Origin of the sequence: Veillonella sp. DNF00869 (assembly GCF_001553345.1) — a bacterium.
Taxonomy (GTDB): Bacteria; Bacillota; Negativicutes; order Veillonellales; family Veillonellaceae; genus F0422.
This window is the reverse complement of the sequence record NZ_KQ960767.1, coordinates 60,549-168,067: the sequence shown is the minus strand read 5'-3', so window position 1 is coordinate 168,067 and position 107,519 is coordinate 60,549. Positions and strand designations below refer to the sequence as shown.

Sequence of the window (107,519 nt, the reverse complement as noted above, 5' to 3'; positions counted from 1 at the left end):
GTTGTGGCGACTAGATTATAATAACAGATTTACAATATCGTGTCAACAGTTATTTTTAATCTTTTTAATTTTCTTAGTTACTAAGCTGTAAGAAAATTAAAAGTGCTTGTGTCTCAAGCACTGAATGTATTATATGATATTTTTAAACATTTTGCAACCCCTTTCCCAATATTTTTTAAACAAGCATAACCACCGTATAGCTTGAGAAGAACTATATTGCTCGTTTCTAATGACACCACCAAGGAATGCCATCTTTGCGTAGAACGTTTTGCTATATCCTTATTACCTAAATGCCGAAATGCAGAAACGAGCAACATGTTCCTGAACAAGCATAACCACTGTATAGCTTGAGAAGGAATATGTTGCTCGTTTCCCTTTCACCAATCAAGCATTCTAGCAAAAACAGAATAGCTTCATTAGAGACGATTTCGTGCATCTTTTTTATTATTGGATTTCCAAATTGCCCACAAAGATGTAGCTACACAAATGGATGAGTACGCACCACTGACGAAACCTACGATCATACATAGAGCAAAGTTCTTTGTTGTGTCCCCACCAAAGAAGTACAAGGAACAACATGCGAACAATACTGTGGATAATGTATAGCAGGAACGATGGATACTTTGATGGATACTTGCATTCGCAAGATCTGCAAATGTATCGGTACGCTTATGAGTGTGTGTATTTTCACGAATACGGTCAAAGATTACGACAGATTCATTCATAGAGTAACCGATAACTGTCAAAATCGCCGCCAAAAAGGAGGAATCAATTTCTAAATGGAAGAAAGAGAATATCCCCAATACCATGATAAGGTCATGGAAGATAGCTGCCAAACATGACAAGGCCACACGATACTCAAAACGATATGTAATATACAAAGCTAACGCTACGAAAGCAATTAATAAATTCGTCAATGCATGTTCTGTTACTTCGGATCCAATAACAGCGCCTACTGATTCAATACGCTTTACTGTTCCTTCCGCTAGATTTTTATTTAATGCTGCTACCACAGCTTGACTTTCACTAGCCTCAAGGTTACGAGTACGAATCATTACCGTTTTACCTTCTGATTCAGTAGCATCTGCACCAGATAATTGGATCACTGCATTTTCTAATTCAAAGGCTTTCAAATTTTCCCGTACAGCAGACACCTGTACTGGTTTGCTAAATTCCACTTCTACAATGGTACCGCCTGTAAAATCGATACCAAAGTTAAATCCATACATAAACATGGAAATAATACTTAGAATAACCGCAATGGAGGAGATACTAAACCACCAACGATGACGTTTTATTACATCAAATGTCATTTTTTCTTATCTCCTTTCTTAAATGCTTCAATTGTAACAGATGGAGATATGTTAGAACCATACCAGAATGGACGATTCGTAATTTGTGCTGCAATAAGCATATGCATTAAGGTACGGCTCATGGATACAGCTGTAAACATAGATACAATAACTCCTAATGCCAAGTTGATGGCAAAACCTTTTACAGGGCCACTACCAAGAACAATGAGGATCACTGCTGTAATCATAACGGATGTATTCGCATCAAAGATTGTATCAAAAGCACGACGGAAACCAGATTCCATGGACATACGCAATGTTTTACCTTCCACCACTTCTTCTTTGAACCGTTCAAAGATTAGGATGTTCGCATCCACGGCAACCCCCATACTGAGGATAATACCAGCTACACCCGGCAAGGTCATGGTCGCATTCAAAGCATGCGGCCCTAAGATTGCTACCAAAATTAACACAAACACCAATAAAGCGATAGTTGCTACGAATCCAGACAATCTGTATAAAACAAGCATAAATACAATGATTAAGGCAATACCAACACCAAAAGCTACGACAGATTTATCTTTAGAGTCTTGACCTAAGGTAGGACCAACGGTACGCACTTCCATAACTTCTACTTTTACAGGCAATGCACCAGAACGTAGTAAAATAGCTAAGCTTTTCGCTTCTTCCAAGTCACGGCTACCAGTAATACGAGCACTACCACCAGTAATTGGTTCGTTGACCACTGGATTTGTCAATTGCTCACCATCCAAATAAATGCCGATGTGACGACCAATATTAGCTGTTGTTAAGGCGCCAAATTTTTTCGCCCCTTCATCTGTTAATTGGATATTAACGGATGCTTGTTTACCTTCTAATTGTTCTTTTGCATCTTTTAAGTCATTACCATCTAAATGGACTTTTCCATTTTCATCACGGAACTCAAGAACCGCCGTTTTACCAACTGTTTCGATGGCTTTTTGCGGATCTTTTTCACCAGGTAATTCGATAATGATACGTTTTTTACCTTCTCGTTGAATGATAGGCTCAGTTAAACCCATTTCATTAATACGACGGCCTAAGATTTGAATAACCCGTTCTACTGCATCATCTGTAACCACGTTAGGGCCAGAATCTTGCGCTTCTAATACAATGTGAGTACCACCTTGTAAATCCAACCCTTGTTTAATGGAGTTAGCAAGTGGTCCAATGAGCCAAATAAATAGGCCTAAAATCACTGCTACTACGCCGAAAAAGCGTAAAGCTGCTTTTGTGTTCAATGGATTCCCTCCTTTTCTTTATAACAATGGATACTCTCTGATGGGGTCACAATGGTATGCATCCACTCATCATGAGGTGCCATGGGTAACATTTCTTCTGAAATTTGATTATCCCAGGCTATACCGATTCGGTTCTCTACAGCAATCTGTTGTAAGTATCGGTCATAATATCCAGCTCCCATTCCCATGCGGCCACCTCTACGATCAAAGGCTAAACCAGGAACGAGAATACAATCCAATGTTTGAGGTTCTACAACTACATACGGTTCTTTAGGAATCCGTATTCCCAAAGCTCCCCTATCAAGGTCCTCTAAACTCTGTATGCGAACTCCTACCATTTCTGTCTTCGTCACACACACAGGCACATATACATACTTACCCTGTTGCAACGCTTTTGTAATCAACATATCTACATTGGCTTCTTTAGGCATAGCCAAGTACGCCATAATATGCTCTGCATCAGATATTGTAGGAATAGACCAAAGTCGATCAGCTAATTGTTGAGACCAAATTGCAACCTCTTGGACTTGTACATTGCGACGACGTTCTAAAAACTTCTTACGCAATGCCGTTTTATCCATTACTTCTGTTCCTTTCCAAGAACTTGAGCTATGGCTGTACGAGCAAATTTCATTTCCACTTTTTCAGACACTTGTAACACTAATGTATCTTCTGTTAAGGAAACAATTTCACCATAAATACCACCAACAGTCAATACTTTTTGACCTTTTTTAAGGCTGTTCAATAACACTTGACGTTGTTTTTGTTGTTTCTTTTGCGGACGATATAACAAGAAGTAGAAAATCACGACCATAATCAACAACGGTAAAATCGCTTGCCCTGTTTGTCCTTGGAAAAATTCTAAGAAATCCATAAGTCCTCCTATTTAGTAAAATACTGCCAGAACTCTTCGCGGAATGCTACAAAGCGATCCTCTAGGATAGCTTTACGCATTTGACGCATAAATTCTAGTAAGAAATATAAATTATGATACGACACCAATCGGAAAGCCAAAATTTCTTCTGCCTTATATAGATGTCGAATATAAGCTCTTGAATAGTTTTGGCACGCATAACAGCCGCAACCTTCTTCAATCGGACCCCAGTCACGCATGAAAGAAGCATTGCGTAAATTCAATCGCCCTTTCCATGTCATGGCCATGCCATTCCTCGCTACTCGTGTTGGATATACACAGTCAAACATATCTACTCCACGAGCTACCCCTTCCACTAAGCAGTCAGCAGTACCAACACCCATCAAATAACGAGCTTTATTGGTAGGCAACAATGGTGTTGTATATTCTAGTACTTCATACATCAAATCATGTGGTTCCCCTACCGAAAGGCCACCAATGCTATACCCTTCAAAGTCCATATCCACTAACTCTTTAGCACTTCTTTCACGAAGGTCTTTATACATACCACCTTGAACGATACCAAACATGCCTTGATTCTTAGAACGACGTGCTTCTTGGCAACGTTCTGCCCAACGTGTGGTCCGTGCTGTTGATGCATCAGCATATCGATGATCCGCAGGATATGGAATACACTCATCGAATGCCATCATAATATCAGAACCTAATTGTTCTTGTACCTTAGTGGCCACTTCAGGAGAGAGAAATTTTTTCGACCCATCTAAATGGGATCTAAAATTAACCCCTTCTTCAGTAATCTTGCGCAATTTGCCCAAGCTAAACACTTGGAATCCTCCACTATCCGTTAAAATAGCTTGATCCCAGTTCATAAATTTATGCAAGCCTCCAGCCTCTTCTACTAGTTCTGGACCTGGGCGCAAGAATAAATGATAGGTATTACTCAAGATAACTTGAGAGCCCATCGCTTTCAGCTCCTCTGGGGCTAATGTTTTCACCGTCGCCTGTGTCCCAACGGGCATAAACATCGGTGTTTCATATGTCCCATGAGGAGTATGCAATAACCCTGCCCGTGCACCTGTGTGGGGACATTGTTTTTGCAATTCATATCTAATCGCCATATACACACTCCTTTATTACTTCTGTATTATAACACAACTTTCAACTTATCGAATGAACATTGCGTCACCAAAGCTAAAAAATCTATATTTTTCACGTACCGCCTCTTCATAGGCCTCTAGACAATGCTCTCTACCAGCTAAGGCACTAATAAGCATGAGTAAGGTAGACTGTGGCAGATGAAAGTTAGTGATCAACGCATCTACCATCTTGTACTCATAGCCAGGATAAATAAAGATTTGAGTCCAATCAGAACCACTCCTTACATGACCTACCTCGGTCGCTGCTGATTCTAATGTACGCACCGATGTAGTTCCTACGGCAATCACTCTTCGTCCTTCCGCTTTGGCACGATTCACCAGCTCTGCAGTTTCTTCTGACACGTGATAAAACTCTTTATGCATATCATGGTCTTCAATGGATTCTGCCGACACAGGGCGGAATGTACCTAACCCTACATGTAATGTAACAAATCCAACTTGTACCCCTTTGCGCTGAATTTCATCCAATAATTCCGGTGTAAAATGTAAGCCTGCTGTGGGGGCTGCTGCGGATCCTTTTTCTTTGGCATATACCGTTTGGTATCTATCTTTGTCTTCTAGTTTTTCATGGATATACGGAGGCAATGGCATTTCACCAATATCATTAATAATCTCATCAAAATTACCGTTCGGCTTAAATTGAATCAGTCGACCGCCAAAATCTGTATGGTCTATAACCTCAGCCTCTAGATTAGGACCAAAGGATAAGAGTTGTCCCTTTAGACATTTTTTCCCTGGCTTTACCAGACACTCCCAAAGATGTTCTCCTTTGGGCGTCAACAGTAGTGCTTCTACCTTGCCACCTGTCCCTTTACGTTCTCCATACAAACGAGCAGGGATGACCTTAGTGTTATTAAAGATTAACACATCCCCTTCAGATAGTTCATCTAGTATGGAGTGAAAGGATGCTTTATGGCATATCTCTCCACTTACCTTGTCCAAGGTCATCAATCGCGACGTATCCCGTGGTTCTACCGGATGTTGCGCAATGAGCTCCTCAGGCAAGTCATAATTAAAATCAGATACTTTCATACTATTCCTCATTAATTGTACAGTTTCGTAAGTGCCGTACCTTGGTAATAATGTTGTAAAATCACTTTATAATAATCAGGCTGGCTTGCCTCTTTTCGGCTAGCCATTTCCGCCGCTCCCCACTGTGAAAGTCCCAAACCATGTCCCCAACCATATCCATGAATTGTCACAGTCTGATTCACTTTACTAAACGTATGGTTAGCTTTTACAGAAGCCCCCTGAATCCGACTCGGCGGTGTTTGTCCTACATAAAAATCAAATAAGGTGGACTTTAAGCCAAATATCCCTTGCACCTGTTCTCCTGTAAGCGATATAGATCCCTTTTCACCTACAAATTTCATTGTTTTTACACGTCCTGAAACCCCTCGATCTTGTACTTTCATAGGTCGATCTGCCAATGGAGATAATTCAATTTTCTGTAAGTACCCTACCGATTTGCTAGCTGCTGCTAATTTTTGTTCTATACTTTGACGGCTGGTAATGACATTCCATACGGTTGTACCCTCATGATTCGAGTAATCTTGCACCCCTTTTAAGTATGGCAAATCATTACCCCATAGGTTTACGCTATCCTCTGTATAGCCACCTCCATCGGAATGAAAAAGAGCATTAATCGGTTGACCCTGATAAGTGAGAACCATACCATGTGTACGTTTTACCGCTGCATTTGTGCTTACAAACTCACTACTTTTCCCTCCATATACTTGGTCAGCTGTAGTAGTTCCAATATCATACATACTATTTTGTTTGCTCTTCATCGAGTGCAAGGCATAGGTCCTAGCTGCCACTGCTTGTGCTTCTAAGGCCGGCGTAGGCCAACTAGGTACCACTTCTTCTGGTACTACACCTTGTACATATTGTTCTAAGCCCAGTACATTAATAACACTCATAGATCCTGATGCATTAACATGTACTGTCACAGCACCTCGATAGGTTTTCCCTAATGTTTGCAATTCAGATCCATATCTGCCTTGTGTATTTTGAACAGTAATAGACTTATCAATACTATGTCCATTTATATGTACTGAACCGCCTCCACTCGAAACTGTCACAGTCTGATTTTCTTTTATAGTTTGCACTTGATGTCCATGGCTATCTAGAATAACTATAGGCATAGTACTACTAATGGAAAAAGATTGTGATCTATGCCCAAGCAACACTCGTATCACAGGCTCTCCACTAGAACCTTTCTTGACCTCTTGTACAACATTAGATACTCTTGTTTGTTTGTCAATGTTTTCTTGCGCTCTGATTGTCTCTTGAGGCGTTGTTTTCGTCGCTTTAGTCACTTTAGCAGCAGGCTTAAAAATTACCCGTTTTGATGCTGCCGAATCTTTTCTTTCATTCGGTTTCACAAAAGTGGCTTTCACTGTTGTACGTTTCGGCGCTTCCTTTTGTGATGCTGCTGCGCCTACAAAAGGTGCACTTCCTAATACAGCTGTTATAACCGCTATCGCCACATAGCGATATCCTACCTTTCTCATGCATCCACCTTTCTAGGGATTCCCAAGTGGTCATAGGCAGCAGGAGTGACGATACGCCCACGATTTGTGCGCGCCAACAAACCAAGTTGCATCAAATATGGTTCATACACATCTTCAACACTTTCACGTTCCTCACTCACAGAGGCTGCAATCGTATCCACCCCTACAGGCCCACCATCGAATTTTTCAATGATAGTGCTTAAAATGCGTCTATCTATACGGTCTAGACCTAGCTTATCAATATCTAATCGCTGTAAGGCCTGATCTGCAATTTCTTTTGTAATCACACCATCACCCAATACTTGTGCTACATCACGAACACGTTTCAACAAGCGATTCGCAATACGAGGGGTTCCTCTAGAACGACGAGCGATTTCACTAGCCCCTTCTGGATCCATATGAATATCTAAAATATCAGCAGAACGGCTCACAATAAACTCTAGCTCATTTTGCTTGTAATATTCTAAACGGCTAATCACACCAAAGCGATCACGTAGCGGTGCCGCCAAAGATCCTGCTCGTGTTGTGGCACCAATCAGCGTGAATTTAGGCAATTCAATGCGCACCGATCTAGCACTCGGACCTTTACCAATAATGATATCTAAAGCATAATCTTCCATAGCAGAATATAGCACTTCTTCTACAGAGCGAGATAAACGATGGATTTCATCGATAAACAGTACATCTCCCGGCTGCAAATTACTCAATAAAGCTGCCAAATCGCCAGCTCGTTCTATGGCTGGTCCAGAGGTAACTCGGAAGTTTACGCCCAATTCATTAGCAACAATTCCTGCCAAGGTGGTTTTCCCTAACCCTGGAGGTCCATAGAGTAAGACATGGTCCAAAGTATCTCCTCGCAGCTTGGCCGCTTCAATAAAAATATGAAGATTCTCCTTTGCCTGTGTTTGTCCAATATATTCTTTTAAATAGCGAGGACGAAGACTAAATTGCCAATTGTCTTCCTCCCGTTCTTGCATGGTTACAATTCGATTTTCTTGATCCATTCTTATCGCCCTTTACCCAATGCCGCTAATACTTGTTTTAATAAGACTGGTACTTCTTGTGTGCCATCGTAAACTTCTTGGATTACCGGCTGCACTTCTTGTGCGCTGTATCCTAATGCCATAAGTGCTTCTAGCACTTCTTCGGTAGTACCTACAGGCACTTGTTCTACTGGTGAAATTCTTCCCGTTGGTGTGAAAGTTCCTGCAATACCGAGGCTTTCAATTTTATCTTTTAACTCTAGCACCAATCGCTCTGCTGATTTTTTACCAATACCAGGCAATTTCTGAAGACCTTTTGTATCACCACTAATGATGAGTCCTACAAAATGTTCTGGACTTATGGCCGATAAAATGCCAAGACCCAATTTAGGTCCCACTCCTGATACGGAGATGAGCAGTAAAAACAACTCATAATCTTCCATCGTCAAAAAGCCATATAACTGAATAGCATCTTCACGAACATTAGTATACGTGAATAAACAAGTTTCTTCACCTACTTGCAACTGACTTTGCACTGAACTAGGTACGTACACACGATAGCCCACATCATGGACATTCACGTACACCGAATCTAGCAATCGATGGGTGACAACCCCTTTTATATATGCAATCATAAACTCCTCACAATTGTAAAATTTGCTTCAATGTATCTGTATGGGAACTATGGGCTGTACAGATAGCAATCGCTAAGGCATCAGCCGCATCATCAGGCTTAATTTTTTCACGAATCCCCAATAAGTTCATCGTCATATACGTGACCTGTTCTTTTGTAGCTTTCCCATAGCCCACCACAGATTGTTTCACCTGCAATGGTGTATATTCGTAAATTGGTAAGTCTTGTTGACTCGCCGCCAATAACGTAACACCTCTCGCTTGTGCTACGCCGATACCCGTCGTTACATTGCGGGCAAAGTACAATTTTTCTATACCAAACTTTTGAGGGCGAAATTCTTCTAAAATATCGCTTAGTTCATTAAATATAATTTCTAACCGGCTTGCTTCTGGCGTTTTTGCCTCTGTGGTTATCACTCCATAGGTAACAGGTTTTAAAGAGCTTCCTATGACATCGATGATACCATATCCACAAATCGCATAGCCTGGATCTATTCCAATAATTCGCACGCTATAACCTCTGATTTCTTTTCATTGTTCCAATCATTTAATTATAGCAAATTTATAGAACATCTGCACCTATAGTATCCCTTTTTCTAATAAGCTTACATAGATGCCATCACCAATAATGATATGATCCAACACAGGGATACCCATCACTTCTCCAGCTCTAGCAAAAATTTTAGTCACCCGTACATCATCATTACTCTCGGTAGGATCTCCTGATGGGTGATTATGCATCAAAATAATAGCCGCCGCATTGGCATCGATAGCTTGACGGAATACTGCTCGTTGCTCCGCCGTACTACTAGTTAACCCTCCTTTAGAAATCAGAACAGGCTTAATCAATTTATTTTTTACCGTCAGTAATAAGACATAAAAGTGTTCTTCTGTTTTATGACGAAGACGTTCCATCATGTAATTAGCTGCCGCCTCCGGAGTGCTAAAATCTTCCCAATCTCGTTTCACTTTCATCTGTCCTAGACGTCTGCCCAGTTCGATAGCCGCACAAATAGTCACCGCCTTGTCTTGCCCAATGCCATCAATTTCTCGCAAAGCATCTATCGTAACATTGTTCAAGCCTCCTACCAATCCTTCCATGCGTTTCACCACTTCATGAGCCACTTCTAAGACGGTGGAACCTTTGCATCCTGTACGCAATAAAATGGCTAATAATTCTTCCAATTCTAACGCTTCAGCTCCTAAGGCAATGAATTTTTCTCGTGGCATTTGATATGATTGTAAATCCAACATAATTCCTCCAACATTTGAAAGTACATCCTTTAGCCCTATAAACGACAACACGCCACACTCCAAAGAGTGTGACGCATCACTATGTACCCATCGTGGGCACTTATATATCTTTCTTTATACTATAAATTCGCTATAGATTAGAAAAATCCTTTTATTTTCTTCAAACTTTATCCAAGTTCTCTCACAGATTCCACCTCGGTCGAGGTCTAATGATAACAATCAGCTTAGGGTAAACTCCCTTTCTAACCTATACTAAGAAAAGCTTATTCTTTCACATCCTCTGCACCCGCTTGACCTTGCCCATATACATTGGCTGCATAGATCGCAAAATCTTCTCCATGTTTGAAAGCATCTTCTCTTAGGTACGCATGAAAGACAACTTGGTCTTCTTTCACCTGTATCAAATTCGGTACATGCTGCGCTAAAACATCAAACAACTCTTGTTCTGCTTTTAATAACACACGGCCATGTTTTAACTTTTTCCCTTCTACCACTGAGTAAGCTAAGGCCCATACAGGGCGATCATCAGTGGACGATAATTTACGATATTTATAGCGAAATTTCAATGGGGGCATCATGGATTGTTTAAATTGGTAGACCCCGTTGATCATTGCATACGGAATGACCATTCGTTTCTTTCCTAATAAGCCTACCTCATCAATGATGAGATCCGATTCGGTCAACCTAAATGTATAGGTCCCCACTGCCTGCGATACAAGGACAAATAGAATCATTCCTTCTATTAATATTTCCGCTAAGGCTATACTACCTAACTCCACATAGCGCCATACACTATATGCCAACGCACCCAATGCTATCACAATAAATACAGTAACTAATGCAATGCCAGCTTTGGATCGTTTCGATTGTTCTTGATATTGTATAGACATGATCTCATCCTTTCATCAACAGTATCATCATCCTACTGTTAGAATAACAACCGATGAAAGCATTTGTCAACAAAAAAGAGCCCCCTCATAGAGGAGACTCTTTCACAAGTAATCAAAGATTACCAGTTTTTCATCACTAATGGAGCTGTAATACGTTTTGTATCACGAGCGATCATGATTTCTTCATTTGTAGGGATTGCAAAGATTTTAACTTTGGAACCTTCTGCACTGATTTCCGCTTCTTTACCACGAACATTGTTGCGTTCAGGGTCAATACGAGTACCTAAGTATTCTAAACCATTGCAGATTGCGTCACGGTTGCCAATACCATTTTCACCGATACCAGCTGTGAATACGATAGCATCAACGCCACCCATAACAGCCACGTAAGCACCGATTGTAGCACGTACTTTGTAATGGAACATATCCAATGCTAATTGAGCACGTTTATTGCCTTCTTCAGCAGCTTCTTCGATAACGCGGAAGTCATTGGAAACGCCAGAAATACCGAATACACCAGATTTTTTATTCATGATAGCATCGATTTCATGGTATGTCATATCCCATTTTTCCATCAAGTAAGGTACGATAGCTGGGTCAATATCACCACAACGAGTACCCATGATTAAACCGGACAATGGAGTGAAACCCATGGAAGTATCGATGGAACGACCACCTTTGATTGCAGTAACAGAAGAACCATTACCTAAGTGACAGGATACGATACGAAGATCGGACATGTGTTTACCCATCAATTCAGCTACACGTTGTGCCACATATTTGTGGGAAGTACCATGGAAACCATAACGGCGAACACCTAAATCAGTGTATGCTTCGTATGGAAGACCATATAAGAATGCCTCAGCTGGCATTGTTTGATGGAATGCTGTATCAAATACACCAACTTGTGGTACATTTGGCATAATTTTTTGGCATGCTTCGATACCTTGGATATTTGGAGGATTGTGAAGTGGAGCGATTTTTGCGCATTCTTCCAAAGCTTCCATCACTGCTGGTGTAATTAATACGGAATCAGCAAATTTTTCAGCACCATGTACTACACGATGACCTACAGCGTCGATTTCATCCATGGAACCAATCACACCATGTTCTGGATCAACTAAAATATCCAATAAGACTTGTAACGCCACTTTGTGGTCAGCTACTGGTTCGATGCGTTCTAATTTGTCAGCATCTGGACGGCGATGAGTGAAAATAGCATCATCGGAACCGATTTTTTCAAATTGACCTTTCGCCAATACAACTTCATGCTCCATATCAATTAATTGATACTTCAAGGAGGAGCTACCGCAGTTTACAACTAAAACGTTCATGTCTTATCCCTCTTTCTTAGTAACTTGAATGTGCCCATTCACACGTTGATTGATTTCTTCTCCTTGTGGGGAACTATCACTGTATGAATAGCGTATATTCCACAGTACACCTTTATTAATGAAAGTATACTGAGTAAACCTAATTTTTTGTCCATTAGCACCTGCTAGCATCGTAGATTTCACAGCCTGTACGCCGTCCACCTGCACTTGCTTTTGGTCCCATGGTATATTAGCACCCGTTTGGCCTAATTCTTTCACCAAAGCTTGTTGTCCTAATTTTGCGCCCTCTTCTAGCGTTGGCAATGGTGCTCCTGTAGAAGCCTGTGTAGCACTCACATAGACACCATAATTTTTATCTAGTCCTGCATAGATGGTCAAAGGTTGTCCCTTTTCATTAGCTGTAATTCTATCCAACTGACCGAAGTCAAAAGGAGAATCCACAATCACTTCAGATTGACCTACATTGATGACTTTCTGACCAAAACTATAGGTATCGATGGCTTGTTGACTACCACAGCCACCCAAGAACAACACCATCCCTAAACCAAGGGCTATGATATATTGTTTCATATAATTACCTCTAATAGACACATTTTCTACACCCAATTATAACATTAAATTCACGTTTTTTTCTACCCTTTTTTACGACTTCTTCCATGCATAGCACTTCTATCGCATATAACTATTGCGCATATCAATCAAATAGATAGTCTGTTATACTATACATAAGAGGAGGTACTAAACCATGAATACCATCGGAATTATTGCAGAATATAATCCCTTTCATAAAGGGCATGCACACCAACTAGAAGGGTTACGACAAAAGTATCCAGAAACAACCTTGCTCGTTGTGATGAGTGGCGACTTTGTGCAACGAGGGACACCTGCCATATTTTCTAAATTTCACCGCGCCCAATGGGCTCTTATGGGTGGTGCTGATATTGTGTTTGAGTTGCCGTCTATGTTCGCCGTTAGTTCTGCAGAATATTTTGCATCCGGTGGTGTCAGATTATTACATGCCCTAGGGTGTGACGCTATCTCATTTGGTGCCAGCCATACACAAGTAGAGGAACTTGTATCCGTTGCCGAAGTTCTTGATCATCCTAGTACGCAAGAATCGTTGCGTACTCTTTTAGGGCAAGGGTACTCCTATGGTACCGCCTTACGTAAAGCAATCCAGCAGTATTATTCACTAAGTACCTCAATGAATACCAATGATACCTCAGGCAAAAACACATCTGAGAACAATTCATTAGAAACCTCAAACGATATGTCTATATTAGGCTCTGACCCTAATACTATCCTAGGTATTGAATACATACGTGCCTTACATCGCCATCACATCGAGTTAGACATCATTCCCGTGGAGCGTACTAGCTCCCATCACAATCCAACCTTAGATGATTCATTTCCATCTGGTACAGCCTTACGAAACGCTATTTATTCCTCTAAGCAAACCTCTTCTAGTCTATTCCGTTCTCAGGACAAGCAGCAAGTATTGGATACTGACTACCCACCTTATGCCTCATTAGGAATTGATTCATCTATCTCATTAGATGAATTAGGTATCGATACCTCTTCTTTAGAAGAAGACCCTTTCAAGTGGCATCACTACTTGCCCCCTATGGTAGCACCTCTCGCTATGGACATTGTAGAATCCAACTATTATACTAACTTAGAGCGCTATTATGACATGATTCATTTCGCTAGCCGTGTATCAAGCAAAGAAGATTTGCAAACTCTACAGGATATGAGCGACGGTTTAGAGGAGGCATGGCTCACTGCGAGTGCCCTCGCCTCTTGGGAGCAAGCCCGTGAAAGTTTAAAATCAAAACGCTACACCTATGCTCGTCTCGATCGTATCGCTACCTACAGCCTATTCCGTCGCACCAAAGAGATATTCCAAAAGTGCCACCAACAAGGACCTACCTATGGGCGACTGCTCGCTTTCAACGACCGAGGTCGTCAATATCTAAAAGAAAAGCGCGCCTCTATCCCTATCGTCCAAAAATGGGCTCCTTTTTGCCAAAGTGCAACAGGTACTACTAAAGTACTGTGTGAGCAAGATCAACTAGCTAGTAAACTATGGCGAATGACTGTAGATAATCCTAATTATCGAGGTAGTCATTATGATTTCACCACCAGTCCTATATATGTATAAAACCACAAAAGTCCCCTGTACTAAATGCATCACTGCACTCAGTACAAGGGACTTTTCTATTACAACCATTCTGGAGGATCTACGATCATCTTACCACCTTCAATATCAATGGTTAATACCACTGTTTTCAAAGCTGGTAATAATAAATCTGGCTCCCCCTCTTTAGCGACTACGTACACATCGTTTGCACCAGGTTGTAGTACTTCTTTTACAATGCCTAAATCATTACCTTCTGTATCTTCTACGGCAAGGCCTTCGATTTCAAAGATATAATATCTATCTTCTGGCAATTCCACCAAATCTTTTCTTGGCACTTTAATTTCTTGCTTACCTAAACGCTCCACAGCTGTGCGATCAGGTAACTCTTTAAAGGTAGCCAAGATAAACTGTTTATGAAATTTTGCAGATGTAATATGGTATAGTTGACCATTGATGTAGCATTCATCCATTTTCATAAACCGCTCAGGAAAATCTGTTCTCGGTAATATACGAACATCGCCCCGCACACCGTGCGGAGCGACGATCACACCGATGGTAATCAGTTCTTGTGTATCCATTATTGACGGAATGCCACAACTTTGCCATCTTCTAGCAAAATTTCAGTTCCCATAAGAGCATCTAAATTATCACCGATTTTCACAGTAATAGTTTGCTCCATTTGACCTTGGGCAATTTCAGAACCAATTTCAAGCTTTTCTGCTTCTTTCAAACGCTCTGCTACTTGAGCTTTGAAAGCTACGCGTTGTTGCTTTTCTTCCTCGATTTGTTGACGCAATTGGATTAAACCTTGTGCATCAATTTTTGCTTGTTCACTTAACAAACGTTTAGCTTGGAATTCGATTTGTTGTAAATCTTGATCTACCATATCCATTTGTTGTTGTAAATCAGCAATAATTTTGTTTTTTAAAGTGTCCGTAACCTTAGACTTAATTGCCACGGGTACGCGTAATGTCATTTCTTCCATGTTACCACCCTTTTAGACAATATCAACGGATATCTTCTTGTTCTCTTTAATAGCCGCTGCTTTAGCCACAGCGCGAATCGCTTTCGCAATCTTACCTTGCTTTCCAATTACTTTACCCATATCATCAGGAGCGACACGGATTTCATAGACTTCCACTTGATCGCGAACTTCCATAGTAACAGAAACGGCTTCAGGTTGCTTAACTAATGATTGAACAATTAATGTAATTAATTCTTGCATCACAGTACGCCTCTCTATTAATTATTTTTTAGCGTCAGCAAATTTTTGCATAACACCATGTTTTTTGAACAAGGAGCGAACAGTATCAGTAGGTTGTGCACCTTTACCCAACCATTCTAATGCTTTCTCTTCGTCAATATTAACGATTGCTGGGTTTTTAGTAGCATCGTATTGACCTACTGTATCAACTGGACGACCTTCGCGTGGAGCGCGGGAGTCAGCAACAACGATACGATAGAAAGGAGCTTTTTTAGCACCTAAACGAGTTAAACGGATTTTTAACATTCTTCTTTCACCTCCTTAAATAGAATATTATCCCATGAACGGTAATTTAGGGAACATCCCCTTCTTACCTTTGCTCATAGACTGCATCTGCTTCATAAACTTACGAGCATCCTCGAACTGTTTAATCAGTTGATTTACTCGCTGCACTGTAGTGCCAGATCCTGCCGCAATACGTTTGCGCCGAGATCCATTCAATATATTAGGATTTGTACGTTCTGCCATCGTCATAGATTTGATGATAGCTTCAATTTGACGTACTTCTTTATTATCTAAATCAAAGCCTGCTAATTGGTCTTTCAATTTTCCCATACCTGGTAACATGCCTAAGATATTTTGCAAGGGTCCCAATTTGCGTATTTGGTTCATTTGTGCTAAGAAATCATCTAAGGTAAAGCTATTTTTGGCCATTTTCTCAGCCATTTTTTTCGCTTCTTCTTCATCGATAGAACTTTGCACATTTTCAATCAATGTTTTGAAATCGCCTAAATCAAGAATACGAGATGCCATACGATCTGGATGGAATACTTCTAAACCATCCATTTTTTCGCTAGTACCGGTAAACTTAATTGGCGTACCTGTGACAGCTTTAATGGAAAGTGCTGCACCACCACGGGCATCGCCATCCATTTTCGTTAGAATGACACCATCAAGGCCTAGGTAATTATTAAATGCTTCGGCTGTGCCTACTGCATCTTGCCCAATCATGGCATCCACCACTAACAAGATTTCATGCGGTTTTACTTCACCCTTGATATTAGCTAGTTCATCCATCAAGGTTTCATCAATGGCTAAGCGACCTGCTGTATCGATGATAACAATGTCTTTGAATAAGCGTTTTGCCTCTTCAATACCCGCTTTAGCAATCTCCACAGGATTCGCACCTGGCGTTTCATTCGCAAATACAGGAATATCGATTTGAGCTCCCACTACTTGCAATTGCTTAATCGCTGCTGGACGATACACATCGGCTGCTACTAGCATTGGATTCTTGCCTTGTTTACGAAGATGTACAGACAACTTACCAGCCGTAGTCGTTTTACCTGCCCCTTGTAAACCTACCAACATAATGATTGTGGGAGGTTTCGGAGAAATCATAATACGACTTTCAGTGCCACCTAATAACTCGGTTAATTCGTCATTCACAATTTTAATGACCGTTTGCGCTGGGTTCAAAGAACCAAACACTTCCTCACCCAAGGCTTTATCCTTGATACGGGCAATGAAATCTTTCGCTACTCCAAAGTTTACGTCAGCTTCTAACAAAGCAAACCGAACTTGTCGTAACGCTAGGTTAACATCTTCTTCAGAAATTTTACCTTTTCCTTTTAAGGATGCAAAGGCTTCTTGTAATTTATGTGTTAAATTTTCAAAAGCCATACTAGCCCTCCAATTGTGTTAATAATGATTGAATCGATTCAGATGTAATGGCAGCAGATACTAGCTCTTCTCTAATCTGTTTCACAATCTTTCGCCGTAGTAAATATTGTTCAATGAGGTGCAACTTTTGTTCATACCCCTCCATACTAGCTTTTGCTCGTTCAATATTATCATGAACAGCTTGCCTAGAGATATGCATTTCTTCTGCAATTTCACCTAGTGACATATCATCTTCATGATGTAAGGCATAACACTCTCGTTGTCGCTCCGTCAGCAAAGATCCATAAAAATCTAACAACAAACTAATTGTCATTCGTTCTTCCATGGGCCCTCCTTCTAAGCGTTTTGAAAGTATTATCTGTCAAGCAAAAAATATTTACACCCTATGTTACCAATATTTACCTAACTTGTCAATAGTTGTAAAGTAAATTACCTTTACACACAAAATAATCTATACCACAACATCTTATATTTTGTATTGCATCGCGTCTTATGGTAACTCATTTTTTATATTTTGTTTCCTATTTTCGAGCATACATGTTTCACCTATTCCTCAACAGGTACTGTAATTTTAGATAAATAGTCTTCACGTTTTGTCTCTGTCCAATAATTCCGTACTGGTTCTATATATACGGAACCTGCAATTTGTAATCCCTCATAAGATAAATAACTACTTACTTTATCGTACATCCACTGAGCCTGTTCTTCATAAAGACCTGTATAAAACATTTCTAGATACATCCCTCTAGGACGAGTAACAATCTCCATGTCTCCTTCATAATCAAACCCTACATCTGTACAATAATGGCTGTACTTGATGATATCTCCCTGTTCATAGTCTTCTCCATCGATAGCCATACCAATTTGAATAGCTTTAAAAGGCACTTCCTCTATAAGCCTAGCTTGATGTTCTAATAAAGTAAACAACTTTTTCTTTCCTTTTTCTGTTGCATCATAAGGAGTTAGTGCATAGAAAGATTCTTCTTTCATACCAAAGAACAATCGATTTTTAGGTATTTTTAAATATCGTTCTAAGTTAAATAAAGTTCTCTCTAAATTCATTTTATTTGTATATAAATCATTAATCTCCCGATCAAAGCCATAGCGTGCATCTTCTAATAAGGTTTTCAACATATGCGGACCTCGATGTTCCACATAATCTTGAATATCTTTCAAGGATAGATTTAGTTTTTTTAGGGTCAAAATAATCTCTAATCGATAGCACTCTTCTAATGTGTAATAACGGTATCCATTATCTTCAATTTTTGCTGGCAGAAATAGTCCTAATTTTTCATAATATAAGATCGTTTGTTTTGATATGCCATAAATTTTCGACACATCTCCAATCGTCATATAAATATTTCGCATAGATACTATCCTTTCTACTGTATTTCCAACAGGCATTTAGGTCTTCTAACAGGTTACTACATTTAACACGTTTAACACATTTAACACATCTAACCCCTGTAATGCCTTTTACACTCATATTGCTTATAATACATTTACAATATTTGCAATCTCTGTATTATCTATAATCTTTATAATACTTCTTTTATTTCATTTCTTGTAATACATAAGTATTTTGCCAAAACTAAACTATAGGTATATAGTTTTAACTACACCTATACTATAGCATAACTATGGGCTTTTTAATATATTGAGTTTCATTCATATATTTTTATCTATTATTAAATTAATTCTCATAAAAAAGTCTAGTCCAGAACTTTTTAAGTTCTATAAACCTTATACTATCAATGGTTAATGACAGATATGAAAAATTTTTAAAATAATTCTTTTTATTGGTTGACTCTACCACAACCATATACTTTATTATAATAACAGAGGACAGGTATTAGATGTACAGGAGTTCTCAATGAGCAAGTTAATAAGTATAAACTATATTGTAAAAGGAGGCTATCCCTATGGCATGTGGACACAAAGGTCGCGAATTTTACGCGAACGATCCAGAAAAATTAGCACGCTACGATATGGCAATGCGTCATATTGAAGCAGCTCGTGAAGAAGGTCAATCTTCCGAGGAAATCCATGCTATGTTCAACCGCATTATGAGCGGCAACACAGCTGGTAAATGTAAGCACAAAAAAGGTTGATTCAAATACGTACGCCCATACTATTAGAATATACCCCAACCTTTGAGTGAAATAGATAGGACGATGTCCGAAACAAAACCCCAACTCTTCTTCCCTTGAGTTGGGGTTCTATTTTTGTGTTAAAACTATTACTGACCACGCTTATATACATAATTCCAGCATTTTGTATAATATCCACAAAAAGGACTATAGCAAATCGTACCTAGTTCGTATTTGTTATAGTCCTTTTCTATTGTATGGCATACAGTGAATATTCATGTAAGCCCTATTACATAGATATTACAATAAAGTTATGAACTTCTCCGGATCATCATATAAGCCAATGATTACACTTTTGCACGTTTTAACCGCAATGCATTGCTCACCACCGTAACAGAGCTAAATGCCATGGCGGTTCCGGCAATGATAGGGCTCAAATACCCTATGGCTGCCAATGGAATACCAATGCAGTTAAAGATCAATGCCCAGAATAAATTTTGTTTAATATTTGTCATCGTTTTACGACTAATCGTCACGGCTTGTACTAAGGTGCGCAAATCATTTCGCACTAATACGATATCCGCCGCCTCTATGGCTACGTCCGTACCATGACCGATACCAAATCCAATATCTGCTAGCGCTAAAGCTGGCGCATCATTGATACCATCTCCCACCATGCCAACGGATTTTCCTTGACTTTGTAATGTGGCGATGGTATTTGCTTTATCTTGTGGCAGTACTTCCGCTACTACGTGAGTAATTCCTGCTTGGGCAGCTATATAGTTCGCTGTGCGCGCATTGTCTCCTGTGACCATCCACACATCGATGCCTTGCTCTTGTAAAGCCTTTACAACCTCAGGAGTTTCTGGACGCAATGTATCTGCTACAGCCCAAATACCGTGTACTGTGCCGTCTACTAACAAGACGGATACAGAATTACCTTGTTCTTCCAGACTGTGGATCTCCGCTTGCCATGGCGTGATATCAACACCTAGTTCTTGCATCCAGCGAGTATGACCAACCCGAATCAATTTATCCGCTATACGTCCTTCCAATCCTTTTCCTGGAATATCTTGAAAGTCTTTCACGATCATTTGTGGCACGCCTTTGCTAGCACCGTATTTAGCAATGGCTTGTGCAATAGGGTGAGTGGATCCTTTTTCAAGATTCACTGTGAAAGCCAAATTATACATTTCATCACCTGCTGTATATATCACTTTCGTAACAGATAGCTTTCCTTCCGTTAAAGTCCCAGTTTTATCCATGATGATGGCATTGATATGACCTGCTTTTTCTAAAAATTCTGCGCTTTTAATAAGCACACCATGTTCTGCCCCAAGGCCTGAACCTACCATGATGGATGTGGGTGTCGCCAAGCCCAAGGCGCACGGGCAGGCAATTACAAGCACAGCTGTGCCATATAATAAAGCTTCTCCTACCGTAGATCCTAATACAAAATACCAAATAATCATGGTAAGAATGGCAATACCGATGACTACCGGCACAAAATAGGATGCTACCACATCCGCGATACGCTGAATGCTCGCTTTAGATGCTTGTGCTTGTTCCACTACTTTGATGATTTGGGATAACATAGTTTCCTCCCCAATAGCAGTGGCTTTCATAATAAATGTGCCCGACATGTTAACTGTGGCGCCTATGACTTGACTAGACTGACCTTTTTCTACAGGTACGCTTTCACCTGTCAGCATAGCCTCATCCACTGTGGAATGACCTTCTAAAATAATTCCATCTACTGGCACTTTTTCGCCGGCCCGTACTTGGATTTTGTCACCTAGGACAATCTCCTTCGTAGGAATATCCATCCACTCCCCATTGCGTTCCACATGGGCCACGCTAGGTTGTAATGCCACTAATTTTTGAATAGCCTCAGACGTACGTCCCTTAGCAATTTCTTCCAATAATTTACCTAATAAAATAAAGGTAATAAGCCACGCAGAGGTTTCAAAATACACATCATGATTCCCTACTGCCATTTGATAGATACTAAATCCGTACGCTACGGACGTGCCTAATGCTACGAGCACATCCATAGTAAGCGTGCCACTGCGAATCGCCGCAAAAGCGCTAGTATAAAAAATCCAGCCCGCTCCAAATTGAGCGATCGTAGCTAAGACTAATTCAATTTCATGAGATAACATCGGCCAATGCCATAAATAGTGACCCATCATGGATACCATCATAGGGATCGCCATGAGAGCTGCCACACCTAAGCGAATATATTGCCCTTTATGAGATGGTTTTTCTACCTTCATATCCGCATCAGTAGCAATGTGTGCTTCAAAGCCAATCTTTTCAATAGCAGCAATGACCTCTGCCGCACCTATTGTGCTACCTTCTGTATACGTTACGGTTCCTTTATTGGTGAGCAAATTGACTTTCACATCTTCTACACCATCTAATTTGCTAACTGCTTTTTCTACACGCCCTACGCAAGCAGCGCAGTGCATGCCAATAATAGAAAATTCTTCTTTACGCATGATTCCTCCTAATGATACATAGTTCTATATGAAAGATACCTATATTTATTACTATGAATATATTAACATATATCCAACCTTTTTCATAGTATATACCCTATACAAATTTAACAGTATATTTCTTATACAAATCTTGCAGTATGTGGCTTACACCGATTTGATAGCTATCGATTGTCTAACCCACCGTATTTACACAAACTATTGTATCCTGTCCGTGTTACGCTGTCCGATTATACAGATCTAACACTCTATATTTCGTATAGCAACAGTGTTCCACTAACTTATGTTATACTATAGATACACAAGGATTGTAAACTAATATTTATTATTCATATACAGGAGTTTCTATGTCAGATATCCCCCAATCTTATATCACTATAGCCAATGAGTTTAGAACTGAATATATTATCGAAAAGTCACGTTTCATTTCTACTATCGCTCCTGTTACTACTGAAGCAGAAGCACAAACATTTATCCAACGTATATCCAAAGAATTTTGGGATGCTACTCACAACTGCACCGCCTATGCTATCGGCCCTCGCCAAGAACAACAGCGTTCCTCTGACAATGGAGAGCCCTCAGGGACGGCAGGAAAGCCGATGCTAGAAGTATTAAAAAAAACAGGCATTACAAATGTAGCTGTCGTGGTTACTCGTTATTTCGGAGGTATTAAGTTAGGTGCAGGAGGACTCATTCGTGCGTACTCTCATAGTGCAGCTAAGGCTGTCCAAGAAGGGGCTAAACTACTTATTGCACCTCGCCAAATTGTGACTATCTCCATAGATTATTCTAACTTTGGAGCCATAGAGCGCCAACTACAAACTCTAGGGCTTCACTATACAGCATCGTTTACAGATCTAGTATCTATTGAAATCTATGTAGAACCAGAAGCTGTGACCTCCTTAGAAGCTGATTTGACGAATCTAACTGGTGGTAACTTAACTTGGCAATTGCAAGATGTTCGTATGGTAGAATTGCCCTATACCACAAATATATCTGAAGAGTAAGGGTTACATCTCACATATACACGACAGGTAATCATCAAATAAGACTTCTGATTTAAACCTTTTAACTAAAGGATACTCAGTTTCTAACATAAGCAACAAAAAACCACGGTGTCTTCCTTCACCGTGGTTTTTTGTGCTTCTTGTTGGAGTCCTCTATATAAAGGGAAAGTACGCTAAATTAATGGCTGCAGCATTCTGCTACAAACACTTCTACAACTTCTTCATCTTGTAATTCAGAAGTCCAAGGATGTGGCCAGCCTTTAATGCTATTATCTTTACATTGACTTGCTTCACATGCTTCTAAACGATGTTTTTTTAAATTTTCTATCCATGCTGTTACTAAACTCATATTAGTTACTTCCTTCCTTGTCATAACACTCTACTCTTCCAGTTAAGTGTACTCTTATTGCATGTCTGTAGTATACAAGAGTCCAAAACATTTGTGAAATGACAGATAGTTATTATCTCATAAACTATTTTTTATAATACTTTTTATAGTATTTTTATTAAATCAAATTTAATGATAACTAACAAGCATATTAGATATAACTTTTTGACGTTTATTTGACGATTTTTGATAAAATAGAAAACAAAAAGCACACATGTATAACATATGTGCTCTTGTCCTGTGGCGGAGGATTAGGGATTCGAACCCTAGCGCCGGTAACCCGACCTAACGATTTAGCAAACCGTCCTCTTCAGCCTCTTGAGTAATCCTCCATGATACTTACTAAGAATACCATAGAAAGATTCAATTTGTCAATTCTTTTTTAAAGTTCATAGCCAACTTCTACAACTTCTACTTCTCCAGAATTTGGATGCATCATTAATCCATGAACTGCCACATCTTTGGGTATCAACGGATTCATTCGAAGCATGCTCACCGTTTCTTGTACATTATCTACTGGGTGAGAAAATCCATCGGCCCAATGCTCTAATTCGTGACGCACCATTTGAATCGCCTCAGGTGCTACACCACGCGACAACATGGCTGTAGTCAAACTTTCAGAAGTAGTTTTCGCCATACCGCACTCATAATGACCGATCACAAAAATTTCAGATACTCCTAGCTCATAGATGCAAACTAACAAACTACGTACCACGCTATCAAACATACCTGAAATGGAGTTACCCGCCGATTTAATCACCTTTGCATGACCCCGTTCAATGCCGAGAGCCTGCTCCATAAAGTTTACTAATCTCGTATCCATACACGTCAAAATCGCAATTTCACGAGTTGGCACCTTACTTACTGTTGGTGGCTCATCCCCATGTTCTTTGGTCGTACTGTCTAGAAATTCTCGATTATGTCGTAATATTTCATTTAATAAATTCATCAGTCACCTCACATAAAATTATCGAATTCGTTTTTTATAATGTTGTGAATTACCTTGCTGTTTCCAACCTACACGATCACCAATAGACATCACTCGACGAGTTAAACACTCTTTACATTGGTCTGCATTATCATCCACACATGGCTTATTATCATATAATAAATACTTCGCACGATGCTCTGGTACTGTAATGATAGGCATTAAGATATTCGCTCCAGCCGCCAATCCTTTTTCACGACCTAGTTTGTCTAAAGCTTGCAATGCTGTGGTAGCTGCAATATTAACATCTTTTAAGAATAGACGTGTTAAGGCAATCATTTTTAATCCTAACTGCACCCGCTCTAGTTTACCCTCTTGTGAGTCTATGCCTAACTCCAAAGCACGTTGCCCTAGAGGAGTATCATGATGTACCACATACGGTCCCATACCAATCATATCGATATCCATATCACGATAGAATAAAATGTCGTTGACAAGATCATCTAGTGTTTGTCCAGGTAAACCAATCATAACACCGGTACCGACTTGAAATCCTACCTTGCGCAAAGATTTCAAGCAATTCACACGTGTCTCAAAGGAGTGTAAGGCATCCTTTGGATGGATCATCTCAAATAAGTCTTTATTCGTCGTTTCAATGCGAAGAAGATACCGGTCCGCACCTGCTTCACGCATACGTCGGTATGCTTCTTCCGATTGCTCCCCTACACACATGGTGATGCCTAGCTCATTGTTGCTTAACTTTTTAATATCGCGAATTAAATCCACCACATAATCTACAAAGGCATCATCCGTACGTTCTCCGGACTGTAATGTTAAAGAGCCATACTCATGGTCGTAGGCCCATTGTGCCATTTTTAATACGTCATCACGAGACATATCAAATCGTTCTGTCTTGCTGTTTTCATGACGGATACCACAATATAAACAGTTTTTGATACAACGATTGGAAAACTCAATGAGTCCACGGTAATAGGCTACCTTATCTACGTAAGCAGCTTTTACCTCATAGGCTTTTTTATATATTTTTTGTAATTCTTCCTCATCCGTAATGGTCATAAGGAATCGTAGTTCCTCTTCCGTTAACCACTCGTCACCGACGAGATCTTTTTGTAAAATACTATCTACTGTCATATTTCCTCTATTAGAACACATGTAATACTTATTATTCCTTACGATAGGCAATGATAATTGACCCATCTATATCTGTAGGCAATGGATCCAATACAAATCCTTTTAATTCTTTTGGTAACTGTGAAAGTTCTGTCACTTGATGTTCACAGATATAATGTGCCAATGAACCACGCATCTGTTTTGACGATGTACTAAGCTGCTTCCACACACCATTACGATGCTCTAAAAATTCTATGGTTACCATCTTAGGATGGTTAATCCATTTAGAATATTCCTTAGATGCCAAATTGAGTATCCAATCTTCCTCACCTACAGCGGCATCCACTAAAGGTTGCCACCAGGCATAGAGATTTGTTTTTTCCTCTTTCAATACAGGATCAATTAAATCCAGCCGATATCCTTTGATACCACTGTTAGGGGCTACTAAGCCATACAAGGCAGACCCTATCCATACATGGGTATTAGCGAATGCTTTTCCTTCCTCTGAAAGTCCATCATAATCAAAATTTTTGAAAGATAGCCCGTTATAGCTAAGCGCTGCCATACCTTCTACTTCTTTGTCATAATGTTGGTAAAAATCATATACTTCATCTAAGACTGTATCTTTTAATTTTAAGGCTTTACCGATCGTTTCCTTTGGTAGACTTTGCATATGTTGTATAATTTGTTCCGTCATATGCGGTGCAAACTTCGGTGCACTCGGAGTACCTTTTATATCTTTTGTTTTACTAGGGGATATAATAATTTTCATAATATTCCTCTACTTAATCAACATTATTATCATTATATATAAAATATCTATCAAGAATACAGTACGTCCATGCAACAGCAGTTGTATCCTACAGTCTTCACGATGGATTCTGTGATTATATCATATTTATTTAGTATACCATACATCGAATAAAATGGATATAGATTCCATCATACATATTTAAGTGTCTATTTTTAATACGCATGATGCATTCCATAATCTTATCATATTCTTTACCTATATTATAGACAAAATCGTTATCCTATCATACCAGGGATATTAGAAGGACTATAAGCAAAGAAAACCCCTCAAACACAAGTGTTCAAGGGGCTCATGACTAGCGGATCAATTATTTCAATTCTACAGATGCGCCAGCTTCTTCTAATTTAGCTTTTAAAGCTTCAGCGTCAGCAGCAGCTACGCCTTCTTTAACAGCAGCAGGAGCGCCGTCAACGATAGCTTTAGCTTCTTTTAAGCCTAAACCAGTAGCTTCACGTACAACTTTGATTACGTTGATTTTGGAAGCACCAGCGTCTTTAAGAATTACGTCGAATTCGGATTTAGCGTCAGCACCGCCAGCAGCAGCACCAGCAGCAGCTACAGCTACAGGAGCAGCAGCAGTTACGCCGAATTTGTCTTCAATTGCTTTTACAAGATCATTAAGTTCTAAAATAGTTGCAGTTTCTAATTCAGCAACGATGTTTTCGATGTTCAATGCCATGATTGATATCCTCCATTTTTGATATATGTTTTCTTAGTTAATTGTGTTGCTATTATGCAACAGTTTCGTCTTTTGCTTCCGCAACAGCTTTTACTGCGTAAGCTACATTGCGAACTGGAGCTTGAAGCACGGAAAGAAGCATGGAAAGCATACCTTCGCGGTTCGGCAAGTTTGCAATTTCTTGTACTTTTGCAGCGTCAAGAACTTCACCTTCCACAATACCAGCTTTAATAGTTAAAGCTTCAGTTTTTGTGTCTTTAATGAAGTTTTCAAGAATACGAGCTGGAGCTACAGCGTCTGTGCTAGAAGTTGCTAATGCAGTAGGACCTTCTAAATGCTCAGAGAAAGCTTCGTAACCTAATTCGTTAGCAGCGATGCGAGTCAAAGTATTTTTGATTACTTTGTATTCTACACCTTCAGCCAAGAATTTACGACGAAGATCTGTTACTTGAGCAACAGTCAAACCGCTATAACCAACTAATACAGCACCTTTCGCTTCAGAAAGAGTTTCTTTCATTTGAGCTACAACTGCTTGTTTTTGTTGAGTGACAGCCATTAGAATACCTCCTTGTAGATTTTTGGTGATTTTCTATGTACTATCTTAGCGTAAAAACGACCTCAACGAAGACGTTGAGGTCGAGAACCATTCCATAATAGATTGGATTCAGCCTCAGCGGGCGAGTTTCCTCATTAAATCAAATGATGCCAGCCGTCTACAGCTAAGAGAACATATATAATTATTGTTCCTTGCTAGTGCTTGTTAATTTAAACACGTTCATAGGAACGCCAGGACCCATAGTAGAGCTAAGTGTCACAGTTTTAATGTATTGACCTTTAGCTGCTGCAGGTTTAGCTTTAACAATAGTATCAACGATTGTACGGAAATTGTCAAGTAATTTCGCATCATCGAAAGATGCTTTACCGATAGGACATGCAATGATACCAGCTTTGTCTGTACGGTATTCGATTTTACCTGCTTTAATTTCGCTAACAGCACGAGCTACGTCAGGTGTTACAGTACCAACTTTAGGGTTTGGCATTAAGCCTTTAGGACCTAAAATTTTACCTAAACGACCAACTTGGCCCATCATGTCAGGAGTAGCTACAACAACGTCGAAGTCGCTGAAACCACCTTGTACTTTTGCTACTAATTCTTCGGAACCAACGATATCTGCGCCAGCATCCTCAGCTTCTTTAATTTTGTCGCCTTTCGCAAATACGAGTACGCGTTGAGTTTTACCTGTACCATGTGGTAATACAACGGCACCACGAACTTGTTGATCAGCGTATTTAGGATCGACGTTCAAATTGAAAGCGATTTCGATTGTTTCGTCGAATTTTGCAGTGGCAGTTTTCTTAACTAATTCAATACCTTCTACTGGTTCGTAGAATTTATCTGCTTCGATAAGTTTTACTGCTTCAGCATATTTCTTACCTACTTTTGCCATTTTTATTCCTCCTTATGTGGTGTAACGGGATGTCCCTCCCACCGATATGTGAGTCACATACCGTACGCTAATTAATCAACGATTTCAATGCCCATGCTGCGTGCAGTACCTTCTACCATACGCATAGCTTGCTCAACAGTGTTAGCATTTAAGTCAGGCATTTTAAGTTCAGCGATTTCACGAACTTTATCGCGACCAACTTTAGCTACTTTATCACGGTTAGGTACTCCAGATCCTTTTGGGATACCTGCTGCTTTTTTCAATAAAACTGCAGCTGGTGGAGTTTTTGTGATGAAAGTGAAGCTTCTATCTTCGTATACAGTAATAACAACTGGGATGATAAGACCAGCTTGTTGAGCTGTTCTTTCGTTAAATTCTTTAACGAAGCCCATGATGTTAACACCTGCTTGACCCAAAGCTGGACCAATCGGTGGCGCTGGACTCGCTTTACCAGCCTCGCACTGTAATTTCACAACTTTACTAACTTTTTTAGCCATGGTGATTACACCTCCTTGCGTCAAAATGTGGTGGTAACGGAGCGAAATTGCCCCTCCCACTGGCAACCTCCCGGCTGCCTAAAAAGGTTAGAGTTATATAATATATTAAAGAATTTTCTCAACTTGAGAATATTCTACCTCTACTGGGGTTTCACGATTAAACATCTCTACATTTAAACGTAGTTTTGCATGATCGTGATTGATTTCAGTAATAACGCCTGTTCTATCTTCAAAGGCACCGGATGTAATTCGGACAGTTTCTCCTACTTCAACATCAAGAGTTTGTACTGGTTCTTGATCCAAACCTTGAGACTTCAAGATATAGGCTACTTCAGAATCAGATAGTGGCACTGGTTTTGTTACAGAACCAACAAATCCTGTAACACCTGGTGTATTACGCACCACATACCAAGATTCGTCATTTACTTCCATTTCTACCAGCACATAGCCTGGAAAGACTTTGCGTTTTACTACTTTTTTTACGCCATCTTTTTCGTCGATTTCATCTTCCATTGGAATTAAGATGCGTGAAATCACATCTTCCATTCCCATAGCTTGAACTTTCAACTCCAAAGTGGTTTTAACTTTATTTTCGTAGCCTGAGTAAGTATGTAAGACATACCACTTTTTATCTGTTCCCATTAAAAAAGCCTCCTACTTTACAGCACTCTTTAACAACTTAAAAAGTTCTGCAAATACTGTGTCAACGATACCAATAATAACAGAAATTAAAATTACTGCTATAAATACGGCAATCGTATAGTTCACAAGCTCTTTTTTTGTAGGCCAGACTACTTTCTTGAGCTCAGATCGCACTTCACGAACGAATTTACCGTTACCATTTTGTTGTGCTTGAGCTTTTGAATTAGTTCCTGCCATGATATCACATCCTCACGTCAACAAATAATTAACAATTATTTTGTTTCACGGTGTAACGTGTGTTTACCACAGAATTTACAGAATTTATTCATTTCAATACGATCTGGGTTATTTTTTTTGTTTTTGTTTGTCTGATAGTTACGTTGCTTGCATTCAGTACAAGCCATAGTTACTGCGTTACGCATCAGTTTACACCTCTCTTTAAAGTGCCTAGACGGCTATTACTTCATAAACATACTAATATAGACTACCACAAGTGGAAGCCTATGTCAAATGCAATCTAAAAAAGCCAGGTTTTTCCTGACCTCTATATTATTACATAGAACATCTTAAATAGCAAGTAGTTTCCTATGTTATTTATAAATTTTTCATTTACAAAATTGAATGATAGGACTATAATAAAACCATAATTTACCATCTTGCATGGAACACTAGCTCAGTTGGCAGAGCATCTGACTCTTAATCAGAGGGTCCAGGGTTCGAACCCCTGGTGTTCCACCACACCTATAACCGCACAACAGTGCGGTTCTTTTGTTTTGTAACACTATAATTGATTGACGTAACTTTTTCGAGTTGACCCCAGCTTGACCCCAGCTTACTTGATTAATTGAAAAATACACGCAGTTCACGGAGTAACCCCATGTTTAAATTTTTTCTATCTACCCTTATCTCTTTCATCGATACTGTATTTATGTTATTCGAATCTATCGGCATTTTTGCTTTTTCTTTAATTCTGTTCATTATTGTTCTCATCATACTTGGATATTTCTTGCTCGCTCTATTTAATTAATTTATTGTGTACATCGTCCTATTCTTTATTCCACTCAATCTGTACCAGAAACACAATCATTCTTATACTAATTCTATACTATAAAGGACTGCAGTAAAACGTATTTCTACATTTTACCACAGTCCTTTTTGTATTATAACAGCAATGCCCCTACAACACCACCTACTAGCAAGGTAATGTCATAAAATATAAATGTGGGCACGCAAGTATCCCATATATGATTGTGTTGTCCATCTGCATTAAGCCCCGATGTAGGTCCCAATGTAGAATCCGATGCAGGTGATCCCGCATCCCCTAATGCAGCTGCTATACCGATTAATAAGATGATAGCCGGTACTGAAAAACCTAAATGTAATCCCATAGGAATATATATGGATGCAATGACCGGAATGGTACCAAAAGATGTACCGATACCCATAGTAATGAGCAAGCCAACGATAAGCATCACGATAGCCCCCACTAGTTTGGAATCAATAATAGATACTGTGGCTGTCACTAAATGCTCTACAGAGTTTGTTTCTCGCAATACATTTGCATAGCCTGCGGCTATCAACATGACAAAGGCTATGGTCCCCATCATGCGAATACCACCATCCACATCTTCATCCATTTTAGACCATTTGATAAGACCTGTAGCAAAGAATACAGCTAACCCTGCCAACGCACCAATTGGTAAAGATTTAAAATACAGTTGTGCCACAAAAGCCACTGCTGCTCCTGCTAATCCTTTCCAACAATCCGCCGTCATACGAGTTGTATGCTCTGTAGATTCTTCTTGCACCACCGCAATATCTTCATAGTCACGGTTTCGACTATAGTACACAATGGCAAGCAATAATCCTACCACCATGGATATGCCACCAATCCACATAACAGAAGCTATATCTGAAATCGATACATTCACACCGTTAGCTACCATTTGATCTTTGATAATGGTCATGAATAGCAAACCAAAGCCAACTGGCAAAGATACATACGGTGCTTTCAGACCAAATGTTAAGGCACACGCCACCGCTCTACGGTCTATTTTCATACGATTCATCACCACTAATAGGGGTGGAATCAAAATAGGAATGAAGGCAATGTGCACAGGAATTAAGTTTTGTGAAAAACAGGATACAAAGGCGATGAGCAATGTAAATGCCACTTTTTTTGTACCTACAATATTCGTAATCTTTTTAGTGACTACTGTGGCTAGCCCAGACCGTCCAATGACAATGGCTAAGGCGCCCAATAAAATATAACTAAATGCAGTCTCTGAGTTGCCACCCATGCCACCGATTAAGGATTCGATGGTAGTGGTTACCGTCATGCCGCCTGCCAAGCCTGCTACTAAGGAAGCTACGATAACCGATAACAACACGTTAAATCGTAGCAAACACAGAATCGACATTGCGATGACTGATAGCACTATGGGGTTTAACACTATATCCATTTAGGATCTCCTTCTTTTGTACTTACTCAGCTTGGAGCAACTGTTCCAGGTACGTTCGTTCCCACACATCTCCATAGCCATCTAATTGTTGCAATGCTATTGTACCATAGGTAGCCAAACTTTTAGAAAAAGCTTGATCCACCTCTGCACTAGGATACTCAGTTTTGAGGAAACAAATAGCCCAATGCACACGACCAACTTCTTGTCCATGTTGCTCTACTACACCATGAGATTGGGCAGATTCCAAATAGGATACAGCTGTCTGCGTATCTCCTTTAATTCGGGCTAACAAACCAAGGTATGCCTCAATAGTCGGTCTTCGTCGACTTATGGTATATTGCAAGCATAATTCATAAGATTTTTGAAAATAGGTAAATGCTAATTCATATTGCTGCAATGCAAAAGCTGTCATACCTGCATTGGTGGCAAATACAATCCATGAACTATATAGTTCCGTTTGATCACAATAGTCCAGTGCTTTTTGGTACATCTCTAATGCCGTCTCCAGACGAGACCGACTTTTTTCAATATCTCCTAAGTAGTTATAGGCCGCCCCGATATTAATAGCATATCTGCGAGCCACAGTTTGGGTTACCGAGAATAAGCGTATAGATTCCTCTAGGAGAGGAATGGCCTGTTCTGGCTGACCTTCCATAATGAAAGCCAACGCTTTCAGTCTTAATATAACCCCAATCTCCTTTTTGAAATGGTACTGCTCTGCCAACGCAAGAGCCTTTGTAGTATATTGATGTATCTCTAGAATATGACGCATTTGCAAGTGATAATAAATCATCTCTTTATAGGCTTTCAACTTATAATTCGATGCTTCTTGTTCCGTACTTTCCTCTAATAATTCTTGAAAGTATCCTAAACCTCGCTCCTTATCACCGATACTCATGTAATATTTACCTGCTCCGTATAGGTAAGGCAATTCTAAGGCCCGCACCTCTGGCACATCTCCATACAATGTGTACACATGAGCTAACTCATCTTCTATTTCCTGCAAGGCTTTACCCGTTACTTCTCCCATAAAATACCCTGCATAGACAGAAGATAATTCCCCTACGCCAAGTTCTGGAGAGGCATCTTTATTAAAGTTTAAATAATGCATAAAAGATTTTAATTTATACATTAAAGCTTTTTGGTATTGTCCTGCTTCACGAAAATGAAATTCTAGTTGCTTATAGCGAATCATATCTTCCTTGGAGTGTGTTAACCGTTTTTCCCAGGCTTCCCCCAAATAGGCATGCAAAATTTGACGGCGATCGATAGCCATTTGATCTCGTAAATACTCTTTGCACTTGAATTGCTTTAAACTATATTGCACTTCACCATGTTGTGTACGGTAATCAATGAATCCCTTTCTTTCCAACTCCTCTAAAGTTTGCAACAGACGTAGTTTGTCCAAGCCCATATATTGTTCAATCATCCCTAATGGTGCTTCATTATAGAATAAACTGATAAACTCTGCCAATTTACGTTCTTCTTCAGATAAAGTATCGCATTTCTTGCTATAGAGCAGTTCCATATCTTTAGTCAAACCATAAATGGAACCATATTCTTTCCATAGTTGCATGCTTTCTATCAGCACTAACAGATTGCCTCGACTGACTTCCACTAATTGATCCACTATATCTGTATCCTGTAACGTAGGTTCTCGGTCTAAGATAAAAGCTCGCATCCGCTCATCTGGTAAAGGCAACAAGGAAATACTTTGCAATGCTTTCTGCTGTTCTAAACTTTGCAAGGTTCGTTGATGCATGCCTTTTACTTCCTCTACATCAGTGACAATCATCATAAGCCGTTCAGACCTATGATGTAACAGCAATAAACTCAATAAAGAAAAACTTAAGGAGTCCATCCATTGCACATCCTCAAAAATCAATGTAAAAGGAATTTCTTCCGACACCTGTTCTAGCAGATTTGATACTGCTTGGTACACTACATCAAAAGGCAATGCTTCCGTTACTTCTAAAAAGCCCAAGTCTCGAGCCATACGTCTATCTAACTGTGGAAAGATTTCATAAATACGCCGTAATTCGATGTTTTCCAGACCTTGTAATTCGATTTCTTCCAGTATCTTTCCTACAATAGGAATCCACGCATGCAATAGTAAGCCTTGTTCCTCTTCATAACATTGGCTATCTAACACACATCGGTAGGGCTCTACTTTATCTCGTATATATTCTACGAGGCTCGTTTTACCGCTTCCAATGTCTCCTGTGATACGCAAAGCTAAGGGAGTATCTTCAAAGAAGTGCAAATACTTCTGCACCTCTCCTGCTTCTGCATCACGGCCCTTCAACATCGTATGTTCTACAAAGGACACCGCCTCTTGTTTTTGTGTCTTTGATAAATGCATAGCTTCTCGAAGAGAGTTAGGTACACTTTCATCTAAATCATCTGCGTAAATACATTGTAGTTGATGGTATAATTGTTTCCCCATAGTCGTGAAACCTTGGCTCATAATCAGTTCCAAAATCGCACTAAATCGCTCTTCGTTATAGGGGTCATAGGACAATAGGACAGGAATATATCGCTCAATACAGGCGATATTTTTTTCCTCAATCCCTGCATCTACTAAATCATAGACCGCCTCCATGTACATAGATTTAAGACGACTTCGTTCCCCTAAATACCAATCTTCATAAGCCACTGCATCTTTTACATAAAATCCTTGTAAAAATTCCCCTTTGTAAATATCTATATATTGTTTAGGGTTCCTTTGAAATTGATGTACATCCACATAGATTTGTGCCGTAGGATTCCATTGTAATACAGCGTTCCTCGGTGATACAAATACATCTGCCCCCAATAGCTTTTTTGCCTCATAAATGGCATTTCTTAAGTTTTTTCTGGCATTGACCTCCGATTTTTCAGGCCACAATAAACCGCTAATTTCATCTCGGAGGGCTACTCCTTTTACCACCATATAATAAATGAGCGCTTGTACTTTTCCATAAGTAAAAAAGATATCTTTCCCATCTACTTGTATCCGTGGTGTCCCTAATAAATGAATTTCTATCCCCATATGATTTCCTTCATTTCATTGTGATCGGTCTTATACCTTAGCAAGACCTAACAATCGTTGTTCCTCTGTATCTAACACAGCTTCTATCTCTTCCATGCTATCTGCCAATTGTTTCACAAACTCTGCATCTTGTATAGAACCTAAATTGATTTTCACATTTAAAAAGGCACTCTTTACAGCAGCTCTTGCATTAATCACAGCAATCATCCCATCCGTAATGGCATTGGTATTTCCTTTTACAATGACTGTTTCCGTCAAGGGTAATAAAGTATATGCTAATTTACCAATTTCATAAGGCACTAAGGCTGCTTGTTTCGTGGTACGTTGTATTTCAGCTTTACGAAATACTTTTTCTTCATCTGTTTCTTTTGGTAATTTGAAAGCTCCCATTAACTCCATAAAAGCAGCACTATCTTTATTAATATAGTGAACAAAGTCTTCTTTGACTTGGCTTACTTCTTTTTGAATAGCCTTCATCTCCTCATGGACCGCTTCGTATTTTGCATTCCCAATTGTTAAATTCGCTACCATTTCAATTAAAGCGGCCGCCATAGCGCCATTCATCGCCGCCACACTGCCACCTCCTGGGGCTGGTGCACTAGAACCAAGGTCACGAATAAACTCTAATACAGATGCGTTATGTAATTCCATCATTCCTCCTAAAACAATCCTTTAATAGTCCCTTCTGCTGTTACATCCATACCAAGAGCGGCTGGTTGTTTCGGTAACCCTGGCATGACCATAATATTGCTTGTTTGACACACAATAAATCCAGCCCCATTGGCAATTCGTACATCTTGCACAGTAATCGTAAAGTCTGTAGGGGCTCCTAGTAACTCCGGATTATCACTTAAGGAATATTGTGTTTTTGCCACACATACCGGTAAGTCTGCCAATCCCCATTCTTCCAATTGAGCAATTTGCTTTTTCGCTGCACTGGTAAATTCTACACCATTGCCACCATAAATTTCTTTTACAATAGCCGTTAACTTATTAGGAATACTATCTTTCACATCGTATAAAGCAGTTGGCTTGATATCTGTTCCTTCAAGCATACCCATCACTTGTTTTGCCATATCAATACCGCCGGCTCCACCTTTTTCCCAGCATTCATTAAGGCTTACATCTACACCGTAATGATCACATAATTGCAATAATGCATCGATTTCAGCTGGTGTATCCGTAGCAAATTTATTAATACTCACTAATACTGGTAACCCAAAGGCTCTCATATTGGCGATTTGTTTCCCTAAATTCACAAAGCCTCGTTCTAGTGCTTTTACATTTTCTTTGGTCAACTCTGATTTTGGCACTCCTCCATGCATTTTTAAGGCACGGATAGTGGCTACGATGACCACTGCATCAGGGAAGATATCTCCATAATGACACTTAATATGTAAGAATTTCTCTGCTCCTAAATCCGCCCCAAATCCCGCTTCTGTAATGACTACATCGCCTAATTTTAATCCTAGCTTGGTAGCAATGATAGAGTTACATCCATGGGCAATATTCGCAAATGGACCACCATGGATCAATACTGGTGTATGTTCTAACGTTTGTACTAAGTTAGGTTTGATAGCATCTTTCATGAGTAACGCCATCGCTCCTTCACAACCTAATTGATGAACAAATACAGGGTCTCCAGATAGGTTTGTACCAATTACAATACGACCAAATCGTGCTTTTAAATCTTCTAAATCACGAGCCAAGCATAAAATAGCCATGATTTCAGAGGCTACTGTAATCATGAAATGATCTTCCCTTGGTACACCACTCATAGGGCCACCCATGCCAATGACCACATTACGTAAAGCACGATCATTCATATCTAATACGCGTTTCCAACTAATACGACGCACATCGATTTGTAGTGCATTACCTTGGAAAATATGATTATCAATCATTGCTGATAACAAGTTATTAGCTGCCGTTATGGCATGCATATCCCCTGTAAAATGAAGATTAATATCTTCCATTGGCACTACCTGCGCATAACCACCACCAGCAGCACCACCCTTGACACCGAATACTGGTCCTAAGGATGGTTCGCGCAATACAGCAATACTGTTCACACCAATTTGTTGTAAAGCTTGTGTCAATCCGATAGTAGTGGTAGACTTGCCTTCTCCTGCTGGTGTAGGTGTGATGGCTGTAACTAGTACCAGCTTACCATTCGGTGTATCCTGTAATCGTTCCATCGCATCAAAGGACACTTTTGCTTTATATTTTCCATATAATTCTAATTCATCTTCTGCTAAATTGCATCGTTTTGCAATTTCCACAATAGGTTCCATTTGTGCCTGTTGGGCAATTTCAATATCACTTAACATGAGTTTCCCTCCTTATACATCGCTATGCACTTGCATGACCATAACGCAGGTTACAGCAATTCTTTACTGTTCAAGAATTCCAACACTTTTCACTAGTACTATAGTAAAGAAATAGTCTATTACGAACATCATACAACGATTTACCATATTTCGTCTATCAATAATTACACTTAAAGCACTTTCCTTTTCTATAACAAGTTATAAAAAAACACCATATATCCAGAACTGGTATATATGGTGTTTATTTACATTCTATTATGCATGCGCATCTGCCATAGCTTCCAAATGTTTTTGTTCTAGAGCCGATACTTCTTCATCTGTTAGTGGGTGATCTATATATCGTTTTAAATCTTCTGCAGATACTTCTTGTTCCCATCGCCCCACAATAGCTGCAGCGATGCAATTACCTAACAAGTTACATACGGTACGACCCATATCTAACACACGGTCTATCCCCAAAATTAAAGCTAAGCCTTCCACTGGCAGTCCAAAGGCTGCACTTGTAGCTGCCACCACAATTAAGGAGCCACCTGGTACCCCTGCAATTCCTTTAGTGGACAACATCAACGTAATCATCATTAAAATTTGTTGATCAATCGGAAATGGAACACCATAGACTTGTGCAATAAAGACAACCGCCAATGCAGAGTACAGCGTAGAGCCATCTAAGTTAAATGTATATCCCAAGGGAAGTACGAAGCTTACAATATGATTGGGAATCCCCATCTTTTTCAATTTCTCCATAGCAATTGGTAATGCTGCCTCTGATGCGGCTGTGGTAAACGCTAAAATAGTCGGCTCTTTCAATGCGATGAATAATTTAAATAAGTTCACTTTTGTTAAAGCCGATGCGATACCCAATACGATGGCAAGGAACACAATTAGCCCGGCATATAAAGTAAATACTAATTTTAATAATGGAATCAGCATTTCAACCCCAAAGGCACCAACTGTATACGCAATAGCACCAAGAATACCGATAGGAGAAATATACATGACATAATGGGTTACTCTAAACATGATGTGGGCTATACTTTTTGATAAGTCTACAATTTGTTTTCCCTCTTTACCCAAACTTGCTGCTGCAATAGCAAACATACAGCTAAAGAAGATAATTTGTAACATATCTCCACGAGCCATGGCGTCAATAATATTTGTTGGAATAATATTCACTAACATTTGCACATGGTCCATTTGACCTTTAGAGGCTGCTTTGTTAACGATATCCGTAGCGCCACCACTAGCTGTCAAATTCACACCCACTCCGGGTTCTACTACATTCACAGCAAACAATGCAATAAATAACGCCAATGTAGTAGCTAATTCAAACCATAGAATCGCTTTTCCCCCAAGACGGCCTAATTTTTTAAAATCCCCTGTCCCAGCGATACCCATTACTAGGGAGCTAAAAATTAAAGGGACTACAATCATTTTAATCATGCGAATAAATACATCACCTAAAGGTTTTAATTGTTTCGCAAAATCTGGTGCCACTGCACCTACTAGCACACCAGCCAAAAGACCAATGCCTATCCACCCGGACAGTCCAATTTTCTTTAACATAGTATAGAATCTCCTTTTTACATACCAATACTTGCTTAGGTTATATAAAAAGAGGCGATGGTGTACAAGTACAGAATGTCTCTTTCAGAACCTATTCTAAAATTCTATAGAAAGCATTATAACAAATCCTTTACAGAGATACAATAGTACAATTAATGTATACAAAAAATATAAAAATCTTTTTTCAAAAAATTTTTAATAAAAAGTTTTATATTTTGACATTCTTTTGACGCTTCTAGTTTATACTACACATAAAGAGTAGCAACACTATGATACTCTCTTTCTTGTGAAGTGATGTACGTATATTATAAACTCCTCAACTCCTTTATAGGGTCTAATAATATATGTATGCGACATAACCAGCTACCTCTACCATGCTACCTCTACGGTATGTCGCACATAAATACACATCCTTCATTCACATCTTTAGGTCTTCTCCTCTACTCTTCCCTACAGATGGCCTAAAGAACTCTATCAACAAATACCATGAGCATCTATTAGATGTACATGGTATTTTTTCTTTTTTGCTGCACTTATACTATTATATAATCTAAGTATTTCGACAACATTAATACTCTCATCACTATATAGTTAAACACAAAAAAAGAGACTATTTACATAATATATGTAAACAGTCTCTTATATTGTATGGCAAAGATTTCAATAAAACCAATTATGCTTGTTGTTCACCTACGTGTTCAAAGCTTGCTTGTTCTAAGGCTTCCACTTCTTCATCAGTCAAAGGATGTTCCATCAATTCTGACAAACGCTCCGCAGATACTTCGTTTTCCCAACGCCCTACAACAGCAGCTGCTAAACAGTTACCAGATAAGTTACATACAGTACGCGCCATATCTAATATACGGTCTACACCAAGGATTAATGCTAAGCCTTCTACTGGCAATCCAAAGGCCGCTGCTGTACCAGCAATAACAATCAATGATGCTCCTGGCACTGCTGCAATCCCTTTCGTGGACAACATCAACGTTAATACCATTAATAATTGCTGTTCTAATGGAAATGGCACACCATACACTTGAGAAATAAATACTACCGCTAAGGATGAGTACAACGTGGAGCCATCCAAGTTAAATGTATATCCCAAAGGTAGTACGAAACTTACGATTTGGTTAGGAATACCAACCTTTTTCAATTTTTCCATGGCAATTGGCAATGCTGCTTCAGACGCCGCTGTAGAGAAAGCCAACACGATTGGCTCTTTCAATACTTTACCTAATTTAAATAAGTTTACTTTTGTAAAGAAAGAAGCGATAGCAATGATAAGGATTAAGAATAACGCCAAACCACCGTATAAGGTGAATACTAACTTCATCAATGGCACTAGCATACCCAAGCCAAAGTTACCTACTGTATACGCAATGGCACCAAAGATACCGATAGGAGACACATACATAACATAGTGCGTCACTTTGAACATAATATGAGCCAAGTCTTTGGAAAGTTCAACAATTTGTTTCCCTTCTTTACCAATACTTGCTGCTGCAATAGCAAACATACAGCTAAAGAAGATAATTTGTAACATATCACCACGAGCCATAGCGTCTACAATGTTCGTTGGAATGATATTTACCAACATTTGTACGTGGTCCATCTCACCTTTTGCAGCTGCTTTATTAGCAATATCTACGGCATTGCCAGTAGCTGTCAGATTCACACCTACACCTGGTTCAAATACATTAACTACAAATAAACCTACAAATAATGCCAATGTAGTAGCAACTTCAAACCATAGAATAGCTTTACCCCCAAGGCGACCTAATTTTTTAAAGTCCCCCGTACCAGCGATACCCATGACAAGGGAACTGAAAATCAATGGTACTACGATCATCTTAATCATGCGAATAAATACATCGCCCAGTGGTTTTAATTGTTTTGCAAAATCTGGGGCTACTGAACCTACTAATACACCTGCTAGTAAGCCAATGACAATCCAGCCAGATAAGCCAAGTCTTTTTAATACTGCCATAGAATCTCCTTTTTCATAAATACTACCCTTTAAAGTCCATATAAAAAGAGGCACAGGGTACATGTACGATGTGTCTCTTTGTAGACCTTACTTATAAAATTCTATAGAATTATTATAGCAGATTTTTTCTAATTCTACAAGATTAACCCCCCATAAAACAGGGTATTTATTCACATTTTTGTTTCTTTATTCTTTTTATCGAGTAAACGGCAACACTTTTACTAATGTTCCTCTCTCTAATCGATCGCTATTTCCTGGAATTTTAATCAAACCATTAGCTACCGATAAAGATTTTAAACCTCCCGATGTCATCCCTAAGTTAGGGTATGCCCAACAAGAACCAGCTTCGTACCTAATATGCCCTTGATAATAGCGGTCAAGAGGATGTTTTCTATCTGCCACTTCACCTAGGTAACATTCTATCCACCTAGTCATTACCGTCTGTCCAGACAACCGCTCTAACACAGGCAGCACCAATAAATAGAACTGATTCATCGCAGCCGTAGGATTACCAGATAAGCCCATGCACCATATACTATGGTCATCAATCGTAATGATACCACCGAAGGATGCAGCACCTGGGCGCATATGTAACCGTCGATACAATGCATTAGCCCCTAATCGTTCGTACAATTCAGGCATAGTATCATAGTCACCTACAGATACACCTCCGGTGCTGATAATCATATCCACCGGTCCCAATGTATCTAGCATATGACGTACGGTAGCAATATTGTCATCTACTGTACCTGGCGCATCCGATAGATGGGCTACTCCCACTACATCAACACCTAAAGCATGTAAGGTGCCTTCTAGTAAATACCGATTAGAGTTATAAATATGCCCCACTCGTAGTGGCTCTGATGGATCTTGTACTTCACGCCCTGTGGTGAGCACAATAACTCTTGGCTTACGATACACTGAGACTTCACTATATCCTTGCCCCGCTAAAGTCCCAACTTGCTCCGCTTCCAATACAGTACCAGCAGGCAATAATTCTTGACCGATTTGTATATCTTCCCCTTCGAGGATAATATGTTGCCCCCGTTCTATGCGACTAGGTACAGTCACCTCCATATCGTTATTCCAAGTAAGAGCTTCTTTTACCACCACCGTATCTGCAGTGTCTGGTACCATGGCACCCGTCATAATGTGAACCCCTTCACCAGGCTCTAATTGACCTTGAAAGACTTCACCTGCACCAATAGTCTCTAGTATACGATATGTCCTTGTATCTTCTGCATATCGAATGGCAATACCATCCATAGCCGAACGCCTAAAGGGAGGATAATTCATCTTAGCTAAAGCCGTCGTTTCTAGTACTCTACCATAGGAGTGTCCAATGGATACAGATTCCCTCTCTATTTTATATCTATTTTGGGTAAAAGGAGTTTCTAGCAACTGTAAGCCTTCTTCTACTGTTACTACTTGCATTATAACAACTCCTTCAATATCCAATCTGCTAATCGATCCATATCTTCATCGCTGAAACTAAATTGCTCGCAGATAGTATTCCCATCTAATGTATCATCTATATCTGTAACTACTGCCACAATATCTTCTAATTGCTGTAACCGTATATCATTATGATTGGCACGGACCACTTCAATAATAGGTGCCACCCCATGACTTCTACTTTCTAGGAGCACCAAATCTACTGGCATTTCATTGGCCAAACGAATGAGTTGCTGTTGTCGTTGCATACTTTCACCATGTACTACCATGGCATATCCATTGGGTCCAGCTATCGCCACCGCTTTAGCCCCTGCTTGACTAGCCTTCCATGTATCGGTACCTTCCTGATCCATGCTAAATCCATGACCGTCACTTTTCACCATCCCCACCACAATGCCTCGTTGTGAAAGGCGATTGATGAGAGACGTAGCCACCGCCGTTTTGCCCGACTTAGATTGGCTCGCACTAATGGTCACAATGGGAACAGAGCGTTCACGATTAGCAGATTTAGCTTTTGCCAACTTATAGGATAATCTAGTATTCACATTGCTATATAGCTCTGCTTCTTCAATCATATCCATTTCCATATAAGGAATCTTATCTAATACTCCGTGCATAGACACATCTTCACCTTCTAGGGATTCTTGAATCGTATCTAGCACCGATCGTTTATAAATGGCCGCCAATGGCTCATATTCCTGTAATCCTACATAGGGAACCATAGCTAATAATTCGCCTTGTAAAAATGCATCTATATGCACTTCCCAAGACGGCAACCAGTGAAAGGAAAACCATGGCATATCTGCAGACACTACGATATAGGCTTCCCGAGTACCTACTGAAAGGGCTGATTGCAGTCCACTAAGAGGGCCTTTCATAGCAATTGTATCTGGCACTAATTGAATATGTCGACCAAAAGAACGAGCCTCTTCAATAATATGTGCCTCTGATTCTTCTAATTCTCGATTAATGGAGACCAAAATTTCTCCACATTCTGTGAGGACCGCCTTGCGGAGCATTTCTCCTAATAAAGTGGTACTGCCCCATGGCAATCTCGTTTTATCTGTCCCCATACGGGTGCTAAGTCCACCCGCTAACACAATAATTCCTAATTCAGAAATCATAGATATCTCCTGTCTAGATCTTTTCTTATTTATGGCTTGGTGTCACACGACCTAGTCCACGCATCACTGGCACATACAACAATGCCAATACTACAAGATTAATCACCATATCTGGCAACATATATGTTGCATTATACGTTAAGGAGTAAATCCAAGGACTTATCCCTTCTGGCGCATAAGATCCAAACACAACCACACCACTAATGGCAGACATGGCAAAGCGTGTTAAAATTGCATAAATTGCCCCAAAGAAGGCTTTCACAGTACTAGAACCACCAAAGAATCCTGCCATACCGATGGCACCATACGCCAAAATATAATCCAAAATAATGCTCATGTAATGAATGGAGAATTTAAATCCCACTAAAAAATGGACAATCCCATAGGCAACTCCCGTTAGCATGCCAGCACGACCACCCCAACGATAAGCATAAATTAAAAGGGGTACCAAATTAGCTGCTTTCACTGCACCACCTTGCGGCATTTGGTAAATCACATACATGCTCAGAATTTGTGCCATAGCGATGACTAGACCGCCTTCTACTAGCATTTTTGTTTTTCTTGAACTTGTATAACTCATATCTATCTCCTTTTTACACTATGATACATTGAAATATATTATCAAATTCTCTATTATATTTCTTTTTATTGTATCACTTTTAATCTATTTTTATCTATATATTTTTTCACAAAATACAGGATTCCTTTAGTACAAATTAGCATATCAAAAATGACTAAGTATATCCTTCCTATTGTTGCCAAGATAAGAGGTCTTATGTATAATAGATAAGGATTATGTCGTAATCCTAATTCTGTCTATTTAGGGGGCAATAAATAATGATCAATACTACAAACATTTTCGATTATGAAGACGTGCAATTGATACCGAATAAGTGTATCGTATCCAGCCGTAGCGAATGTGACACAACTGTGAAACTGGGAAATCATACATTCCGCTTACCAGTTGTGCCAGCTAATATGCAAACCATCATCGATGAAAAATTAGCAAAACAATTAGCGGCTGAAAACTATTTCTACATCATGCACCGCTTCCAACCAGAAAAACGTTTGGACTTTGTAAAAGACATGCATGAGGCAGGTTTATTTGCATCTATTTCCATCGGTGTAAAACCAGAGGAATTTGAATTCGTTAAGGAATTAAAAGAAGCAAATCTATGCCCAGAATATATTACTATCGATATCGCTCACGGTCATTCCAACAGCGTTATCGACATGATTCAACACATTAAACGTGAGCTTCCTGAAAGCTTTGTTATCGCTGGTAACGTAGGTACTCCAGAGGCCGTTCGTGAACTAGAAAATGCTGGTGCTGATGCTACTAAAGTAGGCATCGGACCTGGTAAAGTATGTATCACAAAACTAAAAACTGGTTTTGGTACTGGTGGTTGGCAATTATCTGCTGTTCGTTGGTGTGCAAAAGCAGCCACAAAACCTATCATCGCAGACGGCGGTATCCGTGATCACGGTGACATTGCCAAATCTATTCGTTTCGGAGCTTCCTTTGTTATGATTGGCTCTTTATTCGCTGGTCATATCGAATCCCCAGGTAAAGAAGTGACTATTGACGGCGTAGCTTATAAAGAATACTTCGGTAGTGCTTCTGAACACCAAAAAGGGGAACGGAAAAACGTAGAAGGCAAAAAAATCACAATCCAATCCAAAGGCAGTATCTTTGATACATTGACTGAAATGGAACAAGATTTGCAATCTTCTATCTCCTACGCTGGTGGTACTACACTACAAGCCATCAAAAAAGTTGATTATGTCATTGTTAAAAACTCTATCTTTAACGGCGATCGTTAATCACATATACACGAGGACTCTTCTCTAGGAGGGTCCTCTTTGTATTGGAATACTTTTGAACCATACATCTTATTTTATATACGAACAGAATATCCCTTACGAGATGTACCTTCCCCAATGCAAAAAGAGCTATTATCGACCCTATTTAGTCGTAATAGCTCTTTTTTCACATCCTCAGATGCACTATTTAAATTTAGGTCGTCTTCCTTCAGCGAAAGCACGCACACCTTCACGGAAGTCTTCTGTTTCTCCTAAGGAATTTTGGATTTTTACTTCTAACTCCGCATATTCCTCAAAATTTGTAAAGAAACTAGCCCACATCATTTGTTTCATCGCTCGGAAAGATTGAACTGGCCCTTTCGCCAAGCGTTGCACTAAACGATTCGTTGTGCGCTCCAAAATCTCTGGTTCACACACTTTATAGACAAAGCCATATTCCTTACCTTTTTCAGCTGTTACCGCTTCCCCTGTCATAGCCAGTTGCATAGCCCTGTTGATACCTACAGCACGGCTCAACAAGTACATACCACCTGCATCAGGTGCTAGTCCCACATTGACAAAAGCTTGAATGAAACGACTATTCGTTGAAGCTACGCACATATCTGCTGCCAACACCATATTAAAAGCCGCCCCTGCCACAGCACCATCAGTACACATGACTACAGGTTTTGGCAAATGTTTCATAGCCAAAGATATTTCCATCACCAAGTGGGTAATTTCAAACAAAGACTCCGTATCGTCTTCTTCAACAGCACGCTTCATTTCTGTTAGGTCTCCACCTACAGAAAAGACCTTACCTTCAGCCTTGAATACTAATACACGGGCCTCATCCGTTTCTTTAACTACACGAATAGCATCTAAAATTTCTTGGCACATAGGCACATTAAAGCCATTTTGTACTTCTGGACGATTAAATGTTATAGTCGCCACATTACCTTCGATGCTAAATATAATATTTTGATACGTCATACTTCACCTATTTTAATGTTTTTGTAGGATCTGCATCTACATCTTCTGGTTCTTCTTGTAATGTAAATGGTTTACCTACCCCATCATTACGCAAGCGATCTGCTTTAATTTTTGCCCAGTCGATAGGTTCTCCTTTTTCTAAGGCTTGACCTGTCACAGCATCTACTTTTACACTATATTCTTTTTCATCTTTATCCTGTGTACGCACCATATAATGCACTTCATTATTTTCCGCTTTAATTTCCCATCCTCTAGTGAAAGAACCTTCTCCTACCAAAGCACGAGCTGCTACTTCCGCTTCTTTTGGGGAAATTACTTTCAATGGATTAAAGACTTTAGACGCTACATCTTTTGCTTTGCTAGAACGGAATTCACGCACTACTTTACCAGTAATTACGTCTACATCAATGGTAATTTTTTGTTTCGGTGTATATCCTACCACCACATACTGATAATTACCTTTTGATGGATCCAGTGTAATAGAGCTAACGGCTGCTTTTACATAACGGCCCACAAAGATACCTGCTACTTCACGCATGGACAATACCATGGATTGACCAGGTTGGCGCACCACCACTGTTTTATCATTTAAGTTAGAATATTCATTGATTTCAGCATGTGCTTGTGGCGCTACTGCAAAGGTTGTGGCAAATGCCATAGCTCCTACTAAGGCTAATGTACTTTTTTTCATTGGACTCTCCTATATATACAATTCTATGAACAAAACTTACATGACTATACTCCACGAAGTTTGCATTCTCAATCTTGAGATATCTCTTTCATTATACCGTATCTATGCAATTTCTTCAATATAGTACATAGTTACTCAAAGTAAAAACGCTCCTACCTAAGTAAGAACGTTTTTATATACATTATAGATATTTACTGATTACTGCTTGGAATGCTTCTGGTTGTTGATCTTTCCATGTGTCAAAATCTTGTCCTGCTACTTCCAGTGCTTTCACAAGGTCAATGAAGAATTGAGGAATATCTTCCACTGTGACTACACCCACTTCATCAGACATACGTGGGCCTTCTAATTCACCATTACCGTTGATGAACACTTTGAAAGCTGGTTGCGGTTTACTATCCACTAGTTTAGTAAAACCATGAAGCCCTAAGGAGCCTACTTGATGTGTACCACAAGAAGATAAACATCCAGATACATGTAATTGTGGTAAACGATCGGTAGATAATCCTTGCGCTTCTAAGGTCTTCTTAATTACTTTTACCAATCCAGAAGAATCTTGGAACCCGAGTTGACAAATCGTAGCACCTACGCAAGATACAGTGTACTCGAAGTTATTTTTCGCATGAGTATCAGCGATAATAGCCGCTACTGCATCCGCTTCTTCTCCTGTTAAGTTTACGATGTACACAGATTCATCACCACAAATACGGATTTCTGTTTCTTCTAAACCGCCTACGTAATCAAATAATTTTACGAATACGTCGATTGGCGGTGTACCTACTAATGGTTTGTATTGGATGTAGTACAAGCCTTCTTGCTTTTGTGGCTCTGCCAACGGTGTAGCCGGTGTTGTGGTACCTACTTTTTTCACTTCATAAGGCGCCACAAACAATGTCAAATCATGGGCTGCTTTAGATTTTTCTAAATATTCATGATACGCTTTACGGAACTCTTCTTCCCCTAAGCGTTGTGCAATGAAACGAGAACGTGCTTTACCACGATTGTTAAAGTCACCCAATTCATGATACAAATGCAACATGCCATCGATATGTTGTAATGTTTCTTTTGGATCTACATTTTCTGCTACTAACACGCCGAATGCAGAACCACCACCTATACCACCACCAGCATAGACATCAAAGGTACCATTTTCTTTTGCCAAAAATCCTAAATCTTTATAATTTGCATGGCCCTCATTGTCTACCACAGAGAAACCAATTTTATATTTACGTGGTAATGCTAAGGTACCAATTAAAGATACAGCATACTCACTAGCTGCTTGCAAGTAAGGAGTCACTGCAAATGGCTCATCAGGATGTACCCCATGTAATGGGCTTGCCGTTACATTACGCAAGTTATCTCCACCAGTACCACGATTATAGATGTCATGTTCAAAACAGTCTTTATACAACTCTAAGATTTGTTCACCTTGTAATTGATGGAATTGAATACATTGACCTGTTGTGAAATGTACATATTTTAAATCGTATTTCTTTACAGAATTTACCAAGAATTTCATTTGGTAAGGAAGAATACGAGATCCCAAGAAACGCAAACGCAACATTGCACTTTCATGTCCGCGTTCTGCATAACTACCAAATCCTCCACCAATGCCTTTGAAATCCTTTGGGGCGATTTCCTTCTTAAAGAAACCTTCAATCCCTGCTTGGAACTTTTCAAACTCTCCCGCAAATCGTTGTCGTACTTCTTCTGAAATAGCCATTATACTTTCTCCTCTCCTGAGCACTCGCTCAATAGAAAACTCTTCTCCCCAAGTATAACAGATATTAAAAACGATTTCTACACCTTGAAATCCGGCTCTTTTTATGGGGTATATACATTCCACATAGTGCACCCTAATATAGGCTTAATTATTCCATAAACGCCACAACACCATCAGTGAGTTCGTTTTGTAAATCATTAGAACGGTCCTCAGAGTCAAAGCTTTCATCAAAGGTCACCACCAAGCGACGCGCTTTTGCTTTCATACCAAGTACTAGGCGCATGAACATTTTCTTCGCCCCTTCATCATCACTATACACAATATCTTGTACATCATCCACTAAGAGTAGATGTAATTTGCAGTATTCTTCCATATAATCAGCTACTTCACCATAGGTAACGCTGTCGTTGTATTCTTTGATGAATTGCGCGCCCGTTACATAGCGCACACGAATCGCTGCATTCTGTTTTACAGCCTCTTGCTCCATGGCTTTCAATAGATGCGTCTTACCCACGCCAGATTGGCCAAATACAAAAAGTACTGACTCAAAACACTTTGTAAAATCAGTCATCGCCAACGCAGATGCCATAGCGAATTTATTTTGTTCTGTTACCTTGAAAGTTTCAAATGTTTGCATAATTACTCCTTATTTCCTTGCCACAATAGAAAAGAGTGGCACTGGATTATATAATTCATCTTCTTCATCATAAATACGGCTGCTGACCGTCATATCTAAATACACTCTGGAAAAGCCTGCTTTACGAATCATGTGCACATCCCAATGGGGTCGATCCATACGACTGATGGATAGTTCTTCCGTAATGGCAATACATTCTTGCAGAGCCTCATTCGATACTGTCTCATGAATATGGTGCTGTGCTACCACAGGCACTTTCAGTTCTACCCCATAATCACCATCAATATTAATGAGTACCCCTTTGGGAGCTAGCACCCGATACCATTCCTTATAGGCTGATTCCACATCTGGCAGGGTCCAGGTTAAATTTCTCGCTAAAATCACATCGAAGGACTCATCTGAAAAATCTAATTTCATCGCATCCATACAGTGAAAGTCCACCGTACCTTGTAATGAGTCCTGCAATACCAACACTTGCTCCTTCGCCACCGCAATCATGTCTTCCGTCAAATCAATGCCGGTCACCGAATAGCCCTTTTGGGCCAGTAAAAAGGCAAAAAAGCCTGTACCCGTGCCCAAATCTAAAATCCGTTGATGGGTGTCCTTAAGATGCGGAGTAATCTCTCGCAACCATCGTGGCGCTAGATTCGATTGTAATTCCTTCATGCGCAGTGCTCCAAAATCATCGCTTCGCCCTTTCCAATAGGCCATAATTCTATCTCGTATCTGCATATACCCTCCTTGCATCGTATCGTATTATACCATGAGGAACATAGTTTTGTATGTATCTTGAGTCACGAACAGATGGATAAAGGCCTACTAAAATACCTTGAGATTCCACACTAAAGTACGTGCTCCGCAATGTGGACATACTTGCTCAGCTACTGGCATTTCAAGTGTGAAATGAACAGATCCGTCCTCATTTACTCTTGTATGTTTGATATATTCCTCTTTAATTTTAAAGATAATTTCTGTATAATTAACTGTAGACATATATGACTCATCCTTTCTTAATTGAGTGGTTGCTTTTAATGATACGGTTTGAGTTTGTATATGTCTATTTTATTGCAACAAAAAAATGTTGGTGGCTACTCTTATATGAGTAGCCCCAACATTTAGTATAGAGCCCTTATAATAACTACAAGATCTATAGAGCGTGTTTGTATACTTAACTACAAATTATAATTTATCAAAAAGATAAACTATTTTACTTCAGCCCAACCTAAAGCAGCGCGTTTTTCATCCATATCTGCCAAGATTTTCTCAGCTACTTTAGCAGGATCAGTATTTACATACATAACAGAGCCTAATGTGTGTTTAGTGTCTTCTTTCAACCATTTTGTTACAGCATCAGAGCCTTGTGTAGGTGGCTCAACGCAGTGGTAAGAGTTAATCCCCATTAGGCGGAAGCCAAGGGATGCATCGATACCTTTTTCGTTAGACCATTCAGGACTAGACATTGCAAATGGCATTTGTGGTAAGTTAAGACCTAATTCAGCCGCAATACCACCAAAGATACCAGAAGAACGAGCATTATCTACACATTCACCAACATGCCATACTGGTGGTTGATCATCACCCAAGAACTCTTGTAATGCAGGGCTACATTTTTTAATAGCATCTGTATTACAGTAACCAAGTTTCATCAATGGGAAGGATGCACAACCATTTGTTAAGATGATACAACCATTTTTAATAAGTGTATCAACGATATCTACAGTAGCTTTTTCGTAGATAACGCGAGGGTTAGAACAACCTACTACGTTAACGATACCACGAACTTTGCCAGATTTTAAAGCCTCTGCCAATGGTTTGAAGGAACCATAATGTTTAACAGTAGATTCTGGAGAGAAGCCAACTTCTGCAGTGATTTCGTATGGTGGAATGAATACAGGCATACCTTTACGCAATTCATGCGCTTCAAGAGCACGATCCAAAATTTTGCGCGCCAATTCTTTTGTCTCAGACAAGTTAGTATGGTGATGATCGTAACCGATATGCTCAGCACCTGGCAAACGAGCTGCATCAGATGTAGTAATAACTTTTGTGTTAAAGCAACGTGCTACGTCCATGATAGCAGGATATACGTCTTGAACGTCAGCTACCCAGCAATCAAGAGCGCCAGTACCAAGTACAAGTTCAGCACCGATAGCATTACACAATGGAATTACATTTTCATAACGGTACATACTGGATAAGCCAGAGCAGCAAATACCGTAGAATTGGATGCCTTTAGCACCGATAGCTTTTGCTTTTTCTAAATACTCTTCGGACGCACCAATTGTACAAATTTGAGAAACCAATGTTGGTAAGTGACCATGAACAGCTATATTAACATAACCTTTTTTCAAAGCACCAATATTAACTTTGGATGTACGGCGACCGCCTTGACCGAATAATGCATCAGTAGCGATATCTGCAGCTACTACACCAGTAAATGTGAAAGCAAGACCACAACGCAAGAATTGTTTCATATTACTTTCCCAATCGCCATCTGTACCTACGGTTGTACGATGATATGCATCAAAGGCTTCATTGTATGCGGAAACAGGCAAGATATCCAAGTTTTTCCAAACTTCGCGACGCTCTGCAGGAGCCAACGCTGTAATTGTTTTATATTCACCTGGCAATGCACGGCTCAAATCTTCGAGCAATACATCCGCTAAATCATTAGCTACTTCTTTTAAAGAACGACCTTCTTCAGGGATGTTGAAAGCCTTACATACAGTACGGATTTTTTCTTCCCCTAAAATCGGAATATCCAATTGGTCATTAGCAGCAGCTTTCAAAGAAATCAAAATTTCACGAGCATGCGCACCATGTTGAGTCAAACCACCTGCAGCAGCACGTGTCATATTACGAGCTACGATGAGGTCAGCATCCGCACCGCAGACACCGCGAGGACTCTTAGGTGTAATTTTACAAGGGCCCATGAAACAGATACGACAACATATACCAGCAATACCAAATGTACATTGTGGTTGTTGTTTATCAAAACGATCAAATACTGTATCGCAACCAATTTGCTCCATGCGGAGAATCATTTCGCGCACAGCAGGATCTGGTGTTTGTTCGATAACATCTTGTTTGGTAGGCCATGTTTTTCGATATTCAGCAACGGCTTTCATGTAGTCATTTACACCATGTTCATGAGGCACGCCTGGTTCATGAGTGTGTGGCACCCATTTATCCGTTGGTAGTGCTTTGTCATGACTGTGATCATGGTCGTGATGGTGACCGCCACAATGGCAATGGTCATGATGATTGTCATGATCATGATGGTGATGATGTTCGCCATGGCTATGGTCATGGGTATTTTTGTTTTCCACATCTTTACTCATAATGAACCTCCTAGGGGCCTACATAGGCCAACCGTCAATAACATGAAAACATATTCTACTTTTATTTCGATTTTTAAAACACTATACTTGTAGGTTTTAAACCCTACTCCTAAATAGGTTTTAAATTACCTTAAGTATATTCTCTGACTAGACATCTGTCAATTACTTTTTGAGATTTTTTTGACTCATTTTTATCAAGAAAGGCTGCATTTACTATATTTATCAAATCCGATATTTTCAGTTTTCCTTCACAAAGCAAAAGAGTTTAATTCCCGTAAATTTCAGGAATTAAACTCTTTAATCGATAGAATAATATAGCTAGCAAGATTTGCTCATCAAGTACGGGATAGCTTTCAGGAGCTTGAGAATAAATTATCGTCCAATCTTTCATTATCCTTTACTTATTAAACGTATATCTTTACTTTTTTTCTTAAATCTTTACTTTTTATCCTGTTTTTTATATGATAAGTAAAGATGAAAGAGGTGCCATATGTATAATTATCAAGGATTACTCCGTCTATTACAAGAACATAACCTACACAAATCTCACTTAACGCAATTACTTCACATGTCTTCAAGAACTATCGCAAAAATTTCTAAAGGTGAAAGACTTTCACCCTCAGTCATACGCAAGTTATGTGAGTACTTTTCTTGTTCCCCAACAGATCTCTACACACTAGAGTCTGACAACCCCATCCTTAAACAGTTGCGAGAAGAAAAAGAGCATGGAATCTCCGGTGGACTTTACCATGAACTGCAAGTGCGCATGACCTATAACTCCAACCACATAGAAGGCAGTAAGTTGAACGAAGAGCAAACTAGACATATCTTTGAAACGAACACGATCCACGGAGATGAAAGTCTGTCCGTTGATGATATTATCGAAACCGTCAACCACTTCAGAGCCATCGATTACTGCATTGATATCGCAGAAGATCCTCTCACAGAAGAAAACATCAAACACCTTCACTATCTATTAAAAAATAATACTAAAGACGAAAGACTTCCTTGGTTCAAAGTAGGAAACTACAAAACACGACCGAATGTAGTCGGTGGCATAGAAACCTCAAAACCTGAGCAAGTAGCAGGAGATATACAAAATTTACTAACATGGTATACCAGCAAACAACATATTTCATTTGAAGATATCCTGGAATTTCATTTCCGTTTCGAACGCATCCATCCATTTCAAGATGGAAACGGCCGAGTAGGTAGACTCATTGCCTTTAAAGAGTGTCTAAAACACAATCTAATCCCCTTTATCATCGAAGATAGCAAAAAATATTTTTATTATCGAGGCTTAACAGAATTTTTACGTGAACCAGGATACCTCATCGATACCTGTTACGATGGACAAGACACGATCAAACGTCTATTGGAATACCTTGAGATTCCACACTAAAGTACGTAGATACAGGTAGTATTTTTTCTAGAAGTATGCTAGAATATACATATAAAAAAGAAGAGCCATCAACGTGTCTGAGGCGTTAGGCTCATCTCAAGCAACTAAAAAATGTGATGATGCCTAACGTGTTGAGGTATGAGAGACCTCTTTTACGTTAGGCGTTTTCATTGCTTACTTATATAAGGCAATGATGTTAACTACCAATGTCAAAATAGAAATGATTAAGCTAATCTTTTCATACTTCGTCATAGTACCACCTCCTCCCATATTAGGAAGAGATGAGCCCAACTCACGTCGGCGACCCTTCTATAAACTTATTATATCACAAAATTTATCAAATCGTTTATATTATGATTTGATTTTCCTTAAGGAACACAGTGATGAGTAGAAAACTTGTGGCCGATCATACTGACTAAATAGGACAAACAAAAAAAAGAGCACGGTGTGCCCCCGAACAAACAACATCCCCTGAGGAACGCAGTTACGCGTAGAAAACTTGTGGCACCCATATTGACTGAATTACACAAATACAAAACGAGCGCAACATATTCCGGAGCAAACCTACCGTAGGATCAGTTTGTGGAGGAATGTGTTGCGCTCGTTCATTTAACCACTCAATGCGTGCCACAAGTTTTCATAGCATCGCAAGAGACGTTTTACTCGGGTTGAATTGTAAAGGACAAGCTAGAGAAGTATTTAGTTTGTTCTCCTTTTGTTTCAGTTGGGAATGCTACTTCTACGCCTACTACGTTCACGCCGTTAGCAGCTACTGTAACCATTGCTTTACCTTGCGCGTCAGCTTGGCTTTCATTAGTCAAGTCGTTGAGAACGTCTTTGATCAATGGAGCGTTAGCATAAGGCATGCCATCTTTGAACACTTGGATTTCATAAGTGTCGCCTTTACGCAATGTCAATGGGTTAACACTTGGAACGATTTCGATTGGCATATTCAAACGTTCAGGTTTTACTGCTGCATTCCAGTAGTTTACATTGTATTTTACTGCATGAGTGGATTTTACCGCATTTGGTACATCTTTCATCATAGCTCTATGCGTTTTACCGTCTTTATCTTTTGTAAAGTAACCATAGTCAAATGTAGTTGCTGTTGTGCCTAACATTTCATTTTTTTCGATAGTTACATTGTGCTCATGAGGAATCACTTTTAAGTCCAATGGATTATACGCTACATCATAAGCTTCAAAACTCTTTACCATAGATGGCATATATCCGTTATCTACAGGGCCTTCTCCTAATACCAATGTTGGTTGATCAATACGTTCTGCAAACCACACGCCATGAGCAGACGCATTTGCACCTACAGAAACTGCACCTACTAAAGCTAATGCAAGAATTGCTAACTTACTTTTTTTCATGATGGATACCCTCCTATGAAATATAAAATTTATAACGCTTTTATTCTACACCTTCTGAGAATGACTAGCAAGATTTATTTTTAATTATGAATTATTTCTATAACCAAATACAATAACTATCTATATATACAAAAAACGCATACTATTCTGTTATAGAATCAACTGAACTATACTTTCAAAAATACCTAAAATCACTGCAAATACTGGACGGATGATAGCTCCTAAGAATCCAAATTGTCCCAACACCAAAATACCGATAAAGAACCACAACTGAGCGCCTAACAGTTTTTCTTGCCACTCATAAGGCAAATATTGCAGTAGCACATAAAATCCAATAAAGCCTGGTACTGGTAACATGTTAAAGACCCCAAAGCCTATGCACAAGGTCACAATATAGGACATAACCATTTGTAAACCAGTGCTTACTGTGCTGACTTGCATAGCCACAGACATACCAGCATAGGCTAAGAATGCCACTAAAATATTAGCGCCTAGACCTGCTAAAGCAATTTGTATCATCCCAGTCCGTGGATTTTTAAAGTGATACGGTGAAAATGGAATTGGTTTACTCCACCCCACGCTAGCAATGAGCATCACCAAAATACCAAGTAAATCAATATGAGCAAAGGGATTGATTGTATCTCGCCCCCATTGTCTCGGTGTCGTATCCCCTAGGTGGATGGCCATCTTCGCCTGAGCATAGTTAAATATAGATATAGCAATAGCGATAGCTGGTAGCATCGCAATATAATGAATCATATCTTTCATAGTATCTCCTTCTATCATTAAAACTGTTCCTTTTATTATACACGATAGTCGTCTCCTTCCTCCATAGGTGATAGAAAATTTCCTACCAGTCACACACCCTCCTACCAGTGAGTGGACAACATGCTTCATTCTATGCATACTGAAAGTAATCTATCTTTCACAAGGAGGCATCTTATGAGGCAGCAAAAAAAGTTCATTATTCCCATTCCTTATGAATTACTATACCACTTATATGTGACGAAACACATAAGCACAAGCACTATTGCCAAGCAATTACACTGCAGTCAAAGCACTATTTGTCAACGCCTACGAGACTATGAGATTCCTTTTCACAATAGAACTCCCTGCATTCCCAAAGAAGAACTAATTGCACTCTATACAAATGGTACATCCATCAACGCCATCGCCCAGCACTTTCATGTGTCCTCTCGAACCATCTATAGCCGTTTACATGAATGGCACCTAAAAGAACCTCGCCCTAGTTCTTCCCTAACAGCATTACCTATCTCCTATATCCTAGAATCCTACGATAAAGGATCTAGTGCCGCCATGATTGGTCGAGAATTACAGGTGGCACCTTCTACGATTATTCATATCTTACAACGTCATGGTATTCCTCTTCGAAATAGTATGAAACGCATTGACTTACCTATCGATGATATTTGTCATCTCTATACACAACACAAACTCTCTACCATTCATATTGGTAAACTATATGATGTCAAAGCCTCTACCATTGCCTCGAGATTACGAGAACAAGGGATTATATTACGTGGGAATAAAGATCAACTTCCTACATACTCCATTATTTCTGACTATGTACAAGGTACCTCCTTACAACAATTAGCGAGCACCTATCAGACTAAGTATCATACTATTCGTAATCTATTAATCCGTCATGGGGTCTATCAAAAAGCACGACGTATCCGCGACTTCGCCCATGCTATACAGACCTTCCACCAACGAGAAGGACTTTCCATAGCTGAAATTGCCACCCATTACGGATGCCATCCAGAAACGATTCGTCGCATTGTAAAAGATATATTACCTAAAGAAAAATCTATCCATTGATATCCTTGCTATGCGCTCTAAAGTAACGTATACTAAAAGTAAGTCTATCATTATTTGAAAAGGAGTTCATCATGGAGTATATCTTTGCCCTACTACCTTACTTTACGATAGGTATCGTAGCAGCGTTTATCTCCCGGTTTACGGGGATTACCATCTCATTCTTACTGGTACCGACCCTATTATATTGGGGTGCTACACCAGTAGAAGTTGTGTCATTTATGTTGACATTCACTTTGTATAATACATTCACCTTAGAAACACAGGATGTACGATTAGATTTTAAAGAGTTGACCTTCTTTCCAGGTTGGAAGTTAGCGATCCCTCTTGTTATCTCTTTTGGATTAAGTCTCGTATCTCCGCACTTATCTATCGGTTTATTTATTTTCTTCTTTATCTTGGAATTAGGTGCAGCCTTATACAAACGCATTCCACAAGCAGAGCGTCCTAGCCTACGACAAATTGGAGTTTCCTCCTTACTTGCGGCTGGTTGGACTATTGTTGGTGTCTTATCATACCGTCATATTCCTGATACATGGTACTTCCTTTTGGTAGGTATTGCCATGTTGGGCTTAACTTGGTTTGCTTACTATGCAGGGGCTAATCGCTATGCTATGCGTCAATCCTGGACTGCTATTTGGCCATCCTTATCCTTACTATTAGGTCTATTCGGATTGGAAATCTCCTCCTATATTCATGGGGTAAAACGAAATTTCCTATCTCCATTTGATCGCATTGTGCCTATGGTCACAGTAATCGGTGCTTTTGCTGGTACCATGGTTCTGTTTGTACTGGAAAACCAATTCTCCTTGGCTTCCTTAATTGCTGCCGTTGGTTGTGCCTTCGGTATCCGCATGTTTGGATACTACGGATTCAGTAAGTCTGGTAAATTCTCTTGGTTAATCATCGGTTTAACCATCCTCATCGTGCTTTGTTTATATTTGGTAAGTCCTGCTCCAGTTGGCATGGATACAGGCAATCAATTATTACAAGCACCGATTGCAGAATAATCTATAACTAAACCATGAAAAAGCTATAACAAACTAGTTCCCAATACAATAGGACTGTAACAAAATAGCCCATTAATAAAATAGAGGAAAGTTGATTAAAAATTATCAACTTTCCTCTTTTTGTATATATAAAAAGTCTATCCTTGTGGAAATGCTCCAACGAACTCCCAATCCGTAAGATCTGGTATACGACTCTCTCTATCCATGGATTGTAAAGTGTCTATACACCACTTTGTAGTGACATATCGTTTTACATACATATGATTATATCCATCGATATCTAAAGCGATTTCCAGATTTAATTGATCTGGATGATCTTCATCCATAATAGCTTGTGCAAATTTGCAACTTTCCTTAGGGCTATCCCAAAACAAGCTAAAAAAGACACGCTCATCTGCTACAATTTGATGTAATACCTTCTCTACATCGTGCCAAGTTCCCTGTTCATAGGTTTCTTCATCCGTCACTAACCGAAACATTAGGCTTCTCCTTGTTCAATGCGGATTACATGTCCAATACGATGGCATAATTCATCCAATTGTTCTTGCTCCGGACCTTCCGCCATAACGCGAATCAATGGCTCAGTACCAGATGGACGCACTAAGATACGACCATTAGCACCCAGTTCTTCTTCTGCTTCACGAATAACATCTTGGATGGCTGTATTCGTTTCCCAACCTGCTTTAGTTAAGACGCGTACATTCACCAACAATTGTGGGTACTTCGTCATCAAACCAGCTAGTTCCGATAGGGATTTTCCTTTTTCTTTCATTATGGACAAGGTTTGTACCGCTGTCAATAAACCATCACCAGTACTGTTGTAATCTAAAAAGATGACATGTCCCGATTGTTCCCCACCAATAGAATAGCCTTCAGCTAGCATTTTTTCCAACACATAACGGTCTCCCACAGCAGTGCTACATGTTTGCATACCCAATTCTTTAGCCGCCTTATGGAATCCGATATTGCTCATCACTGTGCCTACAATCATGTTCTCTTTCAATTTACCTTGCTCTTTCAAGTGTAAACCGCAAAGCAACATAATTTGGTCACCGTCTAAGACTTGGCCTTTTTCATCAACCATTAAACAACGATCTGCATCACCATCATTGGCAATACCAACCTGAGCGCCTTCTCTTAGCACTGCCTCTTGTAAGCCCTCTAAATGAGTAGACCCTGCATTATCGTTAATATTTGTACCGGTTGGTGTTACATTGATAGCAACTACCTCTGCTCCTAATTGGCGAAGGATCTTAGGCCCCACATAAGAAGCTGCCCCATGGGCTCCGTCATAGACTACTTTCAAACCAGTTAGCATATCACTAGTGGATACTACGAAGTTTACATATTCTTCCACCCAGTCTTGATGGTAGAAGATTTGACCAATATCACCTTTTGTTGGTCGTGGCAAGCAATCGTCTGCACTAGCTGTACATAATTTTTCAATTTCATCTTCTACAGCATCTGGCAATTTAAATCCATTACCGTCGAAGAATTTAATACCATTATCTGGATACGGATTATGGGATGCAGAAATGACAACCCCTGCAGTACATCCTTTCTGACGCACTAAATAGGCAATCGCTGGTGTCGGTGCTTCTCCTAAAATAATCACATCTCCACCTACAGCGCAAATACCAGAGGCTAAGGCATTCTCTAGCATACCTCCCGATATACGTGTGTCACGTCCAATTAAGAAGGTTGGACGATCAACGGATTGTCCAAAGTAAGACGCCGCTGCACGACCTAAATGATAGGCCAACTCTGGCGTTAAAAATTCATTAACTAAACCTCGTACCCCATCTGTACCGAATAATCTACTCATGATGATCTCCTTTCAAAGGGCCATATGTATTCATAATTAGTATGGCAGTTTCTGCCCCATCTAAGGCGGCACTCATGATGCCTCCTGCATATCCTGCACCTTCCCCGATGGGATATAATCCCTTCGTAGACTGTGAAAGTCTATTTTCGTCTCGCACGATGCGAAGCGGTGCTGATGTTCGTGTTTCCACCCCAGTCATACACACATGGTCCGCATCAAAACCTTGTATGCGTCTCCCAAAATATGGCAACGCCTCCGCTAATGTATTCGTCACATACTCCGGCAAGCATTGACGAATATCTGCTGGTGTCACACCAGGTTCATAGCTATATGCCTTACGTTGTACATCATTTGTCTCTGTACGACCTAGGAAATGCCCTACCGTCTGAATTGGAGCATGGTAATTTCGACCTCCTACGATAAAAGCTTGTTCTTCCCACTTTCGTTGAAAGTCCACCCCAGCTAATGGATGATCTCCAAAGTCTCGAGGACCTACCGTGACCACCAACGCGCTATTCGCAATCCCACTGTCACGAGCGTATAAACTCATACCATTGGTAACAACACCACCTACTTCAGAAGCACTGGCAACGACTTGTCCCCCTGGGCACATACAAAAACTATAGCAAGAACGATCTTGTTCTTTATCGTGATATACCAAAGAGTACTCTGCTGCTCCTAAGCCAATATCTGCTGGATGCACTCCATATTGTGACGTATCGATCACATCTTGATCATGCTCGATACGAACACCGATAGCAAAGGATTTTCCTTCTAAATGAACACCTCTATCATAGAGCATACGATAGGTATCGCGCGCACTATGACCAACTCCTAACATCACAATATCTGCAGAGATTCGTTCTGTTCCATTAATGACAACACTAGTGACAGCTTGGTCTTGTACCTCAATATCTGTGACTTGCGCACCAAATCGAACTTCTCCACCCCATGCAATAATCTGCTGTCTCATAGCTTTTACCATATGGCGCAAAATATCTGTTCCTACATGAGGTTTATGTTTATATAAAATTTCTTCAGGAGCTCCAAATTCTACAAAGTACGTAGCAATCTCATGAAGTCTTGGATGGGTTACACGAGTGGTTAATTTACCGTCTGAAAAGGTACCTGCTCCACCTTCACCAAACTGTACATTCGATTCAGGTTTGAAAATACCTTCTTTCCAAAACTGTTCTACATCTAACGTACGCTGGTCTACATCTTGACCTCGTTCTAACACGATAGGACGATACCCTTCTCGCGCTAAGTAAAAGGCCGCTAGCATGCCCGCCGGTCCAAAACCTACCACTACTGGTCGATGTTGCATAGGCATAGTACCACGCACAATAGGTTCCGGCATTTCAGGTTCCATCAAAGTAATATCTTTATACCGACTTAATTTTTTCATCAATTGCTGTTCTTGGTCTACTTCTAAGAACATAGTGTACACAAAAGTAATATGCGGTTTCTTTCTCGCATCCACAGCCCGTCGTACCACATGAATCGCTGTAATACGTCCTTGTAAAGGGCTATATTTTTTAATCAATAATTCTTCTAACCGTTCAGCATCTTGTACGGGTATCCGAAAATTTATGATACGTAACATGACAATCTCCTACATATGAGGTTCTATTTCTACTTTTACTACAACTCGGTCTGTCGACGTAGTCACACCTTCTGGTAATACAAAGCTATAGTTCCCCGTAAAACTACCTGTAGCGCCATTGACTGGAATATCAATGGTTTTCACTCCATCAATACCATTTAAAATAGATTCTTTTCCTACAATCGTCAATTCTTTTGGTTCCACTACCACTCGTTTCACTGTATATCCAACTGGTACATTACCTACTACACTGGGTTGAACAGGTACTTTTTTCTCCATTCTAATACGCTCTAAATCATATTGAATTTGAGCTCCCTTTGGTGTAACAGTAAGACCTTCTACCACATTTCCAGATGTATCTACTGGCAAAATTTCCCCTACTTCAGTAAAGCTTTCACGATGTTTATCTAAATTAATCCGAATTACCGCATAGGTAGCCTTGCTCACAAGGTGAGCTGGCCCCGCAATAGTTACCGTCGTAGGCATAATTTTAGACTCTTTAATGGCAATGTCATTAGGCACTGTCCCCAATGGTTGTGCCTGCACTTGCAATTCTTTTACCATATATTCATCCACCGTAACGGTTACATTTTCAGGGGTCATACTGTCAATGAAAGTCCCTGTAGGTGCTGTAAAGTTAATGGCTATATTTTCCTGCCCTACATGAGCATTCTTTAAATTTACATAGGCTTTCAGTACAGACGGATTAATATCAAAGATAGCATTGCGAGGTCCTCGTAAATGGACACGCACTTCCGTAGGTACACCTTCTACTAAATAGTTGGGATCCAAGTTTTGCACTTGTACTGGTACGGTATAGGTCATTTCAATGATAGGGTTTTGATCCTTCATGACATACACCCACATGCCTATAGCGCAAAATAAGCAAAATAATTTCATTCCCCAATTATGTTTTAATCCTACTATCCAATGCATCATTTCGATTCACCTCGTTTTATCTTAAGTAAAGAGCTGACTGCACTTGGTGTTGGCTCCAATAAGGACAACATAACTGTGCGCAACGTATCTTCTGTGACACCACGGTGAATCTGCCCTCCTAAGGCATAAGAAATTTGTCCCGTCTCTTCGCTAACCACTACCACTAAGGCATCACTTTCTTCACTTTGCCCCAAGGCTGAACGGTGTCGTGTACCCAATTCTTTACTCACATCACGATTTTGACTTACTGGAAGTAAGCTTGCGGCAGTCTCAATACGACCGTTACGAATAATAACCGCTCCATCATGAAGAGGAGATTTCGGATAAAACAGATTCATCAGTAGTTCACTGGTCACAAGTCCATCGATACGAGTCCCCTGCATGGATAATACATCTAACTTCATGTTTCTTTCAAAGACCATGAGAGCCCCTATCTTGCGACGAGACATACTACGGCAAGCAATAACTACTTCTTTCACAATGGATGTGAGCTCTTCTTTAGAAATTTTAGTACGGGATGAGAAAAATCCAGTACCACTACCCAATTGTTCCAAGAGACGTCGTAATTCTGGCTGAAATACAATAGGTAACGCAATCATAAGGACTGCCACACTTTGTTGCATAATCCAACTTATGGTATGCAAACCCATGAAGTGTGCCACAATATTAAGAACAACTAACACACCCAAGCCTTTTAATAAGCCTAAGGCTCTTGTATTTTTAACTAGACGATATAACCAATAAAATAGCGTCGCTACAAATATAATATCTACGATATCTAAGAACCGCAATGTGGCTAATGTAGTTTGTAATTGAAACAGCATAGAATATCTCCTATCCTTTCTAATACAAATAAGGGTACATGCTCATGCATGTACCCTTTTATTGTATCCTATATTGGTATTTTTTTCTAGTAAACCTATTGGTTATACATGGTAAGTTTCGATGAGTACGTCCATGTTACCGCCACAGACCATACCTTCTTTAATCGCCACATCATCGTTCAAATCCACATAAATACGACGAAAACGTTCTTTCTTTTTTAATGCATCTACCGCACTCAAACGAATTTCATTTTCCGCACGGCCACCACCAATGGTGCCAAAGATAGATCCATCAGGATGCACAATCATAGTAGTACCCGCTTTGCGTGGTGTGGAGCCATGAGTTTTTAAAATCGTTGTCACTGCCAATGTATCTTGCTTATGTTGTTGTAGATATTCTATAAACTCATACTTCATGTGCATACCTCTTTTTCGATAAAAAACCGCCTTGTTTACGATAGGACACCGCCATGTATTCTGCTACGATGGATAGTGCTATCTCTTCTGGAGTTTGGGCTCCTAAATCTAATCCAATAGGACCATATAACATATCTAGCTCTTGCTGTGTCCAACCTTCTTCTTTCAACACTTCAAAAGCATGGAAAATGCGTTTTTGACTGCCCATCACACCTACATAAGTTGGCAACACATGACGCACTTGGTGCAAGCATATACTATCGAACTCATGAGCTCTAGTGACTACCACTATGCCTGTATAGGCATGAAGATTCAAATTATCCTTTAATGATTTAAAATCTAAATGCACTCGTTTTACACGAGAATCAAAAAAGTGTTCTTGTAAGTATTCCGCTCGGTCATCCACTACGGTAACGCCACAACCAATGAATAAAAATTGGTCAGCCACACAACGGCTTACGTGACCAGCCCCTAGTATGAGGACTTCTGGATCTTTTTCTACTGGTTGTAGGAAACATTCCATATCTTCAACAGAAAATAATTGTGGTTCTATTCTTTGAGGTACTGTAAAGCCTTCAATAGCATTGCCATACACCACGTCACCAGTATGGCTATACATCACTTTATCGCCTTGTCGCTCTCCAGATAAAATCGTTACAATCAACGATGATTCATCCTTTGCCATACGTTCTTGCGCAATATCAATCAGATTCATGGTACTACTCCTTTATCTGCTCATATTCCCAAGCAGTGATGGCCTCCATCACACCACCGCCGACAGCTAATGCTTTATCTGATATAGTAAAGCAATGGCTCTCTTCACATCGTGCGTCCACATCCGCTAATTTAAAGCCTTTCGTTACTAATATATTAGAGGCTAAGATACCTCGTAAAGTACCTTTAATTTTTGCATGCACTGGTACATCCTCTACATAGCCTATGATAGAACCCGCCTCTACTTGATCTCCAATATGACTTTTCGCTACAAATAGACCTTCCGTTGGGGACTTTATCACTCGTTCATGAGTATAGCCTCCCACATTGCCAGGAATCCCCGTATTGGCTAAAGCTGGACCTTCATAAATACATCGTCCTAAGGTATGACCACGCATAGTTTCAACTACAACATGCACATCCTTGCCAGCATTGAATCCGGGACCGCATGCAATGACTAAAGGAGCATCACTTTTTTGAGTTCCCACATTTCGCTTCGCCAAAATGGCATCTACTACAATAGTTGGCTTCATCGTGGTTAGTACTGTTTCATAAGGCTCAGTGACCACAGGAATTGCTTCCCGACTAGCTAATAATTTCGCTACATCTTGTAAGGGTACATGACGTGATCGCAATCGCTCTAAGATCATTTCCCCTCGATGCACTGCATTCCCATAGGACACTTCTCTACGAATCATGGTAGGAATCGCAATTTCATTAATCACCACAGGATACCCTGCTCGCCACAATCGATAAATAGCGCCAGATGCCACATCTCCACCACTACGGATGAGAATCATTGGTTTCATAACGTCCTCCTTCGCTCACAATACGGTCATAGTCTTCTTTCGTATCAACATCTATACCACTATGCATAGTGCATTGCCTTTCAAGCCATACATATGTAACATGAGGAGCTCCTTCACCTCTCAAAATGACACGCCCTCCCATATCTCCAGGAATTAAGCGTAATGCATCCGCCCAATATCTCCCAAATACTACGGGATTACCTCGTTCTTGGTTCGGTCCATACTGTGGCTGTACAATAGCTTTCTCGTCGCCAATGTCTCTGAAAGTGTTACACAAGTCGTCAATGACTTGCACATTCAATAGAGGTTGGTCAATCACACCACATACGATTGCCTCTAAACGTTCTTTCTGTGTATGTTCCCATTGCAATAAGGCCTCTACTCCTAATCGGATAGATGTACCCTGCCCCCATTGTGGATGCTCATTAGGCACAGGAATCCCCTGCACCTTATACACCATATCCTCCACACCCATACATGGATCAATAACCACCGCTAGAGGTTGTATCCTGCTATACTTCGAGAGGGCACTCTCTAGTAAGGTATGTCCTTGATAGGTCAACAATTGCTTAGCACATCCCATACGTTTCGATTGTCCAGCCCCTAATAATACACATCCTATTGCCATGTTAGTATCCTTTGTATACAACAATTTTCACGATATCCATTAGCCAACACCACTTTGTGCAATGAAAGGGATTGCAAAGCTTGTAAAAATGCATCCACCACTGTTGAATCCACCGTATCACAACCTGTACAGAATACGATTCGTTTCCCCCGAGCATATTGAAAGACACCTTGCTCGTGTCGTAGCAGTCTCACAACTCCTTCTGGAGTTATCCTATCCCCTAATGGAATCTCCATGATAGCCTGTACTTCTTCTATGCGATGTACATAGTCCTCTGTGAGCGGTTTGCCTAACACCTGCATATTCACTACTGCAATGGTAGTCGCCGTTTTAGTCGGTATCACTGGTTCATGAGGTTTAGGGGCTTTTAACCACTTAGTTTTCGCTCCATCTGCCTCTATGATAATCGACCAATCTGGATGACGCTCTTGTACTCTATCTAGCAACTCTGGATCTAATCCTAGTACCTTATGGCCTGCTACGGATTGAAACCAAGAACCCATCCGTCCTTGTGCCAATTGTTGTTCTATATGAGTTTCACCAAGTGTTAGGTCATCCCCATAGTAGGGGTTCCAAGGAGCCACTTGTTCAGATCCCATCTTTGTTGTAGTCGTTACCACTACTGGTCGCTCTAGACTGACTGCCACAGCACCTAGTTTAGATACAACAGTTGTTTTGCCACCAGCCCCTACGACAGCAAGTATGCCAGGTTCTAGTAAGGACTCCCAGTACTTCCTATCACTCATCTTGACTCTCCTATTGCTTACTCTACTTATTTTTTTGTAATGCCATATACACACGTTCTGGAATCATTGGCAATGTAGTGACCTCTGCTCCAGTAGCGTTCAAGATAGCCCCTTGAATAGCTGGACAAGATGTATTGATAACAACTTCCCCAATGGATTTGATACCGTAAGCACCAGTTGGTTCATAGGATTCCACAAAGTCTACATGAACATTACCAGTATCTAGCCGTGTTGGTAATTTATAATGCATGAAATTGTTTGTTTCTAACACACCACGAGAAGAATAGCGAATTTCTTCATATAATGCCATACCGATACCTTGCACAACACCACCTTCTGTTTGTACAGTAGCTAGGTTTCTATTGACAACAGTACCACAGTCAACCACTGCATAGTAGTTTTCAGGCGTTACTTTACCAGTTTCAAGGTCTACTTTCACCTCTGCAATGCCCACCATGAAAGGAGGCGGAGATGTTTGACTGCCCCAAGTAGCCATACCGCTCAAGTAATGTCCTTTCGGGCCTGATACAAGTTTAGGTGCTAACTCTTTAGTAGTCATCGTTTTAGAACCATCTTCAGTCCACACTTTTTCCCCATCAAAGGAAAGTGTACTTGGATCCACTTCTAAGATACGACCAAATTCTTGCAAGATTTTTTCTTTCAACTCATCACAAGCCAGTTTCGTAGCAGTCCCTGTCACATAAGTCGTACTCGATGCATAAGAGCCTGGATCGAATGGTACAACGTCAGTATCTGCTTCATAGACAACCATCATATCCATGGGACAGCCCAAAGTTTCACAAGCAATTTGTGCCAATACCGTATTGGATCCTTGGCCCATATCTGTAGAACCAGTAAATAACATATACGTGCCATCATCAAGCATTCGCACTTCTACAGAGGCAGAGTCAATATTGGCAATCCCCGATCCTTGGAAGGCAAGAGCTACTCCTAAACCGCCCCTATGGCGATCATCGATTTTCCAAGATTTTGGACGATTATCCCAATTAGACATTTCTTTCGCTTTTTGAATAGCTTCTTTCAATAGACCAGATGCCAACACTTCTCCTGGATGGAAGGATTGTGCAGTTTCTCCTACATCAATTAAATTTTTCAAGCGCAAATCAATTTCGTCCACACCCATAGCATGTGCCAACTTCGTAATGGCACACTCCAACGGCCACAAGGCTTCTGTAGCGCCATACCCACGGAACGCGCCGCCTGGCATATGGTTTGTGTACACTACATTAGATTCATAACGAATCGCTTTCGTTTTGTTATATAGAGGCAAGGATTTATGTTCTCCTGCTGTGAAAGTTGTCAACGCATGACTACCATGTGCTCCTGCATCGGATACAGCTACCATGTCAATAACTTGGATAATACCATCTTTTGTGGCACCTACACGAACTTTCCAATCCCTTGCATGTCGGCTAGTGGAACAGTTATTCGCTTCGTGACGATCGTACACGATATAGGATGGTTTTTTTAATTTCCATGTTACAAAAGCTGGGAACATTTCTGTACAACCCGTTTGTTTAGATCCAAAACCACCGCCAATACGAGGCTTGATAACACGAATTTGAGCCGCAGAAAGCCCCAAAGCATGCGCCACATGTCTACGAATATGGAATGGCACCTGTGTCGAACTTGTAATCACAAGACGATTAAATTGGTCTATGGTAGCAAAGGTCCTAAACGTTTCCATCGCCGATTGTAAGGTAGCTTGGTCAAAGTAAGACTCTTCTACCACATAATCACATTTTGCCAATTCTGCTTCTAAATCACCCACTACATGACTATAGGAACAAGCAATGTTTCGCTTAGGATCTCCCCCTACTGGGAAGTTATAGTGAAAGTCATCTTCAGCGTGAATGATGCTAGGATGATCGATAGCTGTATGCATATCCAAGACTGGTTCATAGACCTCATATTTTACTTTGATGAGAGGCATAGCTTTCAATGCTGTCCGTTCATCCACAGCCACGACTATTGCTACTTCATCCCCCACATAGCGAACCACTTGATCTAAAATCAACATATCATACGCAGATGGCTCTGGATAGCTTTGACCAGCTAAGGTAAATCGTGTTGTCGGTACATCTTTATAAGTATAAATTGCTTCCACACCAGGTACTTTTAAAGCGGCGTCAATATTAATATCTACAATTTTAGCAAAGGCATGAGGACTGCGAAGTATCTTAATACATAAGGCATTGGATGGAATAAAATCTTCTGTATAGGCGGCTTTACCACTTAAAATCGTTGCGGAGTCTGTTTTTTTATAACTTTGACCTAAATGTTTCATAGTGTTTTGCCTCCTAAAAATTTACGAATTCCTCGCATATGCGATTCATAACCAGTACAACGGCATAAATTGTTGTTTAGGTAAGCTTTAATTTCCTCATCAGTAGCATTTGGGTATTTACGGCTTAATGCAATGGCACTCATCATCATGCCGGTTGTACAGTAGCCACATTGATCAGCCCCTTCTTCAGCCAAACAATCCGCTAATTCTGCAGCTTCCTCTGCTACACCTTCTAAGGTAGTGATTTCATGACCCACAGCTCTGAATGTAGGGTATGCACAAGATAATATAGGATCACCATCTACCCATACAGTGCATAAACCGCAGTTTGTTGTATCACAGCCGCAACGCACACTGTAAAAGCCTAAGTTACGCAATGTTTCTAATAACATTTCATCCGTTTCGATGAGAATATTTCGTTTCACTCCGTTCACTTGTAACATTATTTCCATTGTGCCACCTCTTTTACCAATCGTTTAAACATGTTTTTTGCCATCTCTAAGCGATACTCTGCACTTGCATGTGAGTTACTTTGAAAGGATAAATCCTCTTGAATCAAGGTTACCGCTTCATCCAAAGCGTCCAATCCTTTTTCGTTAATAATCTGGCAAGATTTCGCAGCTAACGCTGGTTTACCTGGTCGACAACCAATATATACCGAGTAGCCTTGATTATCTAATCGTGCAGATCCCGTTAAATAAGGAAAATCTGAAGTAGATTTCCGTAATGCTTCAATCGCTACGGGTACTTCTTGTTTTGGCACAATAATTTCAAGTAATAAATCTCTTGTTCCATACGTTAAATATTGTTCTATCGGCATACGGCCCGCTTCAAACAAACGTACTTCTGCTCGTAATGCTAATAAGGCAGGAATAATATCAGAGAAACCGAACTTTGCTGCTACCGATCCCCCCATGGTAGCCATACTGCGGAATTGAACACCTAAAATATCTTTCACAGCTTTTGGGAGCACTCCTCTACAGAATGTTTTAAATGGTTCGTACACCTCTACATCTCGTTGTGTAGCCATGGCACCAATGCGGTATTCCGTTTCGTCCTCTACAATATAACGGAGACCTAATTCAGACAAGTCAATTACCATAGGCCATTTACGATTTCCCAATCGTGTCCAGCAACCACCTGCTAAAATAGGTGCCATCTTTTGCTTCACCATGAGTGCATGTGCCTCTTCTACTGTTTTAGGCTGTTGCACTTGCATAAACATAAGCATACTTATACCTCCTGACTCCAACATTTCTATATCCTTATTGTACCATGTATATGAAGATTTTGGCATATGAATTATCTCAGATACTAAACATCCATATATGCATAATCCATATACATCATATGCTACTCGCAATCATTACTATAAAAATAGGCATACACAAACTACTTCGAACTACAATGAATCTATCATTATTCGAGACTAAGTTTATGTATGCCTAATATCAATTTTATATGAGATATAATTTGCAAGATGTTCAATTACTTTTATAGATCTCTCTATATCCTTCTGTTTGTTTCTCTACAACCTGCTCTATATCTTCTAAAATATCTTCAGGAATGTCTTCAACAATGCATCGATCCACTTGGAAAATTGCACATGTACCACATGATGAGCTAAGCCAACGTGGAACAGGCTGTAAGTGTACCGCAATCGATGCTTGCTTACAAAATTGTTCAAATTGGATAGCCCCAAAGTGAGAATAAAACGTTGCTACATATTCCATATTATTGTTTTGTAATAGTGATGATATACTCACCATTCTCTTCTTTAGACACGATTGTATAACCTTGAGCCAATACAAATCGAGTAATATTTTCTACCGCTGTTTTAGAGTCAGATTGCACAGTATATTCACTGTCACCTAATGCCATTGCTTTTTGTACCATAATAACTGGTTCTGGACAAGATAGTCCTCTCACATCAATCATAGTTACCTCCTAAATTTCCTATTTACGCATATTTTTAACAGCAATAACTAAGGCAATCACAAAGCCTACACCTACTGCAATTTGGCCCGCCACTGGAACTCCAGTACCAGATGCAGCTAAACCAAAGTTATGTGCGAATGCTGCGCCTGCTGCTAGGCCCACTACTGTAATTGTGGAATCGGAGTTACCTTCACCAGATAAGATTAATTGACGCAATGGACAACCACCCATTAATGTACAGCATAAACCTGCCAAAGCCATACCTAAGAAGTTCCACAATCCATCTGTATGCGCAATTGGTTGTTTTACAAAACCAGGATGGAAATTACCAACAGAAATGTTCACTAGGAACGCTGCTACAAGAATCGCAATAAAACCAAGAATTAATTTTGTTTCTTTAAATAGAATGATATCTCGGATACCACCTACCATACAAAGACGGCTATATTGTGCCAAGCCACCTACTACTAAACCAGCTGCCAAAGAAATCCACAATGGAGCATGAATGGCACCTGGACCTTTTTCAGTAAAGAAAATGAACGCTGGCGCTGCCACCACAAGACCTAATAAAATCACCTGTGCTGCTGGCATAATATAGGAATCCATTTTAGATACAATGTACGTTCTACCCAAGGAATATCCACGTTTTAAGAATACTGTGCCTACTGCAATACCACCTGTGAATCCTAATAGACCCATGATTGCATTCCAGTCACCACCTGCTAAGCGCAAAATCATACGGAATGGACATCCTAAGAAAATAAGACAGCCAATCATAGTAAAGAACCCTAAGGTAAATCGTGTTGCTGGAGCGGAACCACCTTTAGCAGATCGCTCTCCACGGAACCAAGATAATAAAAAGGCTCCTAACACTAATCCAATAATTTCTGGACGAATGTATTGTACTGGTGCTGCTCTATGCAGACCCAAGCCTCCTACAGAATCACGAATGAAACAGGCAATACAAAAACCCATATTTTGTGGGTTTCCTGCTAGCACTAACAAACTAGCAATCGCACCAATAATTAATCCAGCAATAATAATTCTTTGCTTTTCACTTATTACACTCATAGTACCTCTCCTGCTAAACATTACCTCTTCGACTAGTTTACTTCAGTCCCTACAAATTGATATTTTGCACGCATTACTTTATACTAAATATAATATACATATTAAAAGGAGTTATAATTATGAAGTCTATCTATGCAGATAATAGCAGTACCTCTTTCCCGAAAGCGCCAACTGTAGCGCAAGCTATGTATGATTACATTTCCTTTAATGGAGCTTCTGTTCATCGCTCCTCTAACGAAGATGCGTACCAAGTGGAACGTTTGATCCTAGAAACACGCCAACAGTTACAGCAACTATTAGGTGGACCTAGCCCAAAATACATCATCTTTACTCCCAATGTGACAACTAGTCTAAATATGGTCTTACAAGGTCTTTTTTCCGCTGGTGATCACCTCCTAATCTCCAGCTTAGAGCATAACGCAGTCATGCGTCCACTCCATCAATTATCTATGAAAGGTGTTTCTTACTCCACCATTCCAAGCACACCTCAAGGTGAAATGATTACCTCCACCTTAGAATCACTTCTCTTACCTACTACAAAGGCTATTCTAGTGACTCATGTCTCTAATGTATGCGGTACCATACAACCTATCGCTGAACTTGGGGCTTTTTGCAAAGAACACAATCTATTATGTATCGTAGATGCTGCCCAATCAGCTGGTATCTTACCTATCCATATGAAAGATATGAATATCGACGTTCTATGCTTTACTGGTCATAAAGGGTTACTTGGGCCTCAAGGTATCGGCGGCTTTCTCCTTACAAAAGATGTAGCTCATCAAATACAGCCCATACTAAGTGGTGGCACAGGTAGTTTTTCTCATACCTTAGAGATTCCCACTACCTTTCCCGATCGCTTTGAACCAGGTACGCCCAATATTCCTGGAATCCTCGGTCTCCATGCTAGTCTATCCTATCTCAATACAATAGGTATCGAGAGTATTTACCAACATGAATTGTCTTTGACCAAGCAATTCATATGTGGTTTGCAAGAATTATCGAAATATACTATTCACGGAATTCCCGACATTCAAAATCGGACAGCCGTGATTTCTATTTCTCCTACTCATTGTGATCCAGCAGAACTGGCTCACAAACTGGAACAAGATTATCATATTATCACTAGAGTTGGGTTGCACTGCGCTCCTACTGCTCATCAAGTACTAGGTACCTATCCTAAAGGAACAGTTCGCTTTTCCTTTGGCTACCACAACACAGCTGATGAAGTAGATACTATATTAAATAGCTTAGATCTATTACAACACAAACACCCTTATAGCTAGAATATTACATATTAAAAATAAAGTAAGCACCAATTATACATATAATTGGTGCTTACCTATTTTCGTGCTACTTTCTGTATAAAGAAAGCACTTATATATGTAACCTAAGTCTAACCATATACAGTATTTTGATTAAATAGATTGATTTCTACGAACTTTACGTTCTGCTTTCCATTTATCCAAACGAGCAATCGCTTTTTCACGACGAGTTTTTTGGACCACATGCGTTTCATTGCCATAGCCATTTAACAATACATTAAGAATGACTGCCATTAAGCTACCGAATGTAATACCACTATGAAGAACAATTTTTAACCATTCAGGGAAATGATTATAGAAACTTGGTACTGCTAACGGAATCATACTCACACCAATACTGATGGCTACAATCATAAGATTGTAAGTACCATCAAATTGTACTTTAGATAAAGAGCGAATACCACTCGCAATAATCATACCAAACATAGCAATACCAGCACCACCTAATACAGGGTTAGGAATACTTGCTACAACCGCTGCCATTTTAGGGAATAATCCTAATGCTACTAAAATAACACCAGAAGCAGCTACTACGAAACGGCTTTTTACGTTTGTTACAGCTACAAGACCTACGTTTTGCGCAAATGCTGTATGTGGGAAACTATTTAAGAATCCACCAATCATAGTTGCAAAACCATCTGCACGTAAGCAATCAGCCAATTCTTTTTTACCAATTGGTTTCTCAACGATTTCACCAATTGCGATACAGTCACCAGTCGTCTCTGTCATAACAACAAGCATAACAATGACCATAGAAATAATAGAGGAAAATTCAAATGTTGGCCAACCGAACGCTAATGGTGTTACGACAGCAAACCATTCCGCTTGACCAACGGCCCCTAAGTTAGCTACACCCAGTGCCATTGACGCTAATGTTCCAACTACTAAACCTACTAAAACTGCTACATTACTCCAGAATCCTTTACCAAATCGATACACTGCTACTACGATTGCCAATGTTAAGGTAGCCAGTAGCAAGTTAATTGGACTCGCAAATTCAGGTGAACTAGGGTTACCTCCCCCTACCCAACGAACGGATACAGGCATTAATGTAATACCGATAATTGTAATAATAGTACCTGTAACTACAGGTGGAAAAAAGCGGATTAAACGACTAAATAGATGAGAAATCAAGAATGTGACTATCCCGGCTACGATAACGGCCCCGTAAATACTTGTCATACCATGCTCTTGACCAATTAAAATCATTGGAGATACCGCAGCAAATGTAATCCCTTGAATCAAAGGAATTTTTGCGCCGATTTTCCAAAATCCTAACGTTTGGATCAAAGTGGCAATACCACAAGTAAATAAATCTGCGTTAATTAATTGAATCAACTGCGCCTCTGATAAACCCATAGCTTGCGCTATGATAATGGGAACCGCTACAGCCCCTGCATACATTGCCAATACGTGTTGTAAACCGTAAGCAAACAATTTTGGAATTGGTAGCATTCCATCTACATGATTAACTCCCTGAATTTGATGTGCCATATGAATCACCTCATATTACTTAATAGAATATACTAGTCTTATGCTTATATCATGTTTTGAATTTTAGACATCATCTGATGAAGTAGCAAGTACTCTCATACTTGCTACAACATCGAACTTCATAGACTGAGCACACTCTCTCCCTTACTGATTATTTTCGATATCCAGTTTTCTCAAGTGGTAAAGAACAACGTTCCATACCGTCCAAACGATTATATGCATTGGCAATAGCTGGAGCAATTGGGATACTACTGATTTCCCCAATACCTTTAGCACCATATGCATATTGGTCTGGTGTACCTTTCTCTATGAATGTACATTTAATTTCTGGACGTTGTGTAGCTCTTAACAAGCCTAATGTGCCATATTTTGTAACTACCTTACCTTCATTGTACTTGAAGTCTTCTGTTACACCATAGCCCATACCCATGATAGCTCCACCCTCTACTTGCCCTTCACAAGATTGTGGGTTTACAACTCGTCCTACATCATAGGCCACATGAAGTTCACTTACTTTGTTATCATCTCCAATCGTAGCTACGCAAGCTCCATATCCATAAGCCACATGACTCTTAGGATGTTCTTTGTCCGAATCAAATGGATCCGTAACGCCAAGGAACTCTTCATAAACTTCTATTCCTTCAAGTTCAGCTAACGTTTTAGTGGCTAACAATTCTGCTAATTTTATAGCCGCTCTACGTGTTGCTTCCCCTGTAAATACCGTTTGTCGTGATGCTGTAGTTGTACCAGAGTTTGGCGTACGTTCCGTATCTGGTGCTTCTACTATAATTTGATCTGGTGACAATTTTGTAGCTTCACATACAATCTGAGATGCTACTGTACCTACACCTTGACCAATACATGCAGCAGATGTACGGATGCGCACTTTACCATCACGAACTTCTAAAATAACTCGACCAGTGTCTGGCAATCCTACACCAACCCCACTATTTTTCAAGCAAATCGCAAGACCTGTGCGATCACTCGCATAGTATGCATCTTTGACTGCCTCTAAGCATTCAGCTATACCAGTATCCGGTGTACATAATTGTCCATTCGGCAAGTAATCACCAGGGCGAACCGCATTTTTATAACGGAATTCCCAAGGGTCCATGCCTACCTCTTTAGCTAGTAAGTCGATATTGATCTCTTGTCCAAATATAGTTTGTGTTACACCAAAACCACGGAATGCACCACCTGGTACAGTATTCGTATACACACAAATACCATCCATAGAGAAATGTTCAAAGTTATATGGTCCACTAGAGTGTGTACCTGCCCGTTGTAATACTGGGCCACCTAAAGATGCATAAGCACCACAGTCGGATACAATTTTAACTTTTGTAGCTAACAATTTACCGTTTTCATCACATGCAGTAGTAATATCCATTTCCATTGCATGACGTTTTGGATGTACATCTAAACTTTCTTGACGAGTTAATTGTACTTTCGTTGGAAGTCCAGTTTTCCAAGCTACAAGTGCTGCATGATGTTGCACACTCATATCCTCTTTACCACCGAAACCGCCACCTACTAACATACTATGTACCTTAACTTGAGATTCTTCCAAGCCTAACATACGAGATACTTCATGTTGCTCATCATAGATACTTTGTCCACCTGTGTATAATTGTATGCCATCTTCTGTTTTCACAGCAATTGCACACTCAGGTTCCATAAATGCATGATCTGTTTGTGGTGTAGAGTAATGTCTTGTTACCACATGAGCCGCATTGGCAATGACTTCATCAGCATTCCCACGATTTAACGCTTGATGAGATAGGATATTTCCATTTGGATGTAATAATGGTGCATCTTCTGCCAAAGCTTCTTCTGGAGTTAATACAGGTTTTAATTCTGTATAATCTACCGTTACCAAATTACATACTTCTTGCAAATATTTTTTCTCTTTTACTGCTACTACAGCAATAGCATCACCTACATAGCGAGTAATATCTCCTTCTGCAATCATAACATCCCAGTCAGGAACAATATGACCTGTTTTATTGAAAGGTACATCTTTCGCCGTTAATACAGTCACACATTGAGGATGTGCCAAAGCTTCTTCAATATGGATTGCATCAACACGAGCACGTGGATATTTAGAACGAATCGCTTTGGCATAAATCATGCCATCTACCACCATGTCATCTGCATATAATCCTGTACCCAATGCTTTTTCAGCTGCATCTATACGATGTAAGCGAGATCCTACAGTACCATCTGCATCATTTTTAGGAACTGGTGCGTTCTCTTTAAATAAACGAGCAGCTAATAAAATAGCATCTTCAATTTTTACATATCCTGTACAACGACAAATATTTCCCAATAAAGCTTTTTGAACATCTGCCCTTGTAGGTTCTAATGTAGTATCCAATAATGCTTTAGCACTGATAATCATGCCCGGAATACAGAAACCACATTGTACAGCTCCACATTCCGCAAAAGCATATACATACACTTCTTTTTCACGTTCTGTAAGGCCTTCAATGGTAATAATTGATTTGCCTTCCATTTGTGAAACTTTACCTATACAAGCTTTTACCTTTTTCCCATCAATGAGAATTGTACAAGCTCCACAAGCACCTGCACTACAACCGTCCTTTGTTCCGGTTAAGCGTAGGTCATCACGAAGATAATCCATTAGTCGTTTATCTTCTTCCACCTCACGCCAAATACCGTTAACTTGAAATCGGTACATACAGAGACCTCCCTCCAATTATTGTTGGAACTCCCCTTTATAGGCTTCCACTAATTTTCTATCTTGCACCACATGGTGCCCACGTAAAAATACATCATCTATTCGACCATGTACAGTCATTCCTTCATAAGGTGTATAATCTGACCGACTATGAGTTTTATCCGAAGTCATACATTCTGTTACATCTGGTGAAAGTATCACAATATCCGCATCACTTCCTACCTGTAACGTTCCTTTTTTTGGATATAATCCATATAACTTAGCTGGTGTTTCGCTAGTTAATTTCATATATTCTACAGGGTCGATTCGTCCACTATGAACAAACATATCCCACATTAGAATCATCCGCTCTTCTACACCTGGCAAACCACCTGGTGTTTTCGTAAAGTCACCAAGACCCTGCGCTTTTTGCGCTAATGTATAATTGCAGTGATCCGTACATAAAGTTTGGAAAACTCCACGTTCTACCGCTGCTTGCAAAATCTCCACATCTCTTTGTTTTCTAAGAGGTGGACTTAAGATATATCTCAATCCTTTTCCATCCGGCTGATTATACAATTCATCTGTCAGTAATAAGTATTGAGGACAGGTTTCACAGGTCACTTTTGCCCCATTCTTTCTGCGTTCCTCAATCACATCTAATCCTGCTGCAGAGCTCACATGTACAATATGTACTGGATAATCTGCTAATTCCCCTAGTCGAATGAAACGATGCATTGCTTCTGCTTCTATGGTATCTGGTTTTGAAAGCGGATGATACTTTGCTTCTGTATCTCCTTCCTCTCTCATTTCCTGTACCTTAGCTGCAATCATCGCTCCATTCTCACAGTGGGCTGCCACCAACGCACCGGTTGGGGCGATTGCTTTGATTGCTTCATAAATTGACCGATCGTCAATACTAAAGCTGTAGGCCATATATACTTTGAAGGATGCGACGCCTTCTTCAACGACCTTAGGAATTTCCGCTGCTACTTGCTCATTCATATTCAAAATTTCCATATGAAATTTATAGTCACAAGAGCAACGTCCTTCCGCCCGTTTCTTATCGCGTCGCAAACCTTCTAACAAAGATTCTTCAAAAGGCGATGCAAAATTAATAATCGTCGTAGTCCCCCCCATAATGGCTGCTTTTGTACCACTTTCAAAATCGTCTGCCGTGGTGGCAAAAGCGTTGGTCATTTCAAAATGGGTATGTGTATCGATTCCTCCAGGCAACACATAGCGCCCTTTTGCATCGATTCGTACATCTCCTGGTTTTGCCTCAATATGAGGAGCTACCTCTACAATTGTATCGTTTTCAATTGCTATCGTCCCTTGCATGACTCCCGTTGGGAGTACAAGATATCCTTGTTCAATGAGTATCATAGATATAATATGGAAGTTCTTTAATGAACGCTTCCACAACTCCTTTCAACACCTCTGGTAAGGCATCAATCGCTGTGCGACCTGTAGCGCCTTGGAAGCGATATCCGCATTCCTTACCTTGAATATAAAAGCCGTCATTATCGCTTGCTAATAAGCGTTCTTCATCAATAAAATATGTCAATTTATCTTTATATGGGAAGCATGGTTGTACGCAATGACAAGCACAGTTACCACATTCATTACAAGACTCATCAATATGAATGATTAATTTTTTACCATCTACAGTAATACATTCATTCGTTCTATTTGGACATACACGTACACAAGTACCACATACGACACGGCATTCATGATTTTTGTCATGAGCTGTTGGGAAACCTGGTTGCTCTTCGCGTTTTTTCTTAGCAGCTGCAGATTTTTTGTATGTTGGAGCTGTTCCCATTGCTTCCGCAAAAGATTTGATTTCTGTTGGTTTAATTACCTTAGCAGTATCGTAATCTTCTGCTTCTACTAATTTAGCCAAGTTATCCAATTGGTTATAACCTAAACCTTGTAATAAGGTTGTACATACTGTGATTGGCCAAATACCTGTGCGGAATAAAGCTGCAATATTTTTCGCATCTGCACCACCGCTATAAGACATTGGTAAGCGTTCGCCAAATGTTTCGCTCAATAATTGAGCCACACCAATGGATAATGGTAATAAGGATTTACCAGACATATACATTTGCTCACCTGGTAATTCTTTCTCGTGAATCGAAACAGGGAATGTATTTGTCAGTTTCACACCGAACACTAAACCTTCTTCTTCTGCAATCGTCAACAATCGTTCAATCATTGGCACTGCTTCTTTAAAAGATAAGTCTACTTCAAATTGATGTGCATCAAAATCAATATATCCAAATTCTGCTTGATCTAATAATTCTCTTACACGATCATAGCCTAATAATGTTGGGTTACATTTTAGATATAAATTTAGATGTTTTTCTTTCATTAGATATGTACAAATCGATTCAATTTCGCCTGCAGGACAGCCGTGCATTGTGGATAATGTAATACCTTGGCAAATGTTGTCATCAATATTGCGAATGTACTCTTCTGTTACATTTTTAAATTGATGTACATTAGCTAATGCCCATTCTTCGCATTCTTTCCAAACTGGTTTAGTACGTGCTGCACGTAAACATTCCATATAGGAATCTACATCTTCACTTTTAATGCCCGCTAAGTTGTAGCCAACACTCATAATAAAGATGAATCCATCTGGATCGCCGATGCCCCATTCTTTACTAATTAATTTAATAGCAAACCATGCTTTAATGTATTCATCAGCAGCTGCATGGCAATGGTACTCAGAGGACCATTCCACATTGTATGCTTCATCTTTTGAATAAATACATGGTCTTGGGATACCCAATTCTTCACCGAACATAATTTGTACTGTTTTTAATTCTAAGAATCGGGAACCCCCAACATAGGCTGCTACTAAGTTTTGAGCTAATTGAGTATGTGGACCTGCTGCAGGGCCTAATGGATTTTCCAGGTTACGACCAAATAAGGATAACCGTTGATCCGTACCTGTTGTGTGCATGCGCTCCACATTATATACTCGATTGTGGGTAGCATATTCTGTTAGAATATGGTTCATTAAATGTCCGAAACTTACCGGATACATGATATCGCTCATAGTATTCACTCCTTACTGAAAGTGTATTATGGGACTAATCGTTTCCATAAACGATGGGAAATTTGTCGTACTTCTCGTAGCAATTCTTCTTTATTCATGCCACATAATTGACGATCTAGCATACGTACCTTACCACCAGAAATAGTTGTAATTACATTAAGACCATTTAGGCCAAATAGTAAATGACCATTAATATTATCAGCATGTAAATCTGTTCTAGGAATATAATCTAAAACAATTACATCTGCTTCTGCCCCCGGTGTCAAGGTACCAACTTTTACAAGGAAGAATTTTTCAATCATTGCTGGGTTAGTATTGAATAACATATGTGGAATTTCAGTCCAACCAACATTTGGATGTTGCATGTTATGTTTCACTAAACAATTTGCTACTTTGTAGGATTCTAACATATCGCTAGTATATCCATCTGTACCAAGACCCACTGGAATACCTGCTTCCATAAGTTTTAATACATTTGGTGCTCCTACCGCATTACCCATATTACTTTCTGGATTATGAGCCACCATGGTGCCAGTTTCAGCTAATACCTTCACTTCACTATCATCTACATGAATACAATGTCCAGCAATCGTTTTTGGTCCTAGGATGCCATCTTCATGCAAGCGATGCACTGCGCGCATACCATATTTTTCTTGGCTATCTTCTTGATCTGTAGTACCTTCTGCTACATGGATGTGATATCCCAAATTGTCTACGTTTTGTTCACGAACATAAGCCAATGTATCTTTACTCAATGTGAAAGATGCATGTAACCCCATCATCGCTGCGAGTGTTTCAGGGTTTTCTTTTGCTTCTTTACCAAAGCGTACGTTTTCTGCTACAGCTTTCTCCATTTCCTCTTGGCCATTCCGATCACTTACTTCATAGCACAAGCAAGAACGAACGCCAAAGTCTTGAGCAACTTCGCTAATAACAGATAGGCTGCCTTCTGTTTCCCCATAACTTGCATGATGGTCAAATATGGAAGTCACACCATTTTCGATACATGCCATATAGGTCACAATAGCACTTGCCCACACGTCTTCTTTAGCAAGACGTTTATCTAGGTAGAACCACAATCCATCTAAAATTTCTTTAAAATTTGTTGGGTTGTTACCAGGGATATATAATCCGCGGGCTAAGGCAGAATAAATATGGTGATGAGCGTTCACAAAACCAGGCATAATCAAGCGCCCATGAGCGTTTACTCGATATGCTTTTGGATATTGTTTGCGCAATGTTTCGTATGAGTCTACTGCCACAATTTTAGTGCCATCCATTAATACGCCACCGTCTTCAATAATCGGTTGTAATGGATTGCGTGTAACGACAGTTCCTTTTCCTAATAAAATCATAGATAGGCTCCTTTCTATGAAAAACAGTATTCAATGAAATACTACTATTATAATTCGATGTGAGTGCCTGTTTTTCCTTCAATACCTTCTCTAGATTTTTCTAGTTGTGTGATAATTGCTTTTCTACCTGCTTTAGATTTAGCAAAAGCTACAGCTGCTTCCATTTTTGGTTTCATAGAGCCTGCTGCAAATTCACCATTGTCGATATGTTTTTGCGCTTCTTCTACTGTAATATGTTCTAACCATTGTTGGTTTTCTTTACCATAATTAATCGCTGCTTTTTCAATAGCTGTTAAGATAATCAATACATCTGCGTCAACTTCTTGTGCTAGTAAGCTACTAGTCCAGTCTTTATCAATAACTGCAGATGCACCTGTTAAATGATTGCCTTCACGAACTACAGGGATACCGCCACCACCGCAAGCGATTACTAATTCATGACCGATTAAGCCTTTGATAGCTTGTAATTCAATGATTTCTTTTGGCGCTGGAGATGCTACTACACGGCGATAGCCACGACCTGCATCTTCTTTTACCACATAATCATATTGGTTCACTGCATGTACAGCTTCTTCTTTTGTCATAAAGTGGCCAATTGGTTTTGTTGGATCTAAGAACGCTGGATCATCTGCATCTACACGAACTTGTGTAACCATTGTTGTCACAGGTAGATCTGTAATACCTCTGTTCAACAACTCTTCACGCAATGCATTTTGTAAATCATATCCGATATACGCTTGGCTCATGGCTACGCATACAGACAACGGAGTATTAGGTTGACCTTCTACTTCTCTAGTTAATGCAGCCATAGCATTATTGATCATACCGATTTGAGGGCCATTACCATGAGTAACGATCACATCACAATCTGCTTCAATTAAATCTACGATTGCTTTCGATGTTTCTTTCACCGCAATCATTTGTTCTGGTAATGTATTGCCTAGGGCATTGCCCCCTAAAGCGATAACAACACGTTTTTTCATAGGGTACCTCTCTATGGTGTATATATTCCTAACTACTTTGTAGGGATTAAAATAAGGGACTGTCTGAACAGACAGCCCCTTTGCTCTTAGCGGAGAACTCTTTCTGTTCCCTTTTCTTCTAGCTCTTTTAATAATTCTACTGGATTTTCAAATTTGCTTAATAAAATCATAGCAGCAATTACATATGGTTTATAGCTTGCTTCTTTGTAAAGAGGTACACGATAACGATCAAATACGGATGCGTCAACTTCACCTTCTTCACAGCTTAAGCCAGTGATATCAGCTGGTAAGCAATGTAAGTATAATGCTTTGCCGTCTTTTGTAAGACTCATCATATCTTCTGTGCAAGCCCAATCTTTATGTTGTGCATTTTGTTCTAATAAACGACCTTCTAATTCTTTAATGCCTGCTGTATCGCCTTTGCCATATAAGTCAGTTCTTTCTTCCATTGCAGCGAAAGGTGCCCAGGATTTAGGATATACGATATCAGCATCTTTGAAAGCTTCTTTCATGTCGTTTGTACGTTTGAAAGATCCGCCACTAGCTTGTGCTTGTTTTTTAGCAACTTCTTCAACTTCTGGCATTACTTCGTATCCTTCTGGATGCGCTAATACAACTTCCATACCTAAACGAGTGAATAAACCGATAGCACCTTGTGGTACGGAAAGCGGTTTACCATAGGATGGGGAGTATGCCCAAGTCATAGCTACTTTTTTACCTTTTAAGTTTTCAAGTCCACCAAATTCATTGATAAGGTGAGCCGTATCAGCCATCAATTGTGTTGGATGGTCAATATCACATTGTAAGTTTACCAATGTAGGACGTTGTTCTAATACGCCGTCTTTATGGCCTTCTTCTACTGCATCAGCTACTGCATGCATGTATGCATTACCTTTACCGATATACATATCATCACGGATACCGATGATGTCAGCCATGAAGGAGATCATGTTAGCTGTTTCACGTACAGTTTCGCCATGAGCGATTTGAGATTTTCCTTCATCTAAGTCTTGTACTTCTAAACCTAATAAGTTACAAGCAGATGCGAAGGAGAAACGAGTACGAGTGGAGTTATCACGGAATAAGGAGATACCTAAACCACTGTCGAATACTTTTGTAGAGATATTGCGCTCACGCAATGCACGTAATGCATCAGCTACAGCCCAAACAGCTTGTAATTCGTCGTCTGTTTTTTCCCAAGTCAAGAAGAAGTCATTGTTGTACATGTTTTTTGTGTCTAACTTAGCTAATGCGTCTACACATTTTTTGAAATCTGCCATTTTTTGCACCTCATTAATAATTTATAGCTTTATAAAATGTAAACTATTATTTGCAATAGTTTGTAGGTAAGATTGCATATACTGCTGCACATGTTACAAGGTCTTGTTTCCATGTGATTTCGTTAGGAGCATGTGCTTGTGCTTCTGCACCAGGGCCGAAACCAATACAAGGAATACCATTACGTCCCATGATGGATACGCCATTTGTAGAGAATGTCCATTTATCAGTTAATGGGCGAGCTTTACGTTCTGCCAATGTAACTTCTGCACCAATACGTTCTGTACCGTATAAGGAGATGTAAGATTCTTCCAATGCTTTTGTTACTTTATGATCTTTAGGAATTACCCATGTTGGGAAGTAGCATTCGATTGGATAAGTTAAACCAGTCCAGGATGGACGAGCATATTCGTACATGGATACTTTTGCACCGTATTTTTGTACAGCTGGTAAATCTTCTATTTCTTTTAAGCAACTTTGCCATGTTTCACCTGCTGTCATACGACGGTCAAGAGATACTGCGCAAGAGTCTGCTACTGCACAACGGCTTGGGGATGTGTAGAAAATTTGGGAAGTTGTTACTGTGCCACGGCCCAAGAAACGAGCTTCTTCATAATGGTCAGGGTTGAATTTTGGATCCAACATTTTTTCTAAGCCACGAACACGAGTAGTCTCTGTAGAATTGTTTGCATTTAATGCACGAACATCTTGTAAAATGTCAGCCATTTTATAGATTGCATTGTCACCGCGATCTGGTGCAGAACCATGGCAAGATACGCCTTCTACATCGATACGGATTTCCATACGACCACGTTGACCGCGATAGATACCGCCATCAGTTGGTTCTGTGGATACTACGAATTCTGGACGAATGCCACGTTCTTTAATAATGTATTCCCAGCACAATCCGTCGCAATCTTCTTCTTGTACTGTACCAACTACTAATACACGGTATTTATCATTCAATAAACCTAAGTCTTTCATGATTTTTGCACCGTATACTGCGGATACGATACCACCTAATTGGTCAGATACACCACGGCCACCGATTTCAGTGTCGCTTTCAAACCCCTCATATGGATCAAAGTTCCAGTTGTCACGGTTACCAATACCTACAGTATCAATATGTCCGTCAAAAGCAATCAATGTTTTACCAGTTCCCATATATCCAAGAATGTTACCCATAGGATCCACTTCTACTTCATCGAATCCTAAGTCTTTCATTTCTTTTTCAATGCGGCGAACGTGTTGTTCTTCTTCCGCACTTTCACCAGGGAATGCAACGATTTCTCTTAAAAATTTTGTCATCGCTGGTCCATAAGCTTCTGCTGCTTTTTTTACTGCTTGTAAATCCATTACCATTTCCTCCTTAAACACACATATACGTATACGTTAAAGTTAAAATTAACTGTATATGACTTAAATAGTTAGATTAAAATTTTCCTTGCCACACAATTTCTTGATAACGTGTTGGGTCAGTGTCTCCTTCTGTGGAGAAGCAAAGTACTTTAGAATCTTTAGTAAGTCCTAATTCTTCTTTCAAATCTTTATATTCTTCCATAGTCATAGCAGCTGCTACTAAACCAAATGGAACAGCTCCAGATTCTCCAGAGATAATGCTTGCATCGCCTTTGATTGGTGCTGCAGACATTCTCATACCTAAGGATGCTACCCAATCTGGTGCAGATACAAATACATCCACATGGTTTTTCAAAATATCCCAAGAAATCGTATTTGGTTCACCACAAGCGAGTCCTGCCATGATTGTTTGTAAGTCGCCGCCTACGATACGTAAATCGCCATCGCCTGCTTTAGCACCTTTGTATAAGCAATCCGCTGCAGATGCTTCTACTACTACAATTTTAGGTTTCACAGGTGCATCTTTATAACGATTTACCACATAACCAGTAACAGCACCAGCTAAGGAACCAACCCCTGCTTGTACAATTACGTGTGTAGGTACATCTACGCCAGCTTTTTCTAATTGTTCAGTAGCTTCTAGAGCCATTGTACCGTAGCCTTGCATGATCCATGTAGGAATTTCTTCATAACCATCCCAAGCTGTATCTTGGATAACAACACCATGATCTACTTTTTTGGATTCTGCTGTAGCTAAGCGTACACAGTCATCATAGTTCATTTCTTCGATAGTTACTGTAGCACCTTCTGCTGCAATATTTTGTTTACGAGTTTCTGTGGAACCTTTTGGCATAAATACCACTGATTTTTGACCTAGTTTATTTGCTGCCCAAGCAACACCACGACCATGGTTTCCATCAGTAGCTGTGAAGAATGTAGCTTGTCCAAACTCATCACGCAATTCTTTTGATGTCAAGATGTCATATGGCAAATCAGATACTTGTTTACCTGTTTCTTTAGCAATGAATTTCGCAATTGCATAAGAACCGCCTAACACTTTGAATGCATTTAAACCGAAACGATAGGATTCATCTTTAATGAATAAACGGCCTAATCCTAAGTGTTCTGCCATGTGTGGTAATTCAGTAAGTGGTGTTTCTTGATATTGCGGGAAACTCTTATGAAACTCGCGCACACCTTCACTTTCTTTTACATTCATTGCACAGGTGTTCAAATCCTCTGAAGCGGGCATAGTGTTCTTAACCCATTGAATTCGTTCCATGTAACTCTTCCTCCTCTTTTACTTGGTTCAAATCATTATATAAAGTAAATTTAGAAACGTTGAAATATTCCGATATTTTATCAGATGCCTTTGAAATCAAAAAAGCGCCCTGGCAATATAAATATCGTATTGCTTCCAAGCGCTCATTCTTATTCATTAAATGTGCTGGTCGCCCTACTACTTTTTCAGCTTGAGATAACATATCGCTCAACAAATCGCTAACAGATGTAACAATTCGTTCACCTTTTGTTTCCCACGCATGATTACTGGATGTAATAATCCGATCTAAAGAGTTTTGCAATGTAATAAAATCAGTAATATCATAATTGATACACAATAAATACTGTAATTTATCATTATCATCACGTATATACATCGTCGTCGATCGAAGAACTCTTCCATCTTTGGTCCGTGTGAGATAAGCTTGTTTACCCTGACACTGACCATCGTCATTTCGTATCGCATCTAGTACTGCATGCGAGGCGCCATCACCTACATCTCGGTTAGAAATATCTCCATGCTCAATATACACAATAGAACTCTCTAATGTCTCTATTTGCACGTCGTGAATCAACACTTCACATGAAGCTCCAAATTGTGTCGCAATACCATGCGCAATTACCTTTAATTGTTCTAATTTCATAATTGTCTCCTAACTATTTTTTAGGCTATCTAACAATTTATTAGGTATGCCCTTATTATAGCACCGTCATATTCATAATTCAATACTTTTTCTAAATATTTTTTAGGTTTTCTAATTTTTTGTTAGATGTCATCTATAAACAAAATAAAAAAAGATAGAGGTAGATTGAGTCTACACTCAACCTACCTCTATACTATATATCAATTCCTATTCTTAGTAAGGAACTTCTGTTTTACGAGCTACACCCGTTTTGATTGCTGTTTCAGCTACTGCTTTTGCCACTGCTAATGGAACACGTTTATCGAATGCATTGGCTACTACGTAGTCTTCTGCTAATTCTTCATCGGTTACAAGAGCTGCTAATGCTTCAGCGGCTGCTAATTTCATTTCATCATTAATTTCACGTGCTTGTACATCGATGGCTCCACGGAAGATGCCAGGGAATACATTCACATTATTGATTTGGTTAGGCGCATCACTACGACCTGTACCCATAACACGTACGCCAGCTGCTTTCGCTTCTTCGTACATAACTTCTGGAACTGGGTTAGCCATAGCAAATACAATAGCATCTTCCGCTAAGCTTTCCAAAATTTCTTTTGTGAAAGCACCAGCAGCAGATACACCTAACAATACGTCAGCGCCTTTTGCAATCTCTGCTAAGTTGCCAGTTTTTGTTTCTTGACCCAATGTTTTGATCAACTCAGCTTGTAAAGAATCAAGACGTTTGTAGTCTTTGTTCAATACACCGGAGCTTACCATTAATGTAATGTTACGAGCGCCTGCTAAGTATAATAGACGAGCAATATTAGCACCCGCTGCACCAGCACCGTTTACAACGATTTTAACTTTGGATAAATCTTTTTTCACAAAGCGAAGGGCTGCTTTTACACCTGCTAAGCAAGCGATAGCTGTACCATGTTGATCATCATGGAATACAGGGATTTCTAACTCTTTTTTCAAGCGATTTTCGATTTCGTAGCATTTAGGAGAAGAAATATCTTCTAAGTTAATGCCAGCAAAGTTTTTTTGCACTAATTTTACAGTATTAATTAACACGTCTGGATCTTTTGTATCAATCACCAAAGGAATGCAATCTACATTACCAAAGCGTTTAAACAATAGGGATTTACCTTCCATAACTGGAATCGCAGCAGCTGCTCCGATATCACCTAAACCCAATACGCGAGTACCGTCAGATACAACGGCTACCATATTAGAACGACACGTTAAGTCGAAGGATTTGTCTTCATCTTCTTTGATATGAAGGCATGGCTCTGCTACACCTGGAGTGTATGCTACCGTTAAGTCATGAGCATCTTTTAATTCGTATTTTGTTCCAGTTTGCAAGAAACCTTTTAGTTCCAAGCGTTTTTCAATTGCCTCTTGTTTTACGTCCATGGGAAAACCTCCTAGATTTTCAATGATGGTAAGTTTCTACCGTAGAATATTTCCGCCATCTCTTGTTTGAGTTGTTGGTTAATTTGTTTGCGCTCTTTTAGCGTCAAATCTTCTTCGGTAATACCAAACAAATAATTATTAATGTCGTACTCTTTCAGCATCATTTTGGTATGGAAAATATTTTCTTGATACACATTCACATCGATCATATTGTAGAGATTACGTGTTTTAGAGTTAATGTAATTTTGAATGGAGTTCATGCGATGATCCATGAATAATTTTTTACCATGAATATCACGAGTGAATCCACGCACTCTATAATCTAAGCTGATGATATCAGAATCAAAACTATCGATAAGATAGTTTAATGCGTTGAGCGGAGAGATTTGACCACATGTGGACACGTCGATATCTGCACGGAATGTACTGACTCCATTGTCTGGATGACTTTCAGGGTAGGTATGAACCGTCAAGTGAGATTTATCGAGATGCATTACCACATCATCTTTATCTACTTTATCAACAGGTTCTTCCGAAATCAGGATAGTTACACTTGCTCCTTGTGGATCATAGTCTTGCTTTGCCACATTCAACACATTGGCTCCGATAATATGTGAAACCTCTGTTAAAATATCAGTCAGGCGCTGTGCATTGTAAACTTCGTCAATGTATTCAATATATTGGCGTTTTTCTTCTTCTGTACGCGTATAACAAATATCATAAATATTAAAACTCAAGGTTTTCGTTAAATTGTTAAACCCATAGAGTTTCATTTTATTTGATTTTACAGATGTATCCATAACTTAATATCTGCCTTCCTTATAATACCTACCATTATTATATCGAATTAAATAAATATATTCAAGACTTTCGATATAAAATTTTCATTTTTTTATTAATTACTTAATTATAGTGTGTCGCAATTGCTCCACCAATGCCCGTAGCGCCTTACCTCGATGGCTAATAGCTTGCTTTTGTTCCATAGAAATATTGGCCATCGTCGTTTTTAATTTTGGAATGTAAAAGTATGGATCGTAACCGAATCCACCTTTTCCCATTGGGCTTAACTGAATAAGTCCTTCACAAGTGCCTGTAGCTCGAACACATTGTCCATCCGGTGTAGCCCATACAAGAGCACATTGATAACGTGCTGTTCTATCACTTGGAGTAACATCCACCAATTCCGCTACTAATCGTCGATTATTATCTTCATCACTGCGATGCAGTCCTGCATAGCGCGCAGAATATACACCTGGTGCACCGCCTAAGGCATCTACTTCTAAGCCAGAATCATCTGCCACACAAGGCAAACCACAAGCCTCTGCATAGTATAAAGCCTTCAGTTCTGCATTTTCCATAAAGGTAGTGCCAATTTCTTCTGGTTCGTCAATATCTACAACGTCATCTATCGTACGCACTTCAAAGCCTAATTCTTCAAAGGCTGCGGTAAACTCTCGAATTTTTCCTTTATTCCGTGTGGCTAATACCACTGCTTTCGGTGCATTTTCGTGACCCACCATGTTACCAATTTCACCTAATGCTTCACGTTGTACCGCCATTAGTTGTTGTGTACCAGCTTCACCTAAATCTAATAGGCTATTCAACTCATCTCTTGTGAAAGTCCCATGTTCACCTGTTCCTTGCACTTCTACTAATTGGCCTTTACCGGTACAAACCACATTCATATCCACAATGGCTGCACTATCTTCTTCATAGCACAAGTCTAGCATAGGACCATCTTCACCGATTCCCATAGAAATAGCTGCTAAATAGTCCGTTACAGGAAACTTACCATATCCATCGTACATAGAATAGATAGCATCTACTAAAGCCACAAAAGCCCCTGTAATAGAAGCTGTGCGAGTGCCACCATCAGCTTGTAGTACATCACAGTCTACCGTAATCGATACTTCGCCTAAAGCTTCTAAGTCTACAACAGCTCGCAAGGCACGACCAATCAAACGTTGGATTTCCACGGTGCGACCTGTCTGTTTACCTTTTGCTGCCTCTCTAGGTACACGAGTATGTGTAGCTCGTGGTAACAAGGAATATTCTGCTGTCACCCAGCCTGTGCCAGTTCCTTTCAAAAAGCGGGGAACGCGATCCTCAACGCTAGCCGTACAAAGGACTTTTGTATTGCCACATTCAATTAGTACAGATCCCTCTGCATAGGCAGTGTAATGCCTAGTAATTTTCACAGGGCGTATTTCTTTTAAACTACGACCATCAATTCGCATCGTCATTCCTCATTTCCCATTACAATCGGATTATACATACCTCTTATTATACACAATCTCATGGCGGATTGGCAATTTATGTTCGCCTTTGACGAGGGCACTTTATCCTGAGTAAGTAGGCTATGGTTTCCTTTACTTCTCAGTCAGAATGCGGTATGCTTCCTCACAAACGGCACTTCGTAATGTTTGCTGCGGAGCATACCGCATTCTTCTCAACCTTTATCTTATATAGCAAAACTAGCCTACTTACTTATCTCTCCAGACCTCATACCTCCATTAGTCAAAGACAATCATCTATGTTGAATCTGTCTATAAGATTGTATATCATCATCGTTATGTGATGGGGATCCTCACGGGGAGAGGAAGATAGGTCTTTTGCTATCTCTTTGCCGATGCATATAAAGCAAAATGATATGACAGATGTCCATCCTGTTGATAGCTCCTATATCTCCTACTAATTATATGTATGCCCCTATGTATGGGTATCCTCAAGGGAATAGATTATGCTTATCTCCGCAGAAATACGTATAGGCATAAAGTATAGTTGTACGCAAAAATACGGCGCACCTGGCTACAACTATTATAGAGTATTGTTTGCAGCCGGTGCCCCGTACGGTAATTCAAGTTCGATATATTGTTTTTATACTCGCAGCATGGAGTTTAGGAACGCTTGTGTTCTTGGGTTTTGTGGATTCCCAAAGACCTGTTCTGGGGTTCCTTCTTCTTGTATTTTGCCGTCTGCCATGAAGATGACTCTGTCTGCTACTTCACGAGCGAATGCCATTTCATGGGTGACGATGATCATGGTCATATCTTCTTCGGCTAGCTCTTTGATGGTCCGCAATACTTCACTGGTAAACTCTGGATCCAAGGCTGATGTAGGTTCATCGAAGAGCATGATTTCTGGTTTCATCGCTAATGCTCTAGCAATAGCAACCCGTTGTTTTTGCCCCCCTGACAAGGTGCTAGGATATACATCTCGTTTATCCCAGAGACCTACTTTTTCTAGCAAGGACTGAGCCATAGGTAATATATCTACCTCTTTCATTCCTTTCACCATGCGAGGTGCGACCATGATATTTTCTAGGACGGTCATATGTGGGAATAGGTTAAAGGATTGGAATACCATCCCCATTTTCAGCAAAATTTGTTGCTGTTCTTCTTTCCCAACATAAACCGCTGCGCCTGTGTTCGCCGGTGTGTCCACCAAGGTCGCCCCATCGACCCTGATTGTTCCTTTTTGTATGGTTTCTAGTTGTCCCAAGCAACGAAGAAAGGTGGATTTGCCCGATCCAGAGGGACCGATGATGGACACCACTTCGCCACGTTCCATGGATAGTGACACGTCTTGTAAGACCGCCACCGAGCCAAAGCTCTTTTCAATATGTAACATGTCTATGAAAGCCATGGTTTCCTCCTAATCTTCGTAAATCGCCATGCGGCGTTCTAAATATTGATACAGTTTCGTCAACACAAATGTCATAGCCAAGTAGAATACACCAGCTACGATGAAAGCTGTAATGTCAAAATCACGTTGCACAATGCTGCGTGTAATGCGCAAGATATCATTCATAGCTAAGACATACACCAAGGATGTATCTTTCAGCAGTGTAATCGTTTCATTTGCCAATGGTGGCAATACACGTTTGATGACCTGTGGCAAAATGATTTTGTACATCGTCTGCACATAGGTAAAGCCTAATACCTTCGCTCCTTCATACTGCCCTTTTGGAATGGATTGAATGCCACTACGGAAAATTTCACATAAGTAGGCAATGTAATTCAACACGAAGGACAGTACCGCCGCCGTCATATCTGTGAGTTCAAAGCCATCAATCATAAATGGCAAACCATAATAGATGAGCAAAATTTGTAGCATTAACGGTGTGCCACGCATCACATATACGTAAGCATCCACAATCGTCGTCACCAATCGGTTTGTACTCAATCGGAGCAGTGCCAAGAGCAATCCTCCTGGCACTGACAAGATGATGACAATGAAGAACAAGGACAAGGTCACTTGGAATCCGCCAGCAATAGCCGGAACTATTTGTAACATATACTCCAATACGTCCATGTTTATTTATACTCCTCTTTCGTCAAGATAGATGTGTCGCCAAACCATTTTTGTGCCAATTTGTCAGCCGTACCATCATTCATCACTTCTTGTAACGCAGCGTCAACTTTTGCTTTCAACGCTTCCTCTTCCTTGCGCATACCTACACCCACTTTTTCACTGGCGAAGGAGCCTGTAGCTACGGTGAACACATTGTTACCTTTTTTGCCGATTAAATAACGGCCTACCATTTCATCCACCACAACCGCATCAATACGGCCTAATTCTAGATCCATGAAAGCATTCACATAATCGCCATATTCTTTGATTTCTTTAAAGTTTTTAGATTGTGGATCATTTTTTACTGCTTCTAAACCAGTAGAACCTGATTGAACTCCTACTCGTTTGCCATCGAGTTGGGATTTATCAGCAATACCAGCATCAGATTTCACAGCAATGATTTGGTCCCCACGAAGATATGGTTTAGAGAACAAAATATTGCGCTCCCGTTCCTTCGTAATGGTTAAACCATTCCACAACACATCAATACGTTTAGATTTTAGTTCTGCTTCTTTACTATCCCAATCGATGGATTTAAATTCCACTTCAGAACCAATACGCTTTGCCACTTCTTTCGCAAGATCGATATCAAAACCTACGAGTTCACCTTTTTCATCTTTAAATCCCATAGGAGGGAAGTTATCATCTAAACCGATGACAATTTTCTTCGGCACCTCTGTGTTCGCCTGCTTCGTAGATGCTCCACAACCTGCTACTAACCCCACAATTACCAATGTACTAGCCGCCGCTAATACCGTTTTAGAACACTTTTGTAACCAATTCATAGTACTTTCTCCTCTCTACAGATATGTAATCTCTATTTCATGATTACATTATACTTTAGTTAATTAAAGTTGTAAAGAGATAAATTGCAAAAACTTTATCACGTATTATGAAAGTAATTTATACTGACAACGCCCCTCCAACAACTAACTATCAAAACAAAAAGCGATATAGCAAGTTATGTACTCACTATATCGCTGATTTGCTCTTTAACTAATATGTTTTATATCAATGCATGCTCTTTCGCAATAGCCTTTACTTCTTCTACAGTAAAGTTAGTGACTTCTGCAATCATTTCTAAGGACAAATGCTTACGCAACATCTGAATGACAACCTCAGCTTTACCTTCTGCCCGACCTTCAGCCACGCCTTCTTTCCAATATGTATAATGATCCATTGATAGCATTGAATATTCCTCCCTCCAAGCCTCACAATGTTTTGCTTCATCTACGGCACTTTCAATATCTCTTAGTAACTCATCCGATGCAGTATGACCATCTACGTAATCCAAGAACCGTTGCAACGGTTTTGAAATATCATCCATTTTACCCTTGGTACTTAAAAACAATTTTGTAGCCCCATCATTCAACAGAATATCATGTTCTTCCATACAAACATTTTTGAATGTGTACTTATGACGATTTCCAGTAAACACAGGAAATGTACAAATAAAAATAATATACGAATCATTCAATGTCATGTACTTCTGCCCTTTTTGTAAATGATACATATCCAAAATACTTTGGTAAAAGCGTGTGCGCTTTACCAATTCTTCCATATCCTTGCTGGTTTGCATCTCGATATTGAATACAGTTCCTCTATCGTCATTCACATAGACATCTAAACGAATACTTTTCGTTTCCAAGCTTACATCCAGAGTTTTCTCCTCTTGAATGTAAACGATATCCTCGATAGAAATATCCAGCAACCGTTCCAATACTGCCTTACAAATGGGTTTCTTTAGCATGACCTTTTGAAAGATAAAATTGTCCTGAATGGTCAGTTCATCGAATGATTTAATACGCATACAACGCCTCGCTTTCATTCTTACCAAAATTATACCACAATTACGTGCTAGGTCGGTAGATATACCTCCACCATATAGTTGCACTTCTCTTTGAATCTTATTCTTCCTCTAAAGTTTCCTAACAGTGAATATTTTCAAAAAATAAATAAAAAGAACCACCCAGCACCTTGCCAAGTGGTTTTTTCTAGTCCTATTCAAGTATTTTTATATCGATTCAGTGCCTCTAAGACTTTCATTTTATCTTGATGACTCAAAAACTGTAAGCTAATAGGCACGATATATATACCGCCCGTTTCTGTTTGCACATACAAGGTTTTCCAGTCCTCTCCAAATCCCATGATACCTTGATAATGAACAAAGGTCAAATATAAGTCTGGTGCAAAAAAACGTTCAATTCGTTCTTTTACCAATATAGGCGTTCGTTTTATAATAAGCCCTTCTGTAGCAATATAGACCTCCACATCGTCTTGCTGGTACATGCGCAATAATGCGTAGGCAGATACCACCAGAAGAAGAAGCATCCACATATTGAAGCTATGACCCAGTTCTCGATATAGAAGTACTCCACGATACAGCCCCCAAGCGGCGATAGCTGCATACACTAGCTGAAACCCCCATATCATAACAGAGGAATTATGTAATTCTTCTCGAATCGCTCCACAAGGAAACAGTTCTTCTATTTCTTCACGTTTCATAGTTCCTCTCCCAAATAGCACTCCAACCTCTATGTATTTCCACTCAACACCTCTATAGACAGCATCTACTTGTCTGCTTCATACATATCCCACTATACTTCCTCACAACGTCTTAGTATAGATGATTAAAAAGATGTAATGAAATGCTATATACACATCTCATTACATCTTACTATTACTTACGTCGTAGGCCCATAGCTTCTTCTACACGAGCCAATGTTACATTCGCCACAGCAGCTGCTTTTTCAGCACCTTGTGTCAAAATTGTATCTAACTCAGGGCTATCGATTAATTCTGCATACCGTTCATGGATCGGTGTCATCGCTCCTACTAATAGATCTGCAATATCACCTTTGAAAGTTCCATAGTTTTTACCAGCATACATAGCTTCAATAGCCTCAAAGGAATCTCCTGTTAAAGCATTATAAATGCCCATCAAGTTGGAAATGCCTGGCTGTTTTTCTTTGTCGTAGCGCACGACCCCTTCAGAATCAGTAGCCGCCTTTTTAATCTTCTTCACCACTACATCTGGTGTATCCAATAAGCGGATAGTAGCCCAATTATTATCATCGGACTTGCTCATTTTTTTCGTTGGATCTTGTAAGGACATCACACGAGCGCCACCTACGGTAGTTTTAATTTCTGGCATAGCGAATACTTCGCCATATTTGAAATTGAAACGTTGCGCCAAGTCACGAGTTAACTCGATGTGTTGACGTTGGTCATCCCCTACAGGCACATAGTTGGTTTGGTATAACAAAATGTCCGCTGCCATCAATGGTGGATATGTCAACAAACCAGCCGGGATGGTTTCTCCTTGTTTCGCCGATTTATCTTTGTACTGTGTCATACGCTCTAATTCACCGATGGAGCTCAAAGTTGTTAAAATCCAACCCAACTGCGCATGAGCAGGTACTTCGGATTGCACAAACAAAGTCACTTTATTAGGGTCCAAGCCTACTGCTAAATATAAGGCAGCAAGGCTTCGCGTATTGTGGATTAAATCCTTTGGATCTTGTGGTACTGTGATGGCATGTTGGTTCACGATACAGTAAAAACAATCATGGTCATCTTGGAATGTCAAAAAGTTGCGAAGAGCTCCAAGGTAATTACCAATGGTCAACTCACCGCTAGGTTGTATTCCGGAAAATATAACAGACATAGTATCTCCTATTCTACGGTTACTGATTTCGCCAAGTTTCTTGGTTTATCTACATCAGCACCGCGAGTGATAGCTGCATAATAGGATAACAATTGCAATGGTACAACGGCTAAGATAGGCACTGTGAAAGCGTCAGTTTTTGGCACGAAGATAGTATGGTCAACATATTTCGCCAACTCTTCGTCACCTTTCATACCCACACCGATTACGATAGCATCACGAGCTTTTACTTCTTTGATATTGCTCATCATTTTTTCACGTACCGATTCTTGTGTTGCCAAGGCGATCACAGGAATGCCTTCTTCAATCAATGCTAAAGTACCGTGTTTCAGTTCCCCACCTGCATAGGCCTCTGCATGGATGTAAGAAATTTCTTTCAATTTCAAAGACCCTTCCATAGCTACGGCATAGTCGATTAAACGTCCTAAGAAGAATGCATCCTCTTTGTAACCATAATGGTTGGCAAAGGCTTTAATTTCGTCTACGTTTTCAAAGATTTCATGAGTTAATGTAGGCAATTCTTGTAAATTTGTCAAAATTTCGTGTTTTACTGCTTCATCGATGCGACCATTTAATTGACCTAAGTACACTGCTAATAACAATAAAGCTACTAATTGTGTAGTGTACGCTTTTGTGGATGCTACAGCGATTTCAGGACCTGCCCAAGTGTAGATTACTTGATCCGCTTCACGGGATACAGCGGAACCCACTACGTTGGTGATACCTAAAGATTTAGCACCTAAGCGTTTTGCTTCTTTCAAGGCAGACAATGTATCGCTGGTTTCACCAGATTGGCTGATGACGATGCATAAGGTATCTTCATCCGTTAATGGTGTACGGTAACGGTATTCAGAAGCGATATCTACTTCTACTGGAATACGAGCTAATTGCTCAATGTAATATTTCGCTACTAACCCTGCATGGTACGCTGTACCACACGCTGTAATCAAGATACGTTTTATACCTTTCACTGTATCTGGTGTCCAGTTTAATTCATCATACACTACTTCTGTAGCATCTTTATTAATACGACCGCTCAACGTATCACGAATCGCTTTTGGTTGTTCGTAAATTTCTTTTAACATGAAGTGCTCATAGCCACCTTTTTCAGCCGCTTCTGCATTCCATGTGACATGATAAATATCTTTTTGTACTGGTTGACCAGCTCGGTCCGTGATTGTCACGCTATCTGGTGTCACAATAACAACTTCGTTGTCGTTGATGATATATGTTTCACGAGTGCGTTGAATAATAGCTGGGATATCGGAAGCGATGAAGTTTTCACCTTTTCCTAAGCCCACTACCAATGGATTATCTTTTTTTGTAGCAATGATTTTATTTGGCTCATCAGCGCAAACCATCACTAAAGAATAAGACCCTTCGATGCGATCTAACATACGGCGAACGGTACTTTCAAAATTGCCATCGTACATATCGCTCAATAAGTGAGCTACTACTTCTGTATCTGTTTCAGATGTAAATTCAACACCTTTAGCCAACAATTCTTCTTTCAATGGCATGTAATTTTCAATGATACCATTGTGCACTACGGCAAATTTTCCATCTGTACTTGTATGTGGGTGCGCATTCATATCGCTTGGACGACCATGAGTAGCCCAACGAGTATGACCGATACCAATATGACCTTGGTTAGGATCTGCTTTTACCACAGCTTCCAAGTTCGCCAAACGTCCCATTTTCTTTTGTACTTTAATCACATTATTTTCGCCCACTACGGCAATCCCTGCAGAATCATATCCGCGGTATTCTAATTTCTCCAAACCTTCCAGCATAAAATCTGCTGCATTTTCAAATCCAATATATCCTACGATACCACACATGGTATGTACCTCCTTGATTAATTCATTCCTATTGCTTCTGAAAGTAGCCTTTGTGCACCTAGTTACCTTGGTGTTTTGCTCTACTTCTACGACTGAAGCTAGCCGAGAGGCATCCGCTGAATTTCGATACTCCTCTACCTCGTCCGCTGTGAAAGCTGTCTCTTTCCAGCGCTTGCGCTATTCGCCTTTACGAATTTGGTACCTCCTTTGTCATTGTTTCGACAGTTCTTTTGACTATGCCTAAGTCTTTAAAAATAGTCATAATCAGTAGTATTATACTTCATATGAGCAACAACTGTAAAGAAATAAACACATATGCCCCCAAAACATTGAAGGACACATGTTCGTATCACAGCACAATGATACTAGCATATCCTCCTAAATAGGGGAAAAGTAATATAGAGGAACGCTGACCTAAGTGTATCAACATTCCTCTATTATGCTATCATGCTATTTACGCCTCTTCTGCAATCATCCCATCACGACACAACAGTCGATGATTCCCTACCGCAGCAGCCTCTTCTTCACTGTGCGTGACCCATAAGCAGGGGATAGCCCATTCAGAAATAATAGCTACTAAATCTTGTTGCAACTGAGCACGTAAGTTCACATCTAACGCCGTAAGCGGTTCGTCTAGGATAAGTAATACTGGTTTTGAGTACAGTGCTCGTCCTAAGGCCACCCGTTGTTGCTCCCCACCAGATAAGCCTTTGGCTTTCTTCTTAAGATGTGGTGTCAATCGCAAACGCTCCACAATATGATCGAATAGCTCTGGAGAACCTTGTTTACTGTACCGAATATTCTCCTCTACAGTCATATGAGGAAATACAATATTGCCTTGCGGCATATAGCCAATGTGTCGTTCTTGGGTAGGTACGCCTGTTCCCTTTTCGAACCATACCTCATTATTGGCTGTAATCCTACCTTCTTTTGGCGTCAACAATCCACACAAAGCTTTCAAAAATGTAGATTTTCCACTTCCAGAAGGGCCCATCAATGTAGTAATGCCTTCTTGTAATGTGCCTTGGGCTTTCACAACAAAAGTCCCTCGTTCTATGACGATATCAAAGGAAATCATAGTACCTCCTTACCGATTTGAGAAGAGGGAACCTTTGGTTAGACCTTGAATGGCCCACACAAGCCCCAATGTTAATACACAAATATAAATCACTAATTCAAATGCACCGTTATAATCGCCAAATTCTACGAGAGAATAAATGGCTAATGGCATAGTTCTCGTCACACCTGGAATATTTCCAGCGATCAAAATAGTAGCCCCGAATTCACCAAGTCCACGCGCAAAACACAGAATGGAACCGCTGAGGATTCCTTTCCACGCCAATGGCAAGGAAATCGACCAGAACACGCGAAACTCGGAGGCTCCCAAGGTGCGAGCTACGTCCTCCATATCGCTATCAATGGCAGCTAAGGCTGTTCGCACTGATTGATAAAATAATGGAAAGCTCACCACTGCAGATGCAATAATAGCGCCTATCTTAGAGAATACCACACGAATTCCGTGAGATTCTAACCAAGCGCCAAAGGCATTACCTGGGGAGAATATGATGAGTAGCACAAAGCCTAATACCACCGGTGGTAATACCAAGGGCAGTGTAAAGAAGGAATCAATTAAAGATTTCCCTGGAAAGGCGTAGTGTTTCATCACATAGTTCAAACTTAGCCCGAAAATAGCGTTAATAATCAGTGCTATGAATGCGACTTCTATGGATAACTGTAAAGCTATCATTTTTTAGTAGGCTCAGCGAATCCCCATTTAGCCAATACTTCGCTAGCTTCTTTACTTGTTAGGAACGCATAGAAATCTTCTGTTAATTTATTTTGGTTCTTTTTCACCACACCGATAGGATACTCAATTGGTGCATGTAATTTAGCATCTACTGTTGCAGAAATATCTACTTTATCTTTCAATGCCAATGCATCAGTTTTATATACAAATCCTACATCAGCTGCGCCTTCAGCAATATACGCACCGACTGCTTTTACGTCTTTCGCAAATACAATATTCGGTTCTACTGCATCCCACAAATTAGCTTTTGTTAAAGATTCTTTTGCATATTTACCAGCTGGCACTGTTTCTACTGTACCGATAGCTACGCGTTTTGCATTCGCAATATTGTCTAATGTCACAGCCTCTTTACCTTTTGGTACGATCATTACCAATGTGTTTGCTACGAATGGGCGGATATTATCCATTAAACCTTTTTCATTTAATTGATCCATATTCTTTTTGTTCGCAGAAATAAAGATACTGGATGGCGCACCCTCTTCAATTTGTTGACGTAAAGTGCCAGAACCTGCATAGACAATATTCACTTGTTCAGGTTTTAAGTTATGTTTTTTCACATAGTCTGCTTTTAACTCTTCCAATGCTCCTTGCATACTAGCTGCTGCAGATACAGTGATGGTTTCATTCGTGGATGGTGCTGTAGACGTCGTTGTTCCTTGTTGTCCCCCGCAGCCAGCTAACGCCAACATACCTGCCATAACTAAACCCATTAACCAATTACGCTTCATAATGATATCCTCCCTAATTTAAATATATACACTTAGAAGCTTACTACATATTCTCATTATACTAGAAAAACAACACTGCGCCAAATAATTTTAGTCACATGTGGTACAATAGATGTGACAACTATACTACATAAGGAGGCTATGCATTATGGAATTATTTTTTCACATCATACTGACTAGTATCGTCCCCATCCTATTACTCACACTGATGGGGGTTCTCTTAGACCGATGGTTTCACCTCGATTTACGAACGCTAAGCAAACTAAATTTTTATTTATTTTTACCAGCCTATATTCTAAAATCTTTTTATGTCACCAATTTAACCCATGAAAGTTTTGAAATATTCGCCTGTGCTTTCATTATCTTATTTGCCAACTCCGCCCTAGCTGGCATCGTAGCAAAATGGCAAGGCTATGACTTAGGAAAAACAGAAATTGTTCGCAATGCAGTGATGTTTTCCAACATTGGTAACTTAGGAGTAGCCTTAGGGACTTTCGTCTTTGCCAATGATCCATACATCATCGATGGATCTACCCCCTATTTACATGATGGGGTTATCGCTATTATCGCTACTTTTATTATCCAAACTGTGTTCTGTAATTCTCTAGGATTTTATCAAGCTGGCAAAGGGAAATTAACCACCGCAGAATCTTTGCGTACCATCTTACATATTCCTATTATGTACTGTGTGCCTATCTCGATTATCGCCCATTATTATATCCCTATCGACTTCACGCAGACCATTATATGGGGGCCCTTAGATATTTTCGGTCGTTGCTTTGTAGGCGCAGCTATGCTCACCCTAGGAGTACAGTTGAATCGTACACCTTGGAACTTCATCAAGAAAGATGTGATGATTACTTCTTTTCTACGGTTAATTGCAGGTCCTCTGTTGGCCCTCATCGTAGTACTTCCTGTAACTATGTACTACACACCATTAAGTGCTATCGCAGCGCAAAGTATTATCATCGCTTACGCAGTCCCATCAGCCGTAAATACCGCTCTTATGGCTGTGGAAATGAACAACAATCCAGAACTAGCTACACAAATTGTACTAGCCACCACAGTTCTTTCCTCTTTTACTATGCCCCTAGCTATATTATTGGCATACTATGTATTCCCCTTATAGCTAACACTTTGGTGCGTCAATTCGCTTGATATAGTAAACAGATTAACGTATACAGGTACAGTCTATGTCTGCTATGTAACTGTATAGCAGACAATAGTCTAAATCAGTACCACTACACAAAAACTATGCGATACCCTACTCTGCCATAAAATCATAAAACTCTAAAAAACTATCTAACAATGTAACAATACATTGCTAGATAGTTTTTTTATATGCAAAAAGGGCTGCTTTCGCAACCCTCCTACATGCTCTGTACTTATTGATGTCCTACGTGCTCTAACCCTTGACGGATTAACACGATAACATGGTCATCATTCAATCGATACCAAGCTGTTTTTCCTTCTTTTCTAAATGTTACAAGTCTTGCTTGACGCAACACACGTAACTGATGAGATATAGCTGACTGGCCCATATCCATAGAATCTGCAATTTCAGTTACACACATTTCTTTCTGAAGCAGATGTCTAACAATACGCAACCGCGTTGGATCCCCTAGGACCTTGAATAGTTCAGCTAACAATTGTGTTTCCAACTCTTGTTGATTTGTTTCCATCTTAACCTCGCTATCATATAGTAATCCATTCTCTCTAATTAGAGTTTGGTATTACTATTATATCATTTTTTTCCTGTTCTGTATCACCAATTTTTTCCAAAAGAACACGAGAATCTTTTTCTTGATCCACTACGCTCTCTGGGGTGGCTAATTCTAAGGGTACACCTTTGGCATAGACACCAGTAACTACCCCATATCCATCACGTAATTTCATAGTACCAATCAATGTCCCACGATAATTCGTATAGAATTTTTTATCCACTTTACTAAGGTCTACTTTGACACGATTGAAAGGAATGGAAAACTCCACCACTCCATGGTCAAATCGCTTTACATTAGCCCGAATATATTCTTGATCTTTCGGTGTTTCATCTGTGGCTGATACAACTTGTAATACACCAGACTGTTTAGGTGTGACAATGACATATACCTCATGACCTACTTCTGGGGTCTCTTTACCTTCCCAATTGGCATAAGCTCCTAAAAATTCCACTTCTAAATAGTCCGAAGGTACCCAACCGATGTGACGACTTACTTTCACAGGCCATTGATATTCTGTACCACCTTGTAGCAAAGTTGTATAACGTTGTTGAATGTAGAACTGGCTCAGCAAGGCAACGATAGCAGCCAGAGCAAAGACAATCCATTTTTGATATCTCATCGTTCTTCCTCCTTCACTACACCCTCAGAGTCTACTACTTTCACGTCCTTTGATATAACTTGCTCTCCTAACGTGAATTCCTCCACTGTTGGATCTGTTGACTGACGACGAGCTTGTCGAACACGCTGATTTACCTTAACCCTTTGTAGTCGTTTACGCCATAAATATAAGGCATTGATACCTAATACAATGCCCCCTAACACTAAGAACGATACACCTCGCTCCACAAAAGTAAAGCTAGGATCAAAGAATCGAGCACCAAACATAGCAATTAGCGTCAAAATACTACTATTCAATAAGCTTACCTTTTTCACCAAGGTGCCACGAATAAAAGTCCCTAAAGCTGCTACTAAAATATATGTATTAAATAGGATGGACGTCAAAATAGGTGTCGCCCCAGAGACAGTGACCACATAGCATCCAAAGATTACAAAAGGAATCAATCCGATAGTGCTTTCAATACGCTTAGCTAATACTAAACGACGCAATACAAGAACTGCTATGCCTAAGCTCAATACCATGCAAAACCATAGCCACCATGCCATAGTGCTTTCACCAATGCGCATCCATGTACTAATGTAAGTACCTTCCACAATGGTGTACAACAGAGCAATAGCACCTATACCTTTACAAGGAAGTGCTAAAAGGGCAATTTTCTTTTCTAATGTGCCTAAGCCGTAGGTAACGGCGCCTAATACACTAATAAAAAATAAATTCATTTGTGGCTCATAGGTGGATAAGATGAAGAATACTTCACCAAAAATGGCACCAATAAAGGCCCAAGATACAGATACTAACAAGGAATCTTTCGACCCTTGATACTTACCAAATCTACGGATATAGTATGGTACTGCTACTAATAAAAGTCCTCCCACTGCTACAGGCCCTACCCAAGTATTTAAAGGATGGCTAGAAAAACTCCACCCCAATACACCAATAAGATACAAAATCATACCTAGAGCCGAATCCAAGACATAAATAATCGGCAAGGCACAGCAAAGAATGATAAGCACATATAGCCCCATATGCTCGCCTGTATAGAAAGTATCTGCTACCAACAAAGTAGTGGCTGTCAACAGTCCCATATAAATAACAGTAATGCTTTCTGCTATCATGCTAGCTGGCTTTGCTTTCCATACACCACCACCGACCACAGCAATAGCTAATAACAAGATTGCCAAGGACCAATCAAATCGTCCATTAGGTGAAAAACCATACCAGTATCCCGCAAAAAGCAAAATAATTCCCAACAAAATAAGTATAGCTCCAGCTAAAACTGTAATTAATCGTGTCCAAGATGGGCCCTCTTTAGGGATAAAACCGTACTTTGCTTGTAGCTGATGGCTCTGTTCTTCTGAAATAATTCCCTCTTCTTTCCATTGGTCAAGCTCTTTGTGCAACCAATGTATATGTTTTACATTCATATGCCTCTCCATAAAAAAAGGCTTTGCTCAGAGAACAAAGCCTTATATCCTATTATTTAACAATCAATACTGGACATGTGGAATGACTAGTTACATAACTACTTACACTACCCATAAATAAACCTTTTAAAGGTCCCAATCCACGGCTCCCCATAACAATTAAATCTGCATCATATTTTTTAGCTACCGCTAATACAGCAGGTCCAGGAGACCCTACTTCAAAGACGCATTTGACTTTCATATCAGCTGGTACCTCTTCTGCTACTTCGCTCAAGATTTTTTTACCTGTTTCTTCCATATCTTCAGCAATTTGTTCAGATACATAACCACCACTGATTGGAGTTTGGTCAAAATTAGAAATTGCGGATACAATGTTTGCTACGTGCACTAAAATCAATTCCGCATCATTACGTTTAACAATTGCCAATGCATGTTCTAACGCTCTTTTACCATTTTCCGATCCATCTGCAGGAACAATTATTTTTTTATATTCCACCATAGTAAGACCTCCTCCATATTGTCACTGTGCTACTATGTAACTTGCCTATATCACTATAATTCGACATAGACTTGAAAATTCCTTTTCTTTACTCTTATTGTCTCACAAAATCTGAATCTTCGCAAATGAAACTTGCGTCACGATGATATCTTTATGGTGTTCTTTGGACATGCCACTTTTACATTATATTCCTCAAAGTTATAAGGAATAACTCATAAAAGCGTATAGTCTTATTTTAGTCGAATTAATGACAATAAAATAGCTCCAATGATTGGGGAGATAGATAACGCCATTAAGGCTGTTTGGTAATTGCCAGTAGCTGTCAATACTGTGGACAAAATGATAGGTGCTGTGAGTGCGCCAATTTGGTTAAATAGATTTACGAATCCCGCTGTGGTTCCTCTTAGTTCTGGTGGTGCTGCCTGGATAATGATAGCATTGGTTAACGGGCTATACATAAAAGCTCCCATACCTAATAGGGGTGCTGTAATGTATAACATATCTGGATTGGTTGTGTTCGCAAAGATTAGCAAAGCTGGAGAGAACAAAAACATAACGATGGCCGCTAAATAGTTTCGTGGTAAAGAAATTCTATCTGAAATGAATCCGATAGTCGGTTTGGCAATCACTGCTGCAATACCGTAAATACTCATAATAGCGCCTGCAAAGATAGGTGTCACATGCAATTGTTTCACTAAATACAAGTTAGCCCAAGTGGTAACACCCCAAGTAGTGCCTGTTGCGAAAAATCCCATCACTGCTAACAATAAAATGTTGCGGTTTGTTCCTACAAAACGTAAGCTTTGTGCTAATGACATGCACCGTGGTTCTGTTCCTTGTACTTCTACTGTATGGTTCTTTCTGAAAGCTTGTACTTCTTTCACCGTAAACAAAGCTAAAAAGAATACTAGTAATGGCAATAAAGCGGTAATTAAAAATGCCATTTGCCATCCGTAATGGACAGCCACAAATGGTGCATATCCGTTAACCACGGTAATCCCAAATGATGTACAACTCATGAAAATACCTACAGCGGTACCACGTTGTTCTGCACTGAAATGCTCTCCAATAGCTTTCAAACAAGCAGATTGTACAGGGCCTGATACAATACCTAATAAGAAGCGCAACACTAAGCCATATTCATAACTTTGCACAGTACTCATAAGCCCCGTTACAATAGCCATAGCCACTAAACTACCTAAGATAGATTTACGATAGCCAAATCGATCCGCTAACAGCCCTCCTGGTAATACAGTCAATGCATAACCAAAATAAAAAGCCGTCAAATACGACGTTCCTTGTTGCGCTGTAAAATGTAAGGCCTCATTTACGATTGGCATCAACGATGACCATGATAAGCGCATCACAAAACTTAACAAAAAAGTTAACCACAAAGTCAGTAGTATACCTGTTTGTGTAAGAGTAAACCCTTTCTTCATGTAATACCTCCTATGGAATGCCACAAACCTATTTATACAGATTTAATCTGCATAAAATTATAACATATGCACTTTAATCTCACATCTGTATTCTTTAATTATACTTTGACTGATTCCATAGTGTAAAGCTAGTATGACAGCATACTACAATAATTCATGCGTATCTCATAACACCTATTCTTCAGAGTATTTGAAAAAACTCTTCTAAAATAAGCACTACAAATATACATCATATTCTGATTGACAAAAGGTCTAGTTCAATGATAGACTATACCTAGTTTTTATATTTGGAGAGGTGTCCGAGTGGTTTAAGGAGCTGGTCTTGAAAACCAGTGACTCCGCAAGGGGCCGTGGGTTCGAATCCCACCCTCTCCGCCACAATAAGCTGTTATCAACATGATAACAGCTTTTTTATTTCCCCGTAGAATCGCAGTTCTGCGTAGTAGCCCTGTGGCGCTCCTTACTATCTACATTACATAAACTCAAGAAGAGCACGGTGTGCTGTAAACAAACTATGATAATGTCACGTTCATTTATATCATAATTACATATGCCCTAAAAGAGCACGGCATGTTCCTGAAGAAACATTATGAAATA

The 107,519-nt window shown here is 39.8% G+C and carries 104 protein-coding genes, 3 tRNA genes and 1 pseudogene; 11 read left to right on the top strand and 97 right to left on the bottom strand.

Features of this window, described 5'->3' with window-relative positions:
- Positions 1-416: 416 nt before the first annotated feature.
- The 14 genes from secF to HMPREF3032_RS03030 all read right to left on the bottom strand — a co-directional run bounded on the left by secF (position 417) and on the right by HMPREF3032_RS03030 (position 12,783).
- Complete coding sequence (gene secF, locus HMPREF3032_RS03095) at positions 417-1,313, bottom strand: protein translocase subunit SecF (RefSeq protein WP_009353410.1); 897 nt, start codon at positions 1,311-1,313, stop codon at positions 417-419.
- Positions 1,310-2,572, bottom strand: coding sequence for a protein translocase subunit SecD (gene secD / locus HMPREF3032_RS03090; RefSeq protein ID WP_062401737.1), 1,263 nt, complete (start codon positions 2,570-2,572; stop codon positions 1,310-1,312). The genes secF and secD overlap by 4 nt, the downstream gene beginning before the upstream one ends.
- Entirely contained in the window at positions 2,569-3,153 is a 585-nt protein-coding gene (locus HMPREF3032_RS03085; RefSeq protein WP_062401734.1) for a 5-formyltetrahydrofolate cyclo-ligase, read from the bottom strand. The genes secD and HMPREF3032_RS03085 overlap by 4 nt, the downstream gene beginning before the upstream one ends.
- A complete protein-coding gene (yajC, locus tag HMPREF3032_RS03080; RefSeq protein WP_009353379.1) occupies positions 3,153-3,446 on the bottom strand; it encodes a preprotein translocase subunit YajC in 294 nt (97 codons plus the stop codon). The genes HMPREF3032_RS03085 and yajC overlap by 1 nt, the downstream gene beginning before the upstream one ends.
- An 8-nt stretch (positions 3,447-3,454) precedes the next feature.
- Positions 3,455-4,564 (bottom strand): tRNA guanosine(34) transglycosylase Tgt, encoded by a 1,110-nt coding sequence (gene tgt, locus HMPREF3032_RS03075; protein ID WP_062401731.1) that lies wholly within the window; start codon positions 4,562-4,564, stop codon positions 3,455-3,457.
- 45 nt (positions 4,565-4,609) lie between these two features.
- Entirely contained in the window at positions 4,610-5,635 is a 1,026-nt protein-coding gene (queA, locus tag HMPREF3032_RS03070; protein WP_062401728.1) for a tRNA preQ1(34) S-adenosylmethionine ribosyltransferase-isomerase QueA, read from the bottom strand.
- An 11-nt stretch (positions 5,636-5,646) separates the two neighbouring features.
- Positions 5,647-7,119 carry a SpoIID/LytB domain-containing protein gene (locus tag HMPREF3032_RS03065; protein WP_231723402.1) on the bottom strand — a complete coding sequence of 491 codons (1,473 nt, stop codon included), beginning with the start codon at positions 7,117-7,119 and terminating at the stop codon, positions 5,647-5,649.
- On the bottom strand, positions 7,116-8,123 hold the full coding sequence (gene ruvB / locus HMPREF3032_RS03060) for a Holliday junction branch migration DNA helicase RuvB (RefSeq protein ID WP_009353399.1): 1,008 nt from the start codon (positions 8,121-8,123) through the stop codon (positions 7,116-7,118). The genes HMPREF3032_RS03065 and ruvB overlap by 4 nt, the downstream gene beginning before the upstream one ends.
- Before the next feature lie 2 nt (positions 8,124-8,125).
- A complete protein-coding gene (gene ruvA / locus HMPREF3032_RS03055; protein ID WP_062401725.1) occupies positions 8,126-8,737 on the bottom strand; it encodes a Holliday junction branch migration protein RuvA in 612 nt (203 codons plus the stop codon).
- 7 nt (positions 8,738-8,744) lie between these two features.
- A complete protein-coding gene (gene ruvC, locus HMPREF3032_RS03050; RefSeq protein WP_009353415.1) occupies positions 8,745-9,245 on the bottom strand; it encodes a crossover junction endodeoxyribonuclease RuvC in 501 nt (166 codons plus the stop codon).
- A gap of 69 nt (positions 9,246-9,314) precedes the next feature.
- The gene (gene radC / locus HMPREF3032_RS03045; RefSeq protein WP_062401722.1) at positions 9,315-9,989 is read right to left on the bottom strand and encodes a RadC family protein; all 675 of its coding nucleotides are present in this window, start codon (positions 9,987-9,989) and stop codon (positions 9,315-9,317) included.
- 263 nt (positions 9,990-10,252) lie between these two features.
- Positions 10,253-10,879, bottom strand: coding sequence for a YdbT family protein (locus HMPREF3032_RS03040; RefSeq protein ID WP_062401719.1), 627 nt, complete (start codon positions 10,877-10,879; stop codon positions 10,253-10,255).
- Positions 10,880-10,998: 119 nt separating this feature from the next.
- Complete coding sequence (locus HMPREF3032_RS03035; protein ID WP_062401717.1) at positions 10,999-12,213, bottom strand: acetate/propionate family kinase; 1,215 nt, start codon at positions 12,211-12,213, stop codon at positions 10,999-11,001.
- A gap of 3 nt (positions 12,214-12,216) precedes the next feature.
- Positions 12,217-12,783: a hypothetical protein gene (locus tag HMPREF3032_RS03030; RefSeq protein WP_062401708.1), complete on the bottom strand. Its 567-nt coding sequence runs from the start codon at positions 12,781-12,783 to the stop codon at positions 12,217-12,219.
- A gap of 175 nt (positions 12,784-12,958) precedes the next feature.
- On the opposite strand from HMPREF3032_RS03030, the gene HMPREF3032_RS03025 reads away from it, so the two are divergent.
- The gene (locus tag HMPREF3032_RS03025; protein ID WP_062401705.1) at positions 12,959-14,374 is read left to right on the top strand and encodes a tRNA(Met) cytidine acetate ligase; all 1,416 of its coding nucleotides are present in this window, start codon (positions 12,959-12,961) and stop codon (positions 14,372-14,374) included.
- A gap of 59 nt (positions 14,375-14,433) precedes the next feature.
- Here the strand turns inward: HMPREF3032_RS03025 and rimM are convergent, their stop codons facing one another.
- From rimM to HMPREF3032_RS02990, 7 genes are all read right to left on the bottom strand, one after another.
- Positions 14,434-14,931 carry a ribosome maturation factor RimM gene (gene rimM / locus HMPREF3032_RS03020; protein ID WP_062401703.1) on the bottom strand — a complete coding sequence of 166 codons (498 nt, stop codon included), beginning with the start codon at positions 14,929-14,931 and terminating at the stop codon, positions 14,434-14,436.
- Positions 14,931-15,338 (bottom strand): YlqD family protein, encoded by a 408-nt coding sequence (locus HMPREF3032_RS03015; protein WP_062401701.1) that lies wholly within the window; start codon positions 15,336-15,338, stop codon positions 14,931-14,933. Before HMPREF3032_RS03015 ends, rimM begins: the two co-directional genes overlap by 1 nt.
- A 12-nt stretch (positions 15,339-15,350) precedes the next feature.
- Positions 15,351-15,578, bottom strand: coding sequence for a KH domain-containing protein (locus HMPREF3032_RS03010; protein WP_009353402.1), 228 nt, complete (start codon positions 15,576-15,578; stop codon positions 15,351-15,353).
- A 21-nt stretch (positions 15,579-15,599) separates the two neighbouring features.
- Entirely contained in the window at positions 15,600-15,863 is a 264-nt protein-coding gene (gene rpsP, locus HMPREF3032_RS03005; protein WP_009353289.1) for a 30S ribosomal protein S16, read from the bottom strand.
- 27 nt (positions 15,864-15,890) lie between these two features.
- Entirely contained in the window at positions 15,891-17,240 is a 1,350-nt protein-coding gene (gene ffh, locus HMPREF3032_RS03000) for a signal recognition particle protein (protein WP_062401699.1), read from the bottom strand.
- A 1-nt stretch (position 17,241) separates the two neighbouring features.
- On the bottom strand, positions 17,242-17,565 hold the full coding sequence (gene ylxM / locus HMPREF3032_RS02995) for a YlxM family DNA-binding protein (RefSeq protein WP_062401698.1): 324 nt from the start codon (positions 17,563-17,565) through the stop codon (positions 17,242-17,244).
- Between the two features lie 221 nt (positions 17,566-17,786).
- Entirely contained in the window at positions 17,787-18,608 is an 822-nt protein-coding gene (locus HMPREF3032_RS02990; RefSeq protein ID WP_062401695.1) for a MerR family transcriptional regulator, read from the bottom strand.
- A 554-nt stretch (positions 18,609-19,162) separates the two neighbouring features.
- Between HMPREF3032_RS02990 and HMPREF3032_RS02985 the strand changes: the two genes are divergently transcribed.
- Positions 19,163-19,351, top strand: a complete 189-nt coding sequence (locus HMPREF3032_RS02985; RefSeq protein ID WP_009353434.1) for a hypothetical protein — start codon at positions 19,163-19,165, stop codon at positions 19,349-19,351.
- Positions 19,352-19,677: 326 nt separating this feature from the next.
- Here the strand turns inward: HMPREF3032_RS02985 and HMPREF3032_RS02980 are convergent, their stop codons facing one another.
- Positions 19,678-21,831 (bottom strand): heavy metal translocating P-type ATPase, encoded by a 2,154-nt coding sequence (locus HMPREF3032_RS02980; RefSeq protein WP_062401692.1) that lies wholly within the window; start codon positions 21,829-21,831, stop codon positions 19,678-19,680.
- 347 nt (positions 21,832-22,178) lie between these two features.
- Here HMPREF3032_RS02980 and HMPREF3032_RS02975 point away from each other — a divergent pair, with 347 nt between their 5' ends.
- Entirely contained in the window at positions 22,179-22,838 is a 660-nt protein-coding gene (locus tag HMPREF3032_RS02975; RefSeq protein WP_062401689.1) for a YigZ family protein, read from the top strand.
- A 178-nt stretch (positions 22,839-23,016) separates the two neighbouring features.
- On the opposite strand, the gene HMPREF3032_RS07570 is transcribed toward HMPREF3032_RS02975, so the two are convergent.
- The 12 genes from HMPREF3032_RS07570 to rpmG all read right to left on the bottom strand — a co-directional run bounded on the left by HMPREF3032_RS07570 (position 23,017) and on the right by rpmG (position 29,787).
- Positions 23,017-23,187, bottom strand: a complete 171-nt coding sequence (locus tag HMPREF3032_RS07570; protein WP_156439335.1) for a hypothetical protein — start codon at positions 23,185-23,187, stop codon at positions 23,017-23,019.
- 280 nt (positions 23,188-23,467) lie between these two features.
- Positions 23,468-23,558, bottom strand: a tRNA-Ser gene (locus tag HMPREF3032_RS02970).
- Between the two features lie 50 nt (positions 23,559-23,608).
- On the bottom strand, positions 23,609-24,175 hold the full coding sequence (locus HMPREF3032_RS02965; protein WP_009353427.1) for a beta-class carbonic anhydrase: 567 nt from the start codon (positions 24,173-24,175) through the stop codon (positions 23,609-23,611).
- 18 nt (positions 24,176-24,193) lie between these two features.
- Positions 24,194-25,306, bottom strand: coding sequence for a [FeFe] hydrogenase H-cluster radical SAM maturase HydE (gene hydE, locus HMPREF3032_RS02960; protein ID WP_062401686.1), 1,113 nt, complete (start codon positions 25,304-25,306; stop codon positions 24,194-24,196).
- 31 nt (positions 25,307-25,337) lie between these two features.
- Positions 25,338-26,057 carry a YaaA family protein gene (locus tag HMPREF3032_RS02955; RefSeq protein WP_062401684.1) on the bottom strand — a complete coding sequence of 240 codons (720 nt, stop codon included), beginning with the start codon at positions 26,055-26,057 and terminating at the stop codon, positions 25,338-25,340.
- Positions 26,058-26,406: 349 nt separating this feature from the next.
- Positions 26,407-26,778: a 50S ribosomal protein L7/L12 gene (gene rplL, locus HMPREF3032_RS02950; protein WP_062401682.1), complete on the bottom strand. Its 372-nt coding sequence runs from the start codon at positions 26,776-26,778 to the stop codon at positions 26,407-26,409.
- Between the two features lie 52 nt (positions 26,779-26,830).
- Positions 26,831-27,334 carry a 50S ribosomal protein L10 gene (gene rplJ, locus HMPREF3032_RS02945; RefSeq protein WP_062401680.1) on the bottom strand — a complete coding sequence of 168 codons (504 nt, stop codon included), beginning with the start codon at positions 27,332-27,334 and terminating at the stop codon, positions 26,831-26,833.
- A gap of 181 nt (positions 27,335-27,515) precedes the next feature.
- Complete coding sequence (rplA, locus tag HMPREF3032_RS02940) at positions 27,516-28,226, bottom strand: 50S ribosomal protein L1 (RefSeq protein WP_009353433.1); 711 nt, start codon at positions 28,224-28,226, stop codon at positions 27,516-27,518.
- 71 nt (positions 28,227-28,297) lie between these two features.
- Positions 28,298-28,723: a 50S ribosomal protein L11 gene (gene rplK, locus HMPREF3032_RS02935; RefSeq protein ID WP_062401677.1), complete on the bottom strand. Its 426-nt coding sequence runs from the start codon at positions 28,721-28,723 to the stop codon at positions 28,298-28,300.
- Positions 28,724-28,828: 105 nt separating this feature from the next.
- Positions 28,829-29,365, bottom strand: coding sequence for a transcription termination/antitermination protein NusG (gene nusG, locus HMPREF3032_RS02930; protein WP_009353394.1), 537 nt, complete (start codon positions 29,363-29,365; stop codon positions 28,829-28,831).
- Positions 29,366-29,377: 12 nt separating this feature from the next.
- Complete coding sequence (secE, locus tag HMPREF3032_RS02925) at positions 29,378-29,602, bottom strand: preprotein translocase subunit SecE (protein ID WP_009353261.1); 225 nt, start codon at positions 29,600-29,602, stop codon at positions 29,378-29,380.
- A gap of 35 nt (positions 29,603-29,637) precedes the next feature.
- A complete protein-coding gene (rpmG, locus tag HMPREF3032_RS02920; protein ID WP_062401675.1) occupies positions 29,638-29,787 on the bottom strand; it encodes a 50S ribosomal protein L33 in 150 nt (49 codons plus the stop codon).
- Positions 29,788-30,027: 240 nt separating this feature from the next.
- Here rpmG and HMPREF3032_RS02915 point away from each other — a divergent pair.
- Positions 30,028-30,103: transfer RNA gene (locus HMPREF3032_RS02915), tRNA-Lys, on the top strand.
- Positions 30,104-30,525: 422 nt separating this feature from the next.
- Here the strand turns inward: HMPREF3032_RS02915 and HMPREF3032_RS02910 are convergent.
- The 9 genes from HMPREF3032_RS02910 to thiT form a co-directional block, all read right to left on the bottom strand.
- Positions 30,526-31,827, bottom strand: a complete 1,302-nt coding sequence (locus HMPREF3032_RS02910) for a Na+/H+ antiporter family protein (protein WP_082717779.1) — start codon at positions 31,825-31,827, stop codon at positions 30,526-30,528.
- A 22-nt stretch (positions 31,828-31,849) separates the two neighbouring features.
- Entirely contained in the window at positions 31,850-34,858 is a 3,009-nt protein-coding gene (locus HMPREF3032_RS02905) for an AAA family ATPase (protein ID WP_062401672.1), read from the bottom strand.
- 30 nt (positions 34,859-34,888) lie between these two features.
- On the bottom strand, positions 34,889-35,509 hold the full coding sequence (locus HMPREF3032_RS02900) for a cyclodeaminase/cyclohydrolase family protein (RefSeq protein WP_062401669.1): 621 nt from the start codon (positions 35,507-35,509) through the stop codon (positions 34,889-34,891).
- An 8-nt stretch (positions 35,510-35,517) separates the two neighbouring features.
- A complete protein-coding gene (locus HMPREF3032_RS02895; protein ID WP_009353428.1) occupies positions 35,518-37,188 on the bottom strand; it encodes a formate--tetrahydrofolate ligase in 1,671 nt (556 codons plus the stop codon).
- 255 nt (positions 37,189-37,443) lie between these two features.
- On the bottom strand, positions 37,444-38,751 hold the full coding sequence (locus HMPREF3032_RS02890) for a dicarboxylate/amino acid:cation symporter (protein WP_062401666.1): 1,308 nt from the start codon (positions 38,749-38,751) through the stop codon (positions 37,444-37,446).
- Between the two features lie 673 nt (positions 38,752-39,424).
- Positions 39,425-40,738, bottom strand: coding sequence for a dicarboxylate/amino acid:cation symporter (locus HMPREF3032_RS02885; RefSeq protein WP_062401663.1), 1,314 nt, complete (start codon positions 40,736-40,738; stop codon positions 39,425-39,427).
- A 195-nt stretch (positions 40,739-40,933) separates the two neighbouring features.
- Entirely contained in the window at positions 40,934-42,172 is a 1,239-nt protein-coding gene (locus HMPREF3032_RS02880; protein ID WP_062401660.1) for a molybdopterin molybdotransferase MoeA, read from the bottom strand.
- A complete protein-coding gene (locus tag HMPREF3032_RS02875; protein ID WP_062401656.1) occupies positions 42,172-43,317 on the bottom strand; it encodes a molybdopterin-guanine dinucleotide biosynthesis protein MobB in 1,146 nt (381 codons plus the stop codon). Before HMPREF3032_RS02875 ends, HMPREF3032_RS02880 begins: the two co-directional genes overlap by 1 nt.
- A 25-nt stretch (positions 43,318-43,342) precedes the next feature.
- The gene (gene thiT / locus HMPREF3032_RS02870) at positions 43,343-43,897 is read right to left on the bottom strand and encodes an energy-coupled thiamine transporter ThiT (protein WP_009353306.1); all 555 of its coding nucleotides are present in this window, start codon (positions 43,895-43,897) and stop codon (positions 43,343-43,345) included.
- Between the two features lie 257 nt (positions 43,898-44,154).
- Here thiT and guaC point away from each other — a divergent pair, with 257 nt between their 5' ends.
- Positions 44,155-45,141, top strand: a complete 987-nt coding sequence (guaC, locus tag HMPREF3032_RS02865) for a GMP reductase (RefSeq protein ID WP_062401653.1) — start codon at positions 44,155-44,157, stop codon at positions 45,139-45,141.
- 183 nt (positions 45,142-45,324) lie between these two features.
- Here guaC and HMPREF3032_RS02860 read toward each other — a convergent pair whose 3' ends face one another.
- The 7 genes from HMPREF3032_RS02860 to cooS all read right to left on the bottom strand — a co-directional run bounded on the left by HMPREF3032_RS02860 (position 45,325) and on the right by cooS (position 52,502).
- The gene (locus HMPREF3032_RS02860) at positions 45,325-46,110 is read right to left on the bottom strand and encodes a trans-2-decenoyl-ACP isomerase (protein ID WP_009353363.1); all 786 of its coding nucleotides are present in this window, start codon (positions 46,108-46,110) and stop codon (positions 45,325-45,327) included.
- A gap of 7 nt (positions 46,111-46,117) precedes the next feature.
- Positions 46,118-46,801 carry a PepSY domain-containing protein gene (locus HMPREF3032_RS02855; RefSeq protein ID WP_009353293.1) on the bottom strand — a complete coding sequence of 228 codons (684 nt, stop codon included), beginning with the start codon at positions 46,799-46,801 and terminating at the stop codon, positions 46,118-46,120.
- 181 nt (positions 46,802-46,982) lie between these two features.
- Positions 46,983-48,524: a nitrite/sulfite reductase gene (locus HMPREF3032_RS02850; protein WP_072270749.1), complete on the bottom strand. Its 1,542-nt coding sequence runs from the start codon at positions 48,522-48,524 to the stop codon at positions 46,983-46,985.
- Between the two features lie 148 nt (positions 48,525-48,672).
- On the bottom strand, positions 48,673-49,161 hold the full coding sequence (locus HMPREF3032_RS02845) for a DnaA ATPase domain-containing protein (protein WP_062401650.1): 489 nt from the start codon (positions 49,159-49,161) through the stop codon (positions 48,673-48,675).
- A 9-nt stretch (positions 49,162-49,170) separates the two neighbouring features.
- A complete protein-coding gene (locus tag HMPREF3032_RS02840; RefSeq protein ID WP_062401647.1) occupies positions 49,171-49,893 on the bottom strand; it encodes a class I SAM-dependent methyltransferase in 723 nt (240 codons plus the stop codon).
- An 87-nt stretch (positions 49,894-49,980) separates the two neighbouring features.
- Positions 49,981-50,154, bottom strand: coding sequence for a hypothetical protein (locus tag HMPREF3032_RS07565; protein ID WP_156439334.1), 174 nt, complete (start codon positions 50,152-50,154; stop codon positions 49,981-49,983).
- Positions 50,155-50,363: 209 nt separating this feature from the next.
- The gene (gene cooS / locus HMPREF3032_RS02835) at positions 50,364-52,502 is read right to left on the bottom strand and encodes an anaerobic carbon-monoxide dehydrogenase catalytic subunit (protein ID WP_062401644.1); all 2,139 of its coding nucleotides are present in this window, start codon (positions 52,500-52,502) and stop codon (positions 50,364-50,366) included.
- A gap of 490 nt (positions 52,503-52,992) precedes the next feature.
- Between cooS and HMPREF3032_RS02830 the strand changes: the two genes are divergently transcribed.
- Positions 52,993-53,904: a Fic family protein gene (locus tag HMPREF3032_RS02830; RefSeq protein ID WP_009353376.1), complete on the top strand. Its 912-nt coding sequence runs from the start codon at positions 52,993-52,995 to the stop codon at positions 53,902-53,904.
- Positions 53,905-54,563: 659 nt separating this feature from the next.
- Here the strand turns inward: HMPREF3032_RS02830 and HMPREF3032_RS02825 are convergent.
- Together HMPREF3032_RS02825 and HMPREF3032_RS02820 are read right to left on the bottom strand one after the other, a co-directional pair.
- Positions 54,564-55,280, bottom strand: a complete 717-nt coding sequence (locus HMPREF3032_RS02825) for a DUF4198 domain-containing protein (protein ID WP_062401641.1) — start codon at positions 55,278-55,280, stop codon at positions 54,564-54,566.
- A gap of 150 nt (positions 55,281-55,430) precedes the next feature.
- Positions 55,431-56,048: a site-2 protease family protein gene (locus HMPREF3032_RS02820; protein WP_126940391.1), complete on the bottom strand. Its 618-nt coding sequence runs from the start codon at positions 56,046-56,048 to the stop codon at positions 55,431-55,433.
- A gap of 174 nt (positions 56,049-56,222) precedes the next feature.
- Here HMPREF3032_RS02820 and HMPREF3032_RS02815 point away from each other — a divergent pair, with 174 nt between their 5' ends.
- Positions 56,223-57,119: a helix-turn-helix domain-containing protein gene (locus HMPREF3032_RS02815; RefSeq protein ID WP_062401634.1), complete on the top strand. Its 897-nt coding sequence runs from the start codon at positions 56,223-56,225 to the stop codon at positions 57,117-57,119.
- A gap of 71 nt (positions 57,120-57,190) precedes the next feature.
- Positions 57,191-58,126 (top strand): hypothetical protein, encoded by a 936-nt coding sequence (locus tag HMPREF3032_RS02810; protein WP_062401631.1) that lies wholly within the window; start codon positions 57,191-57,193, stop codon positions 58,124-58,126.
- Between the two features lie 137 nt (positions 58,127-58,263).
- Here HMPREF3032_RS02810 and HMPREF3032_RS02805 read toward each other — a convergent pair whose 3' ends face one another.
- The 16 genes from HMPREF3032_RS02805 to yedE all read right to left on the bottom strand — a co-directional run bounded on the left by HMPREF3032_RS02805 (position 58,264) and on the right by yedE (position 71,951).
- The gene (locus tag HMPREF3032_RS02805) at positions 58,264-58,605 is read right to left on the bottom strand and encodes a hypothetical protein (RefSeq protein ID WP_062401628.1); all 342 of its coding nucleotides are present in this window, start codon (positions 58,603-58,605) and stop codon (positions 58,264-58,266) included.
- A complete protein-coding gene (glmM, locus tag HMPREF3032_RS02800) occupies positions 58,605-59,951 on the bottom strand; it encodes a phosphoglucosamine mutase (protein WP_062401625.1) in 1,347 nt (448 codons plus the stop codon). The genes HMPREF3032_RS02805 and glmM overlap by 1 nt, the downstream gene beginning before the upstream one ends.
- Positions 59,944-61,557, bottom strand: coding sequence for an NAD(P)/FAD-dependent oxidoreductase (locus HMPREF3032_RS02795; protein WP_062401621.1), 1,614 nt, complete (start codon positions 61,555-61,557; stop codon positions 59,944-59,946). Before HMPREF3032_RS02795 ends, glmM begins: the two co-directional genes overlap by 8 nt.
- 9 nt (positions 61,558-61,566) lie before the next feature.
- Positions 61,567-62,409 carry a CdaR family protein gene (locus HMPREF3032_RS02790; protein ID WP_197413481.1) on the bottom strand — a complete coding sequence of 281 codons (843 nt, stop codon included), beginning with the start codon at positions 62,407-62,409 and terminating at the stop codon, positions 61,567-61,569.
- Positions 62,410-62,492: 83 nt separating this feature from the next.
- Entirely contained in the window at positions 62,493-63,320 is an 828-nt protein-coding gene (gene cdaA / locus HMPREF3032_RS02785) for a diadenylate cyclase CdaA (RefSeq protein ID WP_009353264.1), read from the bottom strand.
- A gap of 102 nt (positions 63,321-63,422) precedes the next feature.
- Positions 63,423-63,737, bottom strand: a complete 315-nt coding sequence (locus HMPREF3032_RS02780) for an XdhC family protein (protein WP_062401615.1) — start codon at positions 63,735-63,737, stop codon at positions 63,423-63,425.
- Complete coding sequence (locus HMPREF3032_RS02775) at positions 63,727-64,452, bottom strand: XdhC family protein (RefSeq protein WP_009353437.1); 726 nt, start codon at positions 64,450-64,452, stop codon at positions 63,727-63,729. Before HMPREF3032_RS02775 ends, HMPREF3032_RS02780 begins: the two co-directional genes overlap by 11 nt.
- Positions 64,453-64,456: 4 nt before the next feature.
- Positions 64,457-65,260, bottom strand: coding sequence for a selenium-dependent molybdenum cofactor biosynthesis protein YqeB (gene yqeB, locus HMPREF3032_RS02770; RefSeq protein WP_062401612.1), 804 nt, complete (start codon positions 65,258-65,260; stop codon positions 64,457-64,459).
- A complete protein-coding gene (locus tag HMPREF3032_RS02765) occupies positions 65,235-65,888 on the bottom strand; it encodes a nucleotidyltransferase family protein (RefSeq protein WP_062401609.1) in 654 nt (217 codons plus the stop codon). Before HMPREF3032_RS02765 ends, yqeB begins: the two co-directional genes overlap by 26 nt.
- Complete coding sequence (yqeC, locus tag HMPREF3032_RS02760) at positions 65,879-66,634, bottom strand: selenium cofactor biosynthesis protein YqeC (protein WP_062401606.1); 756 nt, start codon at positions 66,632-66,634, stop codon at positions 65,879-65,881. The genes HMPREF3032_RS02765 and yqeC overlap by 10 nt, the downstream gene beginning before the upstream one ends.
- A 22-nt stretch (positions 66,635-66,656) precedes the next feature.
- The gene (locus tag HMPREF3032_RS02755; RefSeq protein WP_062401603.1) at positions 66,657-68,942 is read right to left on the bottom strand and encodes a xanthine dehydrogenase family protein molybdopterin-binding subunit; all 2,286 of its coding nucleotides are present in this window, start codon (positions 68,940-68,942) and stop codon (positions 66,657-66,659) included.
- Positions 68,939-69,394, bottom strand: a complete 456-nt coding sequence (locus HMPREF3032_RS02750; protein ID WP_009353384.1) for a (2Fe-2S)-binding protein — start codon at positions 69,392-69,394, stop codon at positions 68,939-68,941. The genes HMPREF3032_RS02755 and HMPREF3032_RS02750 overlap by 4 nt, the downstream gene beginning before the upstream one ends.
- Complete coding sequence (locus tag HMPREF3032_RS02745) at positions 69,385-70,173, bottom strand: FAD binding domain-containing protein (RefSeq protein WP_062401600.1); 789 nt, start codon at positions 70,171-70,173, stop codon at positions 69,385-69,387. Before HMPREF3032_RS02745 ends, HMPREF3032_RS02750 begins: the two co-directional genes overlap by 10 nt.
- Positions 70,174-70,426: 253 nt before the next feature.
- Positions 70,427-70,708, bottom strand: a complete 282-nt coding sequence (locus tag HMPREF3032_RS02740; RefSeq protein WP_231723401.1) for a putative Se/S carrier protein — start codon at positions 70,706-70,708, stop codon at positions 70,427-70,429.
- Positions 70,677-70,880 (bottom strand): sulfurtransferase TusA family protein, encoded by a 204-nt coding sequence (locus HMPREF3032_RS02735; protein ID WP_062401594.1) that lies wholly within the window; start codon positions 70,878-70,880, stop codon positions 70,677-70,679. Before HMPREF3032_RS02735 ends, HMPREF3032_RS02740 begins: the two co-directional genes overlap by 32 nt.
- An 18-nt stretch (positions 70,881-70,898) precedes the next feature.
- Positions 70,899-71,951 (bottom strand): YedE family putative selenium transporter, encoded by a 1,053-nt coding sequence (yedE, locus tag HMPREF3032_RS02730; RefSeq protein WP_062401591.1) that lies wholly within the window; start codon positions 71,949-71,951, stop codon positions 70,899-70,901.
- Between the two features lie 119 nt (positions 71,952-72,070).
- On the opposite strand from yedE, the gene HMPREF3032_RS02725 reads away from it, so the two are divergent.
- Positions 72,071-73,234, top strand: a complete 1,164-nt coding sequence (locus HMPREF3032_RS02725) for an aminotransferase class V-fold PLP-dependent enzyme (RefSeq protein ID WP_062401589.1) — start codon at positions 72,071-72,073, stop codon at positions 73,232-73,234.
- A gap of 132 nt (positions 73,235-73,366) precedes the next feature.
- Here the strand turns inward: HMPREF3032_RS02725 and HMPREF3032_RS02720 are convergent, their stop codons facing one another.
- From HMPREF3032_RS02720 to modA, 24 genes and pseudogenes are all read right to left on the bottom strand, one after another.
- Complete coding sequence (locus tag HMPREF3032_RS02720; protein WP_009353298.1) at positions 73,367-74,767, bottom strand: nucleobase:cation symporter-2 family protein; 1,401 nt, start codon at positions 74,765-74,767, stop codon at positions 73,367-73,369.
- A gap of 151 nt (positions 74,768-74,918) precedes the next feature.
- Positions 74,919-77,468, bottom strand: coding sequence for a selenium-dependent xanthine dehydrogenase (gene xdh, locus HMPREF3032_RS02715; RefSeq protein ID WP_062401584.1), 2,550 nt, complete (start codon positions 77,466-77,468; stop codon positions 74,919-74,921).
- Between the two features lie 18 nt (positions 77,469-77,486).
- Positions 77,487-78,788, bottom strand: a complete 1,302-nt coding sequence (gene hydA / locus HMPREF3032_RS02710; protein WP_231723400.1) for a dihydropyrimidinase — start codon at positions 78,786-78,788, stop codon at positions 77,487-77,489.
- A 31-nt stretch (positions 78,789-78,819) separates the two neighbouring features.
- Positions 78,820-80,520, bottom strand: coding sequence for a hypothetical protein (locus HMPREF3032_RS02705; protein ID WP_062401580.1), 1,701 nt, complete (start codon positions 80,518-80,520; stop codon positions 78,820-78,822).
- 26 nt (positions 80,521-80,546) lie between these two features.
- Positions 80,547-81,875 carry a putative aminohydrolase SsnA gene (gene ssnA, locus HMPREF3032_RS02700; protein WP_062401577.1) on the bottom strand — a complete coding sequence of 443 codons (1,329 nt, stop codon included), beginning with the start codon at positions 81,873-81,875 and terminating at the stop codon, positions 80,547-80,549.
- Positions 81,876-81,922: 47 nt separating this feature from the next.
- The gene (gene arcC / locus HMPREF3032_RS02695; RefSeq protein WP_009353343.1) at positions 81,923-82,858 is read right to left on the bottom strand and encodes a carbamate kinase; all 936 of its coding nucleotides are present in this window, start codon (positions 82,856-82,858) and stop codon (positions 81,923-81,925) included.
- Positions 82,859-82,944: 86 nt separating this feature from the next.
- A complete protein-coding gene (gene ygeW / locus HMPREF3032_RS02690; protein WP_062401575.1) occupies positions 82,945-84,138 on the bottom strand; it encodes a knotted carbamoyltransferase YgeW in 1,194 nt (397 codons plus the stop codon).
- Between the two features lie 46 nt (positions 84,139-84,184).
- A complete protein-coding gene (locus tag HMPREF3032_RS02685) occupies positions 84,185-85,492 on the bottom strand; it encodes a YgeY family selenium metabolism-linked hydrolase (protein WP_062401573.1) in 1,308 nt (435 codons plus the stop codon).
- Positions 85,493-85,568: 76 nt separating this feature from the next.
- Positions 85,569-86,777: a diaminopropionate ammonia-lyase gene (gene dpaL / locus HMPREF3032_RS02680; protein WP_062401572.1), complete on the bottom strand. Its 1,209-nt coding sequence runs from the start codon at positions 86,775-86,777 to the stop codon at positions 85,569-85,571.
- A complete protein-coding gene (locus HMPREF3032_RS02675) occupies positions 86,755-87,423 on the bottom strand; it encodes a helix-turn-helix transcriptional regulator (protein WP_126940411.1) in 669 nt (222 codons plus the stop codon). The genes dpaL and HMPREF3032_RS02675 overlap by 23 nt, the downstream gene beginning before the upstream one ends.
- A 210-nt stretch (positions 87,424-87,633) precedes the next feature.
- Entirely contained in the window at positions 87,634-88,821 is a 1,188-nt protein-coding gene (locus tag HMPREF3032_RS02670) for an NAD(P)-dependent malic enzyme (RefSeq protein ID WP_062401570.1), read from the bottom strand.
- 11 nt (positions 88,822-88,832) lie between these two features.
- Positions 88,833-89,621 (bottom strand): adenosylmethionine decarboxylase, encoded by a 789-nt coding sequence (speD, locus tag HMPREF3032_RS02665; protein WP_009353328.1) that lies wholly within the window; start codon positions 89,619-89,621, stop codon positions 88,833-88,835.
- Between the two features lie 99 nt (positions 89,622-89,720).
- Positions 89,721-90,341, bottom strand: a complete 621-nt coding sequence (locus HMPREF3032_RS07695; protein WP_231723404.1) for an XTP/dITP diphosphatase — start codon at positions 90,339-90,341, stop codon at positions 89,721-89,723.
- Positions 90,333-91,058: pseudogene (rph, locus tag HMPREF3032_RS07690) on the bottom strand (ribonuclease PH); the annotation flags it as partial. The gene HMPREF3032_RS07695 and the pseudogene rph, both read right to left, overlap by 9 nt.
- 640 nt (positions 91,059-91,698) lie before the next feature.
- Positions 91,699-92,466, bottom strand: coding sequence for an amino acid ABC transporter ATP-binding protein (locus HMPREF3032_RS02655; protein WP_062401565.1), 768 nt, complete (start codon positions 92,464-92,466; stop codon positions 91,699-91,701).
- A 9-nt stretch (positions 92,467-92,475) separates the two neighbouring features.
- On the bottom strand, positions 92,476-93,135 hold the full coding sequence (locus tag HMPREF3032_RS02650) for an amino acid ABC transporter permease (protein WP_176782597.1): 660 nt from the start codon (positions 93,133-93,135) through the stop codon (positions 92,476-92,478).
- Positions 93,136-93,137: 2 nt separating this feature from the next.
- Positions 93,138-93,959: an amino acid ABC transporter substrate-binding protein gene (locus tag HMPREF3032_RS02645; RefSeq protein ID WP_062401563.1), complete on the bottom strand. Its 822-nt coding sequence runs from the start codon at positions 93,957-93,959 to the stop codon at positions 93,138-93,140.
- Positions 93,960-94,180: 221 nt separating this feature from the next.
- Positions 94,181-94,984, bottom strand: a complete 804-nt coding sequence (locus tag HMPREF3032_RS02640; protein WP_062401561.1) for an Rpn family recombination-promoting nuclease/putative transposase — start codon at positions 94,982-94,984, stop codon at positions 94,181-94,183.
- Positions 94,985-95,178: 194 nt separating this feature from the next.
- Positions 95,179-95,679, bottom strand: a complete 501-nt coding sequence (locus HMPREF3032_RS02635) for a hypothetical protein (RefSeq protein ID WP_062401559.1) — start codon at positions 95,677-95,679, stop codon at positions 95,179-95,181.
- Between the two features lie 175 nt (positions 95,680-95,854).
- On the bottom strand, positions 95,855-96,841 hold the full coding sequence (gene trpS, locus HMPREF3032_RS02630) for a tryptophan--tRNA ligase (protein ID WP_062401557.1): 987 nt from the start codon (positions 96,839-96,841) through the stop codon (positions 95,855-95,857).
- A gap of 8 nt (positions 96,842-96,849) precedes the next feature.
- Positions 96,850-98,682: a glutamine--fructose-6-phosphate transaminase (isomerizing) gene (gene glmS, locus HMPREF3032_RS02625; RefSeq protein ID WP_062401550.1), complete on the bottom strand. Its 1,833-nt coding sequence runs from the start codon at positions 98,680-98,682 to the stop codon at positions 96,850-96,852.
- A 454-nt stretch (positions 98,683-99,136) separates the two neighbouring features.
- A complete protein-coding gene (locus tag HMPREF3032_RS02620; protein ID WP_062401546.1) occupies positions 99,137-99,760 on the bottom strand; it encodes an ATP-binding cassette domain-containing protein in 624 nt (207 codons plus the stop codon).
- Between the two features lie 9 nt (positions 99,761-99,769).
- Complete coding sequence (modB, locus tag HMPREF3032_RS02615) at positions 99,770-100,429, bottom strand: molybdate ABC transporter permease subunit (RefSeq protein WP_062401544.1); 660 nt, start codon at positions 100,427-100,429, stop codon at positions 99,770-99,772.
- Positions 100,426-101,217 carry a molybdate ABC transporter substrate-binding protein gene (modA, locus tag HMPREF3032_RS02610; RefSeq protein WP_062401537.1) on the bottom strand — a complete coding sequence of 264 codons (792 nt, stop codon included), beginning with the start codon at positions 101,215-101,217 and terminating at the stop codon, positions 100,426-100,428. The genes modB and modA overlap by 4 nt, the downstream gene beginning before the upstream one ends.
- A gap of 148 nt (positions 101,218-101,365) precedes the next feature.
- Here modA and HMPREF3032_RS02605 point away from each other — a divergent pair, with 148 nt between their 5' ends.
- The gene (locus tag HMPREF3032_RS02605) at positions 101,366-102,346 is read left to right on the top strand and encodes an AEC family transporter (RefSeq protein ID WP_062401536.1); all 981 of its coding nucleotides are present in this window, start codon (positions 101,366-101,368) and stop codon (positions 102,344-102,346) included.
- Between the two features lie 256 nt (positions 102,347-102,602).
- Here the strand turns inward: HMPREF3032_RS02605 and HMPREF3032_RS02600 are convergent, their stop codons facing one another.
- The 5 genes from HMPREF3032_RS02600 to HMPREF3032_RS02580 form a co-directional block, all read right to left on the bottom strand.
- Entirely contained in the window at positions 102,603-102,899 is a 297-nt protein-coding gene (locus tag HMPREF3032_RS02600) for an ArsR/SmtB family transcription factor (RefSeq protein WP_009353411.1), read from the bottom strand.
- Between the two features lie 34 nt (positions 102,900-102,933).
- Positions 102,934-103,560 carry a hypothetical protein gene (locus HMPREF3032_RS02595; protein WP_062401534.1) on the bottom strand — a complete coding sequence of 209 codons (627 nt, stop codon included), beginning with the start codon at positions 103,558-103,560 and terminating at the stop codon, positions 102,934-102,936.
- Entirely contained in the window at positions 103,557-104,984 is a 1,428-nt protein-coding gene (locus tag HMPREF3032_RS02590) for a DUF2157 domain-containing protein (RefSeq protein WP_062401532.1), read from the bottom strand. Before HMPREF3032_RS02590 ends, HMPREF3032_RS02595 begins: the two co-directional genes overlap by 4 nt.
- Positions 104,985-105,036: 52 nt before the next feature.
- Positions 105,037-105,483: a universal stress protein gene (locus HMPREF3032_RS02585; protein ID WP_009353425.1), complete on the bottom strand. Its 447-nt coding sequence runs from the start codon at positions 105,481-105,483 to the stop codon at positions 105,037-105,039.
- 230 nt (positions 105,484-105,713) lie between these two features.
- Positions 105,714-106,922: an MFS transporter gene (locus HMPREF3032_RS02580; protein WP_062401530.1), complete on the bottom strand. Its 1,209-nt coding sequence runs from the start codon at positions 106,920-106,922 to the stop codon at positions 105,714-105,716.
- Between the two features lie 289 nt (positions 106,923-107,211).
- On the opposite strand from HMPREF3032_RS02580, the gene HMPREF3032_RS02575 reads away from it, so the two are divergent.
- Positions 107,212-107,300: transfer RNA gene (locus tag HMPREF3032_RS02575), tRNA-Ser, on the top strand.
- The last annotated feature ends 219 nt before the right edge of the window (positions 107,301-107,519 follow it).

Bases quoted from the DNA above. Each gene is read 5' to 3' on its own strand.
- HMPREF3032_RS02845 (WP_062401650.1), bottom strand. From the start codon at position 49,161: ATGCAAACATTTGAAACTTTCAAGGTAACAGAACAAAATAAATTCGCT.
- glmS (WP_062401550.1), bottom strand. From the start codon at position 98,682: ATGTGTGGTATCGTAGGATATATTGGATTTGAAAATGCAGCAGATTTT.
- radC (WP_062401722.1), bottom strand. From the start codon at position 9,989: ATGTTGGATTTACAATCATATCAAATGCCACGAGAAAAATTCATTGCC.
- xdh (WP_062401584.1), bottom strand. From the start codon at position 77,468: ATGTACCGATTTCAAGTTAACGGTATTTGGCGTGAGGTGGAAGAAGAT.
- HMPREF3032_RS02910 (WP_082717779.1), bottom strand. From the start codon at position 31,827: ATGGATATAGTGTTAAACCCCATAGTGCTATCAGTCATCGCAATGTCG.
- HMPREF3032_RS02980 (WP_062401692.1), bottom strand. From the start codon at position 21,831: ATGCGTAAAGAAGAATTTTCTATTATTGGCATGCACTGCGCTGCTTGC.
- modB (WP_062401544.1), bottom strand. From the start codon at position 100,429: ATGATAGCTTTACAGTTATCCATAGAAGTCGCATTCATAGCACTGATT.
- glmM (WP_062401625.1), bottom strand. From the start codon at position 59,951: ATGAGTAGATTATTCGGTACAGATGGGGTACGAGGTTTAGTTAATGAA.
- speD (WP_009353328.1), bottom strand. From the start codon at position 89,621: ATGGATACATCTGTAAAATCAAATAAAATGAAACTCTATGGGTTTAAC.
- rplK (WP_062401677.1), bottom strand. From the start codon at position 28,723: ATGGCTAAAAAAGTTAGTAAAGTTGTGAAATTACAGTGCGAGGCTGGT.
- HMPREF3032_RS02725 (WP_062401589.1), top strand. From the start codon at position 72,071: ATGAAGTCTATCTATGCAGATAATAGCAGTACCTCTTTCCCGAAAGCG.
- modA (WP_062401537.1), bottom strand. From the start codon at position 101,217: ATGAAGCGTAATTGGTTAATGGGTTTAGTTATGGCAGGTATGTTGGCG.
- HMPREF3032_RS02905 (WP_062401672.1), bottom strand. From the start codon at position 34,858: ATGGGGATAGAAATTCATTTATTAGGGACACCACGGATACAAGTAGAT.
- secF (WP_009353410.1), bottom strand. From the start codon at position 1,313: ATGACATTTGATGTAATAAAACGTCATCGTTGGTGGTTTAGTATCTCC.
- HMPREF3032_RS03085 (WP_062401734.1), bottom strand. From the start codon at position 3,153: ATGGATAAAACGGCATTGCGTAAGAAGTTTTTAGAACGTCGTCGCAAT.
- HMPREF3032_RS02685 (WP_062401573.1), bottom strand. From the start codon at position 85,492: ATGGATTTACAAGCAGTAAAAAAAGCAGCAGAAGCTTATGGACCAGCG.
- HMPREF3032_RS02620 (WP_062401546.1), bottom strand. From the start codon at position 99,760: ATGATTTCCTTTGATATCGTCATAGAACGAGGGACTTTTGTTGTGAAA.
- HMPREF3032_RS02705 (WP_062401580.1), bottom strand. From the start codon at position 80,520: ATGAGCGATATCATGTATCCGGTAAGTTTCGGACATTTAATGAACCAT.
- HMPREF3032_RS02830 (WP_009353376.1), top strand. From the start codon at position 52,993: ATGTATAATTATCAAGGATTACTCCGTCTATTACAAGAACATAACCTA.
- ylxM (WP_062401698.1), bottom strand. From the start codon at position 17,565: ATGGAAGAACGAATGACAATTAGTTTGTTGTTAGATTTTTATGGATCT.
- HMPREF3032_RS02795 (WP_062401621.1), bottom strand. From the start codon at position 61,557: ATGTTACGTATCATAAATTTTCGGATACCCGTACAAGATGCTGAACGG.
- HMPREF3032_RS02585 (WP_009353425.1), bottom strand. From the start codon at position 105,483: ATGGTGGAATATAAAAAAATAATTGTTCCTGCAGATGGATCGGAAAAT.
- rplJ (WP_062401680.1), bottom strand. From the start codon at position 27,334: ATGGCTGTCACTCAACAAAAACAAGCAGTTGTAGCTCAAATGAAAGAA.
- HMPREF3032_RS03035 (WP_062401717.1), bottom strand. From the start codon at position 12,213: ATGAACGTTTTAGTTGTAAACTGCGGTAGCTCCTCCTTGAAGTATCAA.
- HMPREF3032_RS02790 (WP_197413481.1), bottom strand. From the start codon at position 62,409: ATGAAGGATCAAAACCCTATCATTGAAATGACCTATACCGTACCAGTA.
- HMPREF3032_RS02820 (WP_126940391.1), bottom strand. From the start codon at position 56,048: ATGAAAGATATGATTCATTATATTGCGATGCTACCAGCTATCGCTATT.
- HMPREF3032_RS02775 (WP_009353437.1), bottom strand. From the start codon at position 64,452: ATGAATCTGATTGATATTGCGCAAGAACGTATGGCAAAGGATGAATCA.
- HMPREF3032_RS02780 (WP_062401615.1), bottom strand. From the start codon at position 63,737: ATGAAGTATGAGTTTATAGAATATCTACAACAACATAAGCAAGATACA.
- HMPREF3032_RS02810 (WP_062401631.1), top strand. From the start codon at position 57,191: ATGGAGTATATCTTTGCCCTACTACCTTACTTTACGATAGGTATCGTA.
- HMPREF3032_RS02890 (WP_062401666.1), bottom strand. From the start codon at position 38,751: ATGTTAAAGAAAATTGGACTGTCCGGGTGGATAGGCATTGGTCTTTTG.
- HMPREF3032_RS02765 (WP_062401609.1), bottom strand. From the start codon at position 65,888: ATGGCAATAGGATGTGTATTATTAGGGGCTGGACAATCGAAACGTATG.
- HMPREF3032_RS02805 (WP_062401628.1), bottom strand. From the start codon at position 58,605: ATGTTTCGGTTAGTGACGGATGAAGAAACCTATGAACAGGGAACTTGG.
- HMPREF3032_RS03025 (WP_062401705.1), top strand. From the start codon at position 12,959: ATGAATACCATCGGAATTATTGCAGAATATAATCCCTTTCATAAAGGG.
- HMPREF3032_RS02825 (WP_062401641.1), bottom strand. From the start codon at position 55,280: ATGAAAAAAAGTAAGTTAGCAATTCTTGCATTAGCTTTAGTAGGTGCA.
- ssnA (WP_062401577.1), bottom strand. From the start codon at position 81,875: ATGATTTTATTAGGAAAAGGAACTGTCGTTACACGCAATCCATTACAA.
- rimM (WP_062401703.1), bottom strand. From the start codon at position 14,931: ATGGATACACAAGAACTGATTACCATCGGTGTGATCGTCGCTCCGCAC.
- hydA (WP_231723400.1), bottom strand. From the start codon at position 78,788: ATGCAAGGGACGATAGCAATTGAAAACGATACAATTGTAGAGGTAGCT.
- yqeB (WP_062401612.1), bottom strand. From the start codon at position 65,260: ATGAAACCAATGATTCTCATCCGTAGTGGTGGAGATGTGGCATCTGGC.
- HMPREF3032_RS02650 (WP_176782597.1), bottom strand. From the start codon at position 93,135: ATGGACGTATTGGAGTATATGTTACAAATAGTTCCGGCTATTGCTGGC.
- HMPREF3032_RS02860 (WP_009353363.1), bottom strand. From the start codon at position 46,110: ATGACGTATCAAAATATTATATTTAGCATCGAAGGTAATGTGGCGACT.
- HMPREF3032_RS03015 (WP_062401701.1), bottom strand. From the start codon at position 15,338: ATGGAAGAAATGACATTACGCGTACCCGTGGCAATTAAGTCTAAGGTT.
- secE (WP_009353261.1), bottom strand. From the start codon at position 29,602: ATGGCAGGAACTAATTCAAAAGCTCAAGCACAACAAAATGGTAACGGT.
- HMPREF3032_RS02750 (WP_009353384.1), bottom strand. From the start codon at position 69,394: ATGGAAATAATGTTACAAGTGAACGGAGTGAAACGAAATATTCTCATC.
- thiT (WP_009353306.1), bottom strand. From the start codon at position 43,897: ATGAGTTATACAAGTTCAAGAAAAACAAAAATGCTAGTAGAAGGCGGT.
- HMPREF3032_RS02745 (WP_062401600.1), bottom strand. From the start codon at position 70,173: ATGCTTATGTTTATGCAAGTGCAACAGCCTAAAACAGTAGAAGAGGCA.
- HMPREF3032_RS07565 (WP_156439334.1), bottom strand. From the start codon at position 50,154: ATGTCTACAGTTAATTATACAGAAATTATCTTTAAAATTAAAGAGGAA.
- HMPREF3032_RS02645 (WP_062401563.1), bottom strand. From the start codon at position 93,959: ATGAATTGGTTACAAAAGTGTTCTAAAACGGTATTAGCGGCGGCTAGT.
- HMPREF3032_RS02990 (WP_062401695.1), bottom strand. From the start codon at position 18,608: ATGCGAAATATTTATATGACGATTGGAGATGTGTCGAAAATTTATGGC.
- HMPREF3032_RS02755 (WP_062401603.1), bottom strand. From the start codon at position 68,942: ATGAAACATTTAGGTCAAAGTTATAAAAAAACAGACTCCGCAACGATT.
- ygeW (WP_062401575.1), bottom strand. From the start codon at position 84,138: ATGGCAGATTTCAAAAAATGTGTAGACGCATTAGCTAAGTTAGACACA.
- HMPREF3032_RS02985 (WP_009353434.1), top strand. From the start codon at position 19,163: ATGGCATGTGGACACAAAGGTCGCGAATTTTACGCGAACGATCCAGAA.
- HMPREF3032_RS02880 (WP_062401660.1), bottom strand. From the start codon at position 42,172: ATGCAAGTAGTAACAGTAGAAGAAGGCTTACAGTTGCTAGAAACTCCT.
- arcC (WP_009353343.1), bottom strand. From the start codon at position 82,858: ATGAAAAAACGTGTTGTTATCGCTTTAGGGGGCAATGCCCTAGGCAAT.
- HMPREF3032_RS02720 (WP_009353298.1), bottom strand. From the start codon at position 74,767: ATGGCACATCAAATTCAGGGAGTTAATCATGTAGATGGAATGCTACCA.
- yedE (WP_062401591.1), bottom strand. From the start codon at position 71,951: ATGAGTGTAATAAGTGAAAAGCAAAGAATTATTATTGCTGGATTAATT.
- hydE (WP_062401686.1), bottom strand. From the start codon at position 25,306: ATGACAGTAGATAGTATTTTACAAAAAGATCTCGTCGGTGACGAGTGG.
- ruvA (WP_062401725.1), bottom strand. From the start codon at position 8,737: ATGATTGCATATATAAAAGGGGTTGTCACCCATCGATTGCTAGATTCG.
- nusG (WP_009353394.1), bottom strand. From the start codon at position 29,365: ATGGGAACAGATAAAAAGTGGTATGTCTTACATACTTACTCAGGCTAC.
- HMPREF3032_RS02590 (WP_062401532.1), bottom strand. From the start codon at position 104,984: ATGAATGTAAAACATATACATTGGTTGCACAAAGAGCTTGACCAATGG.
- HMPREF3032_RS02850 (WP_072270749.1), bottom strand. From the start codon at position 48,524: ATGGCTATTTCAGAAGAAGTACGACAACGATTTGCGGGAGAGTTTGAA.
- HMPREF3032_RS02885 (WP_062401663.1), bottom strand. From the start codon at position 40,738: ATGGCAGTATTAAAAAGACTTGGCTTATCTGGCTGGATTGTCATTGGC.
- HMPREF3032_RS02840 (WP_062401647.1), bottom strand. From the start codon at position 49,893: ATGCAGATACGAGATAGAATTATGGCCTATTGGAAAGGGCGAAGCGAT.
- rpsP (WP_009353289.1), bottom strand. From the start codon at position 15,863: ATGTTAAAAATCCGTTTAACTCGTTTAGGTGCTAAAAAAGCTCCTTTC.
- HMPREF3032_RS03065 (WP_231723402.1), bottom strand. From the start codon at position 7,119: ATGAGAAAGGTAGGATATCGCTATGTGGCGATAGCGGTTATAACAGCT.
- tgt (WP_062401731.1), bottom strand. From the start codon at position 4,564: ATGGCGATTAGATATGAATTGCAAAAACAATGTCCCCACACAGGTGCA.
- ruvB (WP_009353399.1), bottom strand. From the start codon at position 8,123: ATGGATCAAGAAAATCGAATTGTAACCATGCAAGAACGGGAGGAAGAC.
- HMPREF3032_RS02605 (WP_062401536.1), top strand. From the start codon at position 101,366: ATGGAATTATTTTTTCACATCATACTGACTAGTATCGTCCCCATCCTA.
- HMPREF3032_RS03040 (WP_062401719.1), bottom strand. From the start codon at position 10,879: ATGTCTATACAATATCAAGAACAATCGAAACGATCCAAAGCTGGCATT.
- ffh (WP_062401699.1), bottom strand. From the start codon at position 17,240: ATGGCTTTTGAAAATTTAACACATAAATTACAAGAAGCCTTTGCATCC.
- HMPREF3032_RS02595 (WP_062401534.1), bottom strand. From the start codon at position 103,560: ATGAGATATCAAAAATGGATTGTCTTTGCTCTGGCTGCTATCGTTGCC.
- HMPREF3032_RS02875 (WP_062401656.1), bottom strand. From the start codon at position 43,317: ATGATTTCTGAATTAGGAATTATTGTGTTAGCGGGTGGACTTAGCACC.
- HMPREF3032_RS02735 (WP_062401594.1), bottom strand. From the start codon at position 70,880: ATGATTGATGTGAGAGGACTATCTTGTCCAGAACCAGTTATTATGGTA.
- HMPREF3032_RS02670 (WP_062401570.1), bottom strand. From the start codon at position 88,821: ATGGACGTAAAACAAGAGGCAATTGAAAAACGCTTGGAACTAAAAGGT.
- HMPREF3032_RS07695 (WP_231723404.1), bottom strand. From the start codon at position 90,341: ATGGTGGGTCACGAAAATGCACCGAAAGCAGTGGTATTAGCCACACGG.
- HMPREF3032_RS02955 (WP_062401684.1), bottom strand. From the start codon at position 26,057: ATGAAAATTATTATATCCCCTAGTAAAACAAAAGATATAAAAGGTACT.
- HMPREF3032_RS02965 (WP_009353427.1), bottom strand. From the start codon at position 24,175: ATGAATTTATTAAATGAAATATTACGACATAATCGAGAATTTCTAGAC.
- HMPREF3032_RS02815 (WP_062401634.1), top strand. From the start codon at position 56,223: ATGAGGCAGCAAAAAAAGTTCATTATTCCCATTCCTTATGAATTACTA.
- HMPREF3032_RS02855 (WP_009353293.1), bottom strand. From the start codon at position 46,801: ATGAAAAAAAGTACATTAGCCTTAGTAGGAGCTATGGCATTTGCCACA.
- cdaA (WP_009353264.1), bottom strand. From the start codon at position 63,320: ATGCTGTTTCAATTACAAACTACATTAGCCACATTGCGGTTCTTAGAT.
- HMPREF3032_RS02655 (WP_062401565.1), bottom strand. From the start codon at position 92,466: ATGGCTTTCATAGACATGTTACATATTGAAAAGAGCTTTGGCTCGGTG.
- trpS (WP_062401557.1), bottom strand. From the start codon at position 96,841: ATGTCTGTTATATTTTCCGGAATACAACCTAGCGGTGAGTTGACCATT.
- rpmG (WP_062401675.1), bottom strand. From the start codon at position 29,787: ATGCGTAACGCAGTAACTATGGCTTGTACTGAATGCAAGCAACGTAAC.
- HMPREF3032_RS02640 (WP_062401561.1), bottom strand. From the start codon at position 94,984: ATGCGTATTAAATCATTCGATGAACTGACCATTCAGGACAATTTTATC.
- queA (WP_062401728.1), bottom strand. From the start codon at position 5,635: ATGAAAGTATCTGATTTTAATTATGACTTGCCTGAGGAGCTCATTGCG.
- HMPREF3032_RS07570 (WP_156439335.1), bottom strand. From the start codon at position 23,187: ATGAGTTTAGTAACAGCATGGATAGAAAATTTAAAAAAACATCGTTTA.
- dpaL (WP_062401572.1), bottom strand. From the start codon at position 86,777: ATGGAACGAATTCAATGGGTTAAGAACACTATGCCCGCTTCAGAGGAT.
- HMPREF3032_RS02900 (WP_062401669.1), bottom strand. From the start codon at position 35,509: ATGGAATTACATAACGCATCTGTATTAGAGTTTATTCGTGACCTTGGT.
- HMPREF3032_RS02895 (WP_009353428.1), bottom strand. From the start codon at position 37,188: ATGTTAAGTGATATTGAAATTGCCCAACAGGCACAAATGGAACCTATT.
- yqeC (WP_062401606.1), bottom strand. From the start codon at position 66,634: ATGAGTGATAGGAAGTACTGGGAGTCCTTACTAGAACCTGGCATACTT.
- HMPREF3032_RS02635 (WP_062401559.1), bottom strand. From the start codon at position 95,679: ATGAAACGTGAAGAAATAGAAGAACTGTTTCCTTGTGGAGCGATTCGA.
- HMPREF3032_RS02580 (WP_062401530.1), bottom strand. From the start codon at position 106,922: ATGAAGAAAGGGTTTACTCTTACACAAACAGGTATACTACTGACTTTG.
- rplA (WP_009353433.1), bottom strand. From the start codon at position 28,226: ATGGCAAAAGTAGGTAAGAAATATGCTGAAGCAGTAAAACTTATCGAA.
- guaC (WP_062401653.1), top strand. From the start codon at position 44,155: ATGATCAATACTACAAACATTTTCGATTATGAAGACGTGCAATTGATA.
- rplL (WP_062401682.1), bottom strand. From the start codon at position 26,778: ATGGCATTGAACATCGAAAACATCGTTGCTGAATTAGAAACTGCAACT.
- HMPREF3032_RS02975 (WP_062401689.1), top strand. From the start codon at position 22,179: ATGTCAGATATCCCCCAATCTTATATCACTATAGCCAATGAGTTTAGA.
- yajC (WP_009353379.1), bottom strand. From the start codon at position 3,446: ATGGATTTCTTAGAATTTTTCCAAGGACAAACAGGGCAAGCGATTTTA.
- cooS (WP_062401644.1), bottom strand. From the start codon at position 52,502: ATGAGTAAAGATGTGGAAAACAAAAATACCCATGACCATAGCCATGGC.
- HMPREF3032_RS03030 (WP_062401708.1), bottom strand. From the start codon at position 12,783: ATGAAACAATATATCATAGCCCTTGGTTTAGGGATGGTGTTGTTCTTG.
- HMPREF3032_RS03010 (WP_009353402.1), bottom strand. From the start codon at position 15,578: ATGCAAGAATTAATTACATTAATTGTTCAATCATTAGTTAAGCAACCT.
- HMPREF3032_RS02600 (WP_009353411.1), bottom strand. From the start codon at position 102,899: ATGGAAACAAATCAACAAGAGTTGGAAACACAATTGTTAGCTGAACTA.